At 38.1% G+C, this 115,343-nt stretch carries 105 protein-coding genes, 1 tRNA gene, 1 other RNA gene and 1 riboswitch (2 of these 108 running past the window's edge); of the genes, 53 read left to right on the forward strand and 54 right to left on the reverse strand.

The window, feature by feature from the left end; all coding sequences use genetic code 11:
* Positions 1–106, reverse strand: the start of a protein-coding gene (locus J0A69_RS17100) for a class I SAM-dependent methyltransferase (protein WP_206587834.1). 611 nt of this gene lie to the left of the window's left edge; 106 of the gene's 717 nt are visible here — the first part of the coding sequence; its start codon is at positions 104–106; its stop codon lies off the left edge, out of view.
* A complete protein-coding gene (locus J0A69_RS17105; RefSeq protein WP_206587835.1) occupies positions 93–2,504 on the reverse strand; it encodes a YfhO family protein in 2,412 nt (803 codons plus the stop codon). The genes J0A69_RS17100 and J0A69_RS17105 overlap by 14 nt, the downstream gene beginning before the upstream one ends.
* 161 nt (positions 2,505–2,665) lie before the next feature.
* On the opposite strand from J0A69_RS17105, the gene ffh reads away from it, so the two are divergent.
* Positions 2,666–4,000 carry a signal recognition particle protein gene (gene ffh / locus J0A69_RS17110; RefSeq protein WP_206587836.1) on the forward strand — a complete coding sequence of 445 codons (1,335 nt, stop codon included), beginning with the start codon at positions 2,666–2,668 and terminating at the stop codon, positions 3,998–4,000.
* A 351-nt stretch (positions 4,001–4,351) separates the two neighbouring features.
* Entirely contained in the window at positions 4,352–4,831 is a 480-nt protein-coding gene (locus J0A69_RS17115) for a hypothetical protein (RefSeq protein WP_206587837.1), read from the forward strand.
* A gap of 73 nt (positions 4,832–4,904) precedes the next feature.
* On the opposite strand, the gene J0A69_RS17120 is transcribed toward J0A69_RS17115, so the two are convergent.
* Positions 4,905–5,654, reverse strand: a complete 750-nt coding sequence (locus J0A69_RS17120; protein WP_206587838.1) for a LytR/AlgR family response regulator transcription factor — start codon at positions 5,652–5,654, stop codon at positions 4,905–4,907.
* Positions 5,651–6,724, reverse strand: a complete 1,074-nt coding sequence (locus J0A69_RS17125; RefSeq protein ID WP_236032973.1) for a sensor histidine kinase — start codon at positions 6,722–6,724, stop codon at positions 5,651–5,653. Before J0A69_RS17125 ends, J0A69_RS17120 begins: the two co-directional genes overlap by 4 nt.
* Positions 6,725–6,982: 258 nt before the next feature.
* On the opposite strand from J0A69_RS17125, the gene J0A69_RS17130 reads away from it, so the two are divergent.
* Positions 6,983–9,505, forward strand: coding sequence for a TonB-dependent receptor domain-containing protein (locus J0A69_RS17130; RefSeq protein WP_206587839.1), 2,523 nt, complete (start codon positions 6,983–6,985; stop codon positions 9,503–9,505).
* 139 nt (positions 9,506–9,644) lie between these two features.
* Here the strand turns inward: J0A69_RS17130 and J0A69_RS17135 are convergent, their stop codons facing one another.
* From J0A69_RS17135 to J0A69_RS17145, 3 genes are all read right to left on the reverse strand, one after another.
* Positions 9,645–10,622: a pyruvate dehydrogenase complex E1 component subunit beta gene (locus tag J0A69_RS17135; RefSeq protein WP_206587840.1), complete on the reverse strand. Its 978-nt coding sequence runs from the start codon at positions 10,620–10,622 to the stop codon at positions 9,645–9,647.
* A gap of 82 nt (positions 10,623–10,704) precedes the next feature.
* Positions 10,705–12,075, reverse strand: coding sequence for an NAD-dependent succinate-semialdehyde dehydrogenase (locus J0A69_RS17140; protein ID WP_206587841.1), 1,371 nt, complete (start codon positions 12,073–12,075; stop codon positions 10,705–10,707).
* Positions 12,072–12,473: a rhodanese-like domain-containing protein gene (locus tag J0A69_RS17145; protein ID WP_206587842.1), complete on the reverse strand. Its 402-nt coding sequence runs from the start codon at positions 12,471–12,473 to the stop codon at positions 12,072–12,074. Before J0A69_RS17145 ends, J0A69_RS17140 begins: the two co-directional genes overlap by 4 nt.
* Before the next feature lie 67 nt (positions 12,474–12,540).
* On the opposite strand from J0A69_RS17145, the gene J0A69_RS17150 reads away from it, so the two are divergent.
* Positions 12,541–13,044 carry a metallophosphoesterase family protein gene (locus tag J0A69_RS17150; protein ID WP_206587843.1) on the forward strand — a complete coding sequence of 168 codons (504 nt, stop codon included), beginning with the start codon at positions 12,541–12,543 and terminating at the stop codon, positions 13,042–13,044.
* 44 nt (positions 13,045–13,088) lie between these two features.
* Here J0A69_RS17150 and J0A69_RS17155 read toward each other — a convergent pair whose 3' ends face one another.
* Complete coding sequence (locus tag J0A69_RS17155) at positions 13,089–13,232, reverse strand: hypothetical protein (protein ID WP_206587844.1); 144 nt, start codon at positions 13,230–13,232, stop codon at positions 13,089–13,091.
* 166 nt (positions 13,233–13,398) lie between these two features.
* On the opposite strand from J0A69_RS17155, the gene hisS reads away from it, so the two are divergent.
* Positions 13,399–14,760 (forward strand): histidine--tRNA ligase, encoded by a 1,362-nt coding sequence (gene hisS, locus J0A69_RS17160; protein ID WP_206587845.1) that lies wholly within the window; start codon positions 13,399–13,401, stop codon positions 14,758–14,760.
* A 1-nt stretch (position 14,761) separates the two neighbouring features.
* Here the strand turns inward: hisS and J0A69_RS17165 are convergent, their stop codons facing one another.
* On the reverse strand, positions 14,762–15,043 hold the full coding sequence (locus tag J0A69_RS17165) for a hypothetical protein (RefSeq protein ID WP_206587846.1): 282 nt from the start codon (positions 15,041–15,043) through the stop codon (positions 14,762–14,764).
* Positions 15,044–15,201: 158 nt separating this feature from the next.
* On the opposite strand from J0A69_RS17165, the gene J0A69_RS17170 reads away from it, so the two are divergent.
* Together J0A69_RS17170 and J0A69_RS17175 are read left to right on the forward strand one after the other, a co-directional pair.
* Complete coding sequence (locus J0A69_RS17170; protein WP_206587847.1) at positions 15,202–15,537, forward strand: YbaB/EbfC family nucleoid-associated protein; 336 nt, start codon at positions 15,202–15,204, stop codon at positions 15,535–15,537.
* Positions 15,534–16,538, forward strand: coding sequence for a glycosyltransferase family 2 protein (locus tag J0A69_RS17175; protein ID WP_206587848.1), 1,005 nt, complete (start codon positions 15,534–15,536; stop codon positions 16,536–16,538). Before J0A69_RS17170 ends, J0A69_RS17175 begins: the two co-directional genes overlap by 4 nt.
* Here the strand turns inward: J0A69_RS17175 and J0A69_RS17180 are convergent.
* The gene (locus J0A69_RS17180) at positions 16,535–16,753 is read right to left on the reverse strand and encodes a PspC domain-containing protein (protein WP_206587849.1); all 219 of its coding nucleotides are present in this window, start codon (positions 16,751–16,753) and stop codon (positions 16,535–16,537) included. The two genes, J0A69_RS17175 and J0A69_RS17180, sit on opposite strands and share 4 nt — an antisense overlap.
* Before the next feature lie 140 nt (positions 16,754–16,893).
* Between J0A69_RS17180 and J0A69_RS17185 the strand changes: the two genes are divergently transcribed.
* The 4 genes from J0A69_RS17185 (at position 16,894) to J0A69_RS17200 (ending at position 27,767) form a co-directional block, all read left to right on the forward strand.
* Positions 16,894–18,591 (forward strand): OmpA family protein, encoded by a 1,698-nt coding sequence (locus J0A69_RS17185; protein ID WP_206587850.1) that lies wholly within the window; start codon positions 16,894–16,896, stop codon positions 18,589–18,591.
* Positions 18,592–19,076: 485 nt separating this feature from the next.
* Positions 19,077–22,331 (forward strand): SusC/RagA family TonB-linked outer membrane protein, encoded by a 3,255-nt coding sequence (locus J0A69_RS17190; RefSeq protein ID WP_206587851.1) that lies wholly within the window; start codon positions 19,077–19,079, stop codon positions 22,329–22,331.
* Positions 22,332–22,382: 51 nt separating this feature from the next.
* The gene (locus J0A69_RS17195) at positions 22,383–24,107 is read left to right on the forward strand and encodes a RagB/SusD family nutrient uptake outer membrane protein (RefSeq protein ID WP_206587852.1); all 1,725 of its coding nucleotides are present in this window, start codon (positions 22,383–22,385) and stop codon (positions 24,105–24,107) included.
* A 138-nt stretch (positions 24,108–24,245) separates the two neighbouring features.
* A complete protein-coding gene (locus J0A69_RS17200; RefSeq protein ID WP_206587853.1) occupies positions 24,246–27,767 on the forward strand; it encodes a VCBS repeat-containing protein in 3,522 nt (1,173 codons plus the stop codon).
* Here J0A69_RS17200 and J0A69_RS17205 read toward each other — a convergent pair whose 3' ends face one another.
* Positions 27,768–28,529, reverse strand: coding sequence for a creatininase family protein (locus J0A69_RS17205; RefSeq protein ID WP_206587854.1), 762 nt, complete (start codon positions 28,527–28,529; stop codon positions 27,768–27,770).
* A 90-nt stretch (positions 28,530–28,619) separates the two neighbouring features.
* On the opposite strand from J0A69_RS17205, the gene J0A69_RS17210 reads away from it, so the two are divergent.
* From J0A69_RS17210 to J0A69_RS17225, 4 genes are all read left to right on the forward strand, one after another.
* Complete coding sequence (locus J0A69_RS17210) at positions 28,620–29,600, forward strand: isoaspartyl peptidase/L-asparaginase family protein (protein WP_206587855.1); 981 nt, start codon at positions 28,620–28,622, stop codon at positions 29,598–29,600.
* Position 29,601: 1 nt separating this feature from the next.
* Positions 29,602–30,348 carry a copper homeostasis protein CutC gene (locus tag J0A69_RS17215; protein ID WP_206587856.1) on the forward strand — a complete coding sequence of 249 codons (747 nt, stop codon included), beginning with the start codon at positions 29,602–29,604 and terminating at the stop codon, positions 30,346–30,348.
* Positions 30,345–31,892, forward strand: a complete 1,548-nt coding sequence (locus J0A69_RS17220; RefSeq protein ID WP_206587857.1) for an FG-GAP repeat domain-containing protein — start codon at positions 30,345–30,347, stop codon at positions 31,890–31,892. Before J0A69_RS17215 ends, J0A69_RS17220 begins: the two co-directional genes overlap by 4 nt.
* A 121-nt stretch (positions 31,893–32,013) precedes the next feature.
* Complete coding sequence (locus J0A69_RS17225; protein ID WP_206587858.1) at positions 32,014–32,475, forward strand: CBS domain-containing protein; 462 nt, start codon at positions 32,014–32,016, stop codon at positions 32,473–32,475.
* 27 nt (positions 32,476–32,502) lie between these two features.
* Here J0A69_RS17225 and J0A69_RS17230 read toward each other — a convergent pair whose 3' ends face one another.
* The 4 genes from J0A69_RS17230 to J0A69_RS17245 form a co-directional block, all read right to left on the reverse strand.
* Positions 32,503–33,675 carry a trans-sulfuration enzyme family protein gene (locus J0A69_RS17230; RefSeq protein WP_206587859.1) on the reverse strand — a complete coding sequence of 391 codons (1,173 nt, stop codon included), beginning with the start codon at positions 33,673–33,675 and terminating at the stop codon, positions 32,503–32,505.
* A 109-nt stretch (positions 33,676–33,784) separates the two neighbouring features.
* Positions 33,785–33,887, reverse strand: a riboswitch (SAM riboswitch).
* A 59-nt stretch (positions 33,888–33,946) separates the two neighbouring features.
* Entirely contained in the window at positions 33,947–34,507 is a 561-nt protein-coding gene (gene pth, locus J0A69_RS17235; RefSeq protein WP_206587860.1) for an aminoacyl-tRNA hydrolase, read from the reverse strand.
* 78 nt (positions 34,508–34,585) lie between these two features.
* Positions 34,586–35,161, reverse strand: a complete 576-nt coding sequence (locus J0A69_RS17240; protein WP_206587861.1) for a 50S ribosomal protein L25/general stress protein Ctc — start codon at positions 35,159–35,161, stop codon at positions 34,586–34,588.
* 27 nt (positions 35,162–35,188) lie between these two features.
* Positions 35,189–36,115: a ribose-phosphate pyrophosphokinase gene (locus J0A69_RS17245; RefSeq protein ID WP_206587862.1), complete on the reverse strand. Its 927-nt coding sequence runs from the start codon at positions 36,113–36,115 to the stop codon at positions 35,189–35,191.
* A gap of 309 nt (positions 36,116–36,424) precedes the next feature.
* Between J0A69_RS17245 and J0A69_RS17250 the strand changes: the two genes are divergently transcribed.
* Both J0A69_RS17250 and J0A69_RS17255 read left to right on the forward strand, forming a co-directional pair.
* Positions 36,425–39,154 (forward strand): M14 family metallopeptidase, encoded by a 2,730-nt coding sequence (locus J0A69_RS17250; RefSeq protein WP_206587863.1) that lies wholly within the window; start codon positions 36,425–36,427, stop codon positions 39,152–39,154.
* A gap of 121 nt (positions 39,155–39,275) precedes the next feature.
* Positions 39,276–39,992, forward strand: coding sequence for an EcsC family protein (locus tag J0A69_RS17255; RefSeq protein ID WP_206587864.1), 717 nt, complete (start codon positions 39,276–39,278; stop codon positions 39,990–39,992).
* A gap of 28 nt (positions 39,993–40,020) precedes the next feature.
* Here J0A69_RS17255 and J0A69_RS17260 read toward each other — a convergent pair.
* Positions 40,021–40,096, reverse strand: a tRNA-Gln gene (locus J0A69_RS17260).
* A 321-nt stretch (positions 40,097–40,417) separates the two neighbouring features.
* On the opposite strand from J0A69_RS17260, the gene J0A69_RS17265 reads away from it, so the two are divergent.
* Positions 40,418–40,663 (forward strand): hypothetical protein, encoded by a 246-nt coding sequence (locus J0A69_RS17265; RefSeq protein WP_206587865.1) that lies wholly within the window; start codon positions 40,418–40,420, stop codon positions 40,661–40,663.
* A gap of 57 nt (positions 40,664–40,720) precedes the next feature.
* Here J0A69_RS17265 and rplI read toward each other — a convergent pair whose 3' ends face one another.
* The 4 genes from rplI to J0A69_RS17285 form a co-directional block, all read right to left on the reverse strand.
* Positions 40,721–41,164 (reverse strand): 50S ribosomal protein L9, encoded by a 444-nt coding sequence (rplI, locus tag J0A69_RS17270; protein WP_206587866.1) that lies wholly within the window; start codon positions 41,162–41,164, stop codon positions 40,721–40,723.
* 39 nt (positions 41,165–41,203) lie between these two features.
* Positions 41,204–41,455: a 30S ribosomal protein S18 gene (gene rpsR, locus J0A69_RS17275; protein ID WP_074226515.1), complete on the reverse strand. Its 252-nt coding sequence runs from the start codon at positions 41,453–41,455 to the stop codon at positions 41,204–41,206.
* A complete protein-coding gene (gene rpsF, locus J0A69_RS17280; RefSeq protein ID WP_206587867.1) occupies positions 41,452–41,823 on the reverse strand; it encodes a 30S ribosomal protein S6 in 372 nt (123 codons plus the stop codon). The genes rpsR and rpsF overlap by 4 nt, the downstream gene beginning before the upstream one ends.
* 128 nt (positions 41,824–41,951) lie before the next feature.
* Positions 41,952–42,881, reverse strand: coding sequence for a hypothetical protein (locus tag J0A69_RS17285; RefSeq protein WP_206587868.1), 930 nt, complete (start codon positions 42,879–42,881; stop codon positions 41,952–41,954).
* A 24-nt stretch (positions 42,882–42,905) separates the two neighbouring features.
* Between J0A69_RS17285 and J0A69_RS17290 the strand changes: the two genes are divergently transcribed.
* Entirely contained in the window at positions 42,906–43,496 is a 591-nt protein-coding gene (locus J0A69_RS17290; RefSeq protein WP_206587869.1) for a methyltransferase domain-containing protein, read from the forward strand.
* Here the strand turns inward: J0A69_RS17290 and J0A69_RS17295 are convergent.
* Both J0A69_RS17295 and apaG read right to left on the reverse strand, forming a co-directional pair.
* Positions 43,485–44,288 carry an O-methyltransferase gene (locus tag J0A69_RS17295; protein ID WP_236032975.1) on the reverse strand — a complete coding sequence of 268 codons (804 nt, stop codon included), beginning with the start codon at positions 44,286–44,288 and terminating at the stop codon, positions 43,485–43,487. The genes J0A69_RS17290 and J0A69_RS17295 overlap by 12 nt on opposite strands.
* A complete protein-coding gene (gene apaG, locus J0A69_RS17300; protein ID WP_206587870.1) occupies positions 44,266–44,652 on the reverse strand; it encodes a Co2+/Mg2+ efflux protein ApaG in 387 nt (128 codons plus the stop codon). Before apaG ends, J0A69_RS17295 begins: the two co-directional genes overlap by 23 nt.
* Before the next feature lie 64 nt (positions 44,653–44,716).
* Between apaG and ung the strand changes: the two genes are divergently transcribed.
* Positions 44,717–45,379 (forward strand): uracil-DNA glycosylase, encoded by a 663-nt coding sequence (ung, locus tag J0A69_RS17305; protein ID WP_206587871.1) that lies wholly within the window; start codon positions 44,717–44,719, stop codon positions 45,377–45,379.
* A 37-nt stretch (positions 45,380–45,416) separates the two neighbouring features.
* Here ung and lepB read toward each other — a convergent pair whose 3' ends face one another.
* The 7 genes from lepB to J0A69_RS17340 form a co-directional block, all read right to left on the reverse strand.
* Positions 45,417–46,493 (reverse strand): signal peptidase I, encoded by a 1,077-nt coding sequence (gene lepB, locus J0A69_RS17310; protein ID WP_206587872.1) that lies wholly within the window; start codon positions 46,491–46,493, stop codon positions 45,417–45,419.
* A 16-nt stretch (positions 46,494–46,509) separates the two neighbouring features.
* Entirely contained in the window at positions 46,510–47,232 is a 723-nt protein-coding gene (dapB, locus tag J0A69_RS17315) for a 4-hydroxy-tetrahydrodipicolinate reductase (protein ID WP_206587873.1), read from the reverse strand.
* A gap of 2 nt (positions 47,233–47,234) precedes the next feature.
* A complete protein-coding gene (locus tag J0A69_RS17320; RefSeq protein ID WP_236032979.1) occupies positions 47,235–47,840 on the reverse strand; it encodes a DUF5683 domain-containing protein in 606 nt (201 codons plus the stop codon).
* Between the two features lie 3 nt (positions 47,841–47,843).
* The gene (locus J0A69_RS17325) at positions 47,844–48,755 is read right to left on the reverse strand and encodes a ParB/RepB/Spo0J family partition protein (RefSeq protein WP_206587874.1); all 912 of its coding nucleotides are present in this window, start codon (positions 48,753–48,755) and stop codon (positions 47,844–47,846) included.
* A 2-nt stretch (positions 48,756–48,757) separates the two neighbouring features.
* A complete protein-coding gene (locus J0A69_RS17330) occupies positions 48,758–49,540 on the reverse strand; it encodes a ParA family protein (RefSeq protein ID WP_206587875.1) in 783 nt (260 codons plus the stop codon).
* A 318-nt stretch (positions 49,541–49,858) separates the two neighbouring features.
* Positions 49,859–51,661, reverse strand: a complete 1,803-nt coding sequence (gene yidC, locus J0A69_RS17335) for a membrane protein insertase YidC (RefSeq protein ID WP_206587876.1) — start codon at positions 51,659–51,661, stop codon at positions 49,859–49,861.
* Positions 51,662–51,704: 43 nt separating this feature from the next.
* Complete coding sequence (locus tag J0A69_RS17340; RefSeq protein WP_206587877.1) at positions 51,705–53,324, reverse strand: CTP synthase; 1,620 nt, start codon at positions 53,322–53,324, stop codon at positions 51,705–51,707.
* Positions 53,325–54,065: 741 nt separating this feature from the next.
* On the opposite strand from J0A69_RS17340, the gene J0A69_RS17345 reads away from it, so the two are divergent.
* The gene (locus J0A69_RS17345; protein WP_206587878.1) at positions 54,066–54,473 is read left to right on the forward strand and encodes a hypothetical protein; all 408 of its coding nucleotides are present in this window, start codon (positions 54,066–54,068) and stop codon (positions 54,471–54,473) included.
* A gap of 48 nt (positions 54,474–54,521) precedes the next feature.
* Here J0A69_RS17345 and J0A69_RS17350 read toward each other — a convergent pair whose 3' ends face one another.
* Positions 54,522–54,917, reverse strand: coding sequence for a hypothetical protein (locus tag J0A69_RS17350; protein ID WP_206587879.1), 396 nt, complete (start codon positions 54,915–54,917; stop codon positions 54,522–54,524).
* Between the two features lie 11 nt (positions 54,918–54,928).
* Positions 54,929–55,531, reverse strand: a complete 603-nt coding sequence (locus tag J0A69_RS17355; protein WP_206587880.1) for an RNA polymerase sigma factor — start codon at positions 55,529–55,531, stop codon at positions 54,929–54,931.
* A 90-nt stretch (positions 55,532–55,621) separates the two neighbouring features.
* On the opposite strand from J0A69_RS17355, the gene J0A69_RS17360 reads away from it, so the two are divergent.
* The 4 genes from J0A69_RS17360 (at position 55,622) to J0A69_RS17375 (ending at position 58,718) form a co-directional block, all read left to right on the forward strand.
* Entirely contained in the window at positions 55,622–55,966 is a 345-nt protein-coding gene (locus J0A69_RS17360) for a DUF6249 domain-containing protein (RefSeq protein WP_206587881.1), read from the forward strand.
* Positions 55,967–56,062: 96 nt separating this feature from the next.
* The gene (locus tag J0A69_RS17365; protein WP_317194883.1) at positions 56,063–56,551 is read left to right on the forward strand and encodes a hypothetical protein; all 489 of its coding nucleotides are present in this window, start codon (positions 56,063–56,065) and stop codon (positions 56,549–56,551) included.
* A complete protein-coding gene (locus tag J0A69_RS17370; RefSeq protein ID WP_206587882.1) occupies positions 56,548–57,999 on the forward strand; it encodes a CCA tRNA nucleotidyltransferase in 1,452 nt (483 codons plus the stop codon). Before J0A69_RS17365 ends, J0A69_RS17370 begins: the two co-directional genes overlap by 4 nt.
* A gap of 11 nt (positions 58,000–58,010) precedes the next feature.
* Entirely contained in the window at positions 58,011–58,718 is a 708-nt protein-coding gene (locus J0A69_RS17375; protein WP_206587883.1) for a tetratricopeptide repeat protein, read from the forward strand.
* A gap of 60 nt (positions 58,719–58,778) precedes the next feature.
* Here the strand turns inward: J0A69_RS17375 and J0A69_RS17380 are convergent, their stop codons facing one another.
* The 8 genes from J0A69_RS17380 to J0A69_RS17415 form a co-directional block, all read right to left on the reverse strand.
* Complete coding sequence (locus J0A69_RS17380; protein WP_206587884.1) at positions 58,779–58,991, reverse strand: hypothetical protein; 213 nt, start codon at positions 58,989–58,991, stop codon at positions 58,779–58,781.
* 133 nt (positions 58,992–59,124) lie between these two features.
* The gene (locus J0A69_RS17385; RefSeq protein WP_206587885.1) at positions 59,125–60,357 is read right to left on the reverse strand and encodes a S8 family peptidase; all 1,233 of its coding nucleotides are present in this window, start codon (positions 60,355–60,357) and stop codon (positions 59,125–59,127) included.
* A 157-nt stretch (positions 60,358–60,514) separates the two neighbouring features.
* On the reverse strand, positions 60,515–61,909 hold the full coding sequence (locus tag J0A69_RS17390) for a S41 family peptidase (protein WP_206587886.1): 1,395 nt from the start codon (positions 61,907–61,909) through the stop codon (positions 60,515–60,517).
* A 67-nt stretch (positions 61,910–61,976) separates the two neighbouring features.
* Positions 61,977–62,687 carry a cell division ATP-binding protein FtsE gene (locus J0A69_RS17395; protein WP_206587887.1) on the reverse strand — a complete coding sequence of 237 codons (711 nt, stop codon included), beginning with the start codon at positions 62,685–62,687 and terminating at the stop codon, positions 61,977–61,979.
* Between the two features lie 2 nt (positions 62,688–62,689).
* On the reverse strand, positions 62,690–62,893 hold the full coding sequence (locus tag J0A69_RS17400) for a fructose-6-phosphate aldolase (RefSeq protein WP_074226538.1): 204 nt from the start codon (positions 62,891–62,893) through the stop codon (positions 62,690–62,692).
* A gap of 46 nt (positions 62,894–62,939) precedes the next feature.
* Positions 62,940–63,599 carry a fructose-6-phosphate aldolase gene (gene fsa, locus J0A69_RS17405; protein ID WP_206587888.1) on the reverse strand — a complete coding sequence of 220 codons (660 nt, stop codon included), beginning with the start codon at positions 63,597–63,599 and terminating at the stop codon, positions 62,940–62,942.
* A 191-nt stretch (positions 63,600–63,790) separates the two neighbouring features.
* An RNA gene (gene ffs, locus J0A69_RS17410) (signal recognition particle sRNA small type) lies at positions 63,791–63,877 on the reverse strand.
* Positions 63,878–63,991: 114 nt separating this feature from the next.
* Positions 63,992–64,219, reverse strand: a complete 228-nt coding sequence (locus J0A69_RS17415) for a hypothetical protein (RefSeq protein ID WP_206587889.1) — start codon at positions 64,217–64,219, stop codon at positions 63,992–63,994.
* Between the two features lie 245 nt (positions 64,220–64,464).
* Here J0A69_RS17415 and J0A69_RS17420 point away from each other — a divergent pair, with 245 nt between their 5' ends.
* The 14 genes from J0A69_RS17420 (at position 64,465) to hisIE (ending at position 76,833) form a co-directional block, all read left to right on the forward strand.
* A complete protein-coding gene (locus J0A69_RS17420) occupies positions 64,465–65,877 on the forward strand; it encodes an anthranilate synthase component I family protein (RefSeq protein ID WP_206587890.1) in 1,413 nt (470 codons plus the stop codon).
* 34 nt (positions 65,878–65,911) lie between these two features.
* Complete coding sequence (locus J0A69_RS17425) at positions 65,912–66,301, forward strand: four helix bundle protein (protein ID WP_206587891.1); 390 nt, start codon at positions 65,912–65,914, stop codon at positions 66,299–66,301.
* A gap of 51 nt (positions 66,302–66,352) precedes the next feature.
* Positions 66,353–66,922 carry an anthranilate synthase component II gene (locus J0A69_RS17430; protein ID WP_206587892.1) on the forward strand — a complete coding sequence of 190 codons (570 nt, stop codon included), beginning with the start codon at positions 66,353–66,355 and terminating at the stop codon, positions 66,920–66,922.
* A 31-nt stretch (positions 66,923–66,953) separates the two neighbouring features.
* Positions 66,954–67,964: an anthranilate phosphoribosyltransferase gene (gene trpD, locus J0A69_RS17435; protein WP_206587893.1), complete on the forward strand. Its 1,011-nt coding sequence runs from the start codon at positions 66,954–66,956 to the stop codon at positions 67,962–67,964.
* Between the two features lie 7 nt (positions 67,965–67,971).
* Positions 67,972–68,793: an indole-3-glycerol phosphate synthase TrpC gene (gene trpC, locus J0A69_RS17440; RefSeq protein ID WP_206587894.1), complete on the forward strand. Its 822-nt coding sequence runs from the start codon at positions 67,972–67,974 to the stop codon at positions 68,791–68,793.
* Positions 68,793–69,419 carry a phosphoribosylanthranilate isomerase gene (locus J0A69_RS17445; RefSeq protein WP_206587895.1) on the forward strand — a complete coding sequence of 209 codons (627 nt, stop codon included), beginning with the start codon at positions 68,793–68,795 and terminating at the stop codon, positions 69,417–69,419. The genes trpC and J0A69_RS17445 overlap by 1 nt, the downstream gene beginning before the upstream one ends.
* A 44-nt stretch (positions 69,420–69,463) precedes the next feature.
* Positions 69,464–70,642, forward strand: coding sequence for a tryptophan synthase subunit beta (gene trpB / locus J0A69_RS17450; protein ID WP_206587954.1), 1,179 nt, complete (start codon positions 69,464–69,466; stop codon positions 70,640–70,642).
* 140 nt (positions 70,643–70,782) lie between these two features.
* Positions 70,783–71,556: a tryptophan synthase subunit alpha gene (gene trpA, locus J0A69_RS17455; protein ID WP_206587896.1), complete on the forward strand. Its 774-nt coding sequence runs from the start codon at positions 70,783–70,785 to the stop codon at positions 71,554–71,556.
* An 89-nt stretch (positions 71,557–71,645) separates the two neighbouring features.
* Entirely contained in the window at positions 71,646–72,665 is a 1,020-nt protein-coding gene (locus J0A69_RS17460) for a bifunctional 3-deoxy-7-phosphoheptulonate synthase/chorismate mutase (RefSeq protein WP_206587897.1), read from the forward strand.
* Between the two features lie 244 nt (positions 72,666–72,909).
* Positions 72,910–73,689 (forward strand): phenylalanine 4-monooxygenase, encoded by a 780-nt coding sequence (locus tag J0A69_RS17465; protein ID WP_206587898.1) that lies wholly within the window; start codon positions 72,910–72,912, stop codon positions 73,687–73,689.
* Positions 73,690–73,776: 87 nt separating this feature from the next.
* Positions 73,777–74,373 carry an imidazole glycerol phosphate synthase subunit HisH gene (gene hisH, locus J0A69_RS17470; RefSeq protein WP_206587899.1) on the forward strand — a complete coding sequence of 199 codons (597 nt, stop codon included), beginning with the start codon at positions 73,777–73,779 and terminating at the stop codon, positions 74,371–74,373.
* A gap of 175 nt (positions 74,374–74,548) precedes the next feature.
* Positions 74,549–75,265, forward strand: coding sequence for a 1-(5-phosphoribosyl)-5-[(5-phosphoribosylamino)methylideneamino]imidazole-4-carboxamide isomerase (gene hisA, locus J0A69_RS17475; RefSeq protein WP_206587900.1), 717 nt, complete (start codon positions 74,549–74,551; stop codon positions 75,263–75,265).
* Between the two features lie 201 nt (positions 75,266–75,466).
* On the forward strand, positions 75,467–76,222 hold the full coding sequence (gene hisF / locus J0A69_RS17480; protein ID WP_206587901.1) for an imidazole glycerol phosphate synthase subunit HisF: 756 nt from the start codon (positions 75,467–75,469) through the stop codon (positions 76,220–76,222).
* 2 nt (positions 76,223–76,224) lie between these two features.
* Complete coding sequence (gene hisIE, locus J0A69_RS17485) at positions 76,225–76,833, forward strand: bifunctional phosphoribosyl-AMP cyclohydrolase/phosphoribosyl-ATP diphosphatase HisIE (protein ID WP_206587902.1); 609 nt, start codon at positions 76,225–76,227, stop codon at positions 76,831–76,833.
* A 29-nt stretch (positions 76,834–76,862) separates the two neighbouring features.
* On the opposite strand, the gene J0A69_RS17490 is transcribed toward hisIE, so the two are convergent.
* Both J0A69_RS17490 and J0A69_RS17495 read right to left on the reverse strand, forming a co-directional pair.
* Positions 76,863–78,182, reverse strand: a complete 1,320-nt coding sequence (locus J0A69_RS17490) for a S41 family peptidase (RefSeq protein ID WP_206587903.1) — start codon at positions 78,180–78,182, stop codon at positions 76,863–76,865.
* 52 nt (positions 78,183–78,234) lie between these two features.
* Positions 78,235–78,627 carry a Dabb family protein gene (locus J0A69_RS17495; RefSeq protein ID WP_206587904.1) on the reverse strand — a complete coding sequence of 131 codons (393 nt, stop codon included), beginning with the start codon at positions 78,625–78,627 and terminating at the stop codon, positions 78,235–78,237.
* 156 nt (positions 78,628–78,783) lie between these two features.
* Between J0A69_RS17495 and J0A69_RS17500 the strand changes: the two genes are divergently transcribed.
* On the forward strand, positions 78,784–79,770 hold the full coding sequence (locus tag J0A69_RS17500) for an aldo/keto reductase (protein WP_206587905.1): 987 nt from the start codon (positions 78,784–78,786) through the stop codon (positions 79,768–79,770).
* Between the two features lie 37 nt (positions 79,771–79,807).
* Here the strand turns inward: J0A69_RS17500 and J0A69_RS17505 are convergent, their stop codons facing one another.
* From J0A69_RS17505 to J0A69_RS17525, 5 genes are all read right to left on the reverse strand, one after another.
* Positions 79,808–80,725 carry a hypothetical protein gene (locus J0A69_RS17505; protein ID WP_206587906.1) on the reverse strand — a complete coding sequence of 306 codons (918 nt, stop codon included), beginning with the start codon at positions 80,723–80,725 and terminating at the stop codon, positions 79,808–79,810.
* A 145-nt stretch (positions 80,726–80,870) separates the two neighbouring features.
* Positions 80,871–82,676, reverse strand: coding sequence for a translational GTPase TypA (gene typA / locus J0A69_RS17510; protein ID WP_206587907.1), 1,806 nt, complete (start codon positions 82,674–82,676; stop codon positions 80,871–80,873).
* 264 nt (positions 82,677–82,940) lie between these two features.
* Positions 82,941–83,567 carry a hypothetical protein gene (locus J0A69_RS17515; protein ID WP_206587908.1) on the reverse strand — a complete coding sequence of 209 codons (627 nt, stop codon included), beginning with the start codon at positions 83,565–83,567 and terminating at the stop codon, positions 82,941–82,943.
* Positions 83,564–84,244, reverse strand: coding sequence for a hypothetical protein (locus tag J0A69_RS17520; protein ID WP_206587909.1), 681 nt, complete (start codon positions 84,242–84,244; stop codon positions 83,564–83,566). The genes J0A69_RS17515 and J0A69_RS17520 overlap by 4 nt, the downstream gene beginning before the upstream one ends.
* Before the next feature lie 19 nt (positions 84,245–84,263).
* Positions 84,264–84,611 carry a PadR family transcriptional regulator gene (locus J0A69_RS17525; protein ID WP_206587910.1) on the reverse strand — a complete coding sequence of 116 codons (348 nt, stop codon included), beginning with the start codon at positions 84,609–84,611 and terminating at the stop codon, positions 84,264–84,266.
* Positions 84,612–84,749: 138 nt separating this feature from the next.
* On the opposite strand from J0A69_RS17525, the gene J0A69_RS17530 reads away from it, so the two are divergent.
* Positions 84,750–85,340, forward strand: a complete 591-nt coding sequence (locus J0A69_RS17530; protein ID WP_206587911.1) for an outer membrane beta-barrel protein — start codon at positions 84,750–84,752, stop codon at positions 85,338–85,340.
* A gap of 3 nt (positions 85,341–85,343) precedes the next feature.
* On the opposite strand, the gene J0A69_RS17535 is transcribed toward J0A69_RS17530, so the two are convergent.
* Positions 85,344–86,009 carry a GDSL-type esterase/lipase family protein gene (locus J0A69_RS17535; RefSeq protein WP_206587912.1) on the reverse strand — a complete coding sequence of 222 codons (666 nt, stop codon included), beginning with the start codon at positions 86,007–86,009 and terminating at the stop codon, positions 85,344–85,346.
* 241 nt (positions 86,010–86,250) lie between these two features.
* Here J0A69_RS17535 and J0A69_RS17540 point away from each other — a divergent pair, with 241 nt between their 5' ends.
* Positions 86,251–87,372 carry a DUF4407 domain-containing protein gene (locus J0A69_RS17540; protein WP_206587913.1) on the forward strand — a complete coding sequence of 374 codons (1,122 nt, stop codon included), beginning with the start codon at positions 86,251–86,253 and terminating at the stop codon, positions 87,370–87,372.
* Between the two features lie 42 nt (positions 87,373–87,414).
* Here the strand turns inward: J0A69_RS17540 and J0A69_RS17545 are convergent, their stop codons facing one another.
* From J0A69_RS17545 to J0A69_RS17565, 5 genes are all read right to left on the reverse strand, one after another.
* Positions 87,415–88,170: a DUF5995 family protein gene (locus J0A69_RS17545; protein ID WP_206587914.1), complete on the reverse strand. Its 756-nt coding sequence runs from the start codon at positions 88,168–88,170 to the stop codon at positions 87,415–87,417.
* A 2-nt stretch (positions 88,171–88,172) separates the two neighbouring features.
* Entirely contained in the window at positions 88,173–88,898 is a 726-nt protein-coding gene (locus tag J0A69_RS17550; protein WP_206587915.1) for a VIT1/CCC1 transporter family protein, read from the reverse strand.
* The gene (locus tag J0A69_RS17555) at positions 88,899–90,062 is read right to left on the reverse strand and encodes a dipeptidase (RefSeq protein ID WP_206587916.1); all 1,164 of its coding nucleotides are present in this window, start codon (positions 90,060–90,062) and stop codon (positions 88,899–88,901) included.
* A 61-nt stretch (positions 90,063–90,123) separates the two neighbouring features.
* A complete protein-coding gene (locus J0A69_RS17560; protein ID WP_206587917.1) occupies positions 90,124–90,522 on the reverse strand; it encodes a DUF779 domain-containing protein in 399 nt (132 codons plus the stop codon).
* Positions 90,523–90,598: 76 nt separating this feature from the next.
* Positions 90,599–92,125 (reverse strand): aldehyde dehydrogenase family protein, encoded by a 1,527-nt coding sequence (locus tag J0A69_RS17565; RefSeq protein ID WP_206587918.1) that lies wholly within the window; start codon positions 92,123–92,125, stop codon positions 90,599–90,601.
* Between the two features lie 179 nt (positions 92,126–92,304).
* Here J0A69_RS17565 and J0A69_RS17570 point away from each other — a divergent pair, with 179 nt between their 5' ends.
* Complete coding sequence (locus J0A69_RS17570; protein WP_206587919.1) at positions 92,305–93,228, forward strand: helix-turn-helix transcriptional regulator; 924 nt, start codon at positions 92,305–92,307, stop codon at positions 93,226–93,228.
* Between the two features lie 516 nt (positions 93,229–93,744).
* Here the strand turns inward: J0A69_RS17570 and J0A69_RS17575 are convergent.
* Positions 93,745–94,767: a glycosyltransferase family 4 protein gene (locus J0A69_RS17575; RefSeq protein ID WP_206587920.1), complete on the reverse strand. Its 1,023-nt coding sequence runs from the start codon at positions 94,765–94,767 to the stop codon at positions 93,745–93,747.
* A 101-nt stretch (positions 94,768–94,868) separates the two neighbouring features.
* Positions 94,869–97,643 (reverse strand): leucine--tRNA ligase, encoded by a 2,775-nt coding sequence (gene leuS, locus J0A69_RS17580; protein WP_206587921.1) that lies wholly within the window; start codon positions 97,641–97,643, stop codon positions 94,869–94,871.
* Positions 97,644–97,816: 173 nt separating this feature from the next.
* On the opposite strand from leuS, the gene J0A69_RS17585 reads away from it, so the two are divergent.
* From J0A69_RS17585 to J0A69_RS17630, 10 genes are all read left to right on the forward strand, one after another.
* Positions 97,817–99,418, forward strand: a complete 1,602-nt coding sequence (locus J0A69_RS17585; protein WP_206587922.1) for an amidohydrolase — start codon at positions 97,817–97,819, stop codon at positions 99,416–99,418.
* Positions 99,419–99,480: 62 nt separating this feature from the next.
* Positions 99,481–99,918 (forward strand): GNAT family N-acetyltransferase, encoded by a 438-nt coding sequence (locus J0A69_RS17590; protein WP_206587923.1) that lies wholly within the window; start codon positions 99,481–99,483, stop codon positions 99,916–99,918.
* 119 nt (positions 99,919–100,037) lie between these two features.
* On the forward strand, positions 100,038–100,664 hold the full coding sequence (locus J0A69_RS17595) for a 7-carboxy-7-deazaguanine synthase QueE (RefSeq protein ID WP_206587924.1): 627 nt from the start codon (positions 100,038–100,040) through the stop codon (positions 100,662–100,664).
* Between the two features lie 4 nt (positions 100,665–100,668).
* A complete protein-coding gene (locus J0A69_RS17600; RefSeq protein ID WP_206587925.1) occupies positions 100,669–102,591 on the forward strand; it encodes an OmpA family protein in 1,923 nt (640 codons plus the stop codon).
* Positions 102,592–103,535: 944 nt separating this feature from the next.
* Positions 103,536–106,514: a SusC/RagA family TonB-linked outer membrane protein gene (locus tag J0A69_RS17605; protein WP_206587926.1), complete on the forward strand. Its 2,979-nt coding sequence runs from the start codon at positions 103,536–103,538 to the stop codon at positions 106,512–106,514.
* A 12-nt stretch (positions 106,515–106,526) separates the two neighbouring features.
* On the forward strand, positions 106,527–107,957 hold the full coding sequence (locus J0A69_RS17610) for a RagB/SusD family nutrient uptake outer membrane protein (protein WP_206587927.1): 1,431 nt from the start codon (positions 106,527–106,529) through the stop codon (positions 107,955–107,957).
* 14 nt (positions 107,958–107,971) lie between these two features.
* Complete coding sequence (locus tag J0A69_RS17615; RefSeq protein WP_206587928.1) at positions 107,972–108,763, forward strand: hypothetical protein; 792 nt, start codon at positions 107,972–107,974, stop codon at positions 108,761–108,763.
* Positions 108,764–108,947: 184 nt separating this feature from the next.
* Entirely contained in the window at positions 108,948–112,391 is a 3,444-nt protein-coding gene (locus tag J0A69_RS17620) for a S8 family serine peptidase (protein ID WP_206587929.1), read from the forward strand.
* Positions 112,391–113,089: a hypothetical protein gene (locus tag J0A69_RS17625; RefSeq protein WP_206587930.1), complete on the forward strand. Its 699-nt coding sequence runs from the start codon at positions 112,391–112,393 to the stop codon at positions 113,087–113,089. Before J0A69_RS17620 ends, J0A69_RS17625 begins: the two co-directional genes overlap by 1 nt.
* A gap of 1,143 nt (positions 113,090–114,232) precedes the next feature.
* Positions 114,233–115,343, forward strand: the start of a protein-coding gene (locus J0A69_RS17630; RefSeq protein ID WP_206587931.1) for a SusC/RagA family TonB-linked outer membrane protein. Its footprint extends 1,994 nt past the window's final position; the window shows 1,111 of its 3,105 coding nt (coding positions 1–1,111); the start codon lies at positions 114,233–114,235; its stop codon lies off the right edge, out of view.

The raw sequence follows: 115,343 nt of genomic DNA on the forward strand, positions 1-115,343 counted from the left end.
TTACTTTGTCAAGAATGCTCAAGTGGCGAGAATTGATTCCCGTTTTTTCCTGCTTTTCAGAGAACTGATCGTAATAGCTGACAATTTTATCTTTAGACTCTTCCATTTCTTTCTCTAACTGTAAAAAACACTCCACCAATGATTCCAAGTACAATGAGGTATTGGAAAATAATCATAGGTGTTTTGGTTTTGAAATAACTGTCTGGAGCAAAAACAAATTCAATTTCATGTTGACCTGCTGGGAGACTGAGTCCTCTTAGCAAGTAATCGGCTCTCAGGATAGGCGCTTCCTGGCCATCAATGGTCGCTGTCCAGCCTTCAGGATAATAGATTTCAGAAAACACTGCCAATCCAGGCTGAGTCATATTTGCAGTATAATTCAGCTTATTTGGAGCATATGAAGTCAAAGAAATATTCCCTTGACCAGCTGAAACTGAACCAAATTCGCCTTCGTTGACAGTTGCCTGACTTTTGGTATTGATAGAAGCCAATTGGTCAATTTCTTCTTGGTTGCTAGTAACCGAAACAATTGAACTAGGAATCCAAGCAGGACCATTTGCAGAAGGGTTTTCAAACACAGCATTTGCAGCGTTTCCTGCGATGATGTATTTGGTGTTCAGCATATTAAAGGTTTGAATTCCTTCGAAATCAAAATCACCTTCTTGCGCTTTTTTCATGAATCCATTGAGCTCGGGTGATAGCCTAAAGTCAATAAGATCTTGGAATCTCCTCAATTTTGCTCCATGATATCCACCAATTGCATGGAATCTGTAGCTTGCTTTTCCTGCGGAAAGCAAACCTTCCGTCAAATCCAAAACACGGTAATAACTGTCATCTTTTAAAATTTCTGACTCTGCAGGTGTTTCTGCGAAGTAGGTTTTGGATGGACTTACATCAAAAGAATCTTCATTTAGATAAGGTCTATTGATAGTCCATAAATCAAATAAAACCAAGATGAAAAGCCCTACACCTAGAATCAGGTCACTGATTTTTTCCTTGAGAGTGAAGTAGATCAAAGCAAAAGCTGCAACCAAAAATCCTAGGCTTTTGAAAGCACTTGCTTGTAACATTGCTTTTCTATCCTCTCTCAAAGGTCCCAATAACCAATCCGGCAAGCCTTGGTCTCCAGCACCTGCAAATCGAAACATTCCCGCTCCTAAAGAGAAAATGATGAGTAATCCACCTGTAACTGCCCCAGCAAGCAACAGAGGTTTTAATTTCTTTTCACTGACAATTTTTTCCAACGAAACCATTCCTAATACCGGAATAGCAAAAAGTGTCATTCCCAAAGCCATCGAAACAGCTCTGAATTTGTTATAGCCGGGAAGGATATCAAAAAGCAGGTAATTAAACCAAGCCAAGTTTTTACCCCAAGAAAGCATCAGGGAGAAAATGATGATCGCGCCAAATGTAATCAGGGTTTGTTTGGGTGCTGCCCAGATTCCTAAAATTGCCAGAAACACCAAAATAACGCCTCCATAAATCGGTCCTCCAGTAAAGGGTTGATCTCCCCAGTAGGTTGGAGCGCCTTGCACAAAACCATTGATCTGGGCAGGATCTAATCCTTGTTGGCGCAGTGCTTTTTCAGATTCGGAATTTTTTGGAAGAGGAGTGGAGGATCCTCCACCGTAGAAATCAGGGATCAATAAAGTAAATGATTCCATGATTCCGTTGGACCAGCCAAATGCATAATCTTTATCCAAACCAGCTTCCTGGGATTCGATGGTTACCTCACCACGAGTGGAATAAGTTGAATATTCCAATGCCGTTGCTATTCTTCCAATATTTCCTCCAATTGCCAAGATCGCTCCAATCAGTAACACACCCAGTGTTTTTGCAAGATTCGGCAGGCCTTCTTTTTTCCATTCAAAAATCACTCTCACCAAAACATAAATTCCTCCAATCAAGAAGGTGTAATAGGTAATCTGCACATGGTTGAATTTGAATTGTAGCAAAAGTCCTAAAGCCAAAATACCAGCTCCTAGCAACCGTTTCCTTTCAAAGGCGAGGTGAATACCCGTTAAAACAAAAGGGATTAGACATTCTGCCCAGATTTTGGCGTTGTGACCTGCTGCCAGACTGAGTAAATTATAAGTATTAAAAGCAAAAGCAATGCTTCCGAGAATGGCAAAAATCGGCCTGACCCGAAAGCTGAGTAGCAATACGTACATACCAACCATTCCCAGAAAAAGTCCATTGACAGGATGGGGTAATCCTAAGGTGAGAACAGTAACAATGGCGTTGGTTATATCACCAGGAAAATCCAAACTGATAAAATAAGCAGGCATTCCACCAAACATACTGTTGGTCCAAAGTGCCTCTTCTCCAGTAGCCTCCCGGAAATCCATTACCTCTTTGGCAGAACCTTCCCATTTAAGAATGTCACCTTGGAAAATGACTTTGTTTTCCAAAACAAGAGGTGAGAAATACAATGCGACAATGGCATAAAATATAGCTATCCCCAGCGCGTGTGGGAGCAAATCTTTTTTAAAATCTATCGTCATGAAAAAGGGAATTCTTGGAAATTTTCAATGGATACGCAAATTAGGAATTTAAACCCAAAGAGTCCTAATCAGATTCAGGGGGATAGCGGTAGAATAGATCAAATGAAGCTTTCTATCCCTGATGAAATTCATTACTTTTGCTGCAAATAGCCGCAATAGGAATGTTTGATAATTTAAGTTTAAAATTAGACCGGGCTTTCAAGACTTTGAAAGGAACCGGAACGATCACTGAAATAAACGTTGCCACCACCGTCAAGGAAATCAGAAGAGCCTTGATTGATGCCGACGTAAACTATAAAGTAGCCAAAGAAGTAACCGATACCATCAAGCAAGAAGCTTTGGGTAGAGATGTTTTAATCTCTGTTTCCCCTGGACAATTGCTTGTCAAAATCACTCAGGAAGAGCTGACCAAATTGATGGGTGGTTCCAAAGTGGAAATCAACTTGAGCGGAGATCCTTCGGTGGTATTGATTTCTGGTTTGCAAGGTTCTGGTAAAACAACTTTTTCTGGAAAGCTAGCCAGCTTATTAAAAAGACAAGGTCGTCAGGTGCTTTTGGTTGCCTGCGATATTTACAGACCTGCAGCGATCGACCAATTAAAGGTATTGGGAGAACAAGTTGGGGTAGAGGTTTATGCAGAGCCAGAAAACAAAAACGCACTTGAGATTGCGAACAATGCAATCGCCTATGCCAAGAAAACCGGAAAGAAAACGGTTATCGTCGATACTGCGGGTCGTTTGGCTGTAGATGAGCAAATGATGCAGGAGATTGAAGAGCTGAAAAGAGCTTTGAAGCCTTCTGAAACTTTGTTTGTGGTTGACTCTATGACGGGTCAGGATGCAGTGAACACTGCAAAAACCTTTGACGAGCGTTTGGATTTCAATGGGGTTGTCTTGACCAAATTGGATGGTGATACTCGTGGTGGAGCTGCGATTTCCATCAGACACGTTGTCAATAAACCGATCAAGTTCATCTCCACTGGGGAGAAGATGGAAAACATCGATGTGTTCCATCCAGATCGTATGGCCCAAAGAATTTTGGGTATGGGTGACGTGATTTCCTTGGTGGAACGTGCTCAGCAATCCTTTGATGAGGACGAGGCTAAACGTATCAACTCAAAAATCAGAACCAATAATTTCAATTTTGATGATTTTCTTTCTCAGCTAGAGCAGGTGAAGAAAATGGGTAATATCAAAGATTTGATGGGAATGATTCCTGGAATGGGCAAAGCCTTGAAAGGGTTGGATATTGATGATGATTCTTTCAAACCAATTGAGGCAATCATCAAAAGTATGACTCCAAAAGAGCGTCAGAATCCTGATGTGATCGATGGAAGTCGCAGAAAAAGAATTGCAAACGGTTCAGGTAGAACCATCACTGAAGTGAATAACCTGATGAAGCAATTTGATGATATGCGCAAGATGATGAAGCAGATGAATAAAATGGGCGGGGCCAAAGCGGCAATGAGCCGATTGATGCCAGGAGGAAAAAGATAAAAAAAGAGGAGCTTAAAGGCTCCTTTTTTGTTTAAGTTCATCCATTTCTCTAAAAACTTCAGGAAAACCTCTTTGTATTTATTTTCAACAGAAATGCTGTGAACCCCAACTTGGACGACATTTTTAGAAACTGAATCGATGTGTGGTACATTAGTTTTTAAGTGGGAAGAAATGAATAATAATTCTAAAGTGACCCCATTTTCCGATTTCAAGATAGAACTGTGTCAGAATTTTTACTAAAAAAAATATTTATAAAACTGTAGCGTTTTGTGTTTTTTGGGAGTCTTGTTAGTGATTTTGATTTATTTTTTTTCAAACTAAATTTTATATTTAACTCAAACAACTAGAATTATGAAAGTAAAACTATTCTCTTTAATCGCGTTGATAGGTATTGTCTTCAGCTGTAAAGATGTGCAGGAACCCTCTCCGAATAACAGAATTGAAGGAGTTTACGAGTTTGTGAGTGAAGGAAATTATGGTTGGGGTGAGAAAAAATTCAATTTTGTGGATTTGATGGAGTTTAATTCTGATGGAACGGTAACAGGGGAGGGGTATACAACAGAAATAGGTTCTGACGAAATATTAGGTTACCGAAGTTATTTTTCTGGTACGTATTCCATTTCTGGAGATATAGTAACTATAGATTATAGTAAGTCCTATTTCATGGGAATAGCAGATATTAATTTTTTACCAAAAGAAGATTTGACACTTGCTCAAGTAACTGATAATATTGGAAGTTTTTCAATTTTAGAAAACTATTCAGAACTAATGTCAATCTGTCCAAATAATGGAGCTTGCGGAACTCCAATTTCTTTTTTGAGGGTTGAATAACTGGTGTTTATAAGATAAAAAGGCTGTTTTCATATAAAATTGAAAACAGCCTTTTTTATTTTTATTAAGGGGTTCAGTTCATCCATTTTCCTAAAAACTCTAAGAAAGAGTCTTTATAATTGTCTCCTACTGCGATGCTGTGATTACCAACTTGGATAACATTCTTTGAGACAGAATCAATGTGGTCTAAAGCCACTATAAAAGAGCGATGGACTCGCATAAACTGATGAGCTGGCAAAAGCTCCTCCATGTTTTTCAGGCTTGTCAATGAAAGCAAAGGATTTGGTTTTGAAATCAAATGCACTTTTACATAATCTTTATAAGCTTCCACACAGGCAATATCTTTCAACATCACCTTGACTAACTGATATTCTACTTTCAGGAAAATATATTCCGGAGTAGAAGAGGAGTCATTTGATTTGATCTGTGGTGTGTTGCTTGCATTTAATCTTTCGAAATAGCTGAAGGCTTTAGTAGCAGCATTCAAAAACTCCTCGTAGCTATAAGGCTTGAGCAAATAGTCCAGTGCCTCTACTTTATACCCTTCGATTGCAAACTGATGATAGGCAGTGGCGAAAATGATTCGGGTCTTGTCTGAATTTTTCTTTCCGTCGAGTACCCGAGCTAGTTCCATTCCAGAGAGATCCGGCATCTGTATATCCATAAAAATCAATTGCACCTCATTTTGGTTGATGAAACCAAGTGCTTCAACACCGTTGGTAAACTTCCCGATTAGATTTAAAAAGGAAGTCTGCTCAATAAATTTACTGATGAGATCTAAAGCCAGGGGCTCATCATCGATAGCAACACAATTTAGGATCATGCCAGATTAATGGTAAGATTTACCCAATACTCATTATTGGCTTCGTCTTTACCAAATTTTAAGCGATGTTTTTCTGGATAAAGCAAGGCAAGGCGTCTTTGAGTATTCACCATGCCGATTCCATTTTCTTTAGCTTCAGGGCTATCAGAATGAACTGGGAAGATGTTGTTTCTAGTCTCGAAGAACAGAGTTTGTCCCATTACTTCAAGCTTGATTTTGATTTCACACTCCTTTTGGCTGCTGATACCATGCTTGAATGAATTCTCTAAGAAAGGTAATAGAAGCATAGGTGCTAAAACCAAGTCTTCTTTTGGTTCATCAATAGAGATGTTCAGTTTCACATTTCCAGTCAATCGCATCTTCATAAGCTCGATGTAATCCTGGATAAAGTTCACTTCTTTCTTTAAAAGCGTTTCATCTTTTTGGTTTTCATACAATACGTATCGCATCATTCTCGATAGTTTCAATAAAGCCTCTTGTGCTTTTTTGACATCCAGATTAGTCAGCGAATAAATATTGTTTAGTGTATTGAAGAAAAAGTGAGGATTGATCTGGGCTTTTAAATAGGATAATTCGGTATTGATACGCTGCTTGTCCATTTCTCTTCGAAGCGCCTCGTCTTTTTGCCACTTTTGAACAGAAGCAACCGAAGTACTGATCCCAATGGAAAGAAAGAAAAGGAGGGAATTGAACACATCACCCGAAATCCGTCTTGGTCCTGGTTTATATGGCTTATCAGGATTGAAAGCTTTGAACATAAGTTCCGGTAATCCCAAAAGCTCTTCAAAGTAAATTAACAAGCCTACAAAGCAGACTGCGGCTATTATAATAATGGTAATATATAATATGGGTTTTCCTTTCAGTAATATCTTGGGTACAACGACCAACATATTTATATAGAAAATCACCACTAATAGTAGCGCAAGAAAGGTTTGCTTGATCCAATATTGATCAGGAATGTCAATTCTCCAACCCAATGGCGAGAGCAACAGCAATACTGTGCTGAGCATTGACCAGCCAAGAATATGGACTAGGATTGAAACGCGCTTTTTGGAACTAAATGGGAGCATAAGCCTTATTATATGCATCAAACTAAAGAAAAGTAGTCTTAAAGCTCAAATAAAATCTGCCAATAGTGGGATTACACCTCCAAAACCTACTTTTCAATGGATAAACCGATTTATCGGCAGAATAAAGTCCTTTATCCGATAAAAAGGTGGTTTTGTCGACAAAACTAACCTAACCGTCTATTACCTCATATAAGTGTAAAACATACAGTGTTGTTTTGTGGTACATAACTGTGTAACGAGCAACTCAGCAAAACTATCATGAAGAAATTATTGTACCTAACACTGTTTTTTAGCCTTATCGCTTCAATCAGCGTTTTTGCCCAAACTACCGAGACTACTAAAAAATCTCCAGCTAGAATTATCGGTGTGGCAAAAGACCAGAACTCCGGAGAACCGGTTTCCTATGCAACTGCTGCTTTATATAAGGCAGGAACTGAGGAAAACATCGCCGGTGGTGTAGCTGATGATGAGGGTAAATTTTTCATTACAGGCATGGGACCTGGAGAATACACTCTTAAAATCAGTTTCCTAGGATTCGAAACCAAGTCGGTAGAGAATATTAAAGTTACTGCTCCAAATGGAGATGTAAACATCGGTGAAGTTTTAATGGTAGATGAAGGTCTAGCTTTGGAAGAAGTAACTGTTCAGGGTCAGCGCGAACTCATTGAAGAAAGAGTTGATAGAACAATCTACAAAGCTGAGAATGATAAAACTACTGCTGGTGGTGACGGAACAGATGTAATGAGAAGAGTACCGATGTTATCAGTTGATATGGATGGTAATGTGTCCATGAGAGGAAGTAGCAATATCACAGTTTTGATTGATGGAAGACCGTCTGCAATTGCTGCTAGCAGTATCACTGATGCTTTGAAGCAAATTCCTGCTGAAGAAATTAAAGAGGTGGAAGTTATTACTTCTCCTTCTGCAAGATTTGATGCTGAGGGTACTTCTGGTGTGATCAACATTGTCACTAAGAAAAACAACCTTCAAGGCATGTCAGCTAACATCCGTACAGGTGTGGGGCTTAGAGGTTCAGATTTAGGTTTAAATGCAAGTGCAAGAAAAGGTAAGTTCGGATTTACACTTGGTGGACATGGCCGTTCAGGTTATAATATCAATGGTGGATTCGAAAACAAGCAGGTTGTAACAAATCCTGATAATACAACTTCTACTATCATCCAGTCTGCAGATACTAAAAGCAATCAACTATTCGGAAGATATAATTTCGGAGTTGATTATGAAATCGATAAATATAACTTCATTACTGGTGCTGTCAATTTTGGGATCAGAAATAGAAGCAGTGAACAAGAGAATTTCCTAACTCAGAATTTTGTGGACGGAAATTTATTGAGAAATGCACTTAGAGAAACTGATACTAAAGACAACTCAAACTCTGTTGATATCAGCTTAAACTATACGAAGACTTTCGAGAAAAAAGGAAAAGAGATTTCTTTCTTGACTTTATACAGCAGAAATAATGGAGAGAATTCTTTCATCAATACGCTTTTCGAAGAGGATTTCGCTACGATTGATTCTAGATTAAAGAATGATAACCCAAGTAAAAATGAGGAGTTTACAGTACAATTGGATTTAGTGGAGCCTCTAGGAAAAGATGGAAAATCTATCCTTGAATATGGTGCTAAAAACATTCTTAGAAAAGCTGTATCTGACTTTACTTATTTTACTGCAGAGGGAGCTAACGGAGAGTATATTGAAAGTGCGAATCCTAATTTGACAAACGCTTTCAATTATGATCAAAATGTAACAGCAGGTTATGTTTCTTATACTGCTACTTTGTTCAAAAACTATACGATCAAGCCAGGTGTAAGATACGAGTACACTACAATCAATGCTGATTTCAAAACTGAGGCTGTTGCTGAAATTCCATCTTACGGTACCTTGGTGCCAAGCTTGAATTTAAGTAGAAAACTTGCTAACGGTAATTTGATCAAAGCAGCTTACAATAGAAGAATTTCTCGTCCTTCTCTTAGATATTTGAATCCAAACATCAATTCATCTAACCCACTTCAGGTTTCTCAGGGTAATCCGGAATTGGATCCAGAATTTACTGATAATTATGAATTAGGATATAGCACCTTCTTCAAAAACACAATGATCAGTTTCAGTGGTTTCTTCAGAAATACAACTGGTTCTATCCAGTCTGTAAGAACTGTTGCTGAAGATGGAGTAATCTATACAGGTTTCGAAAATATCGGATTTGAAAGAGCTTATGGTTCTAACATCTTCACCAATATCAGTGTAAACAATAAAATCTCTCTTAACGCAAGTGTAGATGCATATTATGCAACACTGGGAAATGAAATCACTTCCGTTACCAACAATGGTTTTGTGGTCAGTGGACGTCTATTCGGTAACTATTCTCTTCCAAATGATTGGCAAATTCAAGCCTTCTCGTTTGCAAGAGGTCGTCAAGTTCAGCTTCAAGGTTCTTCAGGAGGTTTCTACATGTATGGCCTTGGTTTAAACAAGCAGTTTGACGAAAAGAGAGGAACAATCGGGTTTGGTGCTGAAAACTTCTTGACCAAAGAGTTTAAAATCAATAATGAAATCGTTACTCCTACGATCGTTCAGAATAGCACGAACGTAATGCGTAACATGAATTTCAAGATCAACTTTAGCTACAGAATTGGTAAGCTAAGTATGGATCAGCGTCAGAGAAAGAAAAGATCTGTGAACAACGATGACTTGAAAGGAGGAGGCGACGGAGGTGATATGAACCAAGGCGGAGCTGGCGCAACTGGAGTTTCAAACAATAAGTAAAAGATATTTCACCTGTAAGCTATTGATTAGCATTAGCTTACAGGTTTAATTTTAAAAATATTTATTAGATAGATTGGGTAATAATAATAAAAAACCCGTCCTTTTTGAGGACGGGTTTTTTTGTAATATTATTCGCTAATTACTTATAAGATACTTTTTTAATAGCGTCGACTGTTCTCTTGACATTTGGAATGGTTACATCAATGTAAGTAGGAGAATAACTCAAAGGAATGTCCATGGAGTTTACTCTAATTACAGGAGCGTCCAAATAGTCAAATGCATATCTTTGGAAGTGATATGTCAATTCTGAAGAAATTGCAGCAACTGGATTGGCTTCTTCTACGATAACAACTCTGTTTGTTTTCTTTACAGACTCAATACAAGTAGCGTAATCAATTGGTCTCACTGTTCTAAGATCAATTACTTCACAGTCAATCCCTTCTTTTGCCATGTCTTCAGCTGCTTGAAGCGCAACTTTCATCATTTTTCCGAAGGAAATCACAGTTACGTCTTTTCCTTTTCTTTTGATATCCGCCACGCCGATTGGAAGTAAGTATTCTGATTCAGGAACTTCTCCTTTATCACTATACATCACTTCTGATTCCATAAAGATCACTGGATCTGGATCACGAATAGCAGCTTTTAAAAGACCTTTGGCATCATATGGATTAGAAGGAACGATCACCTTTAGCCCTGGCGTATTTGCAAACCAATTTTCAAAGTTTGAAGAGTGTGTTGCTCCTAATTGGCCGGCATTACCAGTTGGTCCTCTGAAAACAATCGGTACGCTATAAGCTCCACCTGTCATTGCATACATCTTAGCAGCAGAGTTGATAATTTGATCAATAGCTACTAAAGAAAAGTTGAAAGTCATGAATTCAATGACTGGCTTAAGACCATTCATCGCAGCTCCTACACCTAATCCGGCAAAGCCAAGCTCTGCAATTGGGGTGTCATATACTCTTTCTGGGCCGAATTCATCCAGCATCCCTTGGGATACTTTATAGGCTCCATTATATTCAGCAACTTCTTCGCCCATTAAGAAAACGCTTTTATCACGTCTCATTTCTTCAGACAAGGCCTCTCTCAGGGCTTCACGAAACTGTAATTCTCTCATTAGTGTAAGACAAAATTTGGTTCGTAAAAATAGAAAGGAATTGGGCAATTGCAAAAATACGCCTAGGGATTAATCCCCTTATTTATCCCAAATACACAGTTTTTGAATTTACGAATTCAAGAATACCATATCTGCTCAGTTCGCGACCAAATCCTGACTTCTTTATTCCTCCAAACGGAAGGTGAGGGTTTGAAGCTACCATAGCATTTAGAAACACAGCACCGCTTTCGATTTTTTTGGCCAATTCCTCTCCTTTTTTCATGTCTTTTGTCCAAAGTGAGGATCCTAATCCAAACTCTGAATCATTCGCCAATTGAATCGCTTCTTCTTCGTCTTTCACAGAAAATATGGTCGCGACAGGCCCAAAAAGCTCCTCTTTGTGAGCAGGCGAGTCTTTTGGAATATCAGTAATAATGGTTGGTTTGAAAACTGCGCTGTTTTCCTCAGGCTTTTCTCCACCCATTAAAATTTTGGCACCTGCTTTTTTACTTTTTTCTACTTGTTCAAATAATTCCATTGCCAAGTCAGTTCTTGCCATGCATGCAAAATCACTGTTCTCATCCATTGGATCTCCCGATTTGAGGTCTTCAAGGTTTTTGCTGAATAATTTCAAAAAATCATCGTAAACCGACTCCACCACGATAAATCGTTTGGCAGCAATACAGCTTTGACCAAAATTGATCATCCTTGCTTTAACCGCTATTTTGGCTGCTTCTTCTAAATCTGCGTCTTCCAAAACGATGAAAGGATCGCTTCCTCCTAATTCCAAGACGGCTTTTTTGATGTTTTTTGCTGCCTCAGATGCTACTGATGCTCCGGCTTTTTCACTGCCTGTAAGAGTGACTGCTTTGATTCGTTCATCGGAAATGATTTCATTGGTTTCTTTACTTCCGATAATTAAGCTTTGGAAAACACCTTCTGGAAAACCTGCTTTGGTGAAAACCTCCTCGATAGCAAGAGAGCATTGTGGAACGTTCGAAGCATGTTTCAAGAGCCCTGTGTTTCCAGCCATTAAAGTTGGAGCTGCGAATCTAAAAACTTGCCAAAAAGGAAAATTCCAAGGCATCACTGCCAAAACAGTTCCGATGGGTTCATGACTGACTTTTGCTTTGGCTCCATCAGGTAAATTGATTGGCTCATCTGCCAGAAACTCTTCAGCATTTTCTGCATAATAGTCGCAAACCCAAGCACATTTTTCAACCTCGGATTTTGCTTCTTTGATGACTTTTCCCATTTCCTGAGAAATAATTTTGGCATATTTCTCTTGCTCCTTGCGAAGCTGCTCTGCTGCCTTTTTCATCAATTTAGCTCGATCCTTAAATGTGACTTGTTTCCAAGTCGAATAAGCTTTAGCCGCTTTACTTAGACAATTCTCGATTTCGTCTTTGCTTAAAGACTGAAATTCTTTTAAAACTTCTCCTGTATATGGGTTTATAGATTTTATTTTACTCATTTTTCTATTGGTTTACTTTGTTCTTGCCATGCATTAAAACCCCCTTCCAGTAAGTAAATGTTTTCGAATCCTAGGGACTTTAATTGGTCTGCGGCGTTTTTTTGACGGCCGCCGCCTTGACAATAGACAACGTAAGTTTTTTGTTTGTCAAGGCTTTCAATTTCGTTTAGGAAATTTTCATTCATGTAATCTTTGTTGATTGCACCGGCGATATATCCCTCTGAAAATTCCCCTGGAGTTCTTACATCAAGGATTACGATGGACTTGTCTTCTTTTATTTTCTCTTCAAATTGTGAGACAGAAATCAAAGTTTCGGTTTCTTCGGTTTGAGGCTTGGAGCAGGAAACTGCATTTAGCAATATTGCGAATAGGATTAAGGAGTTTCTTAAAGATTTCATGGCTGAATTGTTTGATGTGAAATTTATGGGCTTCAAATTGAAAAGAATTTAAGCCTAATATTAACAAATGTCCACAAAGGTTGCCCTCATTTCTGATTCTCACAGTTACATAGATCACAAAACCCTTACCTATCTGCAGGATGTAGATGAGATTTGGCATGCCGGAGACATTGGTAGTTTGGATGTAATGCGTGCTTTACCATCGGATAAAGCAATAAAGGCTGTTTTTGGGAATATTGATGATATAGAAATACAGGGAGAATATCCTGAATGGCAAAGTTGGGTATCTGATGGGGTAAAAATCTTAATGACTCACATTGGGGGGAAACCTCCCCGATACGCCAAAGGTGTCAAGGTAAAGATCAAAGAGGAGCAACCCCAGATTTTTGTGTGTGGGCATTCCCATATTTGCAAAGTAGAATTTGACGCTGCGTTAAATTGCCTTTACATGAATCCAGGAGCAATCGGGCAGCAAGGGTTTCATCAGACGCGAACTATGCTGCTTTTTGACCTTGATTCGGGTCAAATAAAAAATCTTAGGGTAGTGGAATTAGGAAAAAGAGGAAAATAAAAAAGGCGATCATTTGATCGCCTTTCTATCCGTTTATAGGAAAATTATTTAGCAAAAGAAGCTTTCAATTCTTCTACGTCCACGTTTTTGATCACTGGCTTAGCGCTCAGTTGCTTGATTTTGATCACGCGAGTAGTCTGACTTAGTCTTTTTCTCTTCAACTTTCTTTTTAAAGTAGTAACTGCCATGGCCGTATATGTTTAATGTTTTTTGTTTCGAAACGAAGCGCAAAATTAAGAAAACAAATCTATCTAGCCTAGAATAATACCAAAATAAATTCTAATTGATTTACCTGCGGACGGGCGGTTTCCCTTTTTTTGAATAAATTTGACCTTCAAATCACCTGATTAAAGCATGCAAAAACCTGGACTTCCTAAAGGAACGAGAGATTTTGGGCCAGTTCAAATGGCTCGAAGAAATTTTATTTTAAATACCATCAAGGATACATTTCAACTTTTTGGCTATCAACAGATCGAAACTCCAGCTATGGAAAACCTCAGTACCTTGACTGGGAAGTATGGGGATGAAGGAGATCAATTGCTTTTTAAGATTTTGAACAGTGGTGATTATTTGAAAAAAGTTGATTCAAATGATTTGGAAGCTGGATCCCAGGCCACTTTGAACAAAGTTTCTGAAAAAGGCTTGAGATATGATCTTACGGTGCCTTTTGCGCGCTTTGTTGTGATGAACCGAAATGATTTGACTTTTCCTTTCAAGAGATTTCAGATCCAGCCAGTTTGGAGAGCTGATCGCCCACAAAAAGGAAGGTATCGGGAGTTTTATCAATGTGATGCAGATGTGGTTGGGACAGACAGCTTAGTTTGTGAAGCAGAAATCATATTGATGATCCGTCGAGTTTTTGCAAAGCTCGGATTGAAGGATTTTGATATTAAAGTCAACAATAGAAAAATATTGACTGGTATCTCTGAAGCAATTGGAGAAGCAGGGAAAGAAGGGCCGCTTTGTGTGGCTATAGATAAACTGGATAAAATCGGATGGGAGAAAGTTCAGGAAGAACTGGCAGAACGCGGTTTTGCATCCCAATCTGTAGAGAAATTGGCACCTTTGGTAAACCTGAAAGCTGATCTTAAAGGGAAAATTTCCTTTTTGAAGGAATTTCTTGCTCAAAGTGAAACTGGGTTAAAAGGTGTTGCAGAGTTTGAAGAGATGTTGCAGATCTTGAGTCAGATGGGAGAGAATCTTGAACATGTTGATTTTGACATCATGTTGGCAAGAGGGCTTTCTTATTACACAGGAGCGATTTTCGAAGTGAAAGTCAATGGTGTTTCCATTGGATCAGTAAGTGGGGGAGGTCGATACGATAATTTGACAGGAGTTTTTGGCTTACCAGATGTCTCTGGAGTTGGATTTTCTTTTGGAGTAGATCGTTTATATGACGTTTTAGAGGAGTTAGACTTATTTCCCGAAGAAAGTTTAGCAAGTACAAAAATCCTTCTGATTCATTTTGATCAAAAAGGCTTTGAATATGGGCTTAAGGTTTTAAGTCAATTGAGAAAAGAAGGGATCAAAGCAGAGATTTATCCGGACTTGGCGAAAGTGAAAAAACAATTTGATTTCGCCTCTAAAAAGGGTATTCCTTTTGTTGGAATTTGCGGGGATCAAGAAATTGAATCAGATACGCTGGCTTTAAAAAATATTGAATCAGGCAATCAGGAATCTATTTCCATTGAAGAAGTCGTTTCTTTGCTGAAGTGATTTAGTCTACTTCGAGTATGGATGAAACAGGAAGTGTCAATCCACCTTTTAAAGAAATGTAATCATTACTCACTGCCCAGACGGTAGTGAAAATTTGATAAACATGCTCGTCAGCCGCCTCAAAAGTTAGATGAACTTTTGTCTGAAGGAGGTTGCCGAGGGTTTGAGATTTAAATAATTTGGCCAGTCTTTCTTTCTGAAGTTCTGGGTCAGTTAAGACTTCTTTTTTATTGAAAAGGAGGTGAGCAAGTTGCTCTTTTTCAATGATTTCGATAGGTTTCATGGCATGAAGATTTGATTCAGGTAAATTCAGTAAAATCCCTTAAAAAGTTACGTTAAAAAACGTTGGCTTTAAACTATTATTGGAATTTGTCGATTAAAAAACTGAAAATAACCAATCATCTCATATCGAGTGGTTTATAAAAATTAAAAGCTAAAAATATGTTTGATATTATGGGAATGATGGGCAAGGTAAAAGAGGCCCAGGCAAAAATAAAAGAAGCTCAATCCAAATTGGTTCATCTGACTGCAGAAGGGGAGTCGGGGGCAGGGCTAGTAAAAGTGACTGTCAACGGAGACAGGAAGGTTTTGAAGATAGAAATGGATGAGTCTTTACTGACGCCAGCCGATAAGGAAATGCTCAGTGATTTGGTAGTTGCGGCAACAAACATAGCTATGGAAGCAATTGAATTAAAGATCAAAGCAGCCATGAAAAATGCTACAGAAGGAGTAATTCCGAATATTCCTGGAATGGACTTAGGAAGCATGTTTGGATGAAATCCTGCGCCATTGTCATACTCAATTTTAACGGGGAAGAAATGCTTCAAAAGTTTCTTCCCTCTGTTTTGGAATACAGCCAATCCGATATTTGGGTGATTGACAATGCGAGTTCGGATCAATCGATTCAGATTCTTGAAGAAAATTTCCCCTCGGTTCAGCTGATCCAACTTCCACAAAACTTTGGTTTTGCAGAGGGATATAACCAAGGCTTGGAATATCTAAGAGCAAAGTATACCTATTACATTCTTTTAAATTCAGACGTGGAGGTAAGTCCTGAGTGGGATTTAAATCTTGTTACTTGGGCCAATCAGCATTCTGATTTTGCAGCTATTCAACCGAAAATAGTATCCTGGCAGAATCCCGATAAATTTGATTATGCAGGTGCTGGGGGTGGTTTTATAGATACTTTGGGATATCCGTATTGCCGGGGTAGAATTTGGGAAAATGTAGAAACTGATTTTGGTCAATTTGACGATTCTATACTGGTTGATTGGGCGTCTGGAGCTTGTATGCTTATCCAGGCAGAATTATTTCATCAGTTAAAAGGTTTCGATTCTTATTTCTTCGCGCATATGGAAGAAATCGATCTCTGCTGGAGACTGAGAAATCAAGGTTGGAAAATCGGGTATGTAGGAACAGTAAAGGTTAAGCATGTAGGAGGAGCAACCTTGAGTAGAACTAGTCCAAGAAAGTTGTTTTTAAATATCAGGAATAGCTTGTCTATGATTTATAAGAATGACTCATTCCTGAACTTTCTGCTGAAGTTCTTTGCAAAATTCTGTCTTGAAATGATGGCAGCGATTGGTTTTATGCTGAAAGGAGAAAGTAATTTCGCCAAAGCAATTGCCGAAGGATATTGGAAGTTTTTGTTTTCAAATAGCTTTGATAGAAAACAGATATCTGCGAAAAAGAAAATTATCGCAAGGAGCAATGGACCAATTCAGTTTTTGATTTGGAATACCGGGATTTTAAGAAAAAATAAGTTTGAAGATCTTTAATCGAAGAGAACCGGATTGTTACTCTTTCTAAAGTATTTTCTGATTTTCATCATCATTGCCATGCTTACATAAAGAATTACTGGTGATCCCATGGTGATAAATGAAGTGTAAATAAAAAATAACCGAATGCTATCGATCGGAAAATTTAATTTCTCTCCTAATCTAGAACAAACCCCAAAAGCTCTTTCTTCAAAGAATAGTTTTAACTTTTCCATAGTTCTTAATCGGTTTAGTGGTTTAAATTTAAAAAAAATGTTGGTCGAAACTATAAAGCACAATGTTTAATCGTTTGTTTTTAAAAACATTACTTTTTTTTGCTTCAACGCTCTTTTTATGTTCTTGCGGGTCAAGAATAGTGCCTGAAAGTAATTTCTTAGAGAAATCAGAAGTAATCCCAACTAAACTTACCTATGATCGCGATTCCATCAGGTTTCAAATAAAAGGTGAAATACCCATTGAATCAGTTTTGAGTCCTAAAAACCCAAAAATCGAATTGGTATTTAGAGGATCAGACAGTACGCTAAACCTTGGGGAATTGCAATTGAATAAGAAGGTTGCATTTTATGATTACAGGGAAGACTTTGTTTTAAAATACCAGCCGTGGATGGAAGGGGCTGTTTTGGAATTGAATTTTTACCAAGGAAGGGTTTCTGATGAAATCAGTGAAAAGAAGATTCTTGCCAAAGGAGTTATTACTACACCTTTATTGGCAAAAGTGGGGAATGTAAGTCCCGATGAACCGATTCCGAATGTTGGTCTTTTTATCCCAACAGGCTCCTTGGATAAAGACTTGTCCCGATATGGAGAGTTTTCGATCCGATTCGACCCAGGGTCTTCTCAAATAAAAATGAGTTCGGCCAATGAAAGTGTCCTGGATAGCTTGAAAAAATTTATTCTTGAATTTCCTTCTATTGCTTCGATCCGAATAACAGGTACGCAATCGCCTGAAACATCTGAAGGTAGGAGCAGTAAATTAGGAATGGATCGTGCAGATGCAGTTTTTAATTATTTGAAGGAAACCAATCTCAGATTTGAAGATAGTCTATTGAACAAAACTTCCCGATGGAATGATTGGTTTGATTTTAGGCTGTTATTGAGAGATTATGAAAAACTATCCACCCAGAAAAAAGATCAGCTTTACTCAGTTTTGCTAAATGGCCAAGATTACGAAACACAATCCACACAGCTTAGAAGGATATCAGGATTTGACCAAGTAGCTAGAGACCTTTACCCAAGGTTAAGATCCGCTAAAATAGAAATCATGGCCAAGCCTTTGCCAGGTCTAGATCAAAATCAATCGGCAAGACTCAAAGAAGCTCTGGAGGGTAGTGGTGTAAATTCTGGTTTGAGTCAAATTGAATGGGCTATTGCAGGAGAAGCTTCTCCTAGGCTGGATGATAAAGAAATTATATACAGCAAAATGACTGAATTATTCCGGTCTGCTTTGCCCTATAATAATTTGGCTGTGGTAAAAATGAGACAGGCTCAAAGAACCTTGGATCAGCGAAGAAAAGATCTGCTTTGGGAGGAATCAAACAGATTACTTGCTCAGGCTGCCAGAATTGAAAACAATCCTTATGTTTTGCATAACCAAGGGCAGATTTTGGTATTACAAGGAGATGCTTGGGGGGCTTATAAAAAACTATCAGATGCTTCAGTTTTGACAAAAAACAATGACTTTTTGAAATATAATGAAAGTCTCAGAGGAGCGCTTGATATTATTAGAGGTGATTATAAATTGGCTACATTGCGTTTTCAATATCCATATTCCGAGGCAAAGGATTTTTTCAATAAAGGATTGGCTTTTTTCATGAGTAAGGATTATGCAAATGCCAGCCTTTCTTTTGAGGAGTCGGTCATAGCAGGACGGTCATTTGGATATGGTTATTATGGGCTTGCTTTAGTAGCAGCGGTAAATGCTCAGGATGAGGTGGCATTAATCCATTTAAAGCGCGCAATCGATGCTAGCGAGGTGCTTTACCAGAAAGCATTGATTGATCCTGTTTTTGAAGAATTAAGAGCTACTCAGGCCTTTTTCGAAATTTTTAGGTGATTTTTTTTAAACAATTTTCAAATTTTACTTTTCTAATAAATCGTATGAATTTTTATCAACTGATTATTTTTTTGGCCAAAATATTTTGGATAATTCAATCATCGTAAAACAATTACAACAAATTTGTAATTTGAGTAAATTTTTTATGGGAAATCTTTTCCAAAACCAAATTTTATTTTTGCCATTTGAATTTGAATTTTGTTTTAGAATATTTAACATTGACGATTAAGTAATAAAACAAAACCCAAAATAATTGCCAATGACCCATCTTTTCGAAGACGAGTAACTCACCACAAGCATCATCCGATGCCCTCAAACCTAAGGGTTAAATTCCCTATTGCTGGTATTCCTACCACGGTATAATTACAATCAAAGTACAAATCAAAATTACTTCTCTATTGTAATTATTTTGCGAGTTTCGCAATCGATTGCATTAACAATTGAAAAACAAGTATTTACAATTATTCTTGTTACCCAATCTATCTATGTTTATGAAAAATGTTTACAAAAGTTTAGGTGCATTATTGATGCTCCTATTTCTTTCCAGTGCAGCTGCCTTCGCGCAAAAAACTGTAACTGGAACAGTACTGGATGAGTATGATGTAGGACTTCCAGGAGTTTCGGTTCTTGTAAAGGGAACTACTACAGGTACTGCCACAGACATTGACGGTAAATTCTCCCTAAATGTCCCAAATGACCAAGCTGTATTGGTCTTCTCTTTTATCGGTTATTCTGCTGTTGAGCAGGTAGTTGGTAATAGAAGTATTATTGACGTTAAATTAAGTCCAGATGAAACAACGCTTACTGAGCTTGTAGTAACTGGTTACACCATTGATAGTAGAAGAGAGACTACTGGTGCAATTGCAACAGTGGATCCAAAGGATTTGACAGTAATTCCTACTGGTAACGTTGAGCAGGCCCTTCAAGGTCGTGTTTCTGGTGTTACCGTAATTACAAACGGTCAGCCAGGTACTACTTCTATCATTCGTGTTAGAGGTTTCGGTTCCTTCGGTGGAAACGAACCATTATATGTAGTGGATGGGGTTCCTGTTCAATCTACTGACTTCTTGAATCCTGATGATATTGCCTCAACAACTGTATTGAAAGATGCAGCTGCAGCTTCTATCTACGGTGCTCGTGCTTCTAATGGTGTAATTATTTATACTACTAAGAGAGGTAGAAAAGGAAATCAGAAATTAAGAGTTGATTATAATGGTATGTTCGGTGTAACTACTCCAGGTGAAGGTTTGGCAATGATGAATCCTCAGGATTTTGCTACTTATACTTGGTTGGCTGAAACAAACCAAGCAAGAATTGACAACAGAGCTCCTAAATATGAGCATCCACAGTTTGGAACTGGAAATACTCCGGTACTGCCTTATTATATCAACGTTGGAGGTGCTGCTGGTGTAGCTGGACCATTCTCTGCTGCTCAATTGGAAGAAGAGAGAGCAAAATACAATGTTGATAGAAGCAAAGGTGGTGTTTACCAAGTTGTAAGAGCTGCTACTGGTGAGGGAACAGATTGGTACAAAGAATTAACCAGAAATGCTCCTTTGAACCGTCACTCTATCGGATTGAACGGAGGTTCTGAAACAAGCAGATTCTTTATCGGTTTGGGTTATCAGGATCAAGCTGGTATCATGAAAAACAACAATTTCAAGAGAATTTCGCTAAGAGCAAACTCTGAATTTGACGTTACTAAGAAATTCAGAATCGGTGAAAACTTCCAAGCTACTTATCGTCAAGTCCTAGGACAAACTGGTGGTAATGGTGGTAGAGGTGTTTCTGCTGATGAAAATGATATCCTTCAGGCATTTAGAATGCCTTCAATCATCCCTGTTTATGATGAATTCGGTGGTTATGCAGGTACTGCAGCTAGAGGTTTCAACAACCCTAGAAACCCTATTGCAAACAGAGATGGTTTAGAAAATAACAGAAACTTTAATGCGAATATCTTCGGTAACGTTTATGCTGAATATGACATCTTGGAAGATTTGACTTTCAGAACTTCTATCGGTGGACAGTATAACAACTATTACTACTGGAACTATTCAAGATTGCAGTATGAAAACTCTGAAAACAACTCTTCATTTGGTTATTCAGAGGGTGCTGGATTTAACTTCCAGTGGGTATTTACAAACACTGTAAGCTATAAGAAGACTTTTGGAAAGCATGCATTTGATGTGATCTTGGGTCAGGAAGCTTTGAATAATGGATCAGGAAGAAACATTGATGCTTCTGGTCAGAATCCATTCTCTACAGATACTGACTTCGTAACTATTTCAAACTTGCCAGTTTCTTCTCGTCAGGTAAACTCAGGTCTGTTTAGAGGTGTTAATTTTGCATCTTATTTCGGTAGAGTTAACTATACCTTCAACGACAAGTACTTATTCAGTGCAGTTGTAAGACGTGACGGATCTTCTGTATTCGGTGAGAATTCTAGATATGGTGTATTCCCTGCATTCTCTGCAGCTTGGAGAATGTCATCTGAGCCATTCCTCCAGAGTGCAACTTGGATCGACGAATTGAAAGTTCGTGGTGGATGGGGTCAAATGGGTAACTCTAACCCAGTTCCTTCTACAAACCAATTTTCTTTATTTGGTGGTAACGTAGGTGCTTCTTCTTATGACGTTGGAGGTACTAACAGTTCTGCACAAATTGGTTTTAGAAGAACTACTATAGGTAACCCAAATACTCAGTGGGAAACTGCTGTGACTAAAAACATTGGTTTTGATGGTACTTTCTTCAACGGTAGATTGGATGTGATTTTTGACCTTTGGCAAAAAGACACTAAGGACTTGTTGTTCCAACTTCCAATTCCTCAAACTGCGGGTAGCAACGCAACTCCTCCATTCGTAAATATCGGTCAGATGAAGAATGCAGGTGTTGACTTGTTAGTAGCAGTTAAAGGTAACTTGTCTAGCGCATTCACTTACGATTTGACTGTTACTGGATCTACTTTGAAAAATGAAATTGTAGCATTGGCTCCAGGTTTGAATATCATTACTTCTATTAACCCAAGTTATAGAGGTATTCAGCCTATCAGAAACCAAGTAGGTCAGTCTCTATCTGCTTTCTTTGGTTATAAAGTAGAAGGTTTGTTTAGAAATGCTGAAGATGTAGCAAATCACGCTACTCAAGATGGTGCTGCTCCAGGTAGATTCAAGTATGAAGATATCAATGGTGACGGTGAAATTACTCCTGATGATAGAACATTTATCGGTAGCCCAGTTCCTGATTTCACAGGTGGTGTAAACTTCACAGTTGGATATAAAGGATTAGATCTTTCTATGTATCTATATACTTCTATCGGTAACGAGATCTGGAATCAATCAAGATGGTTTACTGATTTCTATCAGACATTTGAAGGAGCTGCTATTTCTGAGCGTTTGAAGGATGCTTGGACTCCTGAGAATTTGGATGCTGAAATCCCAGTTGTTGAAAAGACTGCAAACTTCTCTACGTCTAACGTAGGTAACTCTTTCTATGTGGAAGATGGTTCTTACCTAAGACTTCAAAACGTAACATTGGGTTATACCCTTCCTGCAAATTTGTTGGAAAGATGGAGATTGGAAAGAGTTAGAGTTTTTGCTTCTGCAAACAACTTGTTCACTATAACTGGTTATAGTGGATTGGATCCAGCTGTAGGTGGTAATGCTGATACAACATTCGGTATTGATGTAGGTAACTATCCTGTTACTAGTGGTTATACTTTCGGCTTGAATCTTAGCTTCTAAGTATTATTTAACAGATAAATCGAGTTATAGAAACTATAATTGATTATAAAAATGAAGAATTATAAATTAAAAATCGGAGCACTAATGTCATCAGCAATCATGATGGTGGCAGTGAGCTGTAGCGATGATTTTCTAGAAGTGCCAGCAACAGGTCAATTAGCTGAGGCTCAGTTGACTACACTAGCAGGTCTTGAAGCGTCTTTGATTGCTGTATATTCTCAGGTAAATGGTAGAGGTAACAGACTTGCTTCTCCTTCTAACTGGGTATGGGGAAGTATCAGAGGTGGTGAAGCAAACAAAGGAACTGACCCTGGTGACTTCAGTACAATCAACCCTATTCAGAGATTTGAAGTAAATGCTGCTTCAGGTGATGTGGGTGCAAAATGGAATGGTGCCTATGAAGGTATCGCAAGAGCTAACAATGTGTTGAGATTGATGACTAAAAAGGCGGCTGATGTAACAGATGCTGATGAAAAAAGAATCTCTGCTCAAGCTAAATTCCTTAGAGCGCATTACTATTTCGAATTGAAAAGAGACTATGGTAATACTCCATATGTTGACGAAACAGTAGATTATGGTTCTGGTCTTGAAGAAGTAAGCAATACTCAGGATCTATATCCATTTATTGAAGCTGATTTGCAGTATGCTGTAGAAAACCTTCCTGCTACACAAACACAAGTAGGTAGAGTAAACTCTTGGGCAGCTAAAGCTTACTTGGCAAAAGTTTACATGTATCAGAATAAATTCTCTCAGGCAAAAGCATTATATGATGACATCATTGCAAATGGTGTAACAAGTAATGGCTTGAAGTATGACTTGGTTCCTTATTACGATGACATGTTTAGAGGTGCAAATGATAACCATCAGGAATCTGTTTGGGCATATCAAGCTGCTGCAAATACAGGATCTGTAAACAATGCGAACCCAGAATTTGACCTTAACTTCCCATACAATGGTGGTCCAGGTGGATGCTGCGGATTCTATCAGCCAAGTTTTTCTTTTGTAAACTCATTTAGAACTGATGCTAATGGTCTTCCATATATCGATGGTTCTTACAATGATCCTGGAAAAAGTGTAAAAACTGATATGGGTCTTCAAAGTGATGCTCCATTTACTCCAGATGCTGGAAACCTAGATCCAAGATTGGATCACACTGTAGGTAGAAGAGGTATTCCTTATCTAGATTGGCAAGACCATCCAGGTGCTGCTTGGATCAGAAACCAGCCAAATGGTGGACCTTACACTCCTAAAAAATATGTGTATCAAGTTGCTGAGAAAGGATCTTATCAAGATAACTCTTCTTGGACTCCTGGTTATACTGGAATCAACTTCATGATTATTCGTTTTGCTGACGTTCTTTTGATGGCAGCAGAAGCTGAGATCGAAGCTGGTAGCTTGGAAAAAGCTAGAGAATATGTAAACAGAGTAAGAACAAGAGCAAAGAATTCTGAATTGAAAAGAGGCGACGGTACTGCTGCTGCTAACTACAATGTAGGTCTTTACACTGCTGCTTGGACTGATGCTGCTACTGCTAAGAAAGCTGTAAGATTAGAAAGAATGCTTGAATTAGGAATGGAAGGACATAGATTCTATGATCTTATCCGTTGGAATACTGTTCAAGAGGAACTTGACAAATATTTGGCTTACGATGGCGCTATCCTAGTTGCTGCACTTGGTGGTGCTAAGTTTACGGACAAACATCGTCTTGTACCAATCCCTCAAGATCAAATTGACTTGGTAGGATCTGATATATTGATTCAAAACCCTGGTTTCTAATTAGAAATCAGACTTCATAGAAAAGAGAAGGTCCCTGACCTTCTCTTTTTGTTTTTTTACAGATATAATCACTGATATTTTTTCTCATATCTGTCAAAAATGCTAATTTGAAGCCTCTCACACCCAATCTCAACCATTATGAAATTCCAGAATTTTCTCTTTTTGGGAGCCTTACTAATCTTAGTAAGTTCCTGTCAAAAGGAGTCAAAATTATTTGATTTAAAGTCTCCAGAATCTACTGGGATAGACTTTGCCAACACTATTATTGAAACAGATTCCTTTAATATCCTTACCGATGAATATATTTTTAATGGGGGAGGATTAGCTATAGCTGATTTTGATAACAATGGATTACCTGATATATTTTTTACTGGAAATCAGGTTTCCAATAAGTTGTATTTAAACCAGGGAGATTTTGAGTTCAAAGACATTACTGATCAAGCAGGTGTTGCAGCTGCTGACAGATGGTGCACTGGCACTACAGCTGTAGATATCAATAAAGATGGTTTGATGGATATTTATGTAGCTGCAGCCATGCGAAAAGGTACGGGGGAAAGGAATAACCTCTTATTTGTGAACCAAGGAGTTGACGCAAATGGACTTGTCACTTTCAAGGAAATGGCAGAGAACTATGGTATTGCTGATTCAGGTAACGGAATGGGTGCGGCATTTATAGATTATGATTTAGATGGAGATTTAGATCTATATGTTTTAAATAATGAACAGAGTAAAGTAACTCCGAGTAATTATAGAGAAAAGATTGTAGATGGATCTGCCATTAATAATGATGCTTTTTATAGAAATAATGGGGACGGAACATTCACTGACGTTACCCTAGAAGCTGGAATTACCATTGAAGGTTTTGGTCTTGGTGTTCTAATTGCTGATTTGAATAATGATGGCTGGCCTGATATCCATGTAAGTAACGATTATGTGACGAATGATCTTCTCTATATTAATAATCAAGATGGAACATTCTCCAATAATATCAGCCAGGTATTAAGGCATCAAAGTCAGTTTTCAATGGGAGCTGATATTGCTGATTTCAATAATGATGCTTTACCTGACTTATTTACGCTTGATATGCTTGGCGAAGGCAATTATCGAAAGAAGACTACTATTGGAAACAATGCCTACCAAACCTATATAAACAATGAGCAATGGGGCTATGAGTACCAGTATGTGAGAAACATGCTTCACATGAACAATGGTCCTGATTTACCATTTAGTGAAATTGGTATGATGGCAGGAGTTTATCAGACAGATTGGAGCTGGGCACCGCTTTTTGGAGATGTGGATAATGATGGATTAAGAGATCTTTTGGTTACAAATGGTTTCCCGCGAGATATTACAGATAAAGACTTTGCAAATTATAGAGCGGATGTGGGGAGTGTGGCCACGATCCGTCAATTATTGGATTCAATTCCTATTGTGAAAATCCCAAATTATGCATTTCAGAATGTTGGGGATATGAAATTTAATGACAGTGGTGCTGATTGGGGATTGAATAAACCCTCTTTTTCCAACGGAGCTGCCTTGGTTGATTTTGATGGAGATGGGGATTTGGATTATGTAGTCAATAACATCAATGATCCCGCATTTGTGTTTGAAAACACCCTAATTAACAAAGAGGGAAAAGCGAATTACTTACGAATTCAATTAAAAGGTACAGCTAGTAACCCTTTAGGCCTTGGAGCAAAATTGACCCTTAACCTTAAGAATGGTGAGCAACTCTATCAAGAGCAGCAGATCGTAAGAGGATATATGTCCTCCATCGATCCTGTGCTTCATTTTGGTATAGGAAGTGAGACTGAAGTTGAAAAAATATCCATAATCTGGCCTGATGGAAAAGAGGAAAATTTAAGCAATGTTCCAGGAAATCAGGTTTTAACATTGTCTTATGGAAATGCAAAGCAAGGTTCAAATTCTAGAGCGATATTAAACTATGCGAAGCAGGATCCTTTGTTTGAGGATGTCACCGCAAGTTCTGGGATTGCATATCAGCATGAGGAGGTGGATAAAGTTGATTTTTATATTCAGCGAACAATTCCTCATAAGTTGACTCAATATGGACCAAGCTTAGCTGTAGGAGATATTAATGGGGATGAAAGAGAGGACCTGATCGTAGGTTCTTCAAGCGGTTTCTCTCCAAAGGTTTTCACGCAAAATGAAGATGGGACTTTTGCAGAGAAGGAGCTTTTGCCGGGAGAGAATGCGACTTTCGAAGAAAGAGGAATGCTTCTTTTTGACATGGATAATGATCAGGATTTGGATCTATATATGGTCAGCGGAAGCAATGAATTCCAAGCGGAATCTGCCGAATATACAGACAGACTTTATCTGAATGATGGGAAAGGAAACTTCTCTTTAGATAAGAATTTCTCTGGATTAAAGGCAAGCGGTTCTACCGTTAGAGGGGCAGATTTTGATGGAGACGGATATTTGGATTTGTTTGTGGGAGGAAGGACTCCTGTTGCCAAATACCCACTGCCAGATCGAAGCTTCTTACTGAAAAATGAACAGGGCAGTTTAATCGATGTCACAGATGATGTTGCGCCTGGATTGAGAGATGTTGGAATGGTGACGGATGCTGTTTGGACAGATATTGATTCGGATGGACAAGTGGATTTGGTTGTGGTTGGAGAGCTGATGGCTATTACTGTATTTAAAAATGATGCTGGAAAATTCCAAAAACTTGAGAATACTGGATTAGAACAGGTTTTGGGTTGGTGGAATTCGATTGTTCCTGGTGATTTTGATCAAGACGGTGATACAGATTTTATTGTTGGTAATCTCGGTGCTAATAACCCTCATCAGCCAACTGAGGCTATGCCGGTGAAAGTTTATGCCAAAGATTTTGATAACAATGGAAGTGTCGATCCTGTGATTTTTGCTTATTACAAAGATAGGGATGGGAATTACAATTCATTCCCAAGTCATTTCTGGGGGGATTTGTATGGGCAAAGTACCCTTTTCAGAAGAAAGTATGAGCGCTATAAGACATATGCACTCAGCACCGAACAGAGTCTATTGACCGAGGACGAAAAGAAAGATGCCTTGATCCTAACAGGAAATTATGATAGATCTTCCTATGTAGAGAATTTAGGAGGTGGAAAATTCCAGATTAAGGCTCTACCTACCATCGCGCAGATAGGTCCGGTAAATGGAATTGTTGCTCAAGATTTTGATCAAGATGGTTTCTTAGATGTTGCCTTGATTGGAAATGATTACGGTAATGAGATTTTTATTGGAAAAATGGATGCTCAAATTGGCTTGATCCTAAAAGGTAATGGTCAAGGAGAATTTGAGCCTTTGAAACCTGTTTCGAGTGGATTCTTAGTTCCTGGTGATGGAAAAGCTTTGGTTTCATTAAGTAGTTCTCAAGGAAGTCCTATTCTAATCGCATCTCAAAATAGAGACCAGCTTAAGGTTTTCCAAAGAAAGAATCAACCTTCAAAATCTATAATGCCAGGAAAAGAAACGATGGCGGTAGTTTTTGAACTGGAAAACGGGAAAAAACAAAGATTTGAAACGAGTTACGGCTCAGGATTCCTTTCGCAATCTAGCAGGGAAATCACAATTCCAGCAGGGGTGAAATCTATCCAAATGATTGATTATAAAGGAGAAGTGAAAAATCTTGATTTGAATTCTCTGGATTAATCAAGAATAAAGTTTCCCTGGTTGGACTTCACAGATTTCTAGAATTAACTCAGCAATTTTATCGCTGGCATCTTCAAGATAAAGCTTTCCCTTTTCAGGGGAAGCTTTTTTTGGATTGCCTATACCCGTGTCTTCACTTACTTCAGACCACTTTCGCTCAGCCCAAGCCCATTTTTCACGGATACCCTTAATCACTGATTTTTTCTCATTTCCATCACCAGCCTCTTCCAAAGGAGATACTAACTGCGGGTGAAGATGCATAATCAAGGATGTTTCCATCTCATCTGCATGGTCGCCCATTTCTTCGAAATATTTTGTTTTGTCTAGTGACTGGAACCAATTACAAGTGAAAAGCAGCATTTCTGGATATTTTAATCCAAGCTCTCTAAGGATTGTCTTAAAATCATTTCCTCCGTGACTGTTTAAAATCAAAAGTTTTTTCAGGCCTTGGCGATTTAAAACCTCGATCAGATCATTCAAAATTGCTAATTGAGTACTCGGGTTTAGGTTCATATCCAAGTAGATGTCAGACTGACCTGTATTCACTCCAAATGGGACTGTAGGAAGGACAACCACTTTAGCACCCTTTTCCCAGGCTTTTTTGGCACTTAATTCAGCCATCGCATCAGCTTCATAAATATCTGTTCCATAAGGCATGTGATAATTATGAGCTTCCGTTGCTCCCCAAGGTAAAACTGCTAACTCGAATCGATCAGTTTTTAGATTTTTCCAGGTTGCTTCTTTTAGGATGTACGGCCTCATGATAGGTTTATTTAAGAATGAATTGACAGAAGGTTGGCTTTATTATTGGCATTTTTGATAATTTCAAAGCCTCATCCGAAATTAAGTTTTATGTCTGAAAGAAGAAAGTTTATAAAGAAGTCGATTTTAGGATCGGCAGTTTTTATCCCTGGGATTTCCCAAGTTTTTGCAAAGCAATCCAGTCCTCAGCTAATTGGAGAAAAACCCTTGATACTTTCCACTTGGAATCATGGACTACCTGCAAATGCTGCTGCAATTGCTAAACTTAAAGAAACAGGAAGTATTTTAGATGCTGTTGAAGCTGGTGTCAAGGACACAGAGTTGGACTTGAGTAATTTGTCTGTGGGGTTACAAGGACTGCCAGATAGAGAGGGAATCACAACATTGGATGCTTCTATTATGACCGGAGATGGGGCCTGTGGATCTGTGGCTTTTGTGAGACAAGTGAAACACCCAATTTCTTTAGCTCGCGTAGTGATGGAGAAAACCCCTCATGTGATGATAGTAGGAGAAGGAGCAAGACAACTCGCTATTGCGGAAGGGTTTCCTATAGAACCAGAGGTGCTAAGTCCAAAAGCAAAGGAAGCCTACGAAAAGTGGAAGATTGAAAGTAAATATAAACCGGTAATCAATATCGAAAACCATGATACCATTGGGATGATTGGTATGGATGAAGCGGGTAATTTGGCAGGAAGCTGTACCACAAGTGGATTGGCGTATAAAATGCATGGAAGAGTAGGAGATAGCCCTGTTATTGGAGCTGGATTGTTTGTAGATAATGAAGTAGGAGCAGCTACGGCGACAGGACTTGGTGAATCAATCATACGAATTTGTGGAAGCTTTTTGATCGTGGAATTGATGCGTCAAGGCAGAACTCCTCAAGAAGCCTGTGAAGAAGCGGTAAAACGTTTGATCGCTAAAAACAGCAAAAATATCAAAGATATTCAGGCTGGATTTTTAGCTATGAATAAAGAAGGGGAAATTGGTGCTTTTGCCGTTCATCCTGGGTTTAATTTTGCCAAGGGAACCATGCAATCAAACCAGATGATAGATTCAAAGAGTCATTTTTAAGATGGATAAAATCACCCTAGAGTCTCCGGTATTTAATGTTGAGGCAGCTTTGGCAGCGGCTGAATTTGGAGTAAACAGGTTAGAACTTTGTTCTAATTTCCCCGAAGGAGGAGAAACACCTAGTGCGGGAATGCTTAAATTCTTAAAATCTGAAGTTGATATACCCATATTTACCATGATTCGCCCTCGAGGTGGTGATTTTTCCTACTCGCAAAAAGAATTGATGGTGATGAAGCGGGACATTGAAATATTAGGAGAATTAGGGGCTGATGGGTTTGTTTTTGGGATTTTGGACTACGATGGAAATGTAAATACTGAGGCATGTGAGACTTTAATCAGAACTGCATCTGGAAAACCTTGTACTTTTCACAGAGCATTTGATGTAGTTGCAAATTATTTCGAATCCTTGGAGAAGATTATATCACTTGGTTTTGAAAGAATATTGACCTCAGGTGGGAAAAACTCAGTGACTGAAGGACTAGATCTGATTGCAGAATTAATGGAGATTGCCAAGGATAGAATAAGTATTATGCCAGGTGGAGGCACCATGCCAAAGCATGTTTTTGAACTTTCAAAGAGTGGGTTTTTAAGAGATATTCATGCATCTTGTAAGGTGTTCAAGCAATCCCCAAACAACTTTATAAATCCTCATGTTTCATTTTCTGAAGATCCAGAAGCTTTCAAAAAACATCTAAGTGTGGATCAATCGATAGTTAACGAGTTTTTAGAGGCTATCAATTCAATATGAGAGAGTTCAAAGGCTGGTTTGTATTTATTCTTTTTGCTTTGGGGGCTTGTGGCCCAATTTCCGAGCGAAAGCAACCTCCTCCCACATTAGAGCAATTAGCAGCAGCGGACCTCAATCTTTCCGGAGAGCAATTGGCAAATGCCTATTGCGCAACATGCCACGTTAAACCTGAGCCGGAGATTTTAACCAAGGTCATTTGGCAAGAAAAAGTACTCCCAGAAATGAGAAAAAGGATGGGGCTTTTTTTGGAGGAAGATTTTGGCACAACCATGCCCATTGACATGGATGTTCCCGATGGGGTTTACTCTGATTTTCCCTACATCAAGAAAGATGATTGGGCAAAATTGAAAAGCTACTATTTGGAGAATGCTCCTGATAATCCGCTTCCACAAGAAGGTAGGAAAGAGATTATAGCAGGTGTGCCTGGCTTCCAAATGATTCAGCCAGAGTATGCTGAAACTTATGCAAATCTGGTAACTATGCTTAGGGTTCATCCACAGACTGGAGACTTATGGCTGGGTCATAGATTTAAATCCTTGTTTGTCTTAGATTCTAAAAATGATTTCCAAATTCTGGATTCCATAGGCACAGATACTGCCCCAATTGACATTCGATGGGGTGAGATTGATGATACTTTTGAGCTCTTGACTATGGGTTTGATGGATCCATCTAATGACTCTGTTGGGCAAATCAGCCGATATAAAAAAGTGAATTCTTCATGGGAGGTTGAGCCTCTTGTTCAGAGTTTACAAAGACCTGTTCAGGTAGAATATGCTGATTTTAATAAGGATGGAAAATTAGATAAAGTAATCAGTGAGTTCGGAAATCATCTGGGAGAACTTTCCTTGTTTTTATCTGAAGGGGAGAGCTGGAAAAAGCAGATGTTAACTACAAATCCTGGTGCAAGGAGAGTGGTTGCAGAAGACTTAGATGATGATGGCGATTTAGACATTCTTGTATTGATGACGCAAGCCAATGAAGGGTTTTTTGCCTATATCAATGAAGGTGAAGGAGTCTTTAAAGAAAAAGCAATACTTCGTTTTCAGCCGGCTTTTGGTTCCAGTGATTTTAGGTTTGTTGACATGAACAAGGACGGATTGAAGGACCTTGTTTTAGTCAATGGAGATAATGCAGATTTATCCCAAATTTTAAAAAACTACCATGGTGTACGGATATTCTTAAATAAGGGTGATCTGGATTTTGAGTTGGCTTGGTTTTATCCCATGTATGGTGCAAGTGGTCTAGAAGTAGAGGATTTTGATCAGGATGGAGATTCAGACCTATTTGTACTGGCTTTTTTTCCAGATCAAACTCAGAAACCAAGACAAGATCTGTTGTATTTTGAGCAAAAGGAGCAGATGGATTTTAATCCTTTCGCACCTGCGGTTGGTTTTGATTCGCATTGGTTGACAATGACAAAAGGGGACTTAGATAAAGATGGAGACATGGATGTGGTGGTGGGTACTTTTGAATTTCAAGACTTATACTCAAAATCAAATAAACCTTGGAAACCGATAGTAATCTTTAAAAATCAAAAGAAATAATATTCTGTTGATATAATAATATTCAATTAATAGTACTGATTAATTTTATTTTTTAGGTTACTATTTTTATTTTTTGCTCTTTTTCCGTAAATTATTCTTTCACCTTTAAATTGTTTTGTCTATGGTTAAGAGTTTTCAAGGAGTTAGAATGGTTGAACCTAAAAAATCTCCTGCCGCCCAAATATTGGTCAAAGACCACATGAGTACTAACCTTGTCACATTCCATCCAGATGATACAATTGACATGGTATTAGAAGTACTCACCAAAAGAAAGATCTCGGGTGCTCCTGTTGTGGATGAATCTGGGTCTCTTGTAGGTATTATTTCGGAGGTAGATTGCTTAAAAGAGATTATAAAGGGTAAATACACCAATACACCTAAATTCCCTGGGAAAGTGAGGGAACATATGAGTACCGATGTTATCACTTTGGGACAAGATCTTTCACTTTTTGATGCCGCCCAAAAATTTTTAGAATTGAAAATCAGGAGATTTCCTGTGATGAAGGATGGGCGATTAATTGGTCAAATAAGTTTAAGTGATGTCATTAGGGCATTTCCTAAGCTTAAGCAGACTACATGGTAATAAAGAAGGTCCCAATTGGGACCTTCTTTATTTTGATAGCTGTAGAGCTCTCTCTACGTCCTCAATAATATCATCTACATGTTCCAGTCCCACGGAAAGTCTCACCAAGCCATCTGTAATCCCAACTCTGGCTCTTTCTTCTACAGATAGTTTGCTATGAGTAGTCGAAGCAGGGTGAGTAACGATGCTTCGACTGTCACCAAGATTTGCAGTCACAGAAATCATTTGAAGGTGATCAATGAATCGCTGTGCTCTTGCTACTCCTCCTTTTACTGTTAGCGTTATAATTCCTCCACCAAGTTTCATTTGTTTTAATGCTAACTCATGTTGAGGATGTGATTTTAGAAAAGGGTATTTGACATTTTCAAGTTCAGCGTTTCCTTCGAAATAGCTTGCTACTTTCAAAGCATTGTCACAATGTCTGTCCATTCTCACACCTAATGTTTCCATGCTTTTGGAAAGAATCCAAGCGTTGAAAGGTGAAATAGCTGGCCCTGTATGTCTGGTGAAAAATTGAACTTCTTTCATCAACTCTTCTGTACCTAGAATAAGTCCACCGAGTACTCTTCCTTGGCCATCGATATATTTTGTTGCGCTATGTGTCACAATATGAGCTCCCCATTTTGCTGGCTGCTGCAGGTAAGGAGTTGCGAAACAATTATCAACCACCAAGATTAGATTGTGAGCTTTTGCAAAATTTCCAGCCCCTTCTAGATCGATAATTTCCAGCCCTGGATTAGAAGGAGTCTCTATGAATAGCATTTTGGTATTGGGCTGAACTAAGCTTTCCCAATTAGCGATATCAGAAATATCTCCATAGGTTGATGTGATTCCCCATTTTGGAAATACCCTTGTCAATAATTGATGTGTTGATCCAAAAAGTGAGCGAGAGGCCAAAACATGATCTCCCTGTTGCAATAGTGAAGCGATACTTCCAAACATTGCTGCCATCCCGGAAGCAGTAGCAATTCCTGATTCAGTCCCTTCTGCAGCACAGATTTTTTCAATTAAATCAGTGGAATTAGGGTTGGCATACCTAGAATAAATGTTTCCCTGAATTTCATCAGCAAACATGGCTCTTGCCTCTTCTGCAGAATCAAAAGTGAAGCTGGAGGTTAGGTATAGGGGAGAGGAATGCTCTTTTTGGTTGGATTTAGAAGAGTTAATCCTGATGGAATTGGTTTCGAAATGCTTTCTCATCGCAGAATGCCTTGATTAAATATGGACATAAAATGGCTCAATCAGTTTGAGAAAGTCAAACCATTGGCGGTCAAATCGAACTAAAAAGGGATTATTTTTTTGTAAAGCCAATTTATAGTTCCCGCTAAGGGTAGGACTTGGCACCTTTCAACCGAGGTGGATGGTTGCCAGAGGGTCAATGAGCCTATTCTCTCGCCTCTTCTTTATAAATCAGTTGCCTGAAGTGCTGCAAAGTAAACCTGTGTCAGGTTGATTTCCAAATCAATTTGAATCAATTATTAAACTGATTCATCGTTCGCTCAATCCCAATGGTGCAAAATGCCAGACACATTTCTATAGCTTTATCCATGATGATTGGAAGTTCGGCAAATTCATCTTGGGTAAATTTACCAAGTACAAAGTCTACTTGCCTTCCTTTTGGAAAGTCATCTCCAATTCCCATTCGTAGTCTTGGGTAATTTTGACCGCCTGTCAGCTCTTCAATATTTTTTAATCCATTATGACCTGCTGCACTACCTTTTGGTTTCATTCTTAATTTCCCAAAAGGAATGGCTACGTCATCTACTAGGACCAAAACATTTTCTTTGGGGATCTGTAATTCCTTCATCCAGTAATTCATTGCCTTACCACTTAGATTCATATAAGTGGTGGGTTTGATAATATGGATATTTCTGCCTTTGTATTTGAATTCGGTTTTGAAAGCAAGTCGTTCGCTCTTCCAGGAGATGGATTCTTTGTCTGCCAATCGATCAACAGTCAGAAAGCCGATGTTATGACGGGTTAGTTCGTATTCTGGCCCGATGTTTCCCAGACCAACGAGAAGATATTTCATAGGGTAGTCATTCTATGGGTAAAAATAAAAAATCCTGCCCAGTTAAGGAGCAGGATTTTAGTGTTGATGCGAAGCAGATTAATCTTCTACTTTCTTGCCTCTTAGAGCTCTTGGGATACCGATAGTAACCAAAGAAACGTTAGGGCTTGTAAGGATTTCAAAACCTTCTGCGTTCAATTCTGCAACTTTGAATGATTTACCCAAATCAAGGTTAGAAATGTTAGCTTCGATATAGTCAGGAAGGTCATTAGCCAATCCTTTCACTTTCAATTTTCTAGTTTTGAATTCAAGTTTACCACCTTTAGCAATACCTGGAGAAGATCCAGTTACTTTTACAGGGATTTCAAACTTGATTGGCTTGTCTTCAGTGTAAGCCATAAAGTCAGCGTGAAGCAAAGTTTCACTAACTGGGTGGAATTGAGCTTCTTTCAAAACAGCCTTCACGATTGTTCCTTCGATGTTCAATTCAACCAAATGTACTTCAGGAGTGTAGATCAAGTCTCTGAACAAAATGATCGGAGAATAGAAATGGATTTGCTCAGGAATACCTGGTCCATAAACTACGCAGGGAACATTGCCTGTTTCTCTGATTTCTGTTAGAGAGGCACCGTCGAGATTTGCTCTTTTAAACCCTATAATCTCAAGTGTTTTCATAAGATATATATTTAATAAAATTGGTTCTTAAATAAATAAAGAACTGATAGAGGTGTGACCTGTTACAGCATGAATTGCTTTTGCAAATAGGTCAGCTACTGTCAATACTTTAATTTTTGAAGACTTCTGTTTTAAAGGAATAGTATCAGTGATTACCAATTCCTGAAGCACAGAGCCTTCAATATTTTCATAAGCTTTACCAGAAAGAACACCATGGGTTACAACAGCTCTTACTGATTTAGCCCCTTTTTCCATGATGATTTGAGCTGCTTTACACAAAGTGCCTGCAGTATCTACCAAATCATCAATTAGAATGACATCTTTTCCTTCAACTTCACCAATGACTTGCATAGAAGCAATTTCATTGGCTCTTTTTCTGTGCTTATCACAGACTACCATTTCTACCTCAAAATGCTTTGCATAAGCCCTAGCTCTAGCAACTCCACCCACATCTGGTGCGGCGAAAATCATATTGTCTAGGTTGAGGCCGCTCAAATAGGGCACAAAGATAGCTGATCCATTCAAGTGATCCAAAGGAAGATCAAAAAAACCTTGAATTTGTCCTGCATGAAGATCGCAAGTCATAATTCTGTCAGCACCTGCGGATGTAATCATGTTTGCTATTGCTTTTGCAGCGATGGAAACCCTTGGCCTGTCTTTCCGATCCTGTCTGGCATATCCGAAATATGGAATCACAGCACATACTTTATAAGCACTGGCTCTTTTCGCAGCATCAATCATCAGGCATAACTCTAGAATGTTATCACTAGGAGGGTTCGTGCTTTGGATCAAAAACACGGTACATCCACGGATAGATTCATCAAAGCTAGGAGACATTTCACCGTCACTGAATTTTGACATGGTGAGTTCGCCCAGCTTTTTTCCGTAGTTTTTTGCGATTTTCTCTGCTAGTAATTGGCTGTTTCCGCCGGAAAAGATTTTGACTTCGGACATGTTTGGTGGTTTATTCGGAGAAGAAAAGGATAGATTTCGTAAGCAAAAATAATAAAAATTGATGGGAAGGCTAAGGGATTGCAATTTCATTCAAAATATTAATTTTTTGGAATTGCCTTGATTGATTTCAAATCACTCAACCTACCGCGCTAACAACTTGCCATCCTTCCAGTCCGTGTTTGCTTATTTCATTGTGGTATTATTCCGATCCTGTAAAAATTTAAAAATAGAAGGTAGTCTCAAACAGATACCTCTTTTTTCATAGTATTTTAGGAGAGGTTAAGTCAATCCCCAACCAAATTATAGCTTATGAAAAAACGATTTACGCTCTTTATGATTATGATGAGCTTTTGGTCCTTTGGACTTTTTGCTCAGTCAGTTCCCACACCAAAGTCTCATTTTGGATTTGATATAGGGGATGATTATAAACTTGCCACATTCACACAATCTGAAGAATATTTTAAAAAAGTAGCAGATGCTAGTGATCGAGTAAGACTAGTAGAAATTGGAAAAACAGAATATGGGAGATCACACCCCATGATGATAGTGACTGCTCCAGCTAATTTTGAAAAGCTGGACAGATACAAGGAAATTTCTCAGACCCTCGCTAGGGCAGAAATCTCTAAAGAAGAGGCAGAGAAGTTAGTCATTGAAGGAAAGCCTGTAGTTTGGATAGATGGAGGACTACATGCCAATGAAGTGGTAGGGCCTCATCAGTTGATCGAGACGCTTTATCAACTTGCTTCAAGAACTGACGAAGAGACAATGAAGATTTTGGATAATGTGATTATCCTACTTGTCCACGCCAATCCTGACGGGATGGAAATCATGTCAGAATGGTACATGAGAAAAGACAATCCGGAAGAAAGAGATCAAAACATTCCTATCCTTTATCAAAAGTATGTGGGTCACGACAATAACCGTGATTTCTACATGAATAACATGAGTGAAGCAGCGAATATGTCGCTTCAACAGTATGTAGAATGGATTCCGCAGATCATTTACAATCACCACCAATCTGGACCAGCGGGTACAGTTGTGGCAGGTCCTCCATACAGAGATCCTTTCAATCATGTTTTTGATCCGCTAATTATTACAAGTTTGGATGCAGTTGGTGCTTCAATGATCAATAAGCTTCATCAAGAGGATAAGCCTGGATATACTCGATTAGATGGATCGGTTTTTTCAACTTGGTGGAATGGTGGATTAAGAACCACTCCTTATTACCATAACATCATCGGTATCTTAACTGAAATCATTGGTAATCCAACTCCTTCAACTGTTCCTTTGGTGCCAGATAGGCTTATTCCAAACAATGGGACTCCCTATCCGGTAACTCCTCAAGAATGGCATTTCAGAAGATCAATTGATTATTCTGTTTCCCTGAACTATGGCATTTTAAACCATGCAGTAAGACATGGAGATGAATTGCTTTATAATATTTACCTAATGGGGAGAAATGCTATCGAAAAAGGCAGCAAGGACAATTGGACCATGTATCCAAAATATGCTCAGGCTGTTCAGGATGCTTTTGAAGCTTCTCAGAAAAAGAAATCGGAAGATGATGAAGATGCAGTCTTTTTTGGCTTTAGATCAGGAATACCAGCACAATTCTATGATTCAGTTTATAAAGATCCAGCTAGAAGAGATCCAAGAGGATATATTTTGTCAGCTGACCAACCTGATTTTCCAACAGCTATCAAATTCTTAAATGCCTTAATTAAATCTGGAATTTTAGTCCACAAGGCTACAGCTGAATTTACAGTAAATGGAAAAACTTATCCAGCTGGGTCTTATGTGGTCAAAACAGATCAGGCTTTCCGTCCGCACGTGATTGATATGTTTGAGCCACAAGATCACCCGAATGACTTTTTGTACCCAGGCGGACCTCCGATCAGACCTTACGATGCTGCTGGTTGGACTTTAGCATATCAGATGGGTTCAGAAATAGATCGCATCATGGAAGATTTTGATGGTCCGTTTGAGCGCATGCCTTATGGTGAGATTTTAAACCCTGATCCAAAAGCATTAGTAGCCAGCTCAGGTTATTTATTGGATGCTAGAGGGAATAATAGTTTTATGGCTGTAAATGATCTTTTGAAAGCAAAAGTTAAGGTTTATAGAACAAGTTCTGAAGTAAACGGTCTTCCTGCTGGATCCTTCTATGTTGGAGGAGCTGGTAAGAAAGTTTTAGAAAATGCAGCACAAGAATACGGTGTATATCCTGTAGCAGTCAAAGGGATACCTTCTGGCGCAAAAGAGATTAAGCCGGCTAGAATTGGTCTTTTTGATCAATATGGTGGTTCTATGCCATCTGGTTGGGTGAGATGGATGATGGAACAATTCCATTTCCCTTTCCAACTTGTTTTTCCTGAGGAAATCGACGGAGGTAATTTAAATGAGAAATTCGATGTAATCGTCTTCATCGGTCCAGGTATACCAGGGGAAAACTCCAATGGAGGAGGCTATTCAAGAAGACAGCCGAAAGCAGAAGATATCCCTGAAGAGTACAGACATATGCTGGGAGGAATTTCAACAGATAAGTCAATTCCTCAATTGAAGGAGTTCATTGAAAAAGGCGGCAATGTAATCACTGTAGGTTCTGCTACTGATTTAGCCTTCCATTTGGATTTGCCTGTGGAAGACGCCTTGGTAGAAATGGGGCCAAATGGTATGCCGAGAAGCCTTAGTGGGGAGAAATATTATGTGCCTGGTTCGGTTCTTGAAATGCACGTTGACAATTCAGTTCCTATCAATTATGGAATGGGAGATAAGGCTTATATCATGTTTAACAGAAGTCCGGTGTTTAAGCTTGCTCCTACCGCTGGAAACATGGGCGTAAAACCTATTGCTTGGTTTGGAGAAGAGGAGCCGCTAAAAAGCGGTTGGGCTTGGGGTCAATCTTACCTGAAAAATGGAGTGACTGCCTTTGAAGCTCAACTAGGCAAAGGAAAACTTTATGCATTTGGACCTGAGATTACTTTCAGAGCTCAATCACATGGAACATTTAAAATGCTATTCAATGGTCTCTATAAATAGAGCTTTCGAACTTTGATTGGAAAGCTGTCTCTAACAAGGGGCAGCTTTTTTATTTTCTTTATGTTTGGGGTAGAGGTAAACTTCAGTTTCAATTTTCAGTATACCATCTAAAATAAAGTTAATGGATACCTATTTACATTATGTGCATGCTGAGTTAGGGTCTTGGTTGATTCAAATGAAGAAAAAGCCAAGTCTTTTTGGGAAAATAACTCACGGAGTTCAGGGGAAGATAAATAGTTGGATTCCTGAAAAAGTACATAGAGCCATCACGGTGGCGATTGAAAATATGGTGAAAGCTGTTATCACAGGTTCATCCTGGATTCGCCCTAAGCCAAAAAAAGATCTTGATTTAAAAGAACGGGAAACCAAGATCAGAAAGAGAATCAAGTGGTATAGAAATACAGCTTCTGTAGAAGGTGCTGTAACAGGAGCTGGAGGTATTCTGTTGGGATTTGCCGATTTCCCTGCTTTTTTAACTATTAAGATGAAAATGCTTTTTGATATTGCTGCTCTGTACGGTTTCGATACCAAGGATTATAAAGAGCGGTTATTCCTTCTTTATGTATTTCAATTATGCTTTTCATCCCAGCAAAGAAGAAATGATTTGGTAGGATTGATTGAAAATTGGGATGAATTCCAAGAGACTTTACCCGCTGATTTCAGCCAGTTTGATTGGAAAACTTTTCAGCTGGATTACCGGGATTACATCGATTTGGCGAAGCTTGCACAATTAATCCCTATTGTTGGAGCTGGTGTAGGAGCCATTGCTAATTATAAGCTTACAGAGCAATTAGGGAAAGTGGCTATGAATGCCTTTAGGCTTAGAGTGCTGAAATAAAAAAACCTTCCCGATTAGAGGAAGGTTTTGGTTGGTCTACTAGGGCTCGAACCTAGACTCTTCTGAACCAAAATCAGACGTGTTGCCAGTTACACCATAGACCAGTAATAAAAGATTTCCCTGAGGGGTTTCTTTTAAAGTGTCACAAAGGTAGAATCTCCTTTCTTTTTTTCCAAACTAGCAAAAAAAGTTTTTTTCAGAATTAGCTTAATCACCTTTGATTCAGTGAATAAAGTTTATTTTTTCTGTTTTTTGCTCTGAATGCTAGCAGTATATCCATTGAAAATAATTTGATTTTGAAATCAGCTTGGAAAACGTTTGAAATTACGATTCTGTTAATTTTCAGATAGATATATTGTTTTATCGAAAAAATATCTAGAGTTTTGTTTGAAAAATAAAAATATATCGAAACAAAACTACTAACAATGCAAATCGAAAAATTAGAAAAAACGCTTCCTGAAGTTATTCAGAAGCTAGAAAAATTAAAGCTTGGAGATTCACTTGCTGCTGAATTATCTTGGTGCTGGGTGAGTTTTAAAAACGACCAAAATCCAGTAGGAGTAATCGAAAAAAGTGAAAAAGCTATTGCTTTGTTTAAAGAAGTAAGAGAGAAAAACTCTCGTGCAGTTTCTAAGAAACTGATTGAAGATTTTGAAAAATCTCTGAATTAATCAAAAAAGAAAAGCTCGCCAATTGGCGAGCTTTTTTTATCTAGGTATGTGAGAGGCTTATTCGCCTACAACCACAAACTTAACTTCTGTTTTTACTTCTCTGTGTAAATCTACCTCAGCAGCGAATTCTCCAGCACCATCAACTGGTACATTGATAGAGATTTTTTTTCTGTCGATATCGATTCCATTAGCTGCAAGAGCGTCAGCAATCTGAAGTGTAGTTACTTTTCCGAAGATTTTACCTGATTCACCGATTTTTGCTTTGATTTCAAGAGTCAATTGGCTCAATTTCTCTGCAATGTTCTCAGCTTCAGTCTTGATTTTCTCTGCTTTGTGAGCAGCTTGCTTGATGTTCTCGGCAAGGATTTTCTTGTTTGAACCGGTTGCCAAAACTGCATATCCTTGAGGGATAAGGTAGTTTCTTCCGTAACCAGGCTTTACTTCAACCAAGTCGTTTTTATAGCCAAGACCTTTGATGTCTGTTTTTAGAATGATTTCCATTTGTAATGATCTTTTTTGATTGGACGATACAAGACCGAATTATTTCAAACCATCGGTTACGAATGGCAACAAAGCCAAATGTCTTGCTTTTTTGATGGCATTAGCCACTTTCTTCTGGTACTTTGCAGAGTTTCCAGTAAGTCTTCTAGGAAGAATTTTACCTTGCTCGTTTACAAATTTCAACAAGAAGTTAGGGTCTTTGTAATCAATGTACTTAATGCCATGCTTTTTGAAACGGCAATATTTTTTTCTGATTTCGCCTCTATTGATTGGCTCGTTTACTAGTGTCATTTGGTGGCTTCCTCCTTAGCTTCAACTTTTTTGTTAAATTCTCCTTTTCTTCTTCTTTCGGCATAAGCAATACCATGCTTCTCCAGAACAGTAGTCAAGAATCTCATTACTTTTTCATCTCTTCTAAATTCTAGTTCGAATTTGCGGATGATAGTAGGGTCGGCCTTGAACTCAACCAAAACATAAAAACCTGTAGTCTTCTTGTCAATGGTATAAGCCATTTTCTTTAGACCCCAGTTTTCCACATTAATAACATCTGCTCCCTCTTCTTTTAACAAGTTCACAAACTTGTCTACGGTATCCTTCATCTGAACATCAGACAAAACGGGAGTTAAAATGAATACCGTCTCGTAATTTCTTTGGAACATTTTTAAATGTGTTTAAGGAATTTGAATAAACAGACCGCAAAAGTAGGAGAAATAAGGCTCTATTCCAAATAGATATCCAAATCTTATTTGGTTTATTTCATAAAAAAACCTCCCGAAGGAGGCTTGATTTATTTTACTGTAAAGGTCTTGGACCCGACTTGATAATTGTCTACGAAAATTCGGACTTCATGATCTCCTGAGACATAATCAGAACCTTTCTCATAATAAAAAGTCAACTCCTGTTCTGTATTGTCAAATATGATGTCCTGCTTGACAGTGTAAAATTCTTCCACTCCATCCATCATGAATGTTCCAGAACCCTTTGCCACATCAAATATTGGTTGTGTATTCGGTGCCAAAATCTGAACATAAACATTTCTTGGTCCTTTTTCAGCCACTTTATTGTCAGCAAGATTGAAACTTACTTTGATTCTTTCTATTTGACGATTTCTAAAGTCTTTGGTAGTCTCAACTCGTTCTTTGCCTCTTGAGTTAACTGCAGCAATATTGATGTTTTCAGCTTTCAGCATCGCAGCAATATTGACTTTGGCCTGAAGATCTTCTTTTTGAATGTTTAACTGAGCGACTTCTTCTTCAATCTCTGCCTGAGTAGATTTGAGATCTTGATTTTCTGCAAAGAGCTGTTGATTCATCGCACGTAATTCAAGTATTTCTTGATCTTTCTCCTCGATCAGGCCACTATAGCTTCTGATTTTTTCATTCAACGCTGCGATTTCATTGGCACTACGTTGACGGGAAGTATTTCTCTCAGCAATAAGTTGATCTCTCACTTCTTCAAGCGCCTTTACATTTCCTCCTAATTTCTCGATTTCTTGAATCCTTAAATCCAATTGGAATCTCATTGAATCCAATCGTTTATTCAATTCGTTGTTTTCAGTAGATAGAAGTAAAATCTCTTCTGTCTTTTTACTTCTGTCTACATAATCTGTGTAAAGCTTGATACCGCTGATAATTACCAGGAGGACAAGAACAATGATGATAATATTTTTACCTTGATCCTTCTTTTCCTTAGATTCTGATTCGAAGTTTGTGCTCATGACAATTTTAAATAGGGCTTATTTATGGCTGATTTAGACGAAAACTATTGGTCCGAACGTTATAGAAATGCTTCAACTGGCTGGGATATTGGTTTTCCTTCTCCCCCTATTGTGCAATATTTAGACCAAATTGAAAATAAAGAGGTCGAAATTCTCATTCCAGGTGCTGGCAATTCCTATGAAGCGTCCTATGCTTTTAAAAAGGGCTTTTCCAATGTGAATATTTTGGATTTGTCCCGAGAGCCATTGAATAATTTCAAGAGGGCAAATCCAGAATTCCCCGATTCTCAGTTACATCATGAGGATTTTTTCCTCCATATGCATCAATATGACCTAATCTTAGAACAAACATTTTTTTGTGCGATTGATCCCCGTTTAAGAGAAAAGTATGTGACTAAAGTGCATGAACTTTTAAAGCCAGGAGGAAAATTAGTGGGAGTTTTATTCAATCGTCATTTCGAGTTACAGGGTCCTCCTTTTGGAGGAGATAAGGAAGAATATCAATTGCTTTTTTCTAAAAAATTCAAAGTGGAATGCCTTGAAACCTGCTATAATTCGATTCCTCAAAGGCAGAATTCTGAGGTATTTATCATTATGAAAAAATCAAATGCTTAGCACATAATCTGTTTTTCCTCCAGGTGCTTCAAAAAATAAGATTCCGCATTCGTAGAAGTCCAAACTCAATTTAACCTTAGGGTTCGCCTTGATTTCCTTCCACGCTTTCGCCATTTCTTTTGACCAATAAATATCTCCTATGGCGACGATTGATTGGGGTGAAATTTTCTCCAAAAGTAAATGAAAAGAAGTCATTGTGCCTTCATAGGTATGATTGGCATCGACTAATGCAAAATCCACTTGAGGCAAACCCTTTAAAATTTCGGGAAGACTTTGTTGGATTTCTCCTAAAATAAATTCGATATTTTTTGTGTCAGCATTTCTTTTAGCCACGTCCTGTATTTCTTTTGAACCCTCGAAAGTAAATACTTTTCCATGGGTGACTTCTGCGAGATACCTGCTACTGATACCCATGCAAGTGCCTAGTTCAATGACATGCTTTGCTTTAGTCAGGCTACAGAAATATTGATACAGTTTTGCAAACTTGGGTGAGCTCGTACTGTATTTGGTGATTAATGCGACTTTTCTCTTGAATGTATTAACCTTTTTAGATCCAGCTCCTAAATCCAATACCTCTATAACTTCATCAGAATCTAGTAGAGATCTCCTAAAAGATTCAATCTCATTATTTCCCTTATTTTCCTCTTTTAAAAAGGATACCAGATTAGAATAAATGGAATAAACAAAAGGGGATTGAAGAGAATGTCCATCCTCTTTTTTCAGCCAATGATTAAGGTATGCAAAAAGCGGAAAAAGCTTATTCGGCAAATTAATTGTGGAAAATATTGGCAATCATTTGGAATTCGGGAACTACCACTTCAATGCTTTTCCCATCGAAAAGTTTTTCCATGTAGTATATTCCTTTCATTTTCCCGAGGCCTGATTTTAGATTGCAGCCAGAGACATAGCTGTGAGACTCGCCGGTTTCCAAAATAGGTTGTTGTCCTACTACGCCGTCACCTTCTACGATTTTGGGTGATTCTGCCGCATCAAAAATCTCCCATTTTCTTTTTAAGAGTTGGACAGTGTAGGGGCTTTTATTTTGAATAGTTACTTTGTATGTAAATACATAATGGTGCTGATGAGGACTTGAAAATTCAGCCTGATAAGTAACTTCAACACTTACTTGAATTCCTTCTGTTACAGCAGTTACCATTTGAGTAGGGATTAAAAAGAATGTAAATATACAATTGTGAATTTGAAAATCAATATTTTAAACTATGGATGTAAAAATTGAACCTAGTTGGAAAGAAGTTTTAGCATCAGCTTTTGAAGACGAAACTTTCACAAATTTGGTTTCATTCCTAAAAGACGAATATCATAAAGAAAAGATTTATCCTCCAGGAAAGGAAATATTTAACGCATTTTGGCACTGCCCAATAGATCAGGTGAAAGTTGTCATCTTAGGACAGGATCCTTATCATGGACCAGGCCAAGCACATGGCTTATCTTTTTCAGTAAAACCCGGAATCCGATTCCCTCCAAGTTTGCTCAATATTTTTAAGGAAATCAAATCGGATCTTGGAATAGACCTGCCACCTAACGGAGATTTGACCCGATGGGCTGATCAAGGTGTGTTTTTGTTAAATGCAACTTTAACTGTCAGAGCTGAGCAGGCAGGTTCTCATCAAAAAAGAGGTTGGGAGGAATTTACCGACAAGGTTATTCAATTGATAAGCGAAAAGAGAGAAAATGTAGTTTTTCTGCTGTGGGGATCGTATGCACAAAAGAAATCCGAATTAATCGATACTTCTAAACATTTGATTCTAAAAGCACCTCACCCAAGCCCTTTATCTGCTCACCGAGGGTTTCTCGGATGTGGTCATTTTTCGAAAACAAATTCTTATTTGGAGTCGAAAGGATTAAAACCAATAGCATGGTAATAAAAAATCCGGCAATGTGAGTTGCCGGATTTTTTTATTATTCGATTCCTTTAAAGAATCGGCTCCATCTAATTTTATTAAACATGGATTCGTATTTATCTAAGGAAAGCCATAAGAACCAAGCCTTTCCTACGATATGATCCTCTGGCACAAATCCCCAGAATCTGGAATCCAAAGAGTCATGTCGGTTGTCTCCCATCATGAAATAGTAATCCTGCTTGAAAGTATAGCTATCAACTTTTTGACCATCGATTACCATAGATCCATCTTGCATGGCTACAGATTCATGGCCCTCGTATTTTTGAATAGTAAAGAAATACTTTTGTAGGTTTTCTGCTGTCAACTGGATGGATTCTCCTTTAGAAGGAACTTTCAATGGTCCAAAATTATCAGCATTCCACTTAAAGTCTGTATTTTCTGGGAAAATTCTAGGATCTCTAAAATTTGATTTTTCAACTCTTTTTGTAACTGAAGTGATTACTGGAGAAGATTCTAATCTTGAAATGACTTCATTAGTTGCAAATACCATATAGCCTGATCCATCTGAAAATGCAAGATAACTATCTGGATTTACACCATATTCCATAAAGAAATCCGGATTCAAAGGTCTATTGGAAATCACATCATAAGAAAACTGCATTTCTTCAGGCTTCATTGCCATTTCACCATTAACATAAAGATCGGAATTTTTAATTTCGATCACGTCTCCAGGGATACCTACGGCCCTTTTGATATAGTTGGTTTTCAAGTCAGGTGGATATTGAAATTCTGTAGGGTAATTAAAAACTACTACATCATATCTTTCCACATCCGAAAATCCTGGAAGTCTATAATATGGCAATTGAATTGCATCGCTATAGGAAGGAATATTTGTTCCCCAGATTTTTTGATGGGTCAAAGGTACTTGTAAAGGCGTTTTTGGAATTCTGGTCCCGTAGTGCATTTTACTTACGAAAAGGAAATCTCCGACTAAAAGAGATTTCTCCATGGAAGCAGTAGGGATCGTAAATGGTTCTAATAATAACCATCTGATCAAACTCGCCGCTACGACTGCGAAAACCAAAGCATCTACCCATTCACGGGTTGGGGACTTTTTCTTTTTGGATTGGCTCATTTCAAATTTAATAATTTCAGAAAGATAGAAAATCATCCATGGAAAGCACACCTTTCTTTGATGGGATCCATTCTGCTACAAGCACAGCACCTAGGGCAAAACCCTGTCTGCTATGAGCAGTATGGCTAATTTCAATATCGTCTATCTCTGATTTGTACCGAATAATATGTGTTCCCGGAGCGGGATCAATTCTTTTTGAGGTAATTTCTACTGAATTTTCCTGAGAATTGGTTTCTCCAGCAAGATTCCAAGAATCTTTTTCACTTAGGTTTTTAATAATTCCTTCTGCCAGAGTGATAGCTGTTCCTGATGGAGCGTCTTTTTTAGCAGTATGATGAATCTCCTCAATGGATACTTCGTAGCCTTTTGTTTCATTCATCAGCTTGGAAAGCAATTCATTCACTTTGAAAAAGATATTGACTCCCACACTGAAATTAGAAGCATAAAAGAAACTGCCTTCTTTTTCCAGAGTCAAAGCCTCAACTTCTTTCTTTTTGTCCAACCAACCTGTGGTTCCCACGACAATAGGCACACCATGATTAATTGCCCAAGAAATGTTTTCAAAAGCAGCCTCTGGTTGGCTGAATTCAATGGCAACATCAATCTGGGAAGGATCCAATAAATCTAGATCAGATTTGTTCTCAATGTTGATTTTGCCGGCAATGGAATGCCCACGGGATTCGGCTATTTCACCGATGATTTTTCCCATTTTTCCATAACCAAGTAATAATATATTCATTTTTAAAATTTGAGTTTTACTGAAAACCCCAAGGAATTATTGCTTGAGGAGAATGTCTCAACATGAGGCTCGATACCCAACGAAAGATCATCCGAAATATCAAAGCCTGATAGATGTGCATCCACATTGGCATCGATCAAGTTAAGAGCATAGATTCCTGCCAGTAGCAAATAACACAAGTCTCGGTTTCTCCTCCAATAATCCACATTCCTAACCAATGCTTCCCTATTCAAATTTGGGAAATCATTGATATTCCCATCATCAAAATCAAACAAAGCCTGTCGGAAAACCTGATACCTTCGGTTGTTGAATCGGATAAAATAAACATCCGTCATGATTCCTGCATAGAGAATCGGAACCTTCCAGGCTTTGTTATTATAAATCTGCCCGGCTCCAGGAAGAATAGCAGACATGATAGTCGCCTTCCTTGGATTTTTAGGAAGGTTCGAATAATCTGGTTTTTCTTTTTTTACAGGAGAAGGTTTTGATTCAACCTGAGTTTGCTGCGCAAAGGTGCTACAATTTATAAATAAGCACAAAACCAAAAGTCCCATGAATATCCATGGGCCTTGAAGTTTGTGAAAATTATGAAAAATTAAGGTTTTCAACGGTTAAATGATTTCCAGGATTTCTAGAATTCTGTTGAGATCAGATGTGGAAGTGAAAGGGATTTTTATCTCTCCTTTATTTTTTTGGTCAGCTTTTAAAGAAACTTTGGTGCCAAAGTGAGAAGCCAAACGTTGCTGGATTTTACTGATCTCGTATTTTCTTACTGGATCCAAATCAGGTTTTGGAGCTTTTTCTTCTTTTCCTTCATTCAGTGCTTTGACAAGTGCTTCCACTTTTCTGACACTTAATTCTTCCTCAACAGCTTTTTTGAAAATTGCCAACTGCTTATCTACATCCTCAATGTTAATCAAAGCGCGTGCATGTCCCATAGAGATTTGCTGATCTCGAATAGCTGCCTGAATAGTAGGAGGGAGCTTCAAGAGCCTCAAATAATTATTGACAGTGGTTCTATTTTTACCTACCCGATCTCCCAACTGCTCTTGCTTCAAATCACACTCTGCCAATAGTCTTTGATAGGAGTGGGCGATTTCCAAAGCATTTAAATTCTCTCGCTGAATGTTTTCAATGAGAGCCATCTCCAGCATTTGCTGATCATTCGCAGTCCTGACATAAGCAGGGATCTGGGTCAATCCTGCAATTTTTGATGCCTGAAAACGTCTTTCTCCGGAAATCAGCTGGTATTCATTGGCATCCAGCTTTCTCACAGTGATAGGCTGAATGATACCCTGTACTTTGATAGACTCTGCCAGTTCGCTCAAGGCGTCCTTGTCGAAATGAACCCTAGGTTGGAATGGATTTACCTGGATTTCGCCAAGAGGAATTTCAAAAATCCCTGTTTTGACTACTTCCGGTAGAATTTCATCTGACTTATGTTTTGCTGGACTATCTTCCAACAAAGCGCCAAGTCCTCTTCCTAAAGCACTTTTTTTTCGATTTGGCTTATTGTCTGACATAATTAACTATTCACTTTTTGAAGGCCGTTTTTCTGAGCAATCTCGCTAGCCAGGTTAAGATAGGCAATTGCGCCTTTTCCATCCGCATCAAATGCAATCGCTGGAAGACCAAAACTTGGAGCTTCACTCAAGCGGACATTACGAGGGATTATTGTTTCAAAAACCATGTTCTTAAAATGTAACCTCACTTCTTCTACCACTTGGTTTGAAAGCCTTAGTCTTACATCGTACATGGTCAAAAGTATGCCTTCGATTTCTAAATCAGGATTTAACCTTGTTTGAATGATTTTGATGGTATTGAGCAACTTGCCCAATCCTTCCAATGCGAAATATTCACATTGTACTGGGATAATGACGGAATTAGCTGCTGTCAAGGCATTGATTGTAATCAAACCCAAAGAGGGAGAGCAATCGATGACAATGAAGTCGTATTTGTCTCTTAAATCAGAGATCACACCCTTCATTTTTTCCTCACGGTTATCTAAGTTGATCATTTCAACTTCAGCTCCCACCAAATCAATGTGTGAAGGAACCAAGTCCAAATATTCCAACTCAGTTTTTAATATGATTTCGTTGATATCAATTTCATCGACCATGCATTCGTAAATGCTGGTATTGATTGATTTTGGATCATGCCCAAGACCGGAAGTTGTATTTGCCTGAGGATCTGCATCAATCACTAAGGTTTTAAACTCCAGTACAGCAAGACTTGCAGCGAGATTCATCGCTGTAGTGGTTTTTCCCACTCCGCCTTTTTGATTGGCAATGGCAATGATTTTTCCCATGTTATTTTTTCTCGGGTAATTGAATACCAATATTAAGCAAAATCAATTCTTTTATGGCTGAAGCTTCAGGTTTTTTTGAGATAGCTCAATTAGCTATCAGTCAGTCGTCACTTCTGAAATTCACTTGCATTTAGCCAAAGAATCATGTCAAAGTCTCTCAATCAGAGTCTTTTAAATTTCAAAATTTAAGATACGACAGGGAATTGGTTTTTAGATTATGTGGCTAAAATGGCTTTTTAAATTTCTGTCATTGACAATTGTCGCCGTAATATTTTAAATGCAACGAAAAAAGGGAGCTTCAATTGAGCTCCCTTTGTATTATTTTTTTCTGTTTGTTTCAGCTGCTTTCATTGCGTCCTCCAGCTTTTGCTGAAATTTGGATTTCTTCTTGTTTACATTCTTCGCTTTACTTTCTTCCACTTTTGCTCTGATCTTCGCATCGTCTACGAAAAGCTTGATGACAGCCTGCTGGCCAAATGTAACCATATTGGAAACAAAGTAATAAAAACTCAATCCCGCAGGGTAGGAGTTAAGGATAAACATAAACATCACCGGCATGATGTAGCCCAGGTTTTTCATTGGCCCTGTTGCTGTGGTCAGCTGATTGTTAAAATGGGTGTAAACAATCTGCGAAACTGTCATCAATAGGGTGAACAAACTCACGTGAGATCCATAGAATGGAATCGTAAATGGTAGATTGATAAACGTATCATACGTTGATAAGTCAGTTGCCCAAAGGAATGATTCCTGTCTCAGTTGAATTGCATTCGGGAAGAAAAAGAACATCGCAAAAAGGAATGGCATCTGGAATACCATTGGGAGACATCCTGAAATCGGACTGACGCCCAATTGACCAAAAAGCTTCATTTGCTCTTGTTGCATTTTGGTAGGGTCATCACCATACTTTTCCTTCAATTCGTCAATTTCTGGCTTGATTACACGCATCTTAGCCATTCCGATATAGGACTTATAAGTCAAAGGAGATAGAGCCAGTTTAATGATAAATACAATCAGGATAATGATTATTCCATAATTGCTGAAGTATTTTTCTAAGAAGGCAAACAGGTTGACAATGATGTATTTATTTACCCAGCTGACAAAGAAATAACCCATGTCAACATTTTGCTCAAATCCTTCCGTTACTTTCTTTAGGGTCTTGTAATTGTCTGGACCAAAGTAAAAAGTATAAGAAGCGGAGCCATCTTTCAGAGGGATATCCAAAGATGTTTCCATGTATTTGACGATCGAGCTATCAGTAGGAGTGCTCTGTGCCAAATTCACATTTTGGAAAGTTTCATCAGCAATCAAACCTGCCGTAAAAAATCGCTGACTAAAGCCAATCCATTTTACAGGCTCTTCCACAGCTTCCTGCTCCAAGTCATCACCTACTCCTAGGTTCTCATAAGATCCTGATGCGAGGTAATAGTTGACTTGAGTTTTTCTTCTGGATTCTGCCAGATCTTTTTCATGTGCCTTAACCTGATCAGCCCAAGTTAATTGGATGGAATTTCCGGTGAAATAACCAGAATATCTGTCAATCTTAAATGATTTGTGAACCTCATAACTTCCGTCTTTCAGAGTGAAAGTTTGAATCAGTTGACCACTCTCAGTACCAGCAGCTAATGTCAGTATGTGTGTTGTGATTCCTTCTTCATCCTGTTCAGTTGTCAGTTTCGGTGTGAAATAAAGGTCATTCAAATTCAGGTTACCCATTTTGCTTTCGATAGTGAAAGCCATTTTTGAGCTTTCCTCATCGATCAAAACCAAAGGCTCTTGACTCCAGCTTTTGAATTCCTTTAATATAACCTCTTCAATTTCAGCTCCTTTTGAGGATACCTTAACTTGGATTAAGTCGTTTTCTAAAACGGTTTGTTGTGCTTCACCGGAAGTCAAGTTTGCCAAAACTCCGTATTTAGCAATTTTGGAAGCCGATACAATGCTATCGTTTTCAGGTTCAACCTGAGTTTCCATAGCTGCAGCCTGAGATTCCTGTACAGGTTCTGTCTGAGCAGTAGTTTGTACTTCTTCTACAGGTATTTCAGGTGTACTCGCAAAAAACAGCGAATAGACCAAAATAACAGCTGCGAAAAGAATTAAACCAGTCGCTTGATTTTTGTCCATAATGATAGGATAGAGCCGGAGAAATATTCTCCGTCAAACTGTGTTACTTAATTTTTTTATTGTCTATAGCCGCTTGAATGAATTTTACAAAGAGCGGTTGAGGAGTTAATACGGTACTTTTGTATTCAGGGTGGAATTGAACACCTACAAACCAAGGATGGTTTTTGATTTCAATAATTTCCACAAGCCCTGTGTCAGGATTTTTACCAGTAGCAACCATTCCTTTACTTTCTATTTCTGCAAGGTAATCGTTGTTGAATTCATATCTATGTCGGTGTCTTTCCTGAACTTTCAACTTTCCATAGGCATTGTAAGCTTTACTTCCTTTTTTGAGGTCGCAAGCATACGAACCCAAACGCATAGTTCCACCCATTTGATCGATTTTCTTTTGTTCTTCCATCAATGAAATAACTGGATCTGGAGTTTCAGGGTCCATTTCGGTGCTATTTGCTTTGCTATGTCCTAAAACATTTCTTGCAAATTCAATGACAGCGACTTGCATTCCAAGGCAAATTCCAAAGAATGGAATTTTGTTTTCTCTGGCGAATTTGACGGTTTCAATCTTACCTTCAAATCCTCTCTCTCCAAATCCTGGAGCTACCAAAATCCCATCTAAATCCTCTAGTTTCTGTTGGAAATTATCTGAATTGATTTCTTCAGAAGACATCAATTTTAAATTTACCTGACATTCGATAGAGGCTCCTGCATGGGTAAATGCTTCAATGATAGATTTATAAGCATCAGGCAAGGAAACATATTTACCAATCAAACCTATTGTAACCTCCTGGGTAGGATTTTTTAATTTGCCCAAGAAATCCTTCCAGTTTTCTAGGTCAGTATTTTCTTTCGAGCTTAGTTTAAGCTTCGACATCACGCGCTCATCCAGCTTTTCCTTTTTCATCAATAAAGGAACATCGTAAATGGAATCGGCATCCATCGCTTCTATTACAGAGTTCAGCTGAACGTTGCAAAATAGAGCAAGTTTTTTCTTTACATCAGAAGGTAAATGATACTCGGTTCTACAAACTAGGATGTCTGGCTGAATACCTGCTTCCAATAATTGTTTAACAGAGTGCTGAGTAGGCTTTGTCTTTAATTCTTTTGCGGCTTTCAGGAAAGGAATCAAGGTCAAGTGGATGACCAAAAAATTATTTTGTCCTAAATCCCATTTTGCCTGTCTTACTGCTTCAATAAAAGGAAGTGATTCGATATCACCCACACAGCCACCGATTTCTGTAATGATCACATCATACTTACCATCTTCTCCATTTTTGTAAAAGTTGGCTTTGATTTCATCTGTGATATGAGGAATTACCTGAACAGTTTTTCCTAGGAATTCACCTTTTCGTTCTTTGGTAATAACGTTGTTGTAGATTCTTCCCGTGGTGACGTTGTTACTCTGAGAAGTTGTGATGTTCAGGAATCTTTCGTAGTGACCTAAATCCAGATCAGTTTCAGCCCCATCATCCGTCACATAACACTCACCATGTTCGTAAGGATTTAATGTTCCCGGATCAATATTGAGATAGGGGTCAAATTTTTGGATGGTTACTTTGAATCCTCTGGATTGTAGCAATTTGCCTAGAGAGGCTGCAATGATACCTTTTCCGAGTGAGGAGGTAACCCCTCCTGTAATAAATATGTACTTTGTTGTTGAACCCATAAGAATGGAGGCGGGATGATTTTTGTTTGAATTCTTATGGGGCTCAAAATTACGGAAAAATCCCGATTAAGGGTCTTTAATCCTTTTGAATTTTCTCTTTTTTGAAAATTAATCTACATCTAATGATTTAGGTTTTTGTTATTGGGGTACTCTATAGTTTCAGGAATTGATACTAAATCAGCAGCGAAAAATCATCTGTATTTGGAGAAATTAAGAACTATATTTTGTGAATCCTCCGAATGATAGAAATTCATAGATGCGAATCTATTTTGGAAAGAATTATTTAAGAAGCTATAAATAATTGGTTTGGAGATGATTAAGAAATAATTTTTAAATTATCTATCTGATAGTAAGATTAATAGGTGAATGAATGACTTTGGATAATTATAATTCAAGTGCTTTTAAATTTTTCTTATTTAATCTCTTGAAATCTTTTTTAAATTTCTTTTTAAGAAATTCTTCTTTTGTAAAAACCATAATTGAATAATATCCGAAGAGGTTATTCCATTAAAAAATAAGTAAGATTCCTTTTTGGATTTTATGAAGTAGAATACGGAAGAATATTAAAATTATAATTCATTTTTATTTACATAGTTAAATAGCTGCTGTTTAATTTAATATTCCGTTTTATTTTTAATGTGTTAAATAAATTAAATTTCAATAAAAAGAAAGGTCCGTATTATTGCTAATAAACAATAATATATATATTGCACTACGTTTAACATCTTAAGAATTATCCATATGAGAGAATTAATTAAAGAGTCTATCAGTGACTTGAAAAAAAGTGATGGCTTTGTCTATGTAACAGCAGAAGGTAAAAAAATTGATCTACACGAAGCAGCAGCAAAAGGAATTGCAGTTACTCCAGTAAATCCAAAAGATGAAGTAATAAAAAAATTAGAGGCAGCAGGCCTATTTTTATTAGATGGCAAATTCTTAAATGATTTAAATGAGTTGATCAGCCTAATCAGTGGTGCAGGATCTTCTAAAGGAAAGTCTGGTAAAAGAAGAACATTTACAGATTCTGAAAAGAATAAAATTGTAGAAGAGTGGAAAAAAGTTGAGGCTGCAGGAAAGCAGACTAAAGCTGCTTTTGCAAGAGAAATCGGAGTAGGATATCAAACTTTTATTAATTGGTTGAGAGGTTAATAAAAGCTTTTCATCAAAAAAAAGACAACTGTTAAGTTGTCTTTTTTTTTATTCTGTTTTTAGTTTCTTCGAATAATAGAGCACCCAAAAAAGCATTAAAATACTAAATGCAAATAGGGAGGTGTTGAAAACAAAACCCATGTTGATTTTTGGTAAACTTAATTTAGGGAAGCTAAGCATTTGTAAACTATCTGAAAATGTAGGAATCTCATTCCAAACAGAATCAGATGTTGCACCTCCTGGTAATAATAGGATTGTCAAAACGAAAATGGTAATAATCCCTAATCCAATTAGGCGCAATGCAAAAGAGGAAATGAGTGGCTGATATATTATTGATTTTTTTGTTTCAATACTTGCCAATATTTTCAAATGGAAATCTTTGCTAGGAGATTCATTTCCCGCTTCCATTAACCATTTTTTTGTCAGCTGCTCTTCATTTGTCATGTTATGATTTTTCATAGCAGGTTGATAAGTTCAGTTTTAGTAATCTTCTGTAAGGAGTGAAGCATGTTTTTCCTTCCTCTATGTAGAAGTATTTTAATATGCGATTCTGATAGATCTGTAATTTGCTCAATTTCCTTGATACTTTGTTCTTCCAGATAAAACAAAGTTAAAACAGCAGATTCCGTTGGTTTTAATGTATCAAGTGCTTTCTTGATCAATTGTTTTCTCTCTTGGACGTGCAATTGATCTATTCCGTTTACAAAATCTGCCGGAGTTTCTTCAGTTTCAATTATCTCTTCTAGGTCAATCATATTCTTTTTGGTTTTTCTCAATCTCCCTAAAGATTCGTGGTAGATTATTTTGTATAACCAAGTTGTAAACTTTGATTTTCCTTCAAAGGACTTTAAAGAAGCATAAACTTTCATAAATGCATCTTGCGCTGTTTCTTCAGCATCTTCTTGATTTTTTAAAATCCGAAATGCCAATGTATAGGCATACTTTTCATGCTTAAGGATAAGTTGTCCAAAAGCATGCAAGTCACCCGCCAAGGTTTTTTCTATATAATGGAGGTCATCTTCGAAGCGCATTCTCAAGTATGATGCAATAAGTCCCAAAGAAGTTACAAAATATTTTTTTCAATTTTTTTTGTAACCTTTTACTCGCTTGATAGCATCATAGAAGAAAAACCTCAAACAAATAGCATTATGGACGCAACCACAGTATTGGTAAACTTGATCATCTTCTCTACACTATTTGGTGTAGTATATATGTTTTTGACAAGTAGAAATAAAGAAAGACTCGCATTAATTGAAAAAGGAGCTGATGCTTCGGTCTTTAATTCAGGAAAGAAATTCAGTTTTTCTGAGGTGATCATGAATATTGCATTATTGGCAATTGGCATTGGAACGGGTGTATTAGTAGGAGCGATGCTTGAGCAAAGTGGACTTGCAAGTGAAGTAGCATTCACCTCTTCAATTTTTATTTTTGGCGGATTGGGTTTACTGGTAAGCATTTTTATCAATAAAAAACTAGAAAAGAAAAATGATTAAACGATAGATTGCCAACTAAAAAACCTCCTCTAGCCGGGAGGTTTTTTTGTTTGTGATAGGATTAAAAGGGTTGCTCTCAATATTCTGATTATTTTTGTGTCAAAAAAAGAGACATTGGATCATCCGCATTTTCTAAAATCGTTTAAAAAAGAAGGTATTTTAACTATTCAGGAAGGGAATGGTAAAGTGATTACCCTCATGTCTCCCAACAAATGGGAAGCAAAAATGGGGAATGACTGGATCTATTTGTTGTTTGATACCTTCCAAATCAGGTCCATATGTGAGCAATTCTCAGAGGTTTCATTGGATATTGTCGAATTCGCTTCTAAACCTACGATTTATCATAGCAAGCCTAATTCGGTAATCCCTGAAGGACCCAAAACCAATGGGTCTTTGATGTTTTCGCTGCTTCGTGAGCCAAATTGGAATAAATTATTGTTTCAGATTTCACAGCCAACGTTGGTCAAATTAGATTCAACCGAGAAAGCAGAAGTGAAAACCGATTTATTATTCCCATTATTTAGTCTTGGAACCAAAGAGATGTATTTAGGAGCTGAGGGTGATGTAAAAATTTTGAAAGGATGAATTTCAAATCCCATCTTGATTCCATAGATGTTTTTAAAAAAGTAGCTCAAGCAGCTCAAAATGCCAATCTTGAAACCTATGTAGTAGGTGGATATGTTCGAGATTTGGTTTTGGGAAGGGAGAAATCTGATAAGAAAGATATAGATTTTACTTGCGTAGGAAGTGGTATTGCGTTGACAGAAGAAGTTGCGAAGCAATTTGATTTTCACGTGCCCCTTTCAGTTTTTAAAAATTTTGGTACAGCGATGCTAAAATTGGATGATTGGGAGCTGGAATTTGTAGGAGCCCGTAAGGAATCCTATCGCTCTGAATCAAGAAAGCCAATAGTGGAAGATGGCACACTTCAAGAAGATTTGGAGAGAAGAGACTTCACTATCAATGCCATGGCCATTTCCTTGAATCAGGATAACTATGGAGATTTGTTGGATCCCTTTGAGGGATTGAAGGACCTGAAAAGTAAAATCATCCGTACACCTTTAGATCCTAATGTGACTTTTTCAGATGATCCGCTTCGAATGATGCGAGCGATTCGTTTTGCTTCTCAGCTTGATTTTGATATTGATGCCGATACCTTTTTTGCGCTTACAGCAAATGCGGATCGACTTAAAATTATATCTGGAGAAAGAATCATTGATGAGCTGAATAAAATCTTATTGGTGCCAAAACCTTCTTATGGATTCAAATTGCTGTTCGCAAGCAAATTACTTCATGAGTTTTTTCCTGAGATGGTTGCTTTGCAAGGCGTAGATTCTGTGGATGATAAATCACATAAAGATAATTTTTATCATACCCTTCAGGTAGTAGATAATGTATCACAAATGAGTGATGATCTCTGGCTGAGATGGGCGGCTGTTTTGCATGATATTGCCAAACCGGCAACCAAACGATTTAATTCAAAAGTTGGATGGACTTTTCATGGCCATGAAGACAAGGGCGCCAAAATGACTCCCGGGATTTTCAGGAGACTCAAGTTGCCCATGGATGATCGGATGAAGTTTGTTCAAAAGCTGGTCAAATTGCATTTGAGACCCATTGCATTAGTAAAAGATGAAGTGACTGATTCTGCCTTAAGAAGATTGTTGTTTGATGCGGGAGATGATATTGATTCACTGATGAAGCTTTGTCGGGCAGATGTAACTTCAAAGAACAATAAACGTGTTAAACGATACCTAGAAAACTTCGATAAAGTGGAGCAAAAGCTTTTGGAAGTAGAGGAAAAGGATCAAGTTCGAAATTTTCAGCCACCTGTTTCTGGCGAAGAAATTATGGAAACCTTCGGGCTTTCGCCATCAAAAATCGTTGGAGAGATTAAAGAAGAAATTAAAGAAGCTATATTGGAGGGCAAAATTCAAAATAAGCCCGAAAAGGCAAGAGAATTGATGTTGGAAATCGCTAAATCAAAAGGAGTTTTTCCAGTCAAAGATCTACCAAAATCATCATCAAAATAAATTAATTGAAAATGAAGCGCGTTTTATTCATGCTGCTCCTGGCTTTATGTGCCAGCCCTATTCTTGCCCAAACTGCTACGGATTCTATTCCTCGTTTGGACGCAAAAACCAGAAAAGCTTTAAATACCCAAGATCAAGCTGCTTATCAGTTGGCTCAGAGATATGCTGACCCTTTGGTGGCTAGAACCAAGTTGTATGAGTTGATGGTCAGAAACCCAGAGGATATGAGATATCCTGAGTTATTGGCAGGAATGTATTTCGAAAGCAACCTATATACATCTGCTGCTTTGGTGGCAATGGATATTTTGGAATTCAATGACAAGAGTATTGGAGCATTAGAGATTGCAGCTTATTCTTTGGAGCAAGTAGGAGCTCTTGATCGAGCACTTCCTCATTTCGAAAGTCTCTATTTATTGACTGGAGATAATTTCAGCCTTTATAAATCAGGATTTCTCCAGTATTCTTTGAAGCGATATGATGAGGCTTTGAACTCAGCTAATATGTTGATTAAAAATGCAAAGGCAGATGAGAAAATCGGTTTCAATACAACAGAAGGAGTGACCCAAGAAGTGAGCATGAAAGCTGCAGCCTTGAATTTGAAAGGTATGATTTATTTGGATCAGGGATCAAAGCCAGAAGCTAAAACTGCTTTTGAGGAAGCAATTCAACTGGATGGCTCCTTTGAACTTGCAAAAGAAAACTTGAAAAAGGCTCAATAATCGAGTATCAAATGAATCTTAAAACCGGGAAATCCCGGTTTTTTTTATGTCTTTAAAAAATTAAAAAAATAGGAAATAGGCTATACTGGTAGTAAAAAGTGAGATTGCCAGACTTAAAATCAGAATTTTAGGGTAGTTGGTATTGATGTTTTTTTGATGGGAAGATTGGTCCACCACAATTTTCTTGTAAGGTTTAATTACCTCTTGAATCAAAGCCAGGCACCCGAAAAAGTAAATTGATAAAATCAGTAATAAACTTGCTGCTAATTCCATTTGATTTCCTTTTTTTTCAAAGGTACCTTCCTTGAATCCATTATCATTTCGAATTTTAAAACTTAACAATTTGATAATGAGCAAAAAAAAGCGACTTCTGGAGAGTCGCTTTTTCTAAAAATTAACTAATTGTTTACCTAACAGCTATTTGATCAACTTCATCGTTGTCAGGATCACCTATGACTGCGCCTCCAGCTCTAGGAGTTCCCCAAAGCAAAAGACCGCAAACATGGGGAGAAGCCATCGAGGTGCCACTATATGAGGCATAACCACCTGGGACAGTAGATAAAACCCCTACTCCAGGAGCTGCAAAGTCTATAGGAGGGTTTCCGTAATTTGAGAAGGATGCATAAACATCACTACTATTTACTGCAGAAATTGTATAGATATTTCCATGTTCTGCTCTCGCTGGTGAGTGATTATTGGCATCATCAGATTCATTTCCAGCAGCGAGTGCCACTTTAACTCCACTTGCTGCCATAGCAATAACTGCATTATCTAAAGCCTGCGAAACAGGTCCTCCTAAACTCATATTTGCAACATCTCCATTGTTTGCATTTGCTTTAACGAAATCAACACCAGCAATTACACCTGAATAAGAACCAGATCCTCTAGAATTAAGAACCTTTACAGGGACAACAGTAGCTCCAGCAGCAACTCCAACAACACCAATTGAATTATTAATTGCAGCTACAGTGCCAGCAACGTGTGTGCCATGCCCATTTCCATCTTGAGATAAATCAGAATCTTTTCCAGAAGAGAAGGCATTGAATCCTAAACTTGCATCCACATTTAAATCAGGATGACTGGAATCGATTCCTGAATCGATGATATAAGCCACATTAGTTCCAGTATAAGTTTGACCACCTCCAACTCGGGTGATTCCATAAGGGGTTTGCTGAGCTGCGGAGCCACCGCCTCCACCGCCACCATTACCTGGTCTACCGCCGGGAGGTGCAAGCGCAATTACTCTATCAGGCTCAATAGCTTTGATACTTGGATCTTTAGCAATCAGTTCAGCTTGCTCATCAGTTAATGTAACAGAGAATCCTTCAATAGAGCTTCCATATACATAACCAATGTTTTCTTCAGCGATTCTGTATTTAGCTAAAAGTTCAGAACCAGTCTTTCTCATAGCAGCCTGCACAGCATCATAAGACATGTCTTTTCTGAAATTCAATCCTGTTGGTTGCATCGTGACGATGTATTTACCAGGAATAATATCACCGGACTTAAATCCGATGTATTCCACTGTATCTGGGGACAGTGGGGAGTCATCTTGCGGCTGGCAAGAAAATGCAAGCGCACCCAAAGCTAAACCAGCTAAAAGGACTGGTTTTCTCCAAAGTTTGTTTTGGTTGATCATAATTGTTTAGTTGATTGATTGGTTAAATCTCCTTTTCAACGGTCAATTTTCCGTGTTAAGGACCAGAATCTCTAAATATTCTTTGGAATTAACAATTTTTAGAGAAAAAAAATATCGGTAAAAAAAATGGCCTCAATTTCTTGAGGCCAAACTGCATTTATTTGATGATGTTATTTTCTATCATTTTTCCAGACCTGACTTTTAAATCAAGTGTGCTCCCAATGTCCTTTCTATCAAGAACTTCAAATCTTCCAGAAGATGGAATTCCAGTTATCTGAGATATTGCTGTTCTCAACAAGAGTTCATTGACATCACCAAGAGGCCTTAATCTTTCAGAGGATTCTTTCTTTGTAATATTTGGAGTAAATCCATTTGAATAATCGGATTGATCTAGGCTGTTGAAACTTTGGGAAACAATCGGCAGGATTCCATAAGGGTTGTCTGGATTTTCTTCATCTTCAAAAGGAATCGAACCTACATTTTTTCCATAAGTCACATCGCCGATAATAAACACATCCATATAGGGCTTTAATCCATTGATCACTAATTCTGAAGCGGATGCAGTTCTTCCAGATGTTAACACATAGACTCTGTTTCCTTCCAGAATATTTCCAAGGTTTTGAGTTTTTACTTTAAAAGCTGTCTTTACATTGCTCAACTCTGGTATCTCAGACATTAATAAGTTGTTGTACTTCGTCTTTGAGAATATATCAGTACTAGTAACAGATGGGGCAATTAAACTCGCCAAATTGGTTGCAGAAGAAACATAACCTCCTCCATTATATCTAAAATCAATGATCAAATGATCGATGTTTGCAGCTTTGAATTTTGCAAAAATCTCATCGGTCTGATTATCATACTCCGTACTGTTGCCTCCTGGCCCAGGAGCAAAGAAGTTATACATAAAGTAACCGATTTTTTGTCCTTCAATAGTGTAGACTGTATCTACATAATTTGGATTTTCTGAAAGTTGAACAGTATTAAGGGTCAATGGCTCTTGTTCCTCATAAACTTGCGATTCTGGATTCAGGCTCAAATAAGTAATAGTGTGTTGAGATTCTATTTGACCTAGTATATCTCTATAGTTTTCAGTTGTGAGTTGTGTGCCATTGATTTTAGTGATGATGTCACCTCTTACCAGGCCAGCGGCTTCTGCAGGACTGCCTTTTTTCACATAGGAAATCTCAGCAATTACGTTTTGGCTATTTTGGCTTTCTAGATATAGCTGAAATTCATATCCTGCTTCTAGCGTAATTCCATTCAGATTATTGATCAATTCCTGATAGTCAGGATAAATAACAGAGAATCTATCTGCTGCTTTATATAATAATGCATCATAATAATCTTCTGGATCGGAATCTGCTGCAATAGGAGTACCAAGGTTGTTCAACCAATAATATACCTCATCCATCACATCTAGAATCCATCCATTAATAGCTGTATTCGAGCTAGGATCTATGACCGGTTCTGTATCTTCTTTGTCTTTACAGCTCCATCCAAATCCAGCCAGGATAAGAAATAGGCTAAGTTGAATTAATTTGGTTGATTTCATAGGAATTGTATTATAAGCTCTTTAAGAACGTATTACTTTCAAGTATGTTTGATCAGAGTGAATTTACTTAATAGGTCGATCCGAAGGAAACATCATGGGTTTTACTATCGAGTAAACGACCATTTTCACATTTCAAAACCCGATAAGGATACTTACGAAGTAACTCATGGTTATGGGTTGCCATAAGTATTGCTGTTCCTTTTTTATTGATTTCTTGGAATAGCTTAAAAATGCCGTCTGCTACATCAGGATCTAAATTTCCTGTAGGCTCATCAGCTAGCAAAATAGAAGGTTCATTCAATAAAGCTCTGGCAATAACCACACGCTGTTGCTCTCCACCAGAAAGCTGATGAGGCATTTTGCTGGCTGCATTATTAAGACCGACAAGTAAAAGAACTTCCGCCATTCTTGCTTTAATTTTAGCAGAATCTTTCCATCCTGTCGCCTTCATGACAAAATTTAGGTTTTCCGCAACAGTTCTATCGTTGAACAATTGGAAATCCTGAAAAATGATACCGATTTTCCTTCTTAAAAAAGGGATTTCTTTAGTCTTGATTTTGGTGAGGTCAAAACCTGCAATCTCAACCATGCCACTTTTTAATTCCAGATCGGCATATAATGTTTTTAACAGTGAGCTTTTGCCACTGCCTGTTCGACCGATTAGAAATACGAATTCATGCGGCTCCACAGAGAAATCCACGTCAGTCAAAATAGGGTCTACACCTTGAAAAATGGTGGCTTGTGTTACCTGTAAAACAGGTTCGGTACTAAAATCCATTCTTACAGATCTAATTTTTGCAATTTTCCAAAAGGCAGTCCTTGAATTAAGCTTTCTAGTTCTTCTTCTTTCCCTTCAAGACCGAATTTTTCAATATTCTTTAATGGTCTATCAGCTCTGAAATAGGCTACTAGAACGAAATTTTCATCCCGTATTTGTATGTAATCTGGGATTTTTGCTTTGCCTTTTACTTTTATGATATACATAGAGGGAAATTAAAAAAAAGACCGGCAAAAGCCGGCCTTTCTGAGTTTATTTTCCTGCCGCTTTAGCATGATCAGCCAGAAACTGTGCCAATCCTGAATCGGTCAGTGGATGTTTTAATAATCCGGTAATTACTTTTAACGGGCAAGTGACTACGTCAGCTCCTACCTCAGCACACTTCAACAAGTGCATGGTATGTCTTACTGATGCCGCCAAAACTTCTGTTTCAAAGCCATAATTGCCATAGATATGTACAATCTGAGAGATCAAGTCCATGCCATCAAAAGCGATGTCATCTAATCTACCAATAAAAGGAGATACATAAGATGCACCGGCTTTTGCAGCCAATAGCGCCTGACCTGCTGAGAAAATCAACGTACAATTGGTGCGGATTCCCTCACTATGAAAATATTTCAATGCCTTCACGCCATCCTTGATCATCGGGATTTTCACCACGATTTTATCATCGATTTTGGCTAGCTCTTTTCCTTCTTTCACCATGCCAGCAAAGTCAGTAGAAATAACTTCTGCACTTACTTTATCATCCACGATATCGCAGATTGCTTTATAGTGCGCTTTTACTTTTTCATCTCCGCTGATTCCTTCTTTAGCCATCAAAGAAGGATTGGTAGTTACACCATCTAATACACCAAGGTCGTATGCTTCTCTGATTTCATCCAGATTAGCTGTGTCAATAAAGAATTTCATTTTTGAATAATTAAAATAGGCGTGAACATGATTCTTTGCTTGATACTTGAAAACCGAAAGGATAATCTTTGGTTTAAAAATTCAGAACAAGAAAACCATGTGTGATTTGGTTTTAATTGCTGAGCAAAGTTAGAAGATAATTCAAGATTCGGAACCTTAGCCCTCAGTACATTCAAAAAAATAGGGCAAAAAAAGAAGCGGCATCGCACCGCTACAACCGCCTACCCTTGCTTCCTTCCGGACCTGGGGGATTCAGCAGGAGCTGGTCGTGCCGCTAGGCCACAAAGGTAAGGCAAAATTCACAGTTTACAATTCATCCATCCATAATTTGATCCAGTCAAGGGATCTAGTGCTGAATATCAGATGGATAAATTATTTTGAAATAAGTGTTTTTAGCTTTTTGCAAGATGAAGCTGGAATTCCAGAGGGCTGCAGGCCTGAAATTCGTCTTCTGCCAGGTCCTCAAAAATTTCCTCGTCAAACTCCATGATTGTTTTTTCCACTTTTCCATCAGGGTGAATAATCAATTCAGTACCCGTAAAATCACTAGGGTTGACTTGTACTAAAACTTGATAATCGTCAAAAATTCTTTTAAAATATTGGAAAATGACCTGTGCCATGCGTAAGATTTGATTTTATTTTCAAATGTAGAGGTAAATTTTCGGAAATAAGTTTTGCGGATTCAGATCCCTTTCTAAATTTGTCCGAAACTTATGAAAACAATAAAAGCAAATATCTGGTGGTGGCATCTGAATTCTTTCCAAGGGAAAGCTCAGAAAGCCCGTGCCTGAAATTGCTGCACGAAATATAAAGGCTTGCTGGATTTCCCAGTAAGCCTTTTTTTATGATCAAAAACTTATAACTAATGTCCAAGTCAAATTTTCAAATCCTTACCTCCTATAGAAAAAGATTGGCGGATACGATTACTCCAGTGAGTATTTATCTGCAGATCCGAGACAGATTTGTCAACCCGATTTTGCTGGAAAGCTCTGATTACCATGGCCAGGAAAATAGTTATTCCTATATCTGTTTCAATCCACTTGCGACTTTCAGCTTTAATGCTGGGAAAGTAGAGGAAAAACTCCCCTCTGGTAAGAAAGAGGTCTATGAGGTGACAAGCCAACAGAAGTTGATGGATAGCTTAAGGGCATTTGGTAATAAGTTTTCCCGCGAACCAGATCAGTTTAAATTCAGTACTAATGGCTTATTTGGATATATCCAATATGATACGGTAGCCTATTTTGAGGATATCAAACTCAAAAACACCAAGGAGAGTCAGGTTCCGATGCTTCAATATTCCATTTACCAAAATATCATCGTGGTGGATCATTATAAAAATGAACTCCACATGTTTGAGCATCAGGTAGAGGGATATAAATCCGAAGCTCAGATGGATGAGATAGAAATACTCTTAAACAATAAGAATATCCCTGCTTATTCTTTCAAGCGAATCGGTGAAGAAACTTCAAACTATTCAGATCAGGAGTTTTTGAAAATATTAAACCAAGGCAGAGAGCATTGCTTTAAGGGAGATGTATTTCAGATTGTGCTTTCCAGAAGATTTAGCACTGCTTTTAAAGGTGATGAATTCAATGTTTACCGTGCCCTTCGTTCAGTCAATCCTTCTCCTTATTTATTCTACTTTGATTATGGATCCTTCAAGGTCTTTGGTAGTTCTCCAGAAGCACAGATTGTAGTGAAAAACAAAAAGGCTACCATCTTTCCAATTGCCGGAACTTTCAGAAGAACAGGAAATGATCAAGATGATGCGGTTTTGGCGAGAAAACTATATGATGATCCGAAAGAAAACTCAGAACATGTGATGTTGGTGGATCTTGCTCGAAACGACCTTTCAAGATCATCTGAGCACGTTAATGTGGAGGTTTTCAAAGAGATCCAATACTATTCTCATGTAATCCACTTGGTTTCTAAGGTGACTGGTGAACTGCATCAAGGTGCAAATCCATTGCAATTGGTGGCAGATACTTTTCCTGCAGGGACACTCTCAGGAGCACCTAAATACAGAGCCATGGAATTAATCGATGAGCTTGAAAATATATCAAGGGAATTCTACGGTGGGGCTATCGGCTATTTAGGTTTCAATGGGGATTTTAACCACGCTATTTTAATCCGATCATTTGTTTCGGAAAACAATAAGTTAAGATTCCAAGCAGGAGCAGGAGTGGTGGCCAAATCATCTATTCCTTCAGAACTACAAGAAGTTTCCAACAAGCTTGAAGCACTAAGAGTGGCTCTTAGAACGGCGGAGAAAATTTAATTGGAAAATTGAAAGATTTTAAGATTGAAAAATTATGGCAAAATATGATCGATTCGAAGACTTGCCCGTTTGGCAGCACGCAATTAGAATAGGAGTGAGAATTTATGGATTGGTAGAATCTGAAAAATTAGGAAAAGACTATCGTGCCAAAGATCAACTGATTGGGTCTGCAATTTCGATCTCTAATAACATTGCTGAGGGATTTGAATATAATAGAAATAGGCAGTTTATCCGATATCTAGAAATATCAAAAGGTTCGGCAGGTGAACTCCGAAGTCAGCTTTTTTTATTGCTTTCAACAGGAAAAATAGACAAGGAAATTTATGACGAATACTATTCGGATTTAATCGATCTGTCAAGTGAATTAAAAGGCTTAATTAAATATTTAAATGAATTTGAAAACGGGAAAAACAAAAAGGATTAACTCTAACAAATCTTCCAATTTTTCAATTTTCCAATATTACAATCTATATAAATGAAAATATTAGTCCTAGATAATTACGATTCCTTCACTTACAATCTGGTTTATATTGTGAGGCAATTAGGCTATGGTGATCGAATGGATATTTTCCGAAACGATAAGATATCCTTGGAAGATGTGGATCAATACGATAAGATTCTTCTTTCTCCTGGGCCAGGTGTGCCCGAAGATGCGGGAATCATGCCGGATTTGATTAAGAAATACAGTCCAACTAAATCTATTCTTGGAGTTTGTCTCGGTCATCAGGCGATAGGAGAGGCATTTGGAGGTAGTCTAATCAATCTCTCAGAAGTGCTTCACGGAGTAGCGTCTCAAGTGAAAGTTCAGCCTGATTTGCTTTTTAAAGGCGTTCCAGATACATTTAATATTGGTAGGTACCATTCTTGGGTCATCGACGAATCCACCCTTTCGCCGGAACTTGAGATCATAGCCCGAACTCCTGATCAGCAGATTATGGGAGTGAGACATAAGACCTTAGATGTAAGAGGTCTTCAATTTCATCCTGAAAGTATTCTGACAGAAAACGGAGTTCAAATCATTCGCAACTGGCTGGAGAATGAGTAATCATTCGTAATCCCCTTAATCCAACCCAATCATGAAAGAAATTATCAATCACCTTATTGCCCATAAAACCTTGGAAAAATCCGAGGCAAAAGAAGTTCTGAAAAACCTGGCAAGTGGAAATTATAATCCAAGTCAAATTGCGGCATTTATGACTGTCTATTTGATGAGAAGTATCACTGTCGAAGAGCTATCAGGTTTCCGAGAGGCAATGCTGGAACTTTGTGTTCCTGTAGAGATTGCAGAATACGATGCCATGGACCTTTGCGGTACAGGTGGAGATGGAAAAGACACCTTTAATATTTCCACACTGTCTTCATTTATTGTGGCAGGAGCAGGGCAAAATGTGGCTAAACATGGAAACACTGGCGTTTCTTCCATTTGCGGTTCATCGAATTTGCTGGCTTATTTTGGCTATGAATTCACAAATGACATTGATAAGATCAGAAAGAGTTTGGACGAAGTAGGGATTTGCTTTTTGCATGCACCATTATTTCACCCAGCTATGAAAAATGTGGCTCCCATCCGTAAGGAACTAGGGGTTAAGACCTTCTTCAACATGCTTGGTCCGATGGTAAATCCAAGTTTCCCCAAGAAACAGGTGGTTGGTGTTTTCAGCTTGGAGTTGGCGCGCTTATATGGCTATTTATACCAAGATATGAACGGTAGATTTTCTATCCTCCATGCCTTAGATGGCTACGATGAGATTTCATTAACAGGACCATTTAAAATGATTTCCAATGAGGGGGAAAGAGTGCTTAACCCAGAAAATATTGGATTGAAAACACTGAAAGCTGATTCTATCTTAGGCGGGACCACCATAGAAGAATCCGCTAAAATCTTTGAAAACATATTAAAAGGAAAAGGGACCAAAAGTCAAAACGCAGTTGTACTGGCTAATTCAGCAGCTGCGTTGGTAACAGCAGAAGAAGGGCTTTCCTTTGTAGATGCTGTTGCTAAAGCAGAAGAGGTATTGCTATCAGGCAAAGCCTTGGAAGTATTTGATGGTCTAGTCAACCCTAAAACAAGCGTTTCTTTAGCTTAAAAAACCTATGAATATTTTAGATAAAATCATTGCTCAGAAGCATATAGAAGTAGCTGAGAAGAGCAGTTTAGTCCCTGTGAAACTTTTAGAGAAAAGTATTTTTTTCGAAGGAAAAGTAGTTTCCATGAAGCGTTATGTCACTGATGCGGAAAAGTCAGGGATTATTTCTGAGTTTAAGAGACAATCTCCCTCGAAGGGAATTATTAATGGTGCGGCACAGATTGAAACCGTAAGTATCGGTTACATGCAGGCTGGAGCATCAGCTCTTTCCATATTAACTGACAAGGATTTCTTCGGAGGATCCAATGAAGATTTGAAATCAGCTAGAAAATTTAATTTCTGCCCTATTCTCAGAAAAGATTTTGTCATAGATGAATACCAAATCCTGGAAGCAAAATCAATCGGTGCGGATTGTATTCTTTTGATAGCGGCAGCTTTGGAACCAGCTAAATTGAAAAGTTTAGCAGCTTTTGCTAAAAGTCTTGGACTGGAAGTTTTGATGGAAGTACATGATGGGGAAGAACTTGAAAGAAGCTTATGCGAAGAGTTGGATCTAGTGGGTGTGAATAACAGAAACCTCAAGACCTTTGAAGTTTCGCTTGATACCTCTTTGGAATTGGTAGAGAAAATCCCATCCAGTTTTGTGAAAATCTCCGAAAGTGGAATTTCAAAGCCTGAAACTTTGGTGACTTTGAAAAAAGCTGGCTTTGATGGATTCTTGATCGGAGAGAATTTCATGAAATCTTCTAGACCAGAGCAAGCAGCTTATAATTTTATCAAAGAATACAAGAAACTGCTGGCGAAAGAAACCGCTTTAGATCAAGCCTGATGATTATCAAAGTTTGTGGGATGCGAGAGCCGGCCAACATGCTGGCATTAGAGAAATCAATTAAGCCTGATTGGATGGGATTGATTTTCTATGCTAAATCTCCACGCTTTGTATCCTCAGAGATTGCCTCAAAAACAGCAGAGATAACAATTCCAAAAGTTGGAGTTTTCGTAAATGAATCCTTGGATTATTTGTTGGAAAAAATCAATGAATTTCAATTAGCAGCTGTTCAACTACATGGAAATGAAAGTGCGGCATTTGTAAAAGAATTGAAACTGAAAACAGATGTAAAAATCTGGAAAGTAATCTCTGTAGGAAGTTCCATTGATTGGGAAACATTGAGAGATTATGTGGGGTTAGTTGATTGTTTTCTTTTCGATACTGCAACCAAAAATCATGGCGGTTCGGGAAAGAAATTTAATTGGCAACTGCTTCATGAATATCCCTTTGATGTTATCTTTTTATTGAGTGGTGGGATTGACGAAGATTCAGTTATTGAAATTAAGAAATATTCCGAGGTTATTCCTCAATTGATAGGAGTGGATCTCAATTCAAAATTTGAGGTGGAACCAGGATTAAAAAATATTGAAAAGCTAAAAGCTTTTAAAAATACATTGTTGAAATAAAGTTTAGTGATCATTTAATCACTGACAACATGAACGAACAACAGATGATCAAAGTAGATGAAAAGGGTTTTTATGGCAAATTCGGAGGAGCTTACATTCCCGAAATGCTTCACCCAAATGTGGAAGAACTGAGAGAGAATTATGAGTCAATCATGGCCTCAAAGGAGTTTCAGGATGAGTTCAGAGGATTACTCAAAGATTATGTGGGAAGACCTACTCCTTTATATTTTGCCTCGCGATTATCAGAAAAATATGGAGCAAAAATCTACCTGAAAAGAGAAGATCTTTGTCATACAGGGGCACATAAAGTAAACAATACCATCGGACAGATCATCTTGGCAAAGAAGCTCGGAAAGAAGCGGATCATAGCAGAAACCGGGGCCGGCCAGCATGGTGTGGCTACGGCAACTGTCTGCGCGCTGATGGGAATGGATTGTACCATCTATATGGGTGAAATTGACATTGCTAGACAGCATCCAAATGTGGAAAGAATGAAGATTTTGGGAGCACAAGTGGTTCCCGCAACTTCCGGTTCCAAGACTTTGAAAGATGCGACAAACGAAGCGATGCGAGCTTGGATCAATAATCCTGTGGATACTCATTATATCATTGGCTCTGTGGTTGGGCCTCATCCATATCCAGAGATGGTTGCCAGATTTCAATCTGTGATTTCGGAGGAGATTAAATGGCAATTGAAGGAGAAAGAAGGAACAGAAAATCCAGATTTAGTTATTGCATGTGTTGGTGGAGGATCCAATGCTGCGGGTGCTTTTTATCATTATTATAATACGCCAGGAGTACGATTAGTTGCTGCAGAAGCTGGAGGATTGGGAGTGAATTCAGGAAAAACAGCAGCAACAACTGCTAAAGGAACTCCAGGCATTCTTCATGGATCAAAAACTATACTGATGCAAACTGAAGATGGTCAGGTAGTTGAGCCTCACTCTATTTCTGCTGGATTGGATTATCCAGGAATCGGACCTGTGCATGCGCATTTGTTTGATGTGGGAAGAGGAGAATTTGTAGCGGTTGAGGATAAAGATGCTATGGCAGCTGGTATTGAGCTTAGTCGATTGGAAGGAATCATTCCAGCTATCGAGTCTGCACACGCTATTTATGCCTTGAATCTAATTGAATACTCCAAAGATGATGTGATCGTGATCAACCTTTCTGGAAGAGGCGATAAAGATTTGGATACCTACATCAAATGGGGGAAGTATTGAATGATTTTGGAAATACGAAATACGATATGGTGATGAACTCCAGACAAATTTTTTAGATGGTATGGAGTTTTCTCTAAAGCCTCAATTTTAAAGTTAAAGCTCGTATTTCGTGCCTCGTATTTCAAAAAAAATTAGAAAAAATGAATAGAATACATAAGCTGTTTGAAAATAAAAAAGATCGCGTTCTCTCGATCTACTTTACTGCTGGCTTCCCGAAACTGGAAGATACATTGCCCATCATGGAGGCAATCCAAGCTGGTGGAGCGGATATAATTGAAGTGGGCGTACCTTATTCTGATCCAGTTGCCGATGGCCCAACCATTCAGGATAGTAATATGATTGCTTTGGAAAATGGGATTTCTCTCAAGAAAATTTTTGAGCAATTAGCTGGTTTTCGGGACAAAATCCACATTCCTGTTGTTTTGATGGGGTACCTAAATCCTATCATGCAATACGGAATGGAGGCTTTTTGTAAAAAATGTCAAGAGGTAGGAGTGGATGGATTGATACTTCCGGATTTACCAATGCAGCAATACATTGATGACTACAAGGAATTGTTTGAGAAATATGGTTTGGTCAATACATTTCTTATTTCACCTCAGACTTCCGAAAAGAGAATCCGTGAAATCGATGAGAATACCTCAGGCTTCATTTACATGGTTTCATCCCATAGCATCACCGGTGCAAAAGCAGGGATTTCTGAAGAGCAGATTTCTTATTTCGATCGGGTGAAAGCACTCAACTTAAAAAATCCAAAGCTGATAGGTTTTGGGATTTCAGACTCAGAAACATTTACCACTGCATCTAATTATAGTAATGGTGCCATCATTGGATCGGCATTTATCAAAGTTGTGAAGGATTCAAAAAACCTAAGTGAGGATATCCAGCGATACATTCAATCAGTGGTGAATTGAAAAAAATCACAATCAAACCTTTGATTCACTAAAACGCTTAACGTTTAGTTTATCTTCCTAATTCGTACTTCATAAATCGTACTTAAATAATGATTATTCAACTTCAGCCAGATATTTCCTCTAAGCAAAAGGAAAACCTGATCGATAAAATCAACGGTATCGGCTACAAAACTACCGAAGTAAAAACCCAATTAGGGGATTACCTGATTGGTATCGGCAAAAAGGAATTTGACATCCGTAAAATCGGTCAGATGGATGGAATCATTGATATCCATATCGTTTCTGACGAATACAAATTGGTTTCTAAAAAGTGGAAAGCAAAACCAACTTCCATTGATTTGGGTGATAATGTATTTATCAAAGATGGAGAAATGGCGATCATCACCGGACCTTGTTCGATTGAGTCCGAGGAACAAATCCGTGCTGTGGTAGCTCATTGTGTTGAAAATAATGTAAAGATGATGCGAGGTGGGGTTTTCAAACCTCGAAGTAGCCCTTATGCATTTAGAGGTTTGGGATTGGAAGGACTAAAGTTATGGTACAATATCGCCCATGAAGCAGGTATTAAAATCGTGACTGAAGTGATGCAGACTTCTCAGATCGAAGAAATGTATCCTTATGTGGATGTGTACCAAGTAGGGGCGAGAAACTCTCAAAACTTCAACTTGCTAGACGAACTTGGCAAAGTAGATAAAGCAGTAATGATCAAACGCGGGATCTCTGGAACAATTGAAGAGCTTTTGCAATCTGCTGAATATGTGTTTTCCGGAGGAAATGAAAAGTTGATTCTCTGTGAAAGAGGAATCAGAACTTATGAAAGAGCTTCCAGAAACACTTTGGATTTGAATGCGATTCCAATCTTAAAAGCAAAATCACATTTGCCTGTGATCGTCGATCCATCTCATGGTATCGGTATCCGTGCTTATGTGCCACAAATGGCTTTGGCAGGAGTGATGTCGGGTGCCGATGGAATCATCTATGAATCCCACGAAATTCCTGAGAAAGCTTATTCCGATGGCCAACAAACTTTAGATTTTGTCCAAAGCGCAAGATTGATCTCTTGGATCAGAGAGAGTTTCGCGATGCGAAAAGGATTTGATTTGTTGTAAAAAATTGATTTCTAGATTAACCTGCTTAAATTAGTTGCATGAATCCGACACCAAGAACCTTTGTACATCATTCTTACCACCATTCTCAATGAAGGGGTAGGATTGCTATGGTTTTTTGGTAAAAATATAGAGGCCTATTCCTTACTGGAGTAGGCCTTTTTTGTTTTGCCAGATTTGAAATTGACGAACTTAAGACAGAGAGAATAGTTATAAATACTCAAGAATATACCCAAATACCATGAACATGAATTCAAAACCAAAAGACTGGGTTTTTACTGACCCGAGATTACAGAAGCTCAAGCAGGAGTACGATGCTTACACTGCTGAGGATTTTAAAGTCTGGAAGATATTGTTTGAAAGGCAGATGCCAAACCTACCGAAGGCTGCCTCAAAAGCCTATTTAGAGGGAGTTGAAATTGTGAATTTCTCTGCGGATAAGATTGCAAATTTTGATGAGCTCAATCAGATTTTATCCAAAACTACAGGGTGGGAAGTTCAGGTGGTTCCAGGATTGATTGATGATGATTTGTTCTTTGGACTATTGAATAATCGAAGATTTCCTTCGTCCACTTGGTTGAGGAAAATGGAGCAATTGGATTATTTGGAAGAGCCTGATATGTTTCACGATGCCTTTGCCCACATGCCGATGTTGACCAATCAGCCTTATGTCGATTTTCTGGAAAAGCTTTCTGGGATCGCTTTGAAACACATCGATAATCCATGGGCAATTCAGTTGTTGAGCAGGATTTATTGGTTTACAATTGAATTTGGACTGATAAAAGAGGATGGAGAGTTAAAAATTTACGGGGCTGGTATCTTAAGTTCGGCCGGAGAGACTAAATTCAGCCTTTCAAATGAGCCAAAGCATTACGATTACGATGTGCGGAGGATTTTGAATCAAGAATACTGGAAAGATCACTTTCAGGATAAATATTTTGTGATAGAGAATTACGAGCAACTTTATGAATCACTTCCGGAAATAGAAGCGGTTCTTGAAGAGATGTTGCTGGAGAAAGAAAAGTAGAATTTGTAAGAATTGAAATGTAAAAGTCGGGTGCCCGATGTTCGGTGTAAATTCATCGAATATCGGACATCGGACATCAGACAATACATGAAAATAGCAGTCATAAAATACAATTCCGGCAATGTCCAGTCGGTTCTTTATGCATTGGAACGTCTAGGCGTGCAAGCTGAATTGACAGACGATGCTGAAAAAATCAGGTCAGCAGATAAAGTTGTTTTTCCTGGTCAAGGTGAAGCCAGCACAGCAATGAAATACCTCAAGAAAAGGAACCTTGACACTTTGATTGGAGATTTGAAACAGCCATTTCTGGGAGTCTGCTTAGGACTTCAACTTTTGTGTGAGCACTCTGAAGAAAATGACACGAAGTGTTTGGGGATTTTTCCGGTGAAAGTGAAGAAGTTTGTGCCTGAAAATTCCCAGGAATTCAAAGTGCCTCATGTAGGTTGGAATGAATTGGAGGATTTAAAAAACAATCCATTGCTAGCCGATCTTCCAGCAAACCCATTTGTATATTATGTGCATAGCTATTATGCGGAACTAAGCAATTTGACTCTGGCAAGTACGCATTATATCCATGATTTTTCCGGAATTCTTCATCGGGATAATTACTATGCCATTCAGGCTCACCCTGAGAAAAGTGGCTTAGTGGGAGAGAAGCTGTTAAGCAATTTCTTAAGGATTTAAAATCATAAATAACGATTTACGAAATACGAGTTACGAGGTGTTTCTGCACCTTCACAACAAGAATAAAACTCAAATCCCCATGTTTCCTTTGAAATATGCTGACAGCCCTTCAATAATTAATGTTAAATCATAATTTTCCAATCTTTCAATCTTTCAATTTTCCAATTCAAAAAAAATGCAAATAATCCCAGCAATCGACCTTATCGGAGGTAAATGTGTCCGACTAAGCCAAGGCGATTACAGCAGCAAAAAAGAATACCATGACGATCCTTTGGAAATGGCCAAGCGTTTTGAAGGAGCTGGAATCCAAAGACTTCATTTGGTAGATCTTGATGGTGCCAAAGCCAAAAAGATTGTAAATGGAGATGTACTGGAAAGAATAACAAGCGGGACTAGTTTACAACTTGATTTTGGGGGAGGAATTCAGTCAGATGAGGAAATTGAGAAGGCTTTTGAATTCGGAGCAAAGCAGGTAACTGGTGGAAGTATTGCAGTGAAAAACCCAGAACTATTTGGTGGTTGGATCACCAGATTTGGCGCTGATAAAATCATTCTTGGTGCTGATGCCAAAAACAGAAAGATCGCAGTCGGAGGTTGGGAAGAAACTACCTCCGTGGATTTGATTCCATTTATCAAAGACTATGTCGAGAAAGGAATCAGCTATGTGATCTGTACGGATGTAGCAAAAGACGGATTGCTTCAAGGTCCATCTACGGATTTATACAAAGAGATTTTAGAAGAAATTCCTGGCGTAAAATTGATCGCAAGTGGAGGAGTATCCTCTGTGAAAGATTTGGAAGAACTGGAGAAAATAGGTGTTTACGGGACAATCGTTGGGAAGGCCTATTATGAAGGAAGAGTAACGTTGGAGGAATTGGCAGCTTTCGTTTAAGTACGATTTACGAAATAAGAATTACGAGATTGAACTGAACCTCAATTATCAATATCAATTCTCACCATCAAAAAAGGCTAAATATGGGGAGGATGGTAAACACAAAAATAGACCTCGAACCCCGATAACTATAGGGGCGTATTTCGTACTTCAGAAAATTAGAATAATGAATATTGAAGAAATGTTAATAGAATTCAAATAATGCTTACTAAACGAATAATCCCCTGCCTAGATATCAAAGAAGGCCGAACAGTCAAAGGAGTGAACTTTGTTGAGCTGCGTGATGCAGGTGATCCGGTGGAGTTGGCAAAAATTTACTCGGATGAAGGGGCTGACGAATTGGTGTTTTTGGATATCACTGCAACCGTAGATAAGCGTAAAACTTTAGCGGAATTAGTTACAAAAGTGGCCAAAGCCATCAATATTCCATTTACAGTGGGAGGCGGGATTTCTACTGTAGAGGATGTGAAAGTATTGCTTAATGCCGGAGCCGATAAGATTTCCATCAATTCTTCAGCGGTGAAAAATCCTCAAATTATCAATGAAATGGCTGCCGAGTTTGGTTCTCAATGCATTGTTGTAGCGATAGATACCCGAAATGTAGACGGAATTGACTTTGTCCATACTCATGGAGGCAGGCGGGCAACGCTTCTAAAAACACAAGAATGGGCTCAGGAAGTCTGCGAACGTGGTGCTGGAGAAATTCTTCTGACTTCCATGGATCATGATGGGACTAAAGCTGGATTTTCCAATGAATTATTAGCTGAGATTTCTTCAGCACTTTCCATTCCAGTTATTGCTTCTGGGGGAGCTGGGACCATGGCACATTTCAAAGATGTGTTTACCTTTGGAAAAGCAGATGCAGCTTTGGCAGCAAGTATTTTCCACTTTAAAGAGATTGGAATTCCTGAATTGAAGCGATACCTCGCCGATTCAGAAATCAGCATAAGAAACTAGTAATGAGCGAAAGAATAATTGATTTCAAAAAAATGGACGGTTTAGTGCCTGCAATAGTACAAGATGCTTTGAGCGGGAAAGTACTGATGCAAGGCTATATGAATGAGGAGGCTTTGGTAAAAACCAAGGAAACTAAACAAGTGACTTTTTTTAGCCGTAGCAAAAACCGGCTTTGGACAAAAGGAGAAACCTCTGGAAATTTCATGGAGCTAGTTTCAATTTCTGTTGACTGTGACGGAGATTCTATTTTGGTGAAAGCTAATCCAAAAGGTCCGGTTTGTCACACAGGTGCAGATACTTGTTTTGCTGAGGTGAATTCTTCTAAAATTGGTTTTATTGACCAGCTGAGAGCCATTATCAAGGATAGAAAAAACAATCCAACGGACAAATCCTATACAGCCTCACTTTTTGCCAAAGGCATCAATAAAGTTGCCCAGAAAGTTGGAGAAGAAGCGGTAGAGATCGTGATCGAGGCTAAAGACGACAACAAAGAATTATTTATGGGGGAAGCGGCGGATTTACTTTACCACTATTTGGTTTTGTTGGAGGCCAAAGGATATGAACTAGATGAAGTAATGGATGTGCTGATAGAAAGACATCAGAAAAAATAAATAAAGCCCGATTCAATCGGGCTTTATTTTTAGTAAGCTGGGAATTCTTGTTGAAGCCCTTTGAATTGATCTATCATCTCCCATTTAGGTCGATAGAATGTGTTGACGAGCCTGCTGTTCACATTTCCATTTTCCAAGACCTGGATTGCAGCGGCCAATCTTAAATCATTTTCTGATCCCCAGTTAAATTGAGGAGTGTCTCCCACTAGAAAATCTGCAGGAAATCCATCAAAATAATCAGCTTTGCCATTTGCATTGGAAAGAGAAAATGTAATTGGAACAAGCTCCACATTGTTTTCCTTCAATACCGGTTCGTAAGAGGATAATGGAAAAGAGCCAACAGGCTTTCCATAAGTATTGTCACCTACCAAGGTAATATCAAAATATGGATCCAAACAGTTGATGACCAATTCTGAAGCAGAAGCAGAACCTCTTGAGGTGATAAACACAAGTTTATTTAGGTTCAAATTTCCTTTTTTTACAAAGTTCTCAGTTTTATTGAAATCGCTTTTAAGGGAGTTCAACTTGTTGGTATACATTACCTTGTAATCATTGCTAAGTTGAATCAGAGAGTTTAAAATTTGCTCTGCTACATCTACAGATCCCCCACCATTATACCTCAAATCAATAATTAAATCCGTAATATTTTCTGATTCAAAATAGGCCATAGAATTTTCTACTTCCTTACTCTGAGTGGGACTTAATCCTTGGGTAGCTTTAAAGCTGTTGTAAACCCAATAGCCAACTTTTTTTCCTGAAAGATCTATGACGGATTGATACAAAACAGAATTGGATTGATATTCCGCCTTTGTATTTGATCGTGTCGTTTCGGTTCCGTCAGGAAGTTTGAATTTAAAGGAGTTTGTAATTCCGGGATCAGGACCACCTAATTTGAAATCATATCCCCCCGTAGAGGTCTTATATTCAGAAATGGGTTTACCGTTCACTTCTAGAATCTCCCAGCCTCTCTGCCAACCATCTTTTCCTGCAGGTGATTCATCAAATACGAATGTGAGGAATAGCCTTTCATTCGCATCAAAGGCAAAACCGAATCCATGTCCGGCATTTCTACCCACAAAGGCGTTATTAAAGTCTTCTTGAGTTGTCAGGTATGAAAATCTGTCTAGGGGCTTAAACTTTATTGCCTCTAAAAACTCTTCATTCGATGCAAAGTCAGAGGTATTGGGCTTTGCAGGAAGTTCTTTATTCCAATAATACCATTCCTCCATGCCAGAATAGATCGCATCCCTAACAGCATTGGATTGCGGATTGGGAGTGGGATCGTCTTTTTTGTTACAAGACCAGATTCCGACTAGCAACAAACTCAGGTACAGATAGTGTTTTTTCATGATAAGTTCAAGATTGCTATTTAGATACGGATATTATTGGAATCAAGGTTTACTAGATGGCGATATCGTAAACTTTTACTGTTTTCCACATATGGGAATATTTCTCTATAAATTCTAGATGCAGAGGGTCAGATTGGTAAACATCTTGGTCTTCTAAGCTATCAAAGAAAAGTGTACAGGAAACCTGAAAAGAATGATCTACTACATCTCTTTTAGCAGTAGCTGCGGGTGTGCCTGCGATAAATTTCCCTACTGTTTTACATCTTCCCAACATAGGCACAGCCTCGGTTAAAAACTCTTCTGTGTTTGCTACATCATGCAGGTAAAAATATACCTGATGAATCATTTTTTGTTTTGCCATTTCTTTAGCGATTGAATTAATAGGTAATACTGCTGCAGCACTTGCTACACCAACGGTTTTTAAGAAATTTCTTCTTGAATTCATGGTTTGATTAGGATTGGAGGGAAATTGATCTTAAAAATACAAGATAGATTTACCTCAAAGATTCTAAAGATAAAAATTTATATTGCTTTTCGATAGTCGTTTTGAAAGCCCGATGCCTTAATTGAATTTCTGGCAATTGTTTAATTAAAAATATTCATGAATTATCGCAAACTAGGAAAAACAGGATTCGAGATCTCCGAAGTTGGACTAGGAACCTGGCAAGTAGGTGGAGGCTGGGGAAAACCATTTGACCCAAAAATAGCTGAGGAACTTTTACATAGTGCATTTGATCAGGGTATCAATTTTATAGATACCGCAGATGTTTACGATGGAGGATTAAGTGAAGCAGCAGTAGGAAAAGCTGTAAGAGAACGGTCTGAAAAAATCTATGTTGCCACAAAATGCGGTAGGAGAATCCAGCCGCATTTGAATGAAGGCTACACAACTGATAAGTTGAGAAGATACGTGGAGGATAGCTTAAGGAATACAGGATTGGATCAATTAGACTTAATTCAGCTTCACTGTCCGCCAGATGAGGTATATAAAAGAGATGAGATATTTGAGCTTTTTGAAGACCTGAAAAAAGAAGGAAAGATAGCTGCCATGGGAGTCAGTGTTGAAAAGGTGACTGAGGGTTTGAGTGCTATGAAGTATGACATTGTTTCATCGATTCAAGTAATTTTTAATGTCTTTCGCCAAAAACCAGCAGAAATTCTTTTTAGAAATACAGCTAAAAATGATATCGGAATTATTGTGAGAGTTCCATTGGCGAGTGGGCTATTAAGTGGTAAATTTTCGCCTCTAACGACTTTTGACAAGGATGATCACAGGAATTTTAATCGCGAAGGAAAAGCATTTGATAAAGGAGAAACCTTTTCAGGTGTTCCTCTCGATATAGCCTTTGAAGCAATTGAGGAATTGAAAAAGGAATTGGGAAGCGGGCAATCACTAGCAGCATTTGCCTTGAAATGGGTCTTAATGTTTCCTGAGGTGAGCACGGTTATTCCTGGAGCATCCAAGCTGAGCCAATTAGAATCAAATTCGAAAGTTTCAAGCTTACCTCCTTTGTCACCTGAGCAGATGGAAATGGCCACCACAGTCTATGAAAAATATATCAAATCAGAAGTTCATCATTTGTGGTAATAAAAAAGCCTTGGTTTCTGAAACCAAGGCTTTTTTATTATTGACCATTTTCTTTCTCTTTCCGAAGCTGAGCCATTTTCATTTGGTTCTGAACACGTTTGTGTTGATCCAATAAGAAATCGTAATTAATTATCTTTTTATCTGTTCGCTCCATCAAAGAAATGAAGTCCTCGCCCACTCTGACAACCTGTAATTTTTTGCCACCCAACTTGCTATCACTCATTTTGATAAATAATTCACCTTCTTTTTCTGTTACTTGACCTAGTTCCATTAAAATCGGGAAATAGTCTTTATCCACGGATTCCTGTATAGTAAGATTTGGGCTCCAGGCATTTCTCCCAAGTTCTAATTTTTGGTAATAATAGAATTTATGATTGGCAATCATTTCTTTAGCTGCAGCGATATCTAACTTTTCGGAAGTATATGCTTTCGCGGAATAAGTGGTCATTGTGCTGTTCCCAGGAGTATATTCATTACCATATTGATTTCCTCTCTGAAACTGGTTACCAATAAATAGGGCATTGGCTCCCATCATGAAAGCTTCTGTTTTAAGTTTTGTCAAGGCTCTGTTATTCACATTGTTGACGCTCGATAAAGTAGTTACACCTACAGCCTTTGAAAACAGATCACCTTTTATTTCCAAACCTTCCACTTCTACAGGATTGAAAGTGACAAACACTTTCTTGATATCTAATAGGGTATTTACTTCTTGAAAAGGAGTCTTGAACTCTTCAGTTCTTCCACTGGAAAATTCAATCTTGTCCACTAGGTTTTTATTAACCGTATAGAGGACTTCTTCACCCGGGAAAGTGTATTTTATGTGATTGTTTCCTACTTCCTTTACAGTCACCTCTTTGATTTCATCTTGCATATAGATTTTGTCATTCTTGGTTTGGGAGAATGATTTGCCAGAGAGGATGAGGCAAAGAAGCATGGGGAAAATGAGTTTTTTCATATCGGGTTTAGGGCTTAGTTTTCAAAAAAATATTAGCATTTTAATTTACGTATTAGTTTGAACTAAGTTTGTTTTAAATCTCCTTTTAACAAAAAAAATCCCTCAAATTTTCACTTGAGGGATTTCTTAAAATATATAGAATTTTTTAAGCGTCTTTTTTCGCCATTCTTGCTCTTTCGTTTTCATCCAAATAGATTTTTCTCATTCGGATGGTTTTTGGAGTGATTTCTAAGTATTCATCTTTTTGGATGTATTCCATGGATTCTTCCAAAGAGAATTTCACAGCAGGAGCGATCTTGGTATTGTCATCAGAACCAGAAGCACGCATGTTGGTCAATTTCTTACCTTTCTGCACGTTTACTACGATATCGTTGTCTCTGTTGTGAGCACCGATTACCTGACCTCCATAAAGTTCCTCTCCTGGATCAACGAAGAAAGTTCCTCTGTCCTGCAATTTGTCAATTGCGTAAGCAGTACACTGACCACCTTCCATTGAGATGATAGATCCATTGTTTCTTTCAGGAATATTTCCTTTGAATGGCTCGTATGCAGTAAATCTATGGTTCATGATCGCTTCACCTTGAGTAGCGGTCAACACGTTGTTTCTTAAGCCAATCAAACCTCTTGAAGGAATTTTGAACTCTAAGTGTTGAAGATCACCTTTTGGCTCCATGATTAGCAATTCACCTTTACGCTGAGTTGCCAATTCGATTACTTTACCAGCAGATTCAGCAGGTACGTCTACTACCAATGTTTCAATTGGTTCGTTCTTTACTCCGTCGATTTCTCTGTAAATAACCTGAGGTTGACCTACTTGAAGTTCGTAACCTTCTCTTCTCATTGTTTCGATCAAAACTGACAAGTGAAGAATACCACGACCATATACCAAGAATTTATCTTCAGAATCAGTAGACTCAACTCTCAAAGCCAAGTTTTTCTCTGTTTCTTTCATCAAACGATCTCTCAAGTGACGGGAAGTAACAAATTTTCCTTCTTTACCGAAGAATGGAGAGTTGTTGATTGTGAAAAGCATATTCATGGTTGGCTCATCAATAGCAATTCTCTTAAGCGGCTCAGGATTTTCAGCTGCCGCAATGGTGTCACCGATTTCGAAATCTTCGATTCCAGTTACTGCGCAAATATCACCAGCTACAACTTCAGTAACTTTGGCTTTACCCAAACCCTCGAAAGTATGAAGTTCTTTTACTTTTACTTTTTTGAAGACATTGTCAACTTTGCAGAGGGTTACTTGCTGACCTTCTTTAATTGAACCTCTTTTTACTCTTCCGATGGCGATACGGCCAACGAAGTTGGAGTAATCCAAAGAAGTGATTTGCATTTGAAGAGATCCTTCTTCGATTTTCGGAGCAGGAATATGGTCTACAATCGCATCAAGCAAAGGAATGATAGAATCGGTTGGGTTTTTCCAATCTGGGCCCATCCAATTTTGTTTAGCAGAACCGTAAAGCGTTTGGAAATCCAACTGCTCTTCTGTTGCGTCTAGGTTGAACATTAAGTCAAAAACAGCTTCGTGAACTTCGTCAGGACGACAGTTTTCTTTGTCAACTTTGTTTACAACTACGATAGGAGTCAATCCAAGGTCTAGTGCTTTGCCAAGAACGAATCTTGTCTGAGGCATAGGACCTTCGAAAGCATCCACCAAAAGGATTACGCCATCCGCCATCTTCAAAACACGTTCTACTTCACCACCGAAATCGGCGTGACCAGGAGTGTCAATGATGTTGATTTTGGTGTCCCTGTATCGAACTGAAACGTTTTTAGATAGAATGGTAATTCCTCTTTCACGTTCCAAGTCGTTGTTGTCCAAGATCAGGTCATCAAACTGTTGGTTCTCTCTGAAAATTTTAGAAGCATGAATGATTTTATCAACCAAGGTAGTTTTGCCGTGGTCAACGTGTGCGATGATCGCGATATTCCGAATATTCTGCATGGTTTGCCTAATTGAGCCGCAAAAGTACGAATAATATTTGGGAATCAGGTTATCAAATCGTGAAGTATAAACTTAAAAGTCTGAAAAGGCGAAATTCCCAATTTTCTAATTCCTCATAAAATAATTCTCTCACAAAGTACGGGGAAGCCAATGTCTAAAAATTTATTACATACATGCCACATGGATTAGGAGTTCTGTCGATCTCAGGGTAAGCCTTTAGAGGAAATCAGTTTTTTGAGACTACTGATTGGTTTTTGTATAACTTCATGCCAAGTGAGCCCGCTTGACGGTGCTTGAAAGCACTCTAAATCCTGCTACTAATAAAAGACAAAACCAAAATGCAAAACCATATAATATGGTTTGGTTGCTTAGCCCAGTCCATCCCAACCATTCTATTTTTAATACAAACTGACTTAGCATCGCAATTATAAACAATGTGTTACCTGCTGCCACGATTTGGGAGTTTTTAAGCAATCTAGTTCTGATCAATCCAATCAATGCAATTACCAGAAATGTGAGAATAAAGCTTGTTTTCAAAACTTGATCTGCGAATTCAGGAGTATATGTTGAAAAAGGGACAATTATAAAACCAATCACATACGTCATTATTGCAACTTTAACCAGCGTCCAAAAAGAAAACATTTTTTTGAAAATAGCTTTCAGAATTCCTAAATGACTTTGAAGTAGGAGGGTTCGTTGGAATTTCTTCTGATCAAATTTATTCAGTTTTTCCAGTAGCAGTATATCGAAGGATTTGTTCCCATCCATTTTTTCTTCAATCTCAGTTGCAAAGTGGTCCACTAACTCTGCTCTAATGTCATCATAGAAGATATTGCCACTAGTAAGGGAAGATTGAATTTGGGCGATTTGATTTTCTGAAAGCTTTCTCATATCAAGGAGGATTTAGTTTTTAGCTTCCAAGCTTCAAAAAGCGTCAGGGAATAGCTTACATAAATAAAGAATAATAACAATGTCCCCGCTATGAAGTAAGAACTCTCCATGTAATTAGGCACATCAAAAACCTTTGGAAGCAAAATCATCAAATTAAATGATGAAGTAATCAGAGAGAGCTGCATCATGATAGAAGCTAAAAGTGAAGATTGAATCCCTTTTGGACTAGCAATCATTTGTTTGATTTTCGATACTTTTTTAAAAGACTGATAGTAAATCCAAGCTGATAGAATCACAATTGCCACAATTGGAATGATCAATAGTTGCACTTTGGTTTTGTTGGAAACATCCATCCAAAAAAGGAAATAAAAGACTAGAATTAGTGCGGTAGCCAGAAATCGTGGCCAAGTGAAGTAAGTTTTAAAAATTGACCATTGTAGGTTGAATATCTCTTTTTTGGAGGCTTTTATAAATTTGGATTGAAGCGCATGGCAATATCTAAAGCTGAATTTTTGCTCCAACTCAAACAGTTCCTCTTCAAATTTTGAACTTTCAAATCCCTCCAAATGACTTACATAGTGATCATAGATCTCCAGAAGAATTTCCGCTGAGGTCAATTCCTTCGCCGAGATAGCTTTTTTAATCTGATCAAGTTCTTGTTCTGAAAGTTTTCTCATTACCATTTTATTCAATAAATCAGATATTAAAACCTGGTTTGATTTCTGGATTTAAAATCCTTTGAAGGTTTTCCACAAATCCTTGAAGTTCGGATAGCTTACTTGTCACTTCCTTTTGCCCGTCTTTGGTTAGGCTATAATATTTCCGAACGCGGTTATCCACTTGCTGAATCTCTGTTGTGAGTAATCCCTCAGCCTCCAATTTGTGAAGTGCAGGATAAAGCGCTCCCTCGGTGATTTTGATTTCCCCGGAAGTCAGTTCCTTGACACGCTGGGTGATTTCGTAGCCATACATCTTCTCATTTTCCTCAAGTAGTTTGAGGATTATAGTTTGAAGACTGCCTTTAATCAGATTGTTATTGGACATGTTTTTTTAGGTTTTAACCTATATGATGCTTAAATATATCATTTTCTTATATACCTAAAAAACTTATGTATATAATTTTCTCCTAAAAGTTCTTTTGGTTCCTTTTTTGATACCTGTATTTAAAAATTCCCGCTTTCCATGAAAAAGATCTATCAATTCATTCAAATCGCTGTATTTTTTCTGATGGTGGTTCCTGCTTTTGGTCAAAATAAAGGGCCAGGTTTTGGAGTAAAAGGTGGATTGAATTACTCCACTTCTGGAAAATACTTTAAAGATGCCGAATCCATCTGGAAAAATCCCGGAGGTTCTTCCGGGTATCATTTTGGTGCTTTCTATAAAATCGGCAATTATGATTTGTTTCTGAGACCTGAATTAATGTATTCCAATACAAAATTTGATGCAGGAATTGGCACTGTGAAATTGCAGCGTTTGGATGCTCCTGTGCTTGTGGGGATGAATTTTTTTAAATTTATCAGCTTAGTAGGAGGGCCCTCGTTTCACTATAGTTTAAAGGATAATTATTCTGATTTTTTTGAAAATTCACCTGATAAGAATTTGTTTTTCGGTTACCAATTTGGACTTGGTTTCAATGTAGGACCAGTAGGTTTAGACTTAAGATATGAGCGTGTTTTTAATGATCAGAAGTTGACTTTAGATCAATTTTTAAAACGAAAAGACAACTTTAGAACCGAGCAAATCATCCTTGGACTTTCTTTCCAGATTAAATAAAGCTCAATCTTCTATAAGAAAAGGAGTGAAGATTTCTTTCCAAAGCGCATACCCTTTTTCATTCATGTGCAGATTGTCGCCGATAAAAATATCTGCCCTAGGAACCCCTGTTTTATCTAACATGATGTCCCAAACATTAACAAAATTCACGTTTTCGTGAGCTGTGCAATATTGGCGCATCAAATCATTTAAAACCAAATAGGAAGTTTTCAACTCCCATCTTGAAGGGCTAGGTTTAGCTGCTATCAGATTTACAGTGGTATTGGGTAATTGCTTTTGGATACGAGTGACAATTTTATCCAAAGTTGCCATGATTTCAGCAGCAGTTTTACCGCCGTTGATATCATTATCTCCTTCGTAAATAAATACTTTTGAGGGCTCTAGCCTCAAAACTAAAGGAAAAAGCTGTGCATCAAGATCCTCTGCAGTTGATCCACCAAAGCCCGTATTGATAATCGGTACCTCTGGAAATTGATCTTGCAAGCTTTTCCACATTCTCACACTGGAGCTACCAGTGAATAATACACTACCTTTTGCCCAGCCGATACTATCTAGATGATGGCTCATTTGAGCTACTTCCTTATCAAATCTATTTTCTTGGGCTTGCAGGTTTAAGCATCCAAAAGTTAATATTACTACTAGGAGTGAGAAGAGGTGTTTTGCTTTCATAAACTAAATATATTCTGTTTTTTCCAATGGCCAAAACCGTCCATAACATGCTCATTATCGCACACTTCGAACATTCTTTATTTTTGTCCAGTCTGATTTTCGTCACAAATTTTTTGTCAAAATCCCTTTTAAATGGCTGTTTTTAGTGATTTCGTCACTTTTTAAAGATAGGGTTCTGAATCCCTGCTTTTTTGGAGAAGTTTTAGCGTTATAGAATCAGTTCAATCCAAATAACTCTTCCATGGAGCAACTCACCCGTTTTTTCTGGTTTTGCAGCGGAGCAAATTTTTCCCTGTTAAAACGATCTCCCACAGAATCAAATAAATACATCGGAATAGGAGCAACAGTTTTCTTTACTGGTGTTTTGGCAGCTATCGCAGCAGGCTATGCCTTATTTACTGTATTTCAATCCATTTGGCCGGCGATTTTCTTTGGCCTTCTTTGGGGATTTATGATTTTCAATCTGGATCGATTTATTGTTTCCAGCATGCGGAAACGTGAAAATGCTTGGGCTGAATGGAAGCTTGCCATACCTAGGTTGGTTCTCGCAGTCTTACTTGCATTGGTGATTTCAAAACCACTCGAATTGAAAATGTTTGAAAGGGAAATCAATCGAAAAATTGACGAAAAACGAACCGAATTCATCACCCAATCAAAGGCAAATTTGGCCAAAGGTTTTCCGGAAATTCAAGAGCTTGAAGCAAAAATAGATACACTCAAAGCTGAAGTTAAGACTGCTGAGGATTTCAGAAATCAGCTTCAAAAAGAATATGATGCGGAGCGATTTGGTGAAAAAACTGCCGGCACTAGTGGGATTGTTGGTTTGGGAACCAATGCAAAGAAAAAGGAACAGCAATTGGATGCTTCTCAAATAGGTTTGGATGAGTTGAGAAGTCGAAATCAAGTCAGAATAGATACTTTGGAAGCTCAGATTCGGGAATTCATGGCATTGCGCCAAGCTGAATTTGAAAAGCAACAACCCGGGATTGAAGGGTTTGACGGTCTGGCTGCGAGAATGGATGCGCTTGCTACGTTGACAGATGAAAGCTCAGCCATGGCTTTGGCCAATGTCTTCATCATGCTTTTGTTTATCGCGATAGAAACTGCACCGATTTTTGTCAAATTGATTTCTCCACGGGGGCCTTATGATGAATATCTGGAGTTGCATGAGGATCGCGTCCGCTTATTTAAAAGTGAGAAATGGACCAAAGCAAAGGGTGAATCCAAAGCCCGTGTTGACTATTTTCAAGAGACACATTTCTATGCGACTGACCTTAATAAGGAAAAGACCAATAGAAAAAATAAAGTACAGACTGAAGCAGAGATTGAGGAAATTGAATCCAGGTGGAGGAAGAAAGTTTAATTCTAAAAAACAAAAACAGGGATGGTTCAATCCCTGTTTTTGTTAGATCACTTTTTTAGCGACTACATCCAATTGATCCATTGTTTTAGCAACAGATTTCCACTCGGCAAACCCAACGATTTTGACCAGAAAGGATAAGAATTTTCCTGGATTAATAAGCTTCTTGGCGAGCTTGGAAATATTCTGATCTCGGTCGGCTAGAATAAGCGGTTTGTCACTTGCAGCATAGTATTCACCTGCATATTTCCAGGCTCCGTCTCTTGCCAATTGAATACTGAAATTCAACAACATTTCATCTCTTCCTTTGGCCAGTGGAATAAGTAAACCAAAAACTGGAGACACTGTACTGATATTGGATTTTACTCCATCCACCAATTCGGCTAAGACCGCATTGATTTTATTGAAGTCATTTTGAATTCCTTTGATAGGTTCTCCTTCCATTGTTTCAGCCGCAGAGATTCCTAAGTCCAAATTGATATGAGCATTTATACCTAGAAATAAATGCTGCAAGACCAAGTGCTTAATGGATTTACTTGCCTCAAAGGCATCCAGCCAGCTTTGGGTTGGTTTACTTCCAGTCTTCCAAGTTTCGTACGCCTCAATGAACCTACCAGCAAACAATACATCTAACCTCTCCATCCTTGGATTATCCTCAAATTCCAATGCCAAAATCCCTTGTTTGATTCTCCTGGTTACTTGCCTGTAGAGAATAGCAAAATATCCAATTCTTGAATTGGTTGCTTTGCATTCAGTAACAATCTCATCCATCCTGATCAGGACTTCATCAATGGTTTTCATAATTATTTAATAAAAAATTTCTCTAAAATATCACCTACATAAAAAGCAACTACAGCGGCCAACAGCCCTAAAGCAACTGTTTCTCCAATACTTCTTAAAGCAGAGGTTTGGTTAACGATTGACTTGAGCCATCCGACTATTACAAAGGCAAAGCCTGTCAAAATACTGGTCCACACGAAAATATTGATGGAAGTGGGATAAAAGAAGTCCCAGAGATAAACCAGCAATGGAATAAATCCAACCAATAGAAAGGAGATGAAAGTGGCAAGTCCAATTTTAAAAGGGCTTTTGGCCTCTTCCATCATATTTAATTCATCTTTCATCATTTCCGCTACCCATAAATCTTTATCAGAAGTGATTTGATCCACTACTTTTTCTAATAATTCACCTTTAAATCCTTTGGCTTTGTAGATGTCTGAGATTTCCTCTCGTTCCACTTCAGGTAGATTTTCTATTTCCCAATACTCAATGGCTTCATGTTTTTTATAGTTTTCTTTTTCACTCTTGGAGGATAAATAAGCTCCCACTGACATAGAAAAACCGTCTGCTAGTAAATTTGCAAAGCCAAGGATTATGATTATTCCGGCGTCTAGATCAGCTCCAAAACCACCTGCCACCACTGCAAAAGTGGTTACTGCACCATCGATCCCTCCATAGACAAATTCACGTAAGTAATCCTGTAGCTTTTTAAAATGAGTGCTTTCCTGATGGATTTTTGCTTCGTTCATTTAGTTTAGATTTTCGAGGAAAAAGCGTTTGACATTTTCACCCATGATTGCTTTGATTTCAGTTTCAGTAAAGCCCTCTTTTAATAAGCCTTCGACTATGATAGGTAGACCTGTGATGTCAAAAGGAACGGCAACAGCACCATCGTAATCCGAGCCAAGTGCTATATACTCCACTCCAACCAAGTCTCGGATATGTTTCATTGTAGCAATGATCCCATCGATTTCGGGATCTCCTACTGCCATATCAAAAAATGCTACTCCAATGATCCCTCCATTTGCAGCAATGCGCTGGATTTGTTCGTCTGTCAAATTTCTTTGGGAATCCAAAACAGCCCTAACACCAATATGAGAAACCATCACTGGTTTGGTAGTCATCGTAAGTACATCATCTACAATCGCAGGGGAGCAGTGAGCCAAATCGATAAAAATATTCAGTTCATTCATTCTTCGGATGACTGATTTTCCAAAATCTGTTAATCCAGCACCATTTTCACCATGGGCCGATCCTCCCAATTCATTATCAAAAAAATGGGTTGGTCCGATCATTCTGATTCCTGCCTCATAAACTTTTTCAAGGTTTTCCAGGGAGCCTTCTAAAGCATGTGCTCCTTCGATTCCCAACATGGCTCCAGTTACTGTTTTGTCGGCTTTTCTTGCTTCAAGCAATTCTTTGAAACTGGCTAGGTCATCAACGAAAATTACCTTGCCATCTTCTTCCTCGATGAAATCATGTAGGTTTTCTGCTTGGCCTAGGGTACGATTAATTAAACTGAACCACTGATTTGGAGTTTCTCCCTTAGCAATCGTCAAGGGGGTGATATTGTCAAATGCATCTTCAGAATTGCTTTGCATATTCTGGCCAGCTGGAGATTTGGAGACGATCGTAAACATTTCTAAGGCGATATTTGCCTCCCTCATCCTTGGGAAATCCACACTTCCTACGGTGGATCTTTCCGTCAAATCCCTTCCCCAAAGCAAGGCATCGCAATGTAAATCAGAGATAAAGTCCAACCGATCGTAAATCTCTTGCGCTTCTGGCGAGACTTCATACGGTGGGAGTGATTTTACCGGATTACGTTTTTCTTCTATATAAGTGGGGACTAAAAGTGTTGCAACAAAATAGATGGCTGTAATAACACCTAAGGCAAATAATAATTTCTTCATAGCTAGTGGTTGTGCTTCTGAAGATAATGAAAAATGGCTTCAAAGATGAAATAGTAAAGGCTTAGCTTTCATCTAAAACCTCTTCGCCGGTTTTGATAGGGCTTAGGTTTTCCAGTTCTTCCATTGTAAAGAGTTTTGAACGGATGATAAATCGGATTCCCATGGGTATTTCAATAGAAAAACTACTGCCTCGTCCTGGAGTGATATCTAAAGTTAATTGGGTGTGTTTCCAATATTCAAATTGATCTGCGCTCATAAAAAAATCACAGCCATAAACCTCGCCCAGCCAAATATCCTGACTTCCAACTTTAAAATCCCCTTTTTCGAAGCACATGGGAGAGGAACCGTCACAGCAGCCTCCACTTTGATGAAACATAAGTTCGGAGCTGAACCGATTTTTTAGGGTGTCTATCACTTCTTTTGCTTTCTCAGTTATTAATACTCTTGGGATCTTATCCATGATTTTGGGTTTATAGGTAAAGAAAAGAAAGGCAGAAATGAATACTTCTGCCTTTGCTGGTTTTAGATATTGACAATTAAAAGAAGCCTAATTTCTCTTTACTATAAGAAATCAACATGTTTTTGGTTTGTCTGTAATGATTCAACATCATAAGATGGTTTTCCCGACCAAAACCGGATTTTTTATAACCACCAAATGGCGCATGAGCCGGATAGGCATGATAGCAATTGACCCAAACTCTACCGGCTTGGATCGCTCTTGGAACCTGATACAACTCATGAGCATCTCTTGACCAAAGTCCTGCGCCTAGTCCATACATTGTATCGTTTGCAATAGCAATTGCTTCTTCTGTTGTTTTGAAAGTAGTTACACAAGTCACTGGACCGAAAATTTCCTCCTGGAATACGCGCATCTTGTTATTTCCCTTGAAAATTGTAGGCTTGATATAATATCCGGTTTCCAATCCTGAATTTAATCCTGCACTTTCGCCTCCGCACAAGGCAACTGCCCCTTCTTGTTTTCCGATATCTAGGTAAGAAAGGATTTTTTCGTACTGATCATTGGACGCCTGAGCTCCCATCATGGTGTCTTCCGCCAAGGGATGCCCCATTTTGATGGCTTTGGTACGTTCGATAACGCGTTCCATGAATTTGTCATAGATATCTTCATGGACTAAAATCCTTGATGGACAAGTACAAACCTCACCTTGGTTCAAAGCAAACATCACGGCTCCTTCAACTGCTTTGTCAAAGAAAGCATCATCTGCGTCTGCAACAGATTTCATAAAAATATTTGGTGATTTTCCACCGAGTTCCATGGTCACAGGAATCAAATTTTCAGATGCATATTGCATAATTAATCTACCTGTGGTGGTCTCTCCGGTGAAAGCAACTTTCGCAACTTTTTTCGAGGTAGCTAGAGGTTTTCCTGCTTCTGCTCCAAATCCTGTGACTACATTAATAACTCCAGGCGGCACTACATCTGCGATCAATTCCATCAAAACCATGATGGAAGTTGGAGTTTGCTCTGCTGGTTTTACTACTGTACAGCAACCGGCGGCTAGAGCAGGAGCTATTTTCCAAGTTGCCATTAGCAATGGGAAGTTCCAAGGAATGATTTGGGCCACTACTCCGAGAGGTTCGTGCAATGCAATACTTACAGTGTGCTCATCATGCTCTGAAATTGAGCTTTCGTCAGCACGGATAACTCCGGCAAAATACCTGAAGTGATCTACACAAAGTGGTAAATCTGCCGCTCGAGTTTCTCTCAATGCCTTTCCATTGTCTACTGTTTCCAGTCTTGCCAGCATTTCAAGATTTTCCTCAATTATATCGGCGATTTTATTCAAAACTCTGCTTCGCTCAGCAGGAGAAGTTTTTGACCAAGTTTTGAACGCTTCATGAGCTGCATCAATTGCCTTGTCCACATCTTCCTTATTTCCTCTTGCTGCTTTGGTAAAGGGCTTTCCATCTATGGGGGAGATGTTGTCAAAGTATTCCCCTGAACTTGGAGCTACCCATTTTCCACCTATAAAATGATCGTATTTAGCCTTCACGGACGGTCGGTCTACAGGCTTTGATTTTGATAATGTTAGAGTTGTCATATGAGACGGTTATTTTGGTTATGTCCAAATCTCATTAAAACCTCTCCTGAAAAATTACACTGAAACATCATCTCATCAACTTGAGTTGACATAATGTAGCTTTTACAACGTTACTCTTTTGAAAGGCTGGAAAATCCTTGATTTTTCTTTTAGCTTGTAATTCTTAGTAAATTGAAGCAATGACCCAAAGTAATTTTATAGCAGGAGTGCCTTGGCGGAATGAGAGAGATCTTAAGACGCTGGTAGAAAACAGGACAACCTATACGCTGGAAAATTGTGAGTTGAACATCTTTGAGACTCACCAGCAGGCAGCAGATGTCAATTTGGTTTTTGATGACTTGGTTTTGACTACCATGCTCAAAGGCAAAAAAGTCATGCACCTTTTTGATAAACCAGGATTTGACTATGTGCCAGGTGAATCGGTAATAGTGCCTCCCCATGAAGTGATGAAAATTGATTTTCCGGAGGCTCAATGGGATAATCCCACTCAATGCATCGCTCTTTCCATCTCCAAAGAAATGATAGAGGCAACCTTCAATCTTTTGAATGAAAGGTTTCCGGACAAAATTATTTCCAAAGATTGGGGTTTGGATTTAAGCTATTTCCATTTGATCAACACCCAGGATCTTTCAGAAATCATTAATCGATTTATTCGAATTGGGGTAAAAGATGGGTCCAAAGAAAAAGATGTCATTGCTTCTTTGGCCTTGAAAGAATTATTGATCCGCCTAAGCCAGACGCAGGCTAGGGAAATGATGGAACAAACCTATAAAGAGTTAGCTTCTGGTAACCGAATGGCCCATGTGGTCGAATACATCAAAAAAAATATCAGGGAAATAATCTCGCTGGATGATTTAGCTAGTGAAGCTTGTATGAGCAAAGCACATTTTTTAAGATCATTCAAACAAGAACTTGGCTTAACTCCAATGGAGTTTGTGCTGCACGAAAGGCTAAAACTGGCCAAGCAATACCTACAGATCGGGCAATTTCAGATACAGGAAGTTTGCTACATGGCAGGATTTAGGAATATCACCTATTTCATTCGAGCATTCAAGCAGGAGTATGGATTGACTCCAAAAGTTTTTCAAAACCAATCAAATTGAAAATAGATCGAAAAAATTGTAAAAAATTTTCGATTGTATTTGTGTGATTAAATTCATTTTTATTAAGTTTAGGAGATAATAAAAGTCATAAAAACAGATCAATAGGCGTTAATGCCAAACATTATTTGGTTTTAGACGATTGACAATAGACCCACTTCGGGAGCTTTTTTTAAAAAGCTCCCTTTTTTTATACCTTTTCCGGAATAGGAAAATGTTGAAATTGAAAAAACCGGTTTAAAAATCTCATGATTTTGATAAAAAAAATGTTGAAATCGAAAAAACAGGTTTCTTTTTACAATCGATTGCGAAAATTCACTAAAACTCGATAAAAGTGGTATTTGTTTAAAATTCTTCTGTTTAATTCTGGATTTTAAAAATTGGATTACTTTTCTCTGGGAGGGGAAATTTTAGGATTCCTTTCATTTATTCGGTTTATGAATAGAGTTTTAATTTTAAAGGATTGTTTCAAGTGAAAAAATGAAATAAAAAAAGCTGGAACCTTATGTTCTCGAAAGCTTATTTTTTCAATACTTCGAGTAAGGCATTTTTTCTCTTTTGGTAAGAAAATTTTTCTGAAATTCTTTTTTCAGGAGATTCTTCTAATTCTTCTTTCTTCGTATTCCAGTTTGCTAAAAGGTTTTCCAACTCAGAATAGTCCTTGCTTCGCAAAATCATGCCTGTGTCTCCTATGATTTCTTCAATAGCCCCAACGGCTGAACCGATAGGAATGCATCCACAAGCCATGGCTTCTCCCAGAGAGTTTGGAAAGCCTTCTGAAGTAGAAAGCTGCAGATAGAATTGGTGGGTGTTGTAAAGATGTAAAAGTTGTTCTTGACTTTGCTTCCCTAAGATTTTGACATTGCCATTTGGCGAGGTGTAATCAGAGTCTCCAACTAGGGTAATTTCATATTCAGGATGATTTTTTGCCAGCAACTCAATTAGATCATATCCTTTAACCCTTGCCCTTGCTGGATTTGAGGTTCCTGTGGCCACAGAAAGAAATGAAAATTTGGGTCTTGCTAAGTTTAGGTTTTTCCAAAACCCAGTATCAAATCCATTCGGTATTACATGAATTTGTGTTTTGAGATCTGGAATGAGGTTTAACAAGCCCTGTTTAGTATTGATGTTTTTATCAAATTGATAATCTTGATTGACCAATGCTTCAGCGACAGGGATGATTAAAGAGCAATTTTTGAAACTATAAACTGTAGCCAATCTCAACCATTTCTTTCGGAAGTTTCCATAGCCAATTTCAGGCATATTGATGCAGTCTGTTCCTCCTGCTTGAATAATGCATTTTTTGTTAAAGGTTTTACCAAACCAAACCGGTAAAACCGTATGGTAACCCCCAAAGAAAGCGAGGTATTGGGTTGTTCTTGGCAAGTACCAAAGCAATTGAAAGAATTGAAGTAAAAAATAGAAGGGGAGTTGGATTGGGCTTTGTGTAAATTCTAAAGCCTTTATTCTCATTTCTGGGCTGATCATTTCCAGATCTCGATCGGTAAAGGCGGTTCGAACAGGATAGGTGTATATGATCATTCAGCTTGGAATTAGTCAATTAAAATAGGCCCGAAAACAGCAAAGGAGCAAAGAAATCAAGTATTTTAATTCTTTGCTCCTTCCTTTAGCTGCTGGTAAACTTAAATTACCACATTGATAATCTTACCAGGTACCACAATCATTTTCTTTGGTGCTTTACCTTCCAACCATTTTTGGACGATTTCATCTGCCAAAGCAGCTTTTTCGATATCCTCTTTTGAAAGTGATAAGTCCAAATTGAGTTTAGCTCTCATTTTTCCATTGATCATTACTGGGTATTCAAATGCGCTTTCTACAAGATAGCTTTCTTCAAACTTAGGGAAAGTCGTTTCTGTAATCGAGCCAGTATGTCCCAACAAGCTCCAAAGTTCTTCCGAAATATGTGGGGCATAAGGAGAAACCAAAACAGCCAATGGTTCCAGGATTGCTCGCTTGTTGCATTTCAAAGCAGTCAGTTCATTCACGCAGATCATAAAGCTTGAAACTGAAGTATTAAAGGAGAAGTTTGCCATATCCTCTTCCATCTTCTTGATAGCTTTGTGAAGGGCTTTGTATTCTTCTTTGCTTGGTTCTGCATCAGAAACCTGAAACTCCCCAGAAGCTGCATGATATAGATTCCAAAGCTTTCTCAAGAATTTGAAAACTCCGTCAATTCCGTTAGTATTCCAAGGTTTGAATTGCTCCAAAGGACCCAAGAACATCTCGTATAATCTTAAAGTATCTGCACCATATTTTTCAATGATGTCATCTGGGTTGACCACATTGTATTTTGATTTGGACATCTTCTCCACCTCAGAACCGCAGATATATTTCCCGTCTTCCAAGATGAATTCAGCATCTGCCAAATCAGGTCTCCATGCTTTGAATTTCTCCAAATTCAGCTGGTCATTGTAAACGATATTCACGTCTACATGCATCGCAAACGTGTCGTATTGATCTTTTAATCCATAGCTCACGAATTGGTTGCTGCCTTTCACTCGGTAAACAAAGTTCGATCTTCCTTGGATCATTCCCTGATTGATCATCTTTTGGAATGGCTCGTCAATGCTGACTGCTCCTATATCATACAAGAACTTGGTCCAGAATCTTGAGTATAATAAGTGTCCAGTTGCATGTTCGGATCCACCGATGTACAAGTCTACAGCACCCCAATAATCTGTTTTCGCTTTGTCGGCAAATTCAGTCTCATTTTTTGGATCGGTGTATCGGAAGAAATACCAGCTTGATCCTGCCCAGCCCGGCATGGTACTTCTTTCCAAAGGAAATTCACCTTCAGCAGTTTTGTAGTTCCAGTCACTAGCGCGAGCCAGTGGAGGTTCACCGTCTTCAGTAGGCAAATATTTATCCACCTCAGGCAAAACCAATGGCAAATCTTTTTCTTCTATTAAATAAGGCAAGCCATCTTTGAAATAAACTGGAAGTGGCTCTCCCCAATAGCGCTGACGAGTGAAAATCGCATCGCGCATTCTATACTGGATCTTACCTTTTCCGATGCCTTTTTCTTCCAAAAACTCGATGGCTTTGGTCATGGCATCTTTCATGTACAGATTGGAAATGAAGCCAGAATTGATGATCAAACCACCTTTTCCTGGGAATGATCCTTCTTCCATGGATCCTTCGATCACTTGTCGGATTTCCAATCCAAAATGCTTTGCAAAGTTGTAGTCACGCTCATCATGCGCTGGTACTGCCATTACTGCTCCAGTGCCGTATCCTGCCAAAACATAATCTGCCACCCAAATCTGGATTTCTTCTCCATTGAATGGGTTGATCGCATAAGATCCTGTGAAAGCTCCGGAAATGGTTTTAACATCACTCATTCGCTCTCTTTCGGAGCGGTTTTTGGCAACTTCGATATATGCCTCGGCAGTTTCTCTTTGATCCTCGGTAATTAGCGATGCCGCCAAATCTGATTCTGGTGCCAAAGCCAAATAGGTTACTCCATATATAGTATCTACTCGGGTTGTGAATACTTTGATCGTTTCATTAGAATCTTTTACCTGAAAAATCACTTCGGCTCCAATGGATTTTCCGATCCAGTTTCGCTGCATTTCTTTGATCGGTTCTGACCAATCAATTTTTTCTAAACCTTGTAATAATCTATCGGCATAAGCAGTGATTCTCATGGACCACTGCATCATTTTTTTACGCTCTACGGGATGTCCTCCTCTTTCAGAAAATCCATCTTTTACCTCATCATTGGAAAGTACCGTTCCCAAGGCAGCGCACCAGTTTACAGTAGTTTCTGCCAAGAATGTCAAGCGATATTTGAGCAACATTTCCTGCTTTTCCCGATCAGAAAAAGCATTCCATTCAGACGCTGAAAAAATAGGAGTTTCATCATCGCAAGCTGCATTGACTTTGGCGTTTCCTTCTTTTTCGAAGCGGGAAATCAAAGAATCTATGGACAAAGCTTTATCTGCATCATTGTCAAAGTAGCTGTTGAAAAGCTGCATGAAAATCCACTGAGTCCATTTGTAATAATCTGGATTGGAAGTTCGTACCTCTTTGCTCCAGTCAAATGCAAATCCAATATTTTTTAATTGCTCTGTATAGCGGGCGATGTTTTGTTCGGTAGTAATAGCTGGATGTTGTCCAGTTTGAATAGCGTATTGCTCAGCTGGTAATCCAAAGCTGTCGTAACCCATCGGGTGAAGGACGTTGAAACCTTTTAAAGCTTTGAACCTGCTGACAATATCTGAGGCGATATAACCTAGTGGATGGCCCACATGCAGTCCGGCACCAGAAGGGTAGGGAAACATGTCCAGAGAATAGAATTTTGGTTTATCTGGATTTACCTTGGCCTCAAAAGTTGAGTTTTCCTGCCAATAGGCTTGCCATTTTTTCTCGATTTCTCTGAAGGTGTACTCCGCCATGATTAAAGTTTTTGTGATTTTTTAGCTAAACGCCTGCAAAAATAGAAAATTTGACGGGGTTTGGAATGAAAATCCGCAAATCCTCCTGTGTAATAATTTTTAGAATTGATCAAGTTTTAGATTTAGACTCAGGACTTTTTAGTATTTTCAGACTCAACCTAACCACCAATTAAATGAAAAAATCTACCCTTTGGCGACAGGCAATTTTTGCTTGTGGCGCTATTCTGATTTCAAACTTTGCCTTAGCCCAAAAGAAATATTCTGCCAAACAAAAAGAAGCACTCAAAGCGGAAGTATCTCAATTGGTGCAGGAAGATGCCAAAATGAGCCAAGTGATGGTTGATAAGATTTTCAGTTTTGCTGAGCTAGGCTTTCAGGAAATCGAGTCGTCTAAATATCTTACTGGGATCCTTGAGGAAAATGGATTTACGATCGAAATGGGAGCTTCAGGAATTCCAACTGCTTGGTTTGCGAAATGGAGCAACGGGGAAGGTCCTGTCATAGCATTAGGTTCGGATGTAGATGATATTCCAAAAGCTTCTCAATATCCAGGAGTTGCTTACCATAAACCAATTATAGAAGGAGCCCCTGGTCATGGGGAAGGTCACAATGCCGGAATTCCATTGAATATCACGGCAGCTTTGGCAGTGAAGAAAATTATGGAGCGCGAAAATATTGGCGGAACTCTCATTTTATGGCCAGGAATTGCTGAAGAATTAGTGGCTTCCAAAGCTTGGTTTGTTAGAGATGGGCTTTTTGATGATATCGATATCTGTATTTTCACCCACGTAGGAAATAATCTAGGTGTGAGTTATGGTGCTTCTTCAGGAACAGGTTTGATTTCTGTTGAATATACTTTCTCAGGAGAAGCAGCGCATGCCGCAGGAGCACCCTGGAGAGGAAAAAGTGCCTTGGATGCAGCTGAGTTGATGAATGTTGGTTGGAATTATAGAAGAGAGCATTTAGATCCTTTGAAAAGATCGCATTCCATCTTTACAGATGGTGGAGATCAGCCAAATGTTGTGCCTTCTAAAGCATCTATCTGGTATTACTTTAGAGATGTTTCTTATGAAGGAATCATGGATATGTATGATGCAGCCAACAAAATGGCTGCTGGAGCAGCCATGATGACTGATACGGAAATGACTTCAAAAATTTTGGGAACGGCTTGGCCTCGTCATTTCAATAAGGTGATTGCTGAAAAGATGTATGCAAATATTTTGCAGGTTGGGCTACCGGAGTGGTCTGAAGAAGATCAAATGCTGGCAAAGGCGGTCCAAGAAGAAGTGGGTGCAACAAGAGCGGAGGGGCTTCCAACCAAATTAGATACACTGGGCCTCCCTGTGACTCGACCAGTTTCTGGAGGTTCTGATGATATTGGAGATGTTTCTTGGGTATTGCCTACTGTTACTTTAAGATTTCCTTCAAATATTCCAGGATTGCCAGGACACCATTGGGCAAATGCGATTGCGATGGCAACTCCTATTGCACATAAAGGAGTAACTGCTGGTGCAAAAGCAGAGGCAATGACAATTTTGGATTTCCTTTTGAATCCTGAATTAGTGGGTGAGGCTTGGGATTATTTTAAGAATGTACAGACAAAGGAGACGGAGTATAAACCAATGATTTCAGCCGAGGATGAAGCACCGATTTATCTTAATAAAAGTATTATGGACCAGTTCCGTCCTGCAATGGAGAAGTTTTATTATGACGAAACGAAATTTGATACCTATTTAGAGCAGTTGGGAGTAACTTATCCTACGCTTAAAAAATAAATTGATGGGTTGCAAGGATTGATCATAGATTTTCATTGCAACCCTTTTTTCAAATAAATGTGATGATTACAGTTCGAACTGCCTCTTTTTCTGAGCTTGATGAGGTTCATCGAATGATCCCTGAGTTCCCAGATCGTGTAGCTCATGGGTTTTATGAGCAGAATTTGAAGCATAGACTTTTTTTAGCTTTAGTGGCAGAGGTAAATCATGAGGTGGCTGGTTTTAAAGTGGCGTACCAAAGTGAATCGCCAGAAGTTTTGTATTCCTGGATGGGAGGAGTACTTCCAGAATTCAGGAAAACCGGAGTTGCCAATGCCTTGGCGGAATACCAAGAAAATTGGGCAAAGGAAAATGGATTTAAGCGGGTGTTTTTCAAAACAAGAAACCGCTTTCCCGCAATGATCAAGTTCGGACTTTCAAGAAATTTTAAAATTATCGAAGTACTTCAAAAAGGAGGGGTTCAAGATTATAGAATTGTGATGATGAAAGACCTTATGTAGTCTTTCCCTTTTACTTCAAAATAGCAACTTCCGATGCTTTGATTTTTTCCAAGGGAAAAACCCTTACCTTTGCAGCTGATTTTCACCAGCGGTTCAATTGCCCGCTTTAACAAAAATTCATGAAGACAGCAGAACTGATTGCAAAAGGCGAATCGCTTCCTATCATGGAGGCATTTTATACGATCCAGGGAGAAGGTAGATTCACAGGCTATCCCGCATATTTTATCCGGCTTGGAGGCTGTGATGTGGGATGTGTTTGGTGTGATGTCAAAGAATCCTGGGAAGCTGGAAAATGGCCAGTTCAATCCATTGAGAAAATCGTTTCTGAAGCAGAGAAATTCCCAGGTCGTTTGGCTGTGATCACTGGTGGCGAACCGTTGATGTATGATTTAGGTCCGTTGACTTCACTTTTGAAAGAAAAAGGATTTACTATTAATATTGAAACTTCTGGTGCCCATCCATTTTCTGGAGATTTTGATTGGGTATGTTTTTCTCCAAAAAAATTCAAAAAGCCACATTCTTCTATCTATTCAAAAGCCAACGAATTAAAAGTTGTTGTCTTTCATTCAAGTGATTTTGCGTTTGCGGAAGAGCATGCTAAGCTAGTGAAAAAAGACTGTGAATTACGAATACAACCGGAATGGAGTAAATCAGAAAAATTCACTCCTGAAATCATAAACTACACGAAAAGTCATCCAAATTGGAAAATTTCGCTGCAAACTCATAAATTTATGGACATACCCTAAGTCCATGAGGCGAATTTTCCTTGGAATTCTATTTTTATTCACATTTAGTCTGAGTTATGCTCAGACCTATTCTATCATTGATGGAAGGGCTATTAGATTTTTTAAGGAAGCAGAAGAGCTTACGCTTTCAAGGCAATACGATCAGGCAATAAAGAAATATCAAGATGCTATCGATAGGGAAGCGTCCTTTTTAGAAGCCTACGTCAAAATGTCACAGCTACTGATCACTCAAGGCAAGCTTGAAGAAGCAAAGTCAGTGGCGGAAGCAGGTAAAAAAAGATTGGCGGGCAAAAACGCTACCATCAAAAACGTAGCTGATTTTGGATGGCTATTTTCAAATCTTTATTTGAAAACTGGAGAATTTCAAAAAGCTTATGATGAGTTTAAAGCGGTAGACTCCTTATTTGAAGAGGATTTCAGGAATACAATCTATTACGTGGATATGAAATCTAAAATTGACTTTCTGGAATCACAATTAGGTAGATCAATGTCTATCGAAAAGGAAAAACTTGAAGATCCATTAAATGAGTTTCAACTCCAATATTTTCCTGTTTTAACCGCCGATGGGGAACAAATTCTATTTACCAAACGAGATGGAACAGGGAATTTTGACAAAGAAGATATTTTCACAGCCTTTGCAGAGCCAGATGGATCTTGGAACAAACCTGTCAGCATAGCCCAGACCATCAATTCCCAATACAATGAAGGCACCTGTTCTGTGACTGCGGATGGGAATATTCTGATTTACACTTCCTGTGATGCTCCGGACTCCGAAGGTAGCTGTGATTTATACATTGCCTATAAGGTAAATGGGAATTGGCAGCGACCAACGAACATGGGTAAAAAGGTCAATTCAAGGTCATGGGATTCGCAACCTTCATTATCAGCAGACGGTAGGATTCTGTTCTTCTCTTCCAATAGAAGAGGAGGGTATGGGGGAAATGATATTTGGTACAGTGTGCGCCAAAACGATGGGTCTTGGTCAGATGCAAAAAATCTTGGAAACGCAGTAAACACGGCCAAAGATGAAATTTCGCCTTTCATGTTTTTTAATAATGAAATCTTATTCTTTGCCTCAGATGGCCATCAAGGGTTTGGTGGGATGGATATTTTTCTTTCTCGGGTAAAAGGAGGCGAATTTTCCTCACCGGAAAATCTAGGCCTACCAATAAATGATCACCTAGATCAGGTCGCATTGTTTATTACAGCACAAAAGGATTATGCATATTTTACCGAATTAACATCTGGAGAAAATGGAAACGACCGCTCTCTCTTGTATAGATTTAAGTTTCCTGAATCCATCTATTTAGGAGAAAATCTCACAGTTACAGGAGGTAAGGTTTTCAATTCGAAAACTGGGGAACCAATCGATGCCACACTTTCCTTGGTGTCCTTGACAAACGATAGTACCCTTTATCAATTTAAAGCAGATGGGAAAACAGGGGATTTCATGATGTTGTATCCTGAAAAATCAATTTCTGGCCTATATGTCGAGAAGAAAGGTTTTTTACCCAAGATCTATAATGTGGAAAGAGATAAGCTTAAAAACGTGAAGGATTTGAATGTCGAGCTCGTGCCTGTAGCATCAGGTGAAGAATTTGTCTTTGAAAACATCTTCTTTGACTTTGATAAATATGCTTTGAAAGCTGAATCAATGTCCTCTTTAAAAAGATTAGTAAAGTTCCTCCAGGAGAACCCAAATGTCAATATTCTGATCACTGGTCATACTGATAATGTGGGATCACCTAGCTACAACCAGCAATTAAGTCTCCAGCGGGCAAAAAGCGTTCAGGAATACCTGGTAAAAGAAGGAATGCATCCAGCGCGAGTGCTTGTGGAAGGTAAGGGAGACAAAGAACCGGTTGTGCCAAACAACACTGCAGAAAATCAAGCTCTCAATAGAAGAATAACAGTCAAAGTCCTGTAATACCAGTGTTGAATTTATTGTTCTGAGGGCTTAATAATTCCTAGCTTTTTCTATAAGTTCATTTAAAGAATAAAACAATTCTTGATTTTTCTATACTTTATAAGTTACTGTTCTTTTTCTAATAAGTTATTCAAGAAGACTTCGGACTTCTTATATAAAATGCTTTAACTAATTTAGCTAAAACAATGTTTTATTCGGGTTATAATAGTTAAAATTCAAATTTTACCGATTGACTATATTTTTTTACCGCTCATTTAAGCCGTAAGGTTTTTTGAATTAATTTATATTGATCAAATTTCTACCCAGTTCCCGTAAAAAATGAATAGAAAGATTTTAAGTTTTTGGGCTTTTTCCAGAATAATGAAGTTCGAAAAAGAGTTCACGATAGGATCGATTCAATCTATGTTTTTCCTAAATGATTAAAAATCAATGATTTTTGTATTTTCAGTCACTCTTTTTTTTAAAATGAACCAAGAATGAGAATTGATGGGCTGAATATCATTTTTCTCGATGAATTATTAAATAAAGTGATAATTATGTAACTATTTTAATAATTAAATCTCTATTATATAGAATAATATATTGAAATAACTGATAATTAACATAATTTATATGTTTATTTCTAATAAACACATTATAAAAAGTAGTTACTATATATTAATAAAGACATAAAATTTTTTTTATTAGAAAAAGAAAAATTTTAAAAAAAAATCTAAGTCGCTAATATGAAATTAACTTTTGTTAACAATTAATTAACAGAACAAAAAGTGTTTAAAAATCATAAATATTGGGTTTTATTTTGACTTAAATAAATAGTCGAAATAAACATTGCCTTTTTCCACTTTTTGCAGGTTGCAATTAATTAAAAACTATTCCCTACTTTTTGTGTTTCATCCTTTATAGGTCTTTATTTAGTCCTATTTAACCAAAAAAATAAACCAAATATGAGGAAAGTTTTACTTCTTGGACTCATGCTGTTTTTGGGAAGCGCTATAGCGTTTGCTCAAAGTCGCGTGATTACGGGTACGGTTACTTCTACGGAAGACAACCTTGGAGTGCCTGGTGCAACTGTTCTGGTAAAAGGAACCACTATTGGTACTGCCACAGATCTTGATGGTAAGTATTCTATAAGTGTTCCTGCCGGCAACAATGTTTTGGTATTTACTTTTGTGGGTTTAAGTCCACAAGAAGTAACCATTGGCAATCGAACTACTATCGATGTTGCAATGGAGCCAGACATTCAATCTCTTTCAGAATTTGTAATTACTTCTTATGGTGATCAATCAAAAAGAGAAATTACTGGTGCAATTGCTTCAGTAAAAGGTGAAGTTTTTGAAAACCTACCAGTTCAATCTTTTGACCGTGCAATGCAAGGTCGAATTTCTGGTGTTCAGGTTACTTCAACTTCTGGACAGCCTGGTGGTACTTTGAACGTACGTATTAGAGGTGTTGGCTCAATCAACGCTGGTAATGATCCGCTTTACATCGTGGATGGTGTTCAAGTAAATAATGGAGGTCTATCTGGTCAGGGTTCTCAAAACGCTCTTGCTTCAATCAACCCAAATGATATCGAATCTATCGAAGTATTGAAGGATGCTGCTGCTGCTGCTATTTATGGAGCTCAGGCTGCAAACGGTGTTGTATTGATCAATACAAAAAAAGGTAAAAAAGGAAAGTCACAAGTTAAGGTGTCTGTTCAGGAAGGTATCGTTCAGCCTTTGAACCTTTATGATGTAATGGATGCTTCGCAGCTTGCTGGAATTAAAAGAGTAGCTTACCAAAATCGTGGTTTAGCAACTTCAGGTTCTGACGCAACTTATGGCAATCCTGAAGATCCAAATCTTCAATCCTATGATTGGTTAGACGCACTTTACAGAGAAGGTAGATTGAGTGTATATGATATCTCAGTTTCTGGTGGTGATGAAAAGACAACGTTCTTCCTTTCTGGATCTTACACGAAACAAGAAGGTCAGATTGAAATGTCTGATTACAATAGAGCAACTGGTCGTTTGAATGTAACACACAGACCAAACAAAAATTTAACAGTAGCTGCTAATCTTTCTTTGTCTTTCCAGAATACTAATGGATCGATTGATAGAGGTAATTTCGTGAATGGTCCATTCGTGGCAGGCTTCTCAGCTCGTCCAAATGTTCCAATCTACAATGAAGATGGTTCTTTCGCTCCATATCCTTCTAATCACTTATTTGGTTACAACATTGTACAAGGTGTATTCGAAGAATTGAGAAGTGGTAAGACTGTTCAAACAGTTTCAAATCTTCAGTTGAATTATCAGTTTGCTCCTTGGTTGAGCTTCACATCTTATTTTGGTCTTGATTTCTCTGATAACGCTGATATCAACAATAGACCATCTACAATCCCAGTTTTCTCTTCCTATGGTGGAGCTTCTGTATTTACAGCTAGAAGAAATACAAACTTCAATACCAACCACAACTTTAATTTCAATAAGAAATTTAATGATGTGCATACAGTATCAGGTATTTTAGGTTTTGAATACAAAGGGTCTCAGTCTGATACACAATCTGCAACTGGTAGAGGGTTCCCTAATCCAACTTTGATTTATTTGAATAACGCAGCTACACCTTTTGCAGTAGGAAGTTCTTACACTGAATACAAAAGAGCTGGTTTCTTTGGTCAGGCAAAGTATGATTACGATGATCGTTATACTGCTGACATAACTGTAAGGAGAGATGGTCACTCTAGATTTGGATCCCAAAACAGATGGGGTACTTTCTATGCAGCTTCTGCTGGTTGGAGATTGTCTTCAGAAGCATTCCTTGAGAATGTTACTTGGTTAGATAACTTAAGAGTAAGAGCTTCTTACGGTATCACAGGTAACTCTGATATCGCTAACTTTGCTTCAAGAACTCTTGTTGGTTCTTCAGGACAGTATTTGGGCCAAGGTGGATTAGACTTGAGCCAATTGGGTAACGACTTATTGACTTGGGAAGAATCAGAAACCATCAACCTTGGTTTTGATGCAACCATATTCAATGGTAGAATTATTACAACAGTAGATTTCTGGAGAAAAAATTCTAACAACCTATTGTTCGATACTCCTCTTCCAACAGATTCAGGTTTTGGTTCAATCACTAGAAACACTGGAGAAGTAAGAAATCAAGGTATTGATATTGATGTACAAACTGTAAACGTTGTAGCTGGAAAATTCCAGTGGAGTACAGGTTTCAATATCACATTCCTAGAGAATGAATTGATTGAATTATATGATGGATTAGATAGAATTGGTAATAATTTGATCGTTGGAAAACCAATTTCATTCTTCTACACTAACAAATATCTTGGTGTTAACCCTGCTAATGGTCGTGCAATGTATGATGATGGAACTGGAACAGGTAACTTTACTTATGTAACAGGACAAAATACACTTGATTACAGAGGTAGCACTTTACCTTCTAGCTACGGTGGTCTTTCTAATACTTTCTCATATGGTCCATTGACTCTTGAGGTATTCTTCCAATATCAGTTCGGTAACCTTGCTACTAATTCAGATCTATACAACTTGGCAAACTGGGGTTCCGGAACTGGAAACTTACTTGTAAGCCAATTAGATTATTGGAAGCAGCCAGGTGATGTTACAACTGTTGGTAGACCTTACGAAGGTGGTCAAGAGCCAGGAACTTCAAACGTAAACACTTTCTCTACTCGATTGATCAGTGATGGTGGATATGTTCGATTGAAGCAAGTGACTTTGAATTACACTTTAGGTTCAGCTGCAGCTAGCAAAATTGGTATGGCAAGTGCATCCTTATTTGTTCAAGGCTTGAACTTGGCAACATTTACCAAGTATAATGGAATTGATCCTGAGGCAAACTCAATTGGTAACACTTATGGTGCTTATCCAAATGCTCGTCAGATTTCTGCTGGTATCAACCTTAACTTCTAATTAGTAATAGGAATGAAAAATTATATAAAAATTATAGCGCTTGGTTCCGTTTTATCTCTGGCTTCATGCTCAGATTTATTGGAAACCGAGCCAAGACAAAGCTTAACCCCTGAGTCAGCATTAGCTGATGTTGATGGGTATGAGTCTGTATTAGCAGCTGCGTATGGCGGTGTAAGAGGTTTCGGTAATTATGGACAAACTTTGATGATTGCTCCTGAAATCATGGCTGATAACCTACGAATCATTGCAAACACTGGCCGATATATTGGTCAGGAAGTGAATGCTGATCGTGCGCACATGGGACTTTGGGGAAATTATGGATCCATCAACCAAACCAATATCGTAATCGCCGGTATCGATGAAATCGAAGGTGATGCTACTAGAAAAAATAGAATTAAAGGGGAAGCATTGTTCCTGAGATCTATTTACTATTTCGATATGGCAAAAGTTTATGGTTACGAGCCAGGTAAAGAAGTAAATGGATGGGACAAATCTGTTATTCTTCGCACAACTCCAACATTAGGTTTTTCTGATGCGGATTTCCGCGAAAGAGTAACTAATAGAGCGTTATATGATCAAATTGAGTCTGATCTTACCACTGCAATTGGCTTATTGCCGACAGCAGGTTTAGGGTCTGCAGGTGTTTACCGAGTGACAAAAGGCGCTGCTGAAGCGTTATTGGCAAGAGTTTATTTATATGACTCTAAATTCACTGAGGCTGCAGCTATGGCTTCTCAGGCTATGGCCACTTTTGGTCTTACTAACGATGGAACTGGTCTTGCAACTCCAGCTAATTATGTGGATGCTTTCTCAACTTATCCTAACCCAGAATCTCTTTTTGAGGTAGAGATTAGATCAGTTGATTGGTCCACTGTAGATGGTGTAAATAACTCTATGTGTACATTGACTGCTAACGTTTTCAATTCTGCACAATTTATCGTAACAGCTTCTGATGAATTACTTGCTACTTATGAAGATGGTGATGTTAGAAGAGATACTTGGGTTGAAACTACTAGATCAGGAGCAGCAGGAACTGTTTACAGATCTGCAAAATGGCTTGGGACGAAAGGTGATTTCTTAGAAAATCTTCCAATCATCCGTGCTGCAGAACTTTATTTAATCAGAGCTGAAGCTAGATATAGAACAAATGACGCTGCTGGTGCAAGATCCGATTTGAATGCTTTAAGAGGCAAAAGAGGACTAGCTGCAGTGGATGCTGGATTGTCTGGGGAAGCTTTATTCAATCAAATTTTGACTGAAAGAAGATTAGAATTTGCTTTAGAAGGTCATAGATGGTTCGATTTGAAGAGAAATGGTTTGACTATTACCAAGCATGGTGATAACGAACCTGTACCTTATTCTGATTACAGAATATTGGCTCCTCTTCCTCAAGGTGAGATTCAATTAAATGAGCTGTTGGTGGACAACCCAGGTTATAACTAAAACCGGAACAAAAAATGAAAAGTAATAAATTATATATTTTCCTTGCAATGATTGTCGCTACGTTGACAACCACTGCTTGTTTTGACGATCAAGGTTATGACACCTTGTATGATGGAAATCAAGTTGAGTTTAATGCAGCAAATCTTCCAAACGGTTTGACTCAGTCTTATGTAAGACAAAATCCAACACAAACTGATGTGTTGAATGTTCAAATCAACAGGGTTTCTGCATCAGGAGCAACAGCTATTACAGTTAATGTAGAAGCTGATCCTACCTCAACTGCAGTTGAAGGGGTTCATTATAGATTGGATTCTAAAACAGTTACTATTGGTGCAGGTGAATTCATTGCTAATTTACCAGTTACAGTTTTGACTGGAAATATTGATCCTTCTGAAACTCCAGATCTTGTACTTAATATCACTAGTGCAACAGGTGCTGAGGTATCTTCAAATTATGGATCAATTACAATTGGAATTCGAGTAATTTGTCCATCTGATCTAGCTGGTACTTGGAAGTTTGCCAATGGAAATGAAACAACTATTGTGAAAGTTGGTACTGGTTCCTACAGAATTGCCAATCTTAATGCTATGGGAGGTTACTATGGACAGCAATTTACGCTGGCTGGTAACTTTACTGACAACTGTAACAAGATTGAGCTTTTCGGAGATGAACCAACAAATGGAGTTGCATGGAGAGGATCAGGAGTTTATGATCCGGCTACAGAAACTATCACTTTTGAGTCTGTTACTGATGTGACCTATAATCCGGAATATTCCGTGACGAATGTGGTTATGACCAGACAATAAGAAAAAGATTTACTTTATAAAAAGGGGAGGGTTTACCTCCCTTTTTTTTGTTAAGTTATTTCCGAAAAAAAATGAGATGCTCTGTTTTCAAATCAATTTTAAATAGGGAAAGCTTTAACTAATTTATGTCACATTGAAACATCCTTTTCCAAAAGGCAGTTTGAATGAATAACCAAGATAATTTATGAGAACACTGCTATTGCTAATTTTACTATTTACCTCTCATTTTTTACTTGCACAGTCAACCATCAACTCCTCTGAAAAATTGCAAAAAGCAAGAGAGCAAGTTGAGAATAGCTTAAGAAACCATTTGAGCCAGTTTTATTTTACACAGGGTTCATTAGGTCAGAATTTTAATTTTTTAAATGATAAAAATGAGCTTCAACTAGAAGATGGCTCATTTTCCAAAATCCAATACTTAGATGAATCTGGGTTTCCAACTTTTTACACTACAAATAATAAAAATGCAGCAATCACCACCGGAGCTGCACAATTGCAACCCGGCGGAAGATTAGGATTAAATCTTACGGGAAAAGGGTTTACTGTCGGCATTATAGATCAAACTAGACCAAAAGCTAACCATATTGAATTTGGAGATCGCTTGACTCAAAAGGATGGGTCTACTGAAAATATCAGCACCCACTCTACTCACGTAACCGGGACTATTTTGGCAGCTGGGGTTAATGCCCAGGCTAAAGGGATGGCTTACGAAGCGACTGGCTGGGCGTTTAACTGGGAAAGTGATGTTTCCAAAATGTTGGGAAATTCTTACGACCCGATATCTAAACCCGATGGAATGTTGGTTTCAAATCATTCGTATTCCATTGTGTTAGGCTGGACCCAAAATTCAACGGGTTGGGTTTGGGCCGGAAATCCAAGTGTAGACGAAAATGAGGATTATCGTTTTGGGTTTTATTCTTCGAAAAGCCAGTCTATTGACGAATTATTATATTCCAGACCTTATTATACCGTAGTATGGTCTGCGGGAAATGATCGAAGTGATAAAGGTGATGGAACGAGAGATCCTGATGGACCTGAAGATACAATTGGTCCAGATGGTGTGTCAAAGAATAATTTGACGATTGGAGCTGTTGAAAGTGTCCTCGATTACTCTTCCACTGCGGATGTGAAAATGAGTTCTTTTTCATCTTGGGGTCCTACCGATGATGGTAGAATCAAGCCGGATTTAGTAGCGATGGGTGTGGGGGTGTTTAGTTCTTCTGTAAATAATGGTACAGATTCTTATGCCTCATTGAATGGAACCTCGATGTCTGCTCCAAATGTCACGGGTTCATTGCTTTTGTTACAACAGCTTTATTCTCAAAGAAATGCAGGAAGATTTATGCTTTCTTCTGCGCTGAAAGCTTTGTCAATTCAGACTAGTAGAGAAGCGGGTACTTCACCAGGACCTGATTATATCTATGGTTGGGGACTTTTGAATGTAGAGGATGCTGCTAAAATCATTTTGGAGGAAGATGGTTCCTCTAAATTTATTCAGGAGGAGATTTTAGAAGCAGGTCAGACCAATGAATTTTCATTCATCTCTGATGGGGTTACCCCAATAAAAGCAACCCTTGTATGGACTGATCCTGCGGGAACTCCGGCAGGAGTAAGCTTAGATCCAGATAAACTGATGCTTGTCAATGATCTTGATTTGAGAATTTTTGATGAAGATGGAACAGAGTATTTTCCATGGACTTTAGATCCAAGTAAGGGAGTCTCGGCAAAAGCTGAGCGTAATAAAGATAATTTCAGGGATAACGTAGAACAGATTGTAATTGACAGTCCTTCTCCAAAGAAATACAGAGTTGTCGTTTCACATAAAGGGGATTTGGAGTTTGATATTCAACAATATGCTTTGGTATTTACTGCAGGGACTTCAAACGGCTCTGATGAAACGCTTTATTGGATAGGTTCTAATTCCGGAAATTGGAATGATGGGGCAAATTGGAGTACAACTGCTACAGGACCTGCGGCAAATAAAATTCCAGGAGAAGGAACAAGAGTAGTATTTGAGGGTTCGGCTGGAGGAAATGTCACTGTTAATTTCCCGGCAAATGCCAGCGCTTTCAGCCTTAATTTGTTTGGAAATCAAGTTGTTAATTTTGATCTGAAAGGAAATCAATTGCAGCTTTCCAATGGGCTTCGGGTAAGCAATCAAGTTTCTACTTTTAGTAATGGCGCAATTAATTTTATTAACGCTGGAGACAACCCGCAAATAATCGAAGTAGGACAAGCTGCATTCAGTCAGACGAATCTTAATTTTTCAAGTGGTTTCTGGCAAATTATAGATGCGGATCAATTGGATGTTTTGACAATAGGGGGCGCCTCGGTTTCTTTTGCCATTAACGAAGTTGGACTGAATTCCTTGGTAATAAATGGTGCTGGAAAAATTGAAGGGGCTGTTGACGTAATTAATTTTCAAAACAACATCACGATTTCTACAGCAGCTACAATCCCTGAAAACCTGAACTTGGTTTTTGAAGGAAACGCTGGAACCTTACAAAACTCTGCTCCCATAAAAATTGGAAGTGTCTTTGCCAAATCAGGAAAATTGGAATTGGCAAGTGGTGGATTAGACGAACTTATGATTTCAACTTCAGAAGTTCTATTTGGAATTGATAAAATAGAAATCAATTCACTGGACTTGGGACCTTCTTCTATATTAAACTTAGGTGCTAGTGGTGAACTTGTAGTTTTAGAATCTATTTCTTCATCGGCGACCTCTGGAGCAAAAGCTTTGATTAATGCTGGTTCAAAAGGGAAAATCACCTATGACATTTATCAGAAATATTGTTTTGAAAATGTGAATGTTTCCAATGTTGATTTAGAAGGAGATGCCATTGTTAATTTGGGAACAGGAAGCATAGTTTCAAATGCAAGTGGATGGCTTCAGCAAAATTGTGACGAGGTGCTATTTGCAAACTTCGAAACCAGCTTCAATTGTGCTGGAGCAGCAGTTTCTTTTGAAAATTTAAGTGAAGGCTCGATCGATACTTATACTTGGCAATTTGGCTCATTGGGAACTTCCAATCTAGAAAATCCAATTTTTGTTTTCCCTGTTGCCGGAACTTATCAAGTTACTTTGAGAGTTGCAAATGCAGCAGGATTCACTGAATTTGAGAAAGAGGTGGTAATTGGAGATAATACTCTGCAACAACCAATTATTGTTGTGAATGGAAGCACTTTGACATCCCAGCAGCCTGGAAGTTCGTACCAATGGTATCAGAACGGAGTTATTATCGAAGGAGCTACAAATAGGAGTTACGAAGTCTCCAATGATGGGATTTATCAAGTCGCAATCTTTAATGAGGATTGTAATCGAATCTCAGAACCAGTTGTGATTTCGGCAATTCCTGATCAAGAGGTTGAATTAAGCCGTTTTGGCATCTTTATAGGTCCCAACCCTTTCGAAAATAACTTCCGGGTTATGATCAACAATGAATACCGTGGACAAGTCAATCTTCGAGTTTATGACATGACAGGTCATGAATTAGTGATGGAGGAAATCAACAAAAGTTATGATGATTTGGAGGTAGAATTAGGACTGAATGGATCGAAAGGTATTTACATCCTCCAAATTGAAACCAACAATTTAACATTACACAAAAAGCTAATTAAGAATTAATGAAAAGATTATTTATCCTTTGTGCCATGCTGGTTTCACAGCTTTCTATGGCGCAAATATCAAATGTAAACTTAAATGGAGCACCGGCTAGGCTCAATAGTTATTCGAGTGTTGATGGCTCTCCTTATTTATTTGAGGATTGGTCGAAAGCCTCCATTGGTACAAGTAATGCAGGATTGAAAGAAGATGTTGCCTTTAGGTTCAATGTGCATGACAATGAGTTGGAAGTCATCAATGAAGCTGGAAATGCGATTTACTTAGATAAAGACTTTGTTGAGTATGCCGTGTTAAACCGTCCAGCGGTTATGCTAGCGACCGGATCAGAAGGGATGCTGCCTAGCTTATTATTCAAGAAGGGTTTTGACTTTGTAAAGGCAATCAATCCAAAAGATCTTGTGAATGTGCTAGCAGAAGGCAAAAAATACACCCTTATTAGAAGGTTTTATAGTGATTTGGTAACTCCTCCGAAAAACAGCTATTCACCAACTCCTGGTCAGATGTTTGTCTTTGAAGAAAGCTTTTACCTGATCGATTCAGATGAAAACGTAGAATCAGTACGAAATAAGACCAACAATATCATCAAGGCATTGCATGATGATGATCAAGCTATGGCGAAGGATATCGTGAAGCAGTTCAAGTTGGATTTAAGCAGAGAGGATCATTTGGTCGTATTCTTTCAAAAGCTCAATGAGGCCTAATTAGAAGCTCCTCAGATGAATTTGAAAAGCCTATCCTTGATAGGCTTTTTTTATTGGAAGGAACTAAAGGTATTGAGTTGTAATTCAGCTGGTTGAATTTGATTTGATTTTATTCGATATAAATTTAATACAGAAACTTGTTTAATAGATTTTATTTTTAGCACTAAAAACAAGGTATAATTTTACTCATCTTATTTAAATTCAATATTTATAACTCCTAAAGAAGGTACTATAAACCAATTATATTTTTCATGAATTGATTTTAATGATTAAAAATTCTTTCCAAATATTGATTGCAGTATAATAATTGGTAAAAACACTAAAAAATTAATTTTTTATATTATTCTTATTAGTATTGGATTATTTTTAATTCTATATTAATATATCTTGTCAGTTATTATCTTTTAAAAAAATAATATTTATTTATTAATAAAGAATCTACCACAGATAATCATTTATAACCATCTGATAAAATATAGCTATGCTTTGATCTACATCAAAAGGTTTGGTTTTGTATTATTTTTATAATTGAAAAATTATATACTACAATAAATTAAATTATATGTGACAATGTTTATTTTTCTAAAATTGATAAAAACCGAACTTTACAAAGAGTACCTGGCTTTTGTGCCCATTTTACTAAAAAAATGCAACTATGTTGAAAATAGGCTGAATGAGGCCGTTTTGCGCTGATTTTTTTATGAGACTTACAACTCAAAATTGAACTTGAATGAATTGCAATTATTCTTTAATCTTAAATTTAAAAAATTAGTATAAAATTCCTAAAATATTAATTTATGGCACATTAAATTCTTTATATCTTCTTTATGGTGGTTTTTTATTGTGAAAAAAAAGATTTTATATGATATTAATTCTGATTTCTTTGTTTTTTCCTAAAAATATAGGTATATGAATATATTTAAAAAAATTAACTTTTGTTAACACAGGATTAACAACTTTTTTTATTTCAAATATTGCTTTTAAAGAAAGTATTGAAAAATATAATATGGTTTTAGTTTTAAATGTTTATAGAATATTCTTTTTTCATTTAGAAACCTTTCATCAATTTTCTTTTTCGTCTTATTGATTTCTCATAAAGAAAAAATACTATTGCTACTTAATTAAAATATCAACCTAACCATTATGAAGAAAATTTTACTTCTAGGATTGACATTTTGTTTAGCAACTGCCATTGCATTTGCCCAAAATCGTCAAGTGTCAGGTGTGGTGACATCCGGTGAGGATGGATCTCCGATCCCTGGCGCAACCGTGCTTGTAAAAGGCACGACTACTGGGACAGCAACGGATTTGGATGGTAAGTTCACACTTACTGTTCCATCTCAAGGTACTGTTCTGGTATTTAGTTTTATTGGTACCACTACTAAAGAAATTGCTATTGGACAGCAATCTGTAGTCAATGTGGTTTTAAATCCAGATGTACAAAGTCTGGAGGAAGTTGTAATTACTGGTGCAGCGGGTGTTGCTACTAAGAGAGTCGAAATGGGTTACAATGCTACAAGTATTGAAACTCGTGACATATCTCAAGGTAAAGCTATCAACGTGGCACAAGGTCTTGTGGGTAAGGTTGCTGGTCTTCAGATCAACACTACTGGATCAGGCGTTAACCCTAATGTACGAGTTGTATTGAGAGGTAGCAGATCTTTGACTGGTAATAACGAAGCTTTGATCGTAGTTGATAACGTTATCGTTCCAAACACCATTCTTGGTAACCTTAATCCAGAAGATATTCAGGAAATTACTGTATTGAATGGTTCTAACGCAGCCGCACTTTATGGTTCTGCTGCATCAAATGGTGCCTTGATCATCGTTACTAAGAGAGGTAAAGCAGGTCAGACAAGTGTAACTTTAGGACATACCGTGAATTTGGAAAAAGTAAGTTTCTATCCTGAGCTTCAGACTTCTTTCGGTTCCGGTTATGCGGGTGGGTATCCTCATCAGTATGTTCCTTACGAAAACCAGCAATATGGTCCTCGTTTTGACGGGTCTATGGTTGAAATCGGTAAGCCTCTAGAAGACGGATCAATCCAAACAGTTCCTTACTCAAATACTGGGGATAAAAACAATTTCTGGGAAAATGGTATCACTAACCAAACTGACTTGTCTATTACTGGTGGTGATGAAAACTCTACAAACTTCTTCTCAGCTCAATTCTTGAACAATAATGGTACAACTCCAGGTGATAATTACCAAAGAGCTTCCATCCGTTTCAACGGCACAAGAGATTTCAATAGTA

Origin of the sequence: Algoriphagus pacificus, from assembly GCF_017254845.1 — a bacterium.
Taxonomy (GTDB): Bacteria; Bacteroidota; Bacteroidia; order Cytophagales; family Cyclobacteriaceae; genus Algoriphagus; species Algoriphagus pacificus.

Excerpts from the sequence above, each read along its gene's own strand:
- J0A69_RS17105 (WP_206587835.1), bottom strand. The coding sequence starts at position 2,504 with ATGACGATAGATTTTAAAAAAGATTTGCTCCCACACGCGCTGGGGATA.
- ffh (WP_206587836.1), top strand. The coding sequence starts at position 2,666 with ATGTTTGATAATTTAAGTTTAAAATTAGACCGGGCTTTCAAGACTTTG.
- J0A69_RS17115 (WP_206587837.1), top strand. The coding sequence starts at position 4,352 with ATGAAAGTAAAACTATTCTCTTTAATCGCGTTGATAGGTATTGTCTTC.
- J0A69_RS17120 (WP_206587838.1), bottom strand. The coding sequence starts at position 5,654 with ATGATCCTAAATTGTGTTGCTATCGATGATGAGCCCCTGGCTTTAGAT.
- J0A69_RS17125 (WP_236032973.1), bottom strand. The coding sequence starts at position 6,724 with ATGCTCCCATTTAGTTCCAAAAAGCGCGTTTCAATCCTAGTCCATATT.
- J0A69_RS17130 (WP_206587839.1), top strand. The coding sequence starts at position 6,983 with ATGAAGAAATTATTGTACCTAACACTGTTTTTTAGCCTTATCGCTTCA.
- J0A69_RS17135 (WP_206587840.1), bottom strand. The coding sequence starts at position 10,622 with ATGAGAGAATTACAGTTTCGTGAAGCCCTGAGAGAGGCCTTGTCTGAA.
- J0A69_RS17140 (WP_206587841.1), bottom strand. The coding sequence starts at position 12,075 with ATGAGTAAAATAAAATCTATAAACCCATATACAGGAGAAGTTTTAAAA.
- J0A69_RS17145 (WP_206587842.1), bottom strand. The coding sequence starts at position 12,473 with ATGAAATCTTTAAGAAACTCCTTAATCCTATTCGCAATATTGCTAAAT.
- J0A69_RS17150 (WP_206587843.1), top strand. The coding sequence starts at position 12,541 with ATGTCCACAAAGGTTGCCCTCATTTCTGATTCTCACAGTTACATAGAT.
- J0A69_RS17155 (WP_206587844.1), bottom strand. The coding sequence starts at position 13,232 with ATGGCAGTTACTACTTTAAAAAGAAAGTTGAAGAGAAAAAGACTAAGT.
- hisS (WP_206587845.1), top strand. The coding sequence starts at position 13,399 with ATGCAAAAACCTGGACTTCCTAAAGGAACGAGAGATTTTGGGCCAGTT.
- J0A69_RS17165 (WP_206587846.1), bottom strand. The coding sequence starts at position 15,043 with ATGAAACCTATCGAAATCATTGAAAAAGAGCAACTTGCTCACCTCCTT.
- J0A69_RS17170 (WP_206587847.1), top strand. The coding sequence starts at position 15,202 with ATGTTTGATATTATGGGAATGATGGGCAAGGTAAAAGAGGCCCAGGCA.
- J0A69_RS17175 (WP_206587848.1), top strand. The coding sequence starts at position 15,534 with ATGAAATCCTGCGCCATTGTCATACTCAATTTTAACGGGGAAGAAATG.
- J0A69_RS17180 (WP_206587849.1), bottom strand. The coding sequence starts at position 16,753 with ATGGAAAAGTTAAAACTATTCTTTGAAGAAAGAGCTTTTGGGGTTTGT.
- J0A69_RS17190 (WP_206587851.1), top strand. The coding sequence starts at position 19,077 with ATGTTTATGAAAAATGTTTACAAAAGTTTAGGTGCATTATTGATGCTC.
- J0A69_RS17195 (WP_206587852.1), top strand. The coding sequence starts at position 22,383 with ATGAAGAATTATAAATTAAAAATCGGAGCACTAATGTCATCAGCAATC.
- J0A69_RS17200 (WP_206587853.1), top strand. The coding sequence starts at position 24,246 with ATGAAATTCCAGAATTTTCTCTTTTTGGGAGCCTTACTAATCTTAGTA.
- J0A69_RS17205 (WP_206587854.1), bottom strand. The coding sequence starts at position 28,529 with ATGAGGCCGTACATCCTAAAAGAAGCAACCTGGAAAAATCTAAAAACT.
- J0A69_RS17210 (WP_206587855.1), top strand. The coding sequence starts at position 28,620 with ATGTCTGAAAGAAGAAAGTTTATAAAGAAGTCGATTTTAGGATCGGCA.
- J0A69_RS17215 (WP_206587856.1), top strand. The coding sequence starts at position 29,602 with ATGGATAAAATCACCCTAGAGTCTCCGGTATTTAATGTTGAGGCAGCT.
- J0A69_RS17220 (WP_206587857.1), top strand. The coding sequence starts at position 30,345 with ATGAGAGAGTTCAAAGGCTGGTTTGTATTTATTCTTTTTGCTTTGGGG.
- J0A69_RS17225 (WP_206587858.1), top strand. The coding sequence starts at position 32,014 with ATGGTTAAGAGTTTTCAAGGAGTTAGAATGGTTGAACCTAAAAAATCT.
- J0A69_RS17230 (WP_206587859.1), bottom strand. The coding sequence starts at position 33,675 with ATGAGAAAGCATTTCGAAACCAATTCCATCAGGATTAACTCTTCTAAA.
- pth (WP_206587860.1), bottom strand. The coding sequence starts at position 34,507 with ATGAAATATCTTCTCGTTGGTCTGGGAAACATCGGGCCAGAATACGAA.
- J0A69_RS17240 (WP_206587861.1), bottom strand. The coding sequence starts at position 35,161 with ATGAAAACACTTGAGATTATAGGGTTTAAAAGAGCAAATCTCGACGGT.
- J0A69_RS17245 (WP_206587862.1), bottom strand. The coding sequence starts at position 36,115 with ATGTCCGAAGTCAAAATCTTTTCCGGCGGAAACAGCCAATTACTAGCA.
- J0A69_RS17250 (WP_206587863.1), top strand. The coding sequence starts at position 36,425 with ATGAAAAAACGATTTACGCTCTTTATGATTATGATGAGCTTTTGGTCC.
- J0A69_RS17255 (WP_206587864.1), top strand. The coding sequence starts at position 39,276 with ATGGATACCTATTTACATTATGTGCATGCTGAGTTAGGGTCTTGGTTG.
- J0A69_RS17265 (WP_206587865.1), top strand. The coding sequence starts at position 40,418 with ATGCAAATCGAAAAATTAGAAAAAACGCTTCCTGAAGTTATTCAGAAG.
- rplI (WP_206587866.1), bottom strand. The coding sequence starts at position 41,164 with ATGGAAATCATTCTAAAAACAGACATCAAAGGTCTTGGCTATAAAAAC.
- rpsR (WP_074226515.1), bottom strand. The coding sequence starts at position 41,455 with ATGACACTAGTAAACGAGCCAATCAATAGAGGCGAAATCAGAAAAAAA.
- rpsF (WP_206587867.1), bottom strand. The coding sequence starts at position 41,823 with ATGTTCCAAAGAAATTACGAGACGGTATTCATTTTAACTCCCGTTTTG.
- J0A69_RS17285 (WP_206587868.1), bottom strand. The coding sequence starts at position 42,881 with ATGAGCACAAACTTCGAATCAGAATCTAAGGAAAAGAAGGATCAAGGT.
- J0A69_RS17290 (WP_206587869.1), top strand. The coding sequence starts at position 42,906 with ATGGCTGATTTAGACGAAAACTATTGGTCCGAACGTTATAGAAATGCT.
- apaG (WP_206587870.1), bottom strand. The coding sequence starts at position 44,652 with ATGGTAACTGCTGTAACAGAAGGAATTCAAGTAAGTGTTGAAGTTACT.
- ung (WP_206587871.1), top strand. The coding sequence starts at position 44,717 with ATGGATGTAAAAATTGAACCTAGTTGGAAAGAAGTTTTAGCATCAGCT.
- lepB (WP_206587872.1), bottom strand. The coding sequence starts at position 46,493 with ATGAGCCAATCCAAAAAGAAAAAGTCCCCAACCCGTGAATGGGTAGAT.
- dapB (WP_206587873.1), bottom strand. The coding sequence starts at position 47,232 with ATGAATATATTATTACTTGGTTATGGAAAAATGGGAAAAATCATCGGT.
- J0A69_RS17325 (WP_206587874.1), bottom strand. The coding sequence starts at position 48,755 with ATGTCAGACAATAAGCCAAATCGAAAAAAAAGTGCTTTAGGAAGAGGA.
- J0A69_RS17330 (WP_206587875.1), bottom strand. The coding sequence starts at position 49,540 with ATGGGAAAAATCATTGCCATTGCCAATCAAAAAGGCGGAGTGGGAAAA.
- yidC (WP_206587876.1), bottom strand. The coding sequence starts at position 51,661 with ATGGACAAAAATCAAGCGACTGGTTTAATTCTTTTCGCAGCTGTTATT.
- J0A69_RS17340 (WP_206587877.1), bottom strand. The coding sequence starts at position 53,324 with ATGGGTTCAACAACAAAGTACATATTTATTACAGGAGGGGTTACCTCC.
- J0A69_RS17345 (WP_206587878.1), top strand. The coding sequence starts at position 54,066 with ATGAGAGAATTAATTAAAGAGTCTATCAGTGACTTGAAAAAAAGTGAT.
- J0A69_RS17350 (WP_206587879.1), bottom strand. The coding sequence starts at position 54,917 with ATGACAAATGAAGAGCAGCTGACAAAAAAATGGTTAATGGAAGCGGGA.
- J0A69_RS17360 (WP_206587881.1), top strand. The coding sequence starts at position 55,622 with ATGGACGCAACCACAGTATTGGTAAACTTGATCATCTTCTCTACACTA.
- J0A69_RS17370 (WP_206587882.1), top strand. The coding sequence starts at position 56,548 with ATGAATTTCAAATCCCATCTTGATTCCATAGATGTTTTTAAAAAAGTA.
- J0A69_RS17375 (WP_206587883.1), top strand. The coding sequence starts at position 58,011 with ATGAAGCGCGTTTTATTCATGCTGCTCCTGGCTTTATGTGCCAGCCCT.
- J0A69_RS17380 (WP_206587884.1), bottom strand. The coding sequence starts at position 58,991 with ATGGAATTAGCAGCAAGTTTATTACTGATTTTATCAATTTACTTTTTC.
- J0A69_RS17385 (WP_206587885.1), bottom strand. The coding sequence starts at position 60,357 with ATGATCAACCAAAACAAACTTTGGAGAAAACCAGTCCTTTTAGCTGGT.
- J0A69_RS17390 (WP_206587886.1), bottom strand. The coding sequence starts at position 61,909 with ATGAAATCAACCAAATTAATTCAACTTAGCCTATTTCTTATCCTGGCT.
- J0A69_RS17395 (WP_206587887.1), bottom strand. The coding sequence starts at position 62,687 with ATGGATTTTAGTACCGAACCTGTTTTACAGGTAACACAAGCCACCATT.
- J0A69_RS17400 (WP_074226538.1), bottom strand. The coding sequence starts at position 62,893 with ATGTATATCATAAAAGTAAAAGGCAAAGCAAAAATCCCAGATTACATA.
- fsa (WP_206587888.1), bottom strand. The coding sequence starts at position 63,599 with ATGAAATTCTTTATTGACACAGCTAATCTGGATGAAATCAGAGAAGCA.
- J0A69_RS17415 (WP_206587889.1), bottom strand. The coding sequence starts at position 64,219 with ATGGCACAGGTCATTTTCCAATATTTTAAAAGAATTTTTGACGATTAT.
- J0A69_RS17420 (WP_206587890.1), top strand. The coding sequence starts at position 64,465 with ATGTCCAAGTCAAATTTTCAAATCCTTACCTCCTATAGAAAAAGATTG.
- J0A69_RS17425 (WP_206587891.1), top strand. The coding sequence starts at position 65,912 with ATGGCAAAATATGATCGATTCGAAGACTTGCCCGTTTGGCAGCACGCA.
- J0A69_RS17430 (WP_206587892.1), top strand. The coding sequence starts at position 66,353 with ATGAAAATATTAGTCCTAGATAATTACGATTCCTTCACTTACAATCTG.
- trpD (WP_206587893.1), top strand. The coding sequence starts at position 66,954 with ATGAAAGAAATTATCAATCACCTTATTGCCCATAAAACCTTGGAAAAA.
- trpC (WP_206587894.1), top strand. The coding sequence starts at position 67,972 with ATGAATATTTTAGATAAAATCATTGCTCAGAAGCATATAGAAGTAGCT.
- J0A69_RS17445 (WP_206587895.1), top strand. The coding sequence starts at position 68,793 with ATGATTATCAAAGTTTGTGGGATGCGAGAGCCGGCCAACATGCTGGCA.
- trpB (WP_206587954.1), top strand. The coding sequence starts at position 69,464 with ATGATCAAAGTAGATGAAAAGGGTTTTTATGGCAAATTCGGAGGAGCT.
- trpA (WP_206587896.1), top strand. The coding sequence starts at position 70,783 with ATGAATAGAATACATAAGCTGTTTGAAAATAAAAAAGATCGCGTTCTC.
- J0A69_RS17460 (WP_206587897.1), top strand. The coding sequence starts at position 71,646 with ATGATTATTCAACTTCAGCCAGATATTTCCTCTAAGCAAAAGGAAAAC.
- J0A69_RS17465 (WP_206587898.1), top strand. The coding sequence starts at position 72,910 with ATGAATTCAAAACCAAAAGACTGGGTTTTTACTGACCCGAGATTACAG.
- hisH (WP_206587899.1), top strand. The coding sequence starts at position 73,777 with ATGAAAATAGCAGTCATAAAATACAATTCCGGCAATGTCCAGTCGGTT.
- hisA (WP_206587900.1), top strand. The coding sequence starts at position 74,549 with ATGCAAATAATCCCAGCAATCGACCTTATCGGAGGTAAATGTGTCCGA.
- hisF (WP_206587901.1), top strand. The coding sequence starts at position 75,467 with ATGCTTACTAAACGAATAATCCCCTGCCTAGATATCAAAGAAGGCCGA.
- hisIE (WP_206587902.1), top strand. The coding sequence starts at position 76,225 with ATGAGCGAAAGAATAATTGATTTCAAAAAAATGGACGGTTTAGTGCCT.
- J0A69_RS17490 (WP_206587903.1), bottom strand. The coding sequence starts at position 78,182 with ATGAAAAAACACTATCTGTACCTGAGTTTGTTGCTAGTCGGAATCTGG.
- J0A69_RS17495 (WP_206587904.1), bottom strand. The coding sequence starts at position 78,627 with ATGAATTCAAGAAGAAATTTCTTAAAAACCGTTGGTGTAGCAAGTGCT.
- J0A69_RS17500 (WP_206587905.1), top strand. The coding sequence starts at position 78,784 with ATGAATTATCGCAAACTAGGAAAAACAGGATTCGAGATCTCCGAAGTT.
- J0A69_RS17505 (WP_206587906.1), bottom strand. The coding sequence starts at position 80,725 with ATGAAAAAACTCATTTTCCCCATGCTTCTTTGCCTCATCCTCTCTGGC.
- typA (WP_206587907.1), bottom strand. The coding sequence starts at position 82,676 with ATGCAGAATATTCGGAATATCGCGATCATCGCACACGTTGACCACGGC.
- J0A69_RS17515 (WP_206587908.1), bottom strand. The coding sequence starts at position 83,567 with ATGAGAAAGCTTTCAGAAAATCAAATCGCCCAAATTCAATCTTCCCTT.
- J0A69_RS17520 (WP_206587909.1), bottom strand. The coding sequence starts at position 84,244 with ATGAGAAAACTTTCAGAACAAGAACTTGATCAGATTAAAAAAGCTATC.
- J0A69_RS17525 (WP_206587910.1), bottom strand. The coding sequence starts at position 84,611 with ATGTCCAATAACAATCTGATTAAAGGCAGTCTTCAAACTATAATCCTC.
- J0A69_RS17530 (WP_206587911.1), top strand. The coding sequence starts at position 84,750 with ATGAAAAAGATCTATCAATTCATTCAAATCGCTGTATTTTTTCTGATG.
- J0A69_RS17535 (WP_206587912.1), bottom strand. The coding sequence starts at position 86,009 with ATGAAAGCAAAACACCTCTTCTCACTCCTAGTAGTAATATTAACTTTT.
- J0A69_RS17540 (WP_206587913.1), top strand. The coding sequence starts at position 86,251 with ATGGAGCAACTCACCCGTTTTTTCTGGTTTTGCAGCGGAGCAAATTTT.
- J0A69_RS17545 (WP_206587914.1), bottom strand. The coding sequence starts at position 88,170 with ATGAAAACCATTGATGAAGTCCTGATCAGGATGGATGAGATTGTTACT.
- J0A69_RS17550 (WP_206587915.1), bottom strand. The coding sequence starts at position 88,898 with ATGAACGAAGCAAAAATCCATCAGGAAAGCACTCATTTTAAAAAGCTA.
- J0A69_RS17555 (WP_206587916.1), bottom strand. The coding sequence starts at position 90,062 with ATGAAGAAATTATTATTTGCCTTAGGTGTTATTACAGCCATCTATTTT.
- J0A69_RS17560 (WP_206587917.1), bottom strand. The coding sequence starts at position 90,522 with ATGGATAAGATCCCAAGAGTATTAATAACTGAGAAAGCAAAAGAAGTG.
- J0A69_RS17565 (WP_206587918.1), bottom strand. The coding sequence starts at position 92,125 with ATGACAACTCTAACATTATCAAAATCAAAGCCTGTAGACCGACCGTCC.
- J0A69_RS17570 (WP_206587919.1), top strand. The coding sequence starts at position 92,305 with ATGACCCAAAGTAATTTTATAGCAGGAGTGCCTTGGCGGAATGAGAGA.
- J0A69_RS17575 (WP_206587920.1), bottom strand. The coding sequence starts at position 94,767 with ATGATCATATACACCTATCCTGTTCGAACCGCCTTTACCGATCGAGAT.
- leuS (WP_206587921.1), bottom strand. The coding sequence starts at position 97,643 with ATGGCGGAGTACACCTTCAGAGAAATCGAGAAAAAATGGCAAGCCTAT.
- J0A69_RS17585 (WP_206587922.1), top strand. The coding sequence starts at position 97,817 with ATGAAAAAATCTACCCTTTGGCGACAGGCAATTTTTGCTTGTGGCGCT.
- J0A69_RS17590 (WP_206587923.1), top strand. The coding sequence starts at position 99,481 with ATGATTACAGTTCGAACTGCCTCTTTTTCTGAGCTTGATGAGGTTCAT.
- J0A69_RS17595 (WP_206587924.1), top strand. The coding sequence starts at position 100,038 with ATGAAGACAGCAGAACTGATTGCAAAAGGCGAATCGCTTCCTATCATG.
- J0A69_RS17600 (WP_206587925.1), top strand. The coding sequence starts at position 100,669 with ATGAGGCGAATTTTCCTTGGAATTCTATTTTTATTCACATTTAGTCTG.
- J0A69_RS17605 (WP_206587926.1), top strand. The coding sequence starts at position 103,536 with ATGAGGAAAGTTTTACTTCTTGGACTCATGCTGTTTTTGGGAAGCGCT.
- J0A69_RS17610 (WP_206587927.1), top strand. The coding sequence starts at position 106,527 with ATGAAAAATTATATAAAAATTATAGCGCTTGGTTCCGTTTTATCTCTG.
- J0A69_RS17615 (WP_206587928.1), top strand. The coding sequence starts at position 107,972 with ATGAAAAGTAATAAATTATATATTTTCCTTGCAATGATTGTCGCTACG.
- J0A69_RS17620 (WP_206587929.1), top strand. The coding sequence starts at position 108,948 with ATGAGAACACTGCTATTGCTAATTTTACTATTTACCTCTCATTTTTTA.
- J0A69_RS17625 (WP_206587930.1), top strand. The coding sequence starts at position 112,391 with ATGAAAAGATTATTTATCCTTTGTGCCATGCTGGTTTCACAGCTTTCT.